We start from the raw sequence: 115343 nt of genomic DNA on the forward strand, positions 1-115343 counted from the left end.
TATTGATAAAATCTGCAGTGGATTTTGCCCTTTGAGAAGCACGATAATTTGCACCAACCGGTCTAGAACATCGAATTAACTGCCTTGCCCAAGCATCATATTCTCGAGATTTAGGAAGCTTGGAGCAAAAATGCCAACAATCAACAGCAAATTTTTGAGTTCTAGATTTTAAATTCTGCATATTTTAAATTTGATATAAGAACATTTTACCTCAAACCTTGTATTTTTAACCTCGTACCTCATTATTCATTTTTAGTATTCAAATCCAGTCCGTCATAAAATCCAAGGTCTTTGTTTCTTAATAATTTCACCCAAAAGGCTATTTGTCCGGTATGATAGGAATAGTGTTCAACGGCATGCATAATAACACCCACGCCCGAAAAAGAAAAACCTTGAACTGAGCGAATCTTTACCAATTGCTCCGACCTTGCATCAAAAATGACTCGTTTTGCCGTATCCACGGTGTCTTTCAATTTTTTAAGCAATTCTAGTTTAGTTAGTCCACCGGATGCCGAAAACTCAGAATCCCGTTGTCTGTCATCTTCATTTTCACCCAATGAGGAGATTATATATTGCGTGATATTACCACAGAGATGGAGTATCAGGTTTCCCATACTGTTAAGTGAATCGTTGGGTTTTTGCCATATTTCTTCCTCAGATATATTGCTTAGGCTTTTATTAATCATCCGAGTACTTTCCTCCATTCTGTACAGGGCGTTTTTGACCAACTCCTCTACTAACTGTGCTTCTTTATCCATGATTTAGTATAAACGCTTCCAATTGTTTTAAACGGATTCTATTTTCGTAAATGGCTTTACCAATAATGGTTCCCTCACATCCCATTTCCGCAAGTTTCGGCAACTCTTCAAAGGTGGAAATACCACCGGAAGCAATTAGTTTCAGGTCTGATGTCCCCTTGAGCGACCTTTGCCCAGCGGAGTCGGGGTAAGTCGAAAGGTCTTCATTAGTTCTCGACTTCGCTCGAACTGACAGGTTATAATTATTTGTGCTTTCCAATATCTTTCTGTATAATTCAAACGAGGGACCCTGCAGCATACCGTCCTTGGAAATATCGGTACAGATAACATAGGTGATACCTTTTTTTTGATAGTTCTGAATAAAGGGTATCAATTCCTCTTTCGATTCTTCCTGCCAACCGGAAACCGCAACTTTTTCGTCCGTGGCATCCGCACCGAGGATAATTTTATCTGCGCCATGTTTTGCAATCCATCCTGTAAATACTTCCCTGTTTTTTACGGCGATACTACCTCCTGTAATTTGACTGGCTCCGCTTTCGAAAGCAATCTTTAAATCATCATCCGTTTTTAAACCACCTCCAAAATCAATCTTCAGATTTGTATTTGAAGCAATTTGCTCTAAAACTTTATGATTTACAATATGCTTGGATTTTGCGCCGTCCAGATCTACCAAATGCAGGTATTGTATTCCGTGGGCTTCAAACTCCTTGGCAACTTCCAAAGGATTTTCATTGTATATTTTCTTGGTATCATAATCTCCCTTGGAGAGCCTTACGCACTTCCCTTCTATGATATCTATAGCTGGAATTATTCTCATTTTCATTAGTAACTTTTACATTTTCAAAAAATTCACTAGGATACGCTCTCCAATATCACTGCTCTTTTCGGGGTGAAACTGAGTTCCATAAAAATTATCATGCATTAAAGCAGCACTATAATCTACGCCATATGAAGATGTGGCAATGGTTTGCTTACAGATGGGTGCATAAAAACTATGGACTAAGTAAATATGGCTTTTCTCATCAACATCATTAAACAAAACCGATTTGAGCTTTGCAATTTGATTCCATCCTATCTGTGGCACCTTTACCTTTTTGGAAAATCGGACAACATCTACATCAAAAATACCTAGCCCTTTCGTATTCCCCTCTTCGGATCCATTGCACATCAACTGCATTCCCAAACAGATTCCCAGTACAGGTTGCGTCAAAGTAGGAATCAATTTATCCAGATGACTTTCCCTCAGTTTTTTCATGGCGCTACTCGCCTCGCCCACTCCGGGGAAAATAACTTTATCGGCGTTTCTTATTTCATTCACATCATGACTTAGAATTGCTTCATATCCCAATCTTTTTATGGCAAATTTGATGCTCTGTATATTTCCCGCACCATAATTAATAATGACAATCTTCATGATAATATTTATTCAGTATTGAGTTTTAAGTGCGACCAAATTTTCAGTGTGTTTAATGGATAGTCCTTTAAAGCATGTATTATTTAAAGAACTCCTTTTGTTGATGGCAGTACCATCTTTTCTACATCGCGTTTTACCGCCATTTTAATGCTCTTGGCAAAGGCCTTAAAAATGGCTTCTATTTTATGGTGTTCATTTGTACCCTCCGCTTTAATATTGAGATTGGCCTTTGCACCGTCCGAAAAAGATTTAAAGAAATGATGGAACATCTCCGTAGGCATATCCCCAATTTTCTCTCTCTTAAATTCGGCATCCCAGACCAACCAATTTCTACCTCCAAAATCGATAGCTACCTGTGCCAAACAATCATCCATGGGCAAGCAGAATCCGTATCGTTCAATTCCTAGCTTGTTTCCCAGAGCAGTATAAAACACTTCTCCCAAAGCAATCCCTGTATCCTCGATAGTATGATGTTCGTCCACTTCTAAATCCCCGTCCACCTTAATTTTGAGGTCCATTTGTCCATGACGCGCCAATTGATCTAGCATATGGTCAAAAAATGCTAGTCCGGTTTTTATATCGCTCTTGCCAGTCCCATCCAAGCTTAATTCAATGGATATATCGGTTTCATTGGTCTTTCGGTGCGTGGCTCCCCTTCTATCCTTAAGTTTTAGAAACTCATAGATTTTCTCCCAGTCGTTATTCTCAAGAGCTATGACGCTATCCAATGCTTCTCTTTTTACGGTGATTTCTCCGGTACCCAGATGGGTCTCATCATTAATATAGATACCTTTTGCCTCCAAATTCTTTGCCAATTCCATATCTGTGAGCCGGTCCCCGATAACATAGGAATTTTGTAAGTCATAATCATCCGAAAAATATTCTGTTAACAAACCAGTACCTGGTTTTCTAGTATTGGCATTTTCATGCGGAAAGGTTCTGTCCAAAAAGACCTTATCAAAAACGACACCTTCGTTCTCAAAAGATTTTAAAATGAAATTATGTACGGGCCAAAAAGTTTCTTCCGGAAAGACCTCTGTACCCAAGCCATCCTGATTGGTTATCATTACCAATTCATAATCCAATTCCTTGGCTATTTTACCTAAAAATGTAAAGGCCTTGGGATAGAAAACCATTTTTTCAAAAGCATCTATTTGCTCGTCAGCCGTTTCTTTTATAATAGTGCCATCGCGGTCTATAAATAAAACTTTTTTTTTGTTTTCCATATTTTAGGATAATGATTTTAAAACGTCTTTCAATTTATTATTTTCATCTTTGGTACCTATGGTAAATCGGAGTGTATTCTCACATAAGGGCTGCGTTGTTCTATTTCGAATTACAATACCCTTTCTAAGAAGTTCATTATATCTTTTATCCGCATCATCAACCTTGACTAAAATAAAATTAGCATCCGTCGGATAAATTTTGGACACAAACGGAATGGATTTCAGGGTTTCATTCAATTTTTGGCGCTCCCCTAAAATGCTGTTGACTTCCTGTTTAACCCTTTCCATATCAGCAAACCGTTCAATGGCCCGTTGCTGTGTAAGTTCGTTTACATTGTAAGGTGGTTTAATTTTATTTAAAATCGATATGATATCCGAGGAAGCAAAACAGATACCCAAACGGATACCCGCCATACCATAGGCTTTAGACAAGGTCTGTGTTATAATGAGGTTAGGATATTCCGATAATTTGGAAATCCAGCTTTCTTCATTTGAAAAATCAATATATGCTTCATCGATGACAACCAATCCCTTGAATTCCTTCAATAATCGAATAATACTATTTTTATTAAAACTATTCCCCGTGGGATTGTTGGGCGAGCATATAAAAATAATCTTGGTGTGATTATCCACATTCGCTAGAATAGTATCTACATCGGGTTGGAAATTATCCAACAATAAAACCTCCCTATTCCCAACAACATTAATATCCGCCAATACTTTATACATGCCATACGTTGGGGGCAAAGTAATGACGTTATCCGCTTTTGGCTCACAGAAAGCTCGAAATAATAAGTCCAATACTTCATCACTTCCATTTCCCAATAAAACATTACGTTCTAAAATACTCTTTTGTTGGGCCAATACGGCCTTTAGACTTCTTTGTTGAGGGTCGGGATATCGGTTGACTCCATTTTGAAAAGGATTTTCATTGGCATCCAAAAAAACCATTTCAGACCCATCAGATACGTATTCATCACGTGCAGAAGAATAGGGTTTTAATCCCTTTACGTTTTCCCTAGTAATTTTATCTAAATTGAAACTCATAGTACTCAAATGAGGTCTCGACTCCGCTCGACCTGACAAGGTTATTGATTCTTTAAACTGTTTAAACGTAAGGTCACCGCATTTTTATGTGCTTCTAAGCCCTCAGCTTCCGCCATTAATTCAATGGCTTCACCAATATTTTGAATTCCCTCTTCAGTTATCTTCTGAAAAGTCATACTCTTCATGAAACTATCCAAATTAACTCCGCTATATTGTTTTGCATACCCATTCGTCGGTAACGTATGGTTGGTTCCAGAAGCGTAATCCCCAGCACTTTCAGGGGTGTAATTACCAATAAATACGGAACCCGCATTAACCGTATTCTCAATGAAGAAATCTTCATTCTCTACGCAAACTATATAATGCTCGGGACCATATTCATTAATTAAATCAATAGCATTCTGGTCATCCTTGATATAAATTAGTTTACTGTTTTTAATGGCCTTTTCGGCAATTTCTCTTCTAGGTAGGACTTTTAACTGATTTTCGACTTCTTTTTCGACTTTACCTAACATGTCCTTTGAAGTGGAAACTAAAATCACCTGACTGTCCACGCCATGTTCAGCCTGACTTAGTAAGTCTGAAGCCACAAATGATGCGTCCGCCGTGTCATCGGCCAAAACTAAAAGTTCACTGGGTCCCGCAGGCATATCTATGGCAACACCATGTTTAGTGGCAATTTGTTTGGCCACGGTCACGTACTGATTCCCTGGGCCAAAAATTTTATATACTTTAGGAATGGATTCCGTTCCAAAGGTCATTCCGGCTATGGCCTGAATTCCACCTACCCTAAAAATTTTTGTAACTCCACATAGCGAAGCAGTATATAAGATTGCCGGATTCACTTTTCCTTCTTTATTGGGAGGAGTGCATAAGACTATTTCACTACAACCTGCCAAATTTGCTGGAATGGCCAACATCAAAATTGTTGAAAATAAGGGTGCTGTGCCTCCCGGAATATAGAGTCCAACTTTTTGAATTGGTCGTTTTTCTTGCCAACAGGAAACTCCTGGAACCGTTTCAACTTCAACACGTCCTGTTTTTTGAGCCTTATGAAAGGTCTCAATATTAGCTTTGGCGAGTTGTATTGCTTTTTTTAAGTCTTCGGAAATCAACTGATTAGAGTCCACAATTTCCTCTTTTGATACTAATAGGGAGTTCAAGGAAACACCATCGAACTTTTCAGTATACCGTTTTAAACTATTGTCTCCACCCAGTTGAACATCTTTAAAAACATCAGTAACTAGGTCTTCAATATCCGAAACTGTTTGTGTAGGGCGTTTAAGTAATTTTGTCCACTCTGTACGATCAGGGTTATAAACTTTGTTCATTAGAGTACCATTTTCTCGATTGGACATACCAAGATACCTTCTGCACCAGCCTTCTTCAATTCGTCGATAACCTCCCAAAAAGTATCTTTATCGATTACCGTATGTACGGAACTCCAGCCTTCTTCCGCCAGAGGAAGTACCGTTGGACTGCGCATACCCGGAAGTAATTTTAATATTTCCTGTAATTTATCGTTAGGCGCATTTAAAAGTACATATTTTGACTTTCGAGCCCTTAAGACTGACTGTATCCTAAACTGTAGTTGTTGTAACAAAACAGTACGTTCATCGGATATTTTGGGTGAAACTGCAAGAACAGCTTCGCTCGTAAGCATCACTTCAACCTCTTTTAAATTGTTTTTGAACAAGGTACTGCCACTGGATACAATATCACAAATAGCATCGGCCAATCCAATGTTGGGTGCTATTTCTACAGAGCCATTAATAATATGTAAATCTGCACTTACGCCTTTTTGTTCCAAATAATTCGTAACCGTATTGGGATATGACGTGGCTATTCTTTTTCCCTCAAAATCCTGTACAGAATTGTATTTTACCGATTTCGGTACCGCCAAGGATACTTTGCATTTAGAAAACCCAAGTTTTTCAGCGATTAAAATATCCTCCCCTTTTTCAATAAGTACATTTTCACCAATAATGGCAATATCCACGACCCCGTCTCTCAAATATTGGGGAATATCCCCATTTCGCAAATAGAACACTTCCATGGGAAAATTTCGGCTTGATGCCTTCAATTGGTCTTTGCCATTGTCTATGGAAATACCACAGTCCTTTAAAATTTTAAGGGAATCCTCATTTAGCCTTCCCGATTTTTGAATAGCAATTCTAATCTTTGTCATTTTCTTTATTTTCAATTTATTTGACCGACTTTAGTCTGAGCCAAAAATAAAACCCGTTTGATTGCTCAAACGGGTTTTAAAATATACTTGTAATACTACAATACATTTTTACCTCGCTTGAGAGCAAGTATAAAAATGATGATGTGTATTGTTTTTTCTCATTACGATGTAAAAGTAAAAGGTATTTTTGATTTTACAAAAGAAAAGTTTGAAATGAAACAAAAAGGTTTACCCTAGGTGAAACATTCCACTCTTAATTATTTCCAAGAATTAAGGGCAATCCAGAATCTCCGCCACCAACAACGATTACCTTAGCATTGGGTGATTCAGAAAGGCGGAGTGTAGCGTCAATACCTTTATCCCTTAAAATCTGATCGTTCAAAGAGGCACTCAATATCCTGTTTGCATCCGCTTTACCCTGAGCTTCGATTCTCACTTTTTCGGCTTCCTTAGAAGCTGTAACCAACCTAAATTCGTACTCCAGGGATTCTTGTTCCTGCCTTAGTTTACGCTCAATGGCTTCTTTAATCGTTGGAGGTAGCGTTACATCACGTACTAGAATTTCATTTAATTGAATGTACTCATCATCCACTATTTTTTTAGTCTCCTCAAAGATTTCCATTTGTATGGCATCCCTTTTACTGGAATACAGTTGCTCCGGAGTATATCTGCCAACTACGGAACGCGCTGCTGAACGTATGGTAGGTAATAAAACTCTTTGGATATAGTCCTCCCCTTTTTCTTGATGTAATTTTCCTAACTCATCATATTTAGGTTGAAACCAAGCCGAAGCATCTAGTTTAATATCCAATCCATTGCTGGAAAGTACATTCATTTTCTCAAAAACTTCTTGTTGTCTCACTTCATAGATAAAAACCTTGTTCCAAGGTGCTACGAGATGAAAACCTTCACCCATAGGAGGCTCATCGGTTACTACCCCGTCTCCAAAAGTTTTGTAGAGCACCCCTGCTTCACCAGACCCTATGGTTACAGCTGATTTTGATATTAAAATTACAAGTACTATAAAAATAAATATTACCGGTAAGGCAATTTTTGGCAATTTGTCCATTATTAATTTGTTTAGATTAAACCATTATATTTTCTGAGGAACCACTCTATGGTAAAGGCTAAAACGATTATAGCCAAGAGCATCCTGTAATCTACCAAAGATACGATATTTTCGATGCTTTTTTGGGTTGGCACAAAGGCATCATTTGAAGACAGTTCATCAATTATTTGATTTACTTGGGAAGGTAAAAAAGAAGTACCCTTGGTATAACTGGAAAGTAAATTCATTTTTTGATAATTGCTGGATACAAATTGTTTTTCCAAATCAAATTCAGAGATTACAAAGTTTCCGCTTTTACTTATATTTCCCCCCGCTACGTTTACCCTGAATTCATAAGATCCAGGAGAAAGGTCACTTAAATCCGCTTCATAGTACCCATTTCTCAGCACCATAGGCCTTGTAGACTCCTTAACATCGGTCCTAATTGTTATATCCAATGTAGCATTAGGTTCAAAAACATAGGCCTCATCAAAATAGGTTGCCGTTACTACTGCGGAATTACTCCCTTCGATTAGTGAATTGTATTCTAAATTTAGCCTCTCCCTTCTTGCATTACTAGTAAGATATCTCACTAATTTACCCATGAAAAGGTCGAAATTGGAAAAGTCTCCTGAATTTCTGTAGGTTTGACCTCTCCATTTCCAGATTCCGGAACCCACCCATAAACCACGCTTCCATGAATTATCCTCAAATACGCTTAATAAAGGAGAGTTAATATTTACTCCCTTTATTTCCGAATCCAATAATATATCGTTAGAAGTATTTAAAAGCAAAGGACCCGCATCACTGGATAATGGGGGGAAATTGCTCATGTCAAAGTCAGTGATGTCATATTTGGAAAATGCTGAATTCAAAGAACCAAAAACCTCCTGTTCAGGATATCCCAATTCAAAAATAAAATTTTCTTGTACCTGATTCAAAAATCCAAAATCGGTATTGACCCCAGTGACCATTAAGTAATTGGATTTTTTGCTCTGGATGTATTCTATAATGGATTTAAAACTTCTATCAGGTTCGTACAAAATAAACAAATCCATATCATCCAAAATTTGCGATGTGGTATTTGATGAAATGAATTGGACTTGACGCTGTTCATTACTTTCAATGGCCTTTTTAAAAGCTCCTAAATCTGGATGTAGTATTTGGGAAACAATAGCAACATTTGTCTTTTCATCAATTACCTCGACCGTAGTTTGCCTTGTGTTATTACTGATATTTCTTTCTGATGCAAGTTTGGTAACACTCACCTTAATGGTTTTATTGCCAACACTATTTGCATCTATCAAGGTGTTAATACTAGCAAGGTTATTGGATTTGGAAAGACTTATTGCTTGGGAAAAAATATTTTTTCCGTCCAATGTTATGTTTACCCTACCCGATACATTGCCATTTCCCTGGTAGGTGACATAGCTTTCAAGAGGAAATTTATTGTTTAAAAAAGCGTACCTATTGGAATTTATGGCACCTATGCTTAAATCTTCGTAAGCAGTTGTATCCCCTATTGTAACGGTATAAATAGGTTTTTTTGTGTCTAGGTTGAAGATGTAATCCTTACCCACAGTTTGATTACCATCTGAAATGAGAAGAATGGTACTTTCCTTTCTTCGATACGCCTCATTGATACTTGATATTGAATTATCGATATTGGTAAGTTCATCTGCAAAAGTTAAACTATCCAATGGTCTCAAAGTTTCACCAAAAACATAATTACTTACGGTAAACCTATCAGTAATCGTTTCGGAATTCTTCAAGGCCGATAAAATGGATTCTATTTCCTCCTTACTTGACGCAGCAGAGGTAGAATTATCCACCAAAACGGCCAATACAGGTTTTTCAATCTTATAGGTCGTTTTTAAAATTTGTGGATTAATTAAAAGCAATAGAATTCCGAATACACCCAAAAACCGAAGAAAGGACAAGGTAACATGAAGTTTGTCCCTTCGCTTATTTCGAAAATAATACTGAAACAGGGACACCAGCAACGCCACAAGCGCAGCTAAAATGATAAGGAGTACAGTTTCAGTTTGCATGAATACAAATAGGGTTTACTCGAAAATCGAGGTTAAAAAGGCCATACGAGTATCATCAACTTTCCACATTGATGATTGAAATCATGGTAGATAATATGTACTAGGTTAACATGCCACCATCTACATTAAGAACCTGACCGGTGACATAAGCAGATAAATCTGAAGCAAAAAATAAGCAGGCATTAGCAATATCCTCGGTCGTACCTCCCCTTTTCAACGGAATTCCATCTCTCCATCCCTGCACCGTTTTATCATCTAATTTTTCTGTCATTTCCGTTTCAATAAAACCAGGAGCTATTGCATTACATCTAATGTTTCTAGAACCCAATTCCAAAGCTACGGATTTGGTAAACCCAATCATACCGGCTTTTGAAGCCGCATAATTGGTCTGGCCAGCATTCCCTTTGACACCTACAACACTACTCATGTTTATGATAGAACCTTTACGCTGTTTTAAAAATGTTCTTTGAGTGGCTTTCGTCATGTTGAAAACGGACTTTAGATTGATATCGATTACCGTATCAAAATCATCTTCGGACATGCGCATTAAAAGATTGTCTTTTGTAATACCCGCATTATTGATCAAAACATCAATTACCCCATCAAAATCCTTTAATACTTCGGCAACCAAATTCTCAGCTTCTTCATAACTAGCGGCATTACTTTTATAGGCTTTAGCTTTTACGCCGAGACTCGTTAGCTCCTTTTGTAATTCTAAAGCCGGTGCTTCACTGGAACTATAGGTAAAAGCTATATTGGCACCATTTTCTGCAAATATTTTAGCGATTCCCTTTCCTATACCACGGCTTGCTCCTGTAATTATAACATTTTTTCCTTCTAACAATTTCATTTGTTTTCTATTTGTAAGGTCTTTTATCAAATATAAGTTTTGTTTGATATATAGGCGAAAAAAAATCCCGTAAGAACGGGATTTAATATAGTTTTTAGAGATTTGCCCTAAGACATAACCTCTTTAACCTTCACTCCTATTTCTGCAGGGGAATCAACAACATGTATACCGTGCTCTCGCATAATTTTCTTTTTGGCCTGTGCCGTATCATCGCTTCCACCAACAATAGCTCCTGCATGTCCCATTGTTCTACCAGCAGGCGCCGTTTCACCGGCTATAAAACCAACGATTGGCTTTTTACTTCCACTCTCCTTGTACCATTTCGCGGCATCAGCCTCTAGCTGACCTCCAATTTCACCAATCATGACAACGCACTCCGTTTCCGGATCATTGATCAAAAGCTCAACTGCTTCCTTGGTCGTAGTTCCAATGATTGGATCTCCACCAATACCTATGGCAGTAGTAATTCCCAAACCTTGCCTTACCACTTGATCCGCAGCTTCATAGGTAAGGGTTCCAGATTTTGAAACAATGCCGATATTTCCTTTTTTGAAAACAAATCCAGGCATAATTCCAACTTTTGCCTCACCAGGTGTAATCACACCCGGGCAATTTGGACCAATAAGCCTACAATCTTTTCCTTTTATATAATCTGAGGCCATAACCATATCGGCAACAGGTATACCCTCCGTAATTGTAATTATAACTTTTATACCAGCATTAGCAGCTTCCATAATGGCATCTGCAGCGAAAGCAGGTGGTACAAATATGATGGTTGTATCCGCTCCTACCTTTTCAACAGCCTCACTTACCGTATTGAAAACAGGTTTTCCCAAATGCTCCTGACCTCCTTTACCAGGAGTAACTCCCCCAACGATATTGGTACCATATTCTATCATTTGTTCGGCATGAAAGGTACCTTCACTTCCCGTAAATCCTTGTACAATTATTTTGGAATCTTTATTTACTAAAACACTCATACTGCTGTTTGGTTTTTATTACTACAAAAATATAGGTTTGTCAATGAATAGTAAAGCATTCTGCTTCTTATTTATTCTCTAGCCTTTTTATTATATCAGGAATTTTCTTGGTATACGCTAGCTGTTTTAATTTCTCTCTAGATTCTTCTACAGGGGTACCAAAATAACTCTTGCCTCCCGGTACGGATTTAGTCACCCCTGTCTGACCCATAATCACCGCTTTTTTTCCTATGGTTATTCCACTATTTGTTCCTACTTGACCCCAAATAGTCACTTCATCCTCTATGATTACACAACCCGCAATTCCCGTCTGAGAAGCAATTAGGCATTTTTTACCAATTACGGTATCATGTCCAACATGCACTTGATTGTCTAATTTAGAGCCTTTCCCAATTGTAGTATCGCCTGTAACACCCCTATCTATGGTACAAAGAGCCCCAAGGTCTACATCATCCTCTAGCACTACCCTTCCGCCTGAGCGTAATTTGTCAAATCCCTCTGGTCTGTTCTTATAATAAAAAGCATCGGCCCCAAGTACTGAACCGGCATGTATGGTAACACCATTGCCTATGACAGAATTATCATAAATACATACATTGGAATGAATAATACAATTATCACCGATCCTTACATTGTTACCAATAAACACATTTGGCTGTATGATGGTGTTTTTACCAATTATGGCAGAATTAGAAATTGCCCTGACTGCAGCAACGAATGGACTAAAATATTGGGTCAATGTATTGAAATCCCTAAACGGGTCATCGGAAATCAATAATGCCTTGCCTTGTGGACAGTCAACTTTTTTATTGATTAATATAACAGTAGCTTTTGAATTTAGTGCCTTGTCATAATATTTAGGATGGTCCACAAACACGATATCCCCATTTTCCACAACATGAATTTCATTCATGCCCAAAATCGGAAACTCAGCATCACCAACGTACTCCGTCTGTATAATTTCAGAAATTTGTTTAAGGGTAAATGTAGTTGGAAATTTCAAAGATTATATTTTACTCAATTGTTAAGATGTATACTTTTCTAAATCCTGTACTGTTTTCAATCTATTCTTTTACACGTTCCATATAAGAAGCACTGGAAGTATCAATTTTAATTTTATCCCCCTCATTTATAAAAAGGGGTACGTTGACCTCTGCGCCAGTTTCTACTTTAGCTGGTTTTGTGGCATTCGTCGCTGTGTTTCCTTTTACACCCGGTTCCGTATAGGTTATTTCTAGTACAACACTTGCAGGCATATCAACGGATAATGGCATACTATCCTCTGTATTGAACATAATCTTTACAATCTCCCCCTCTTTTAGAAGACCGGGAGCATCCAAGGCACTTTCCTGAAGTGTAATTTGATTATAATCATCGGTATTCATAAAATGATACGTTTCCCCTTCAGCATATAAAAACTGGTACGATCTGGTTTCCACACGAACATCCTCTATTTTATGCCCGGCTGAAAATGTGTTGTCCAAAACTTTTCCCGTAGACACACTCTTTAATTTTGTTCGGACAAAGGCTGGTCCTTTTCCCGGTTTTACGTGTAAAAACTCAATAATCTTGTAGATATCGTTGTTATATCTAATGCATAATCCTTTTCTAATATCTGATGTAGATGCCATGCTTTATTACTTAAATGATTTATTAATGCTGCCTTAAATGATGTAGCAGTTTTAAAAATTAATGTTTTAATTATTACTGAAGTAGCCCTTCATAATACCTCTTTGGGAATCCCTAATGAATTGAAGTATTTCATCCCTTTCTGGGGTTGCCTCCATTTCGGCTTCCAAAATTTGGACCGCTTGGGTATTGTTGTAGTTTTTCTGATATAGAATTCTGTAAATATTCTGTATCTCCCTTATTTTATCCGATTGATATCCTCTTCGTCTGAGGCCCACTGAATTTATTCCTACATAGGAAAGGGGCTCGCGAGCCGCCTTTACATAAGGAGGTACATCCTTCCTTACCAGCGATCCTCCTGTAACAAAGGCATGTTGGCCCACAGAGACAAATTGATGTACGGCTACCAATCCGGCCAAAATTACATTGTCACCAATGGTAACATGTCCCGCTAAGGTTGAATTGTTGGAAAAGATGCAGTTGTTCCCAACCAGGCAATCATGGGCTACATGGCAATAAGCCATTATTAAGCAATTTTTTCCTATGACAGTTTTCATCCGGTCTGAAGTACCCTTATGAATGGTTGCGCACTCCCTAATTGTAGTTCCATTGCCAATGACTACAGTTGTTTCCTCTCCTTTGTATTTTAAGTCTTGAGGTGGAGCGGAAATAACGGCACCTGGAAAAATATTACAATTCTTTCCAATTCGGGCACCTTCCATTATCGTAACATTAGAACCAATCCAAGTTCCTTCTCCAATAGTTACATTGTTATGTATCGTGGTGAAAGGTTCGATAACCACATTCTTGGCGATTTTGGCGCCTGGATGAACATAGGCAAGAGGTTGATTCATACTACGTAACTTATTTTGATTTTACTATTTGGGCCATTAGTTCAGCTTCCGAAACCAATTTGTCATTGGCATAGGCATAAGCTTGCATATGACATATACCTCGTCTAATAGGCGAAATAAGATCACATTTGAATATTAAAGTATCACCTGGAAGTACTTGCCTTTTAAATTTCACATTGTCCATTTTCATAAAAAACGTCAAGTAGTTCTCGGGATCGGGTACGGTACTAAGCACCAGTATACCTCCAGTTTGAGCCATAGCCTCAACTTGCAGAACGCCTGGCATTACAGGGGCACCGGGAAAATGACCAACAAAGAACGGTTCGTTCATAGTGACATTTTTTACTCCCACTACATGGGAATCGGACAACTCCAATATTTTATCCACCAAAAGAAAGGGTGGTCGGTGTGGTAACATATTCATAATCTGCGTTACATCCATTAAAGGAGCTTTATGCAGATCATACTTCGGTACATTATTACGTTTCTCAAGCTTTATGATTTTAGAAAGCTTTTTGGCAAACTGCGTATTAACAAAGTGTCCTGGTTTATTTGCGATTACCTTACCTCGAATCCTAGTTCCAGCCAAGGCTAAATCACCGACAATATCCAATAATTTATGTCGGGCAGCCTCATTGGGTTGATGTAAAGTAAGATTGTCCAAAATTCCATTGGGTTTTACGGAAAGCTTCTTTTTATCAAAGGCCTTTTCAAGTTTTTTCATGGTAGCCTCCGAAATTTCCTTGTCCACATATACAATGGCATTATTTAGGTCTCCACCTTTTATGAGCCCGTTTTCCAAAAGCATTTCTAACTCATGTAAAAAACTGAATGTACGTGCTGCTGAAATTTCCTCTTTAAAATCGGATAATCGTTCCAAAGTTGCATTTTGGGTACCAAGAACCTTGGTACCAAAGTCCACCATAGTCGTAATTTGGTATTCATCCGAAGGAATAACGGTAATCTCACTTCCAGTAGCCTCGTCCCTGTAGGAAAGAACCTCAGTGACCACGTACTCTTCGCGCGCTGCGTCTTGTTCAACGATTCCAGCATCCTCTAGGGCTTCAACAAAAAACTTGGAGGACCCGTCCATAATTGGTGGTTCCGGGGAGTCCAACTCAATTAACACGTTGTCAATTTCCAACCCTACAAGCGCGGCCAATACATGTTCTGAAGTTTGAATCTTAACCCCATTTTTCTCAAGGTTGGTACCCCGTTGCGTATTTACTACATAATTTGCATCAGCCTCAATAATAGGTTCCCCTTCTAAATCGACTCGTTTAAATTTATAACCATGATTTTCCGGAGCAGGTAAAAATTTTATGGTTACGTTCTCTCCAGTATGTAAACCCACTCCTTTTAGGGATACATCCTTGGCAATGGTGCGTTGTTTATGTTTTGTATTCATCGTCAATCCTTAATTTCCAAGTTGTCGATTCTGTTTATTATTTTGGGTAAGTTTTTAAAGTGTACGTAGGACTTATTAAAGTCCCCATAATTTAAGGCAGGCGACCCCTGTAATACTTCGTTATCCTTCACGTTTCTACCAATTCCTGATTGTGCCTGAATTCTCACATGGTTCCCAATTACAATATGGCCAACAATTCCCACTTGACCGCCAATCATGCAGTGTTTACCTATTTTTGTAGAACCTGCTATTCCAGTTTGAGCGGCTATTACCGTATGCTCTCCAATTTCTACGTTATGGGCTATTTGAATTTGATTATCCAATTTTACTCCTTTTCTGAGAATGGTAGAACCTAGAGTAGCCCTATCTATAGTTGTTCCTGCGCCAACATCAACATTATCCTCCAATATTACATTACCAATTTGTGGAACCTTAGAAAATTCCCCTTCAGAGTTTGGGGTAAAACCGAAACCATCTGCCCCGATTATAACGCCGCTGTGAACTACACAATTGTTACCAATTATACTTTCCGAATATATCTTAGCGCCTGCGAAAACAACCACATTGTCACCAATTTTGACATTATCCCCTATATAAACGTTAGGATAAATCTTAACGTTATTTCCAATGACAACATCACTCCCTACATAGGAAAAAGCACCAAGATATAAGTCTTCACCAAAAGTCGCGGATTCTGACTTAAAAACAGGTTCTTCAACACCTGTTTTATTATTTTTAACTTGATTATAATATTCTAATAATTTGGAAAAGGATTTGTAGGCATCCTCGACTTTAATCAACGTGGTTTCCAAATCTTGTTCGGGAACAAAATCCCTATTTACAATAGTAATTGAAGCCTTGGTCCTATAAATATGAGAGGTGTATTTTGGGTTTGCCAAGAAAGTTAAAGACCCTATTTCTCCTTCCTCAATTTTAGCAAGTTTATGAACGGCTATCTCTGGATTTCCATGGACTTCACCTTCTAAAATACCCGCAATTTGACCTGCTGTAAACACCATGGGCACAAATGTAAGAAAAATTGTTATACGGCATCTTTAGGGTAACAGATATAATATTTAGTAACCGTATTGGAAAGTGCACTTAGATTTAAATGGTCGGATAGTTTTGCTACATCCACTATCTTTCCATTTTTTCTGAGAATATTAATATTTTGACTGTTTTGATTATAGGCCCTATTTTCAATCTTTCCGGTAAAAATAAAATAGGATATTTCCTCTTCCGAGATTAAACCCAATAGTTGGCCCACTTTTTTTCTTTTTTTGTCTAATTTGTCTTTGCCTATAGGCTCCTTTTTAATCTTTATGTGTAATAATTTCCGATCCAATAGCATTTTACATAGCGTAGCAAGTACTTTATCATCGGCTTCCTGCCAACCTTTTATTGCAGAAAGAATATCCACATCGTCCAATTTGGAAAATTGATGCAGTATTTTAGGGTCAAAACTTGTTTTGTTAATCGTATTCGTAAGAAAAAAAAGAAGTGGATTACTGGCCTTTAAGCTTACCCCTTCATTTAATAGGAAGCGCGCTCTTTTTAAGATACTGATTAAAATTTGCTCTGCAACGACTCCGGTTTTATGGAGATAAACCTGCCAGTACATAAATCTCCGGGCCATTAAAAATTTCTCTACGGAATAAATCCCTTTTTCTTCAACAACCAAATGTCCGTCAACCACATTCAGCATCGTAATTAATCGTTCCGCATTGGTATTACCTTCAGAAACACCCGTATAAAAACTATCCCGTTTTAGATAATCCAAACGGTCCATATCCAACTGACTGGAAACCAATTGATTTAAAAATTTCTTAGGGTGTTTTCCTGTAAAAATGGAAATCGCATCTACCAAATCATTATTAAAAATAGCATTCAATTCCTTCATAAACTGGAGCGAAATATGTTCATGGCTAACCCCGTTGACTATGCTGTGCTCCATAGCATGGGAAAAAGGGCCATGACCAATATCATGCAGAAGAATAGCACATAACAACCCATTTTCTTCCCTTTCGGTTATTTCGACCCCTTTAAATCGAAGTACCTGAATCGACTTTTGCATTAAGTACATACTTCCTAATGCATGATGAAACCGCGTGTGGTGAGCACCGGGATATACAAGATAGGACAATCCCATTTGAGAAATTCGACGTAGTCGTTGAAAGTACGGATGCGCAATCAGGTCAAAAATCAAATCACTTGGGATTCTAATAAATCCGTAAATTGGATCATTAAATATGCTGAGCTTTTTGGGTTTCATTCAATCCGTATAAAAGTAATTGGCAAAGTTAGGCAAATGTTATTATAACCAAGGGGTTGACGCGTGCGATGATTTTAGCCTAACTTCACAAAAGAAAATAAGATACCTTAAGTTATATAGATCTTGAATGAATAAAATAAAAATTCTTTGGGTGGATGATGAAGTGGACCTTTTAAAACCACACATTCTCTTTCTTCAAAATAAAAATTACGAAGTAATTACTTGCCAAAGCGGACAGGAAGCTTTGGAAGAATTGGAAAGAACTAGTGTCGATATCGTTTTCCTGGATGAAAACATGCCTGGCATTTCGGGTTTGGAGACCTTAAGCGAAATTAAAATCATCGACTCTTCTTTGCCCGTAGTTATGATTACCAAAAGTGAGGAGGAGTTTATCATGGAAGAGGCCATTGGCTCTAAGATTGCCGATTACTTAATAAAACCTGTGAATCCCCATCAAATTTTACTTTCACTAAAAAAGAGTCTGGACCATTCAAGATTGGTTTCCGAAAAGACCACCAGTAACTACCAGCAGGAGTTCCGGAAAATAGCGATGGACATGTCCATGGTCAACACCTATGAGGAATGGGTAGAACTATATAAGAAGTTAATATACTGGGAATTACAATTAGAGCAAATTGAGGATAGTGGAATGTTTGAAATTCTAGAATCCCAAAAGGTGGAAGCCAACAATCAGTTCGGGAAATTTATTGACAATAATTATGTGGATTGGTTTTGCGGGTCAGAGGCACCGGTGATGTCCCATACGCTGTTCAAAAATTGGATCGCCCCAGAAATAGTCGATAAAAAAACGTTACTGATAGTCGTTGATAATCTCCGTTTTGATCAGTGGTATTCTTTTGAGGATACAGTAAGCTCCTTTTACAAAAAGACAAAGGAAAAGTCCTACTGTAGCATACTGCCAACAGCAACCCAATATGCGCGTAATGCGATATTTTCCGGATTGACCCCTTTGGATATGGAAAGAAAATATCCAGATTGGTGGAAAAATGATACAGATGACGGGGGTAAAAATCTTTTTGAAGATAAATTTTTAGGGGAGCAACTAAAACGGTTAGGATTAGATTTAAAATGGGAATACCATAAAATAAGTAGCCTAAAACAGGGGAAACATTTATCCCAAAACTTTAAATCGCAAAAAGATAATGATTTAACTGCCATTGTTTACAATTTTGTGGATATGCTTTCCCACTCCAAAACCGAAATGGAGGTTATCAAGGAACTGGCTTCCAATGATAAGGCTTACCGTTCGCTAACCCAAAGCTGGTTTAGAAATTCTCCCTTATTGGAGATTATTCAGCAAGCACAGCAATTGGGCATGAAGTTGATTATTACCACGGATCATGGTACCATCAATGTAAAGTCTCCCTCCAAAGTAATTGGGGACCGCGATACCAGCTTAAATTTGCGCTATAAGACTGGTAGAAGTCTGAGCTATGAAGAAAAAGATGTTTTGGCGGCCAAGGACCCTAGCAAAATTTTTCTTCCTAATATCAATGTAAGTAGCTCCTATATATTTGCCAAGAATGATTTGTTCTTTGCCTATCCTAACAACTACAATCATTATGTAAGTTATTACAGAAATACCTATCAGCATGGGGGAGTTTCTTTGGAGGAAATGATTGTACCTTTTGTAGTTTTGGAGCCAAAATAAAAAAGATGATGGAGTTCGTCTATACTGAAAAGGAAATCCAAACGGTGGCTAAAAAGCTAATTCAAGAATACCCTTCAAAAATCATTGCTTTTTTTGCCCCCATGGGCGCTGGAAAAACAACCCTGATTAAAGCCCTTGTCAAAGAATTGGGCGGAGTAGATGAAGTCAGCAGTCCCACTTTTGGCCTGGTGAACGAATATCACGATAGAGAAGGAATGCCGATCGCCTATCATTTTGACTTTTACCGGTTGAACGACGAAATGGAGGCATTGGATTTTGGTGTTGAGGACTACTTTTCTTCCGATGCTTATATTTTTATGGAATGGCCAGAAAAGATTCCTTCCCTTTTGCCCGATAATTGTATCCATTTAAAAATTGACATTTTAGAGGATACCACCAGAAAAATCACGGAAATTTAAGTTATAACCTACAATTACCTCTAAATCTGTATTAGGATATCATCGTTTTTCATAGGTTTTTATTGCATTTTTTCGATGAAATACAGTCTAATCGATAAAATGTTCATTTTTTACGTTGAAATACACAACTTTAACGTTTAAATACATTTTTTTTGTCCATTATTTCTTACGTTTGTAGTAGAACAAATGGATTACTAACTAAAAACCCCTAGCGAAAATGAAAAACAAAAGAACTTTTTTAGCCACTTTGGCATTAGGTGCTTTCCTTTTAGGAGTTATCTCTCCTGCAGTTTTGGATGACAAACCTAGCGTTGATAAAAGATTGATTACCAAGACAGGAAAAAAGAATAGGTAACATACTTTTTTAAAATTTTATAAATTTAACAAAAGGGCAATCAATAAATTGCCCTTTTTGTCGTTGTATTATACTAGCATGAGTTTTAAGCGAAGAAATATAGACGGCGAAAATGAATAGTTCAGAAAGAAAGCGGGCGAAGAGGAAGTTATTTCTTGATTCCTTAATGGTTTTTTTTATTATAGCTTCTCCATTTATCTTTAAACTACATGAGTACGTATCAACAGAGGAAGGGGCAACCTTTAACTTCTTGGGTATGGAGATTGATGATAATGGATTTGCAAATTTGAGCGTCTATGTATGGTTCATGTTAGGTAAACTTGTGCCTTTATACCTTTTGTTTATTTGGTTTTTTACATGTAAGCATTGGTGGTATCATATTATTTTAATACCAATTACAATGTATGCTTTTCAAATTTTTGAAGAAGTATATTCCGATGACTATTATATAGACACAGAGAATATATTGTGGCTTCTACCAATATGCATGGTAATTATTCCATTTGTTTACTTTATTAGAATAAAGCTCTATGATAAATATGTCCACGGTATTGACTTGGAAGCTATGGAAGCAGAACTTCAGGAGTTAAAGGAAAAGAATGAGGCTCAAGGATTTTCTTCAACTTTATCGCAGGATAAAAACGAAATAGAAGAGGAACTTAAACCAAAGTCCATTTCTGAAGAAATTGATAGAAAACTTTCCACGAACAATCTTGAGCAGGGGCTTAAAATTTTCCAGGATAAGCTTGAGAACTGGTTTCATTTTAAATTTTAAACCACAAGCAATCTCAAATTATACTAAGGGCTTATCGTTTATCTAAAAATTGTACATTTGAGTTAGGACTAAAAAATCATTTTTTAGAAAACCTTTGTATGAACCAACCTAGCTCACCCTTTAGTAAACACCAACTTATACCACAAGAAGAAACCCTCGAAGTTTTAAAACAAAAAGGAGAATTATTCATTGGTATACCTAAGGAAAACCAATATCAGGAAAAGCGGATATGCCTCACTCCAGATGCTGTCAATGCCATTACATCAAACGGACATCGGGTATTGTTAGAATCGGGTGCGGGCGAAGGTGCCAACTTTTCGGATAAGGATTATACAGACGCCGGGGGTGAAATTACTCGGGATACGAAAAAGGTTTTTTCTTGTCCATTGCTATTGAAAGTAGAACCCCCTACCCTTTCGGAAATCGGTCTTATTCATCCGCAGACCACCGTTATTTCAGCCTTACAGATAAAGACACAGGATAAAAGCTATTTCGAGGAATTGGCAAAAAAAAGAATTACCGCCATTGCCTTTGAATATATTCGTGATGAAGATGGAAAATATCCCGCTGTACGATCTTTAAGTGAAATTGCGGGTACTGCATCCGTGTTAATTGCCGCAGAATTAATGGCCGCTACCAATAAGGGTAATGGATTGATGTTCGGCAACATAAGTGGCGTTCCGCCTGCAGAAGTTGTAATTATTGGTGCGGGAACCGTTGGTGAATATGCAGCACGCTCCGCCATTGGGTTAGGTGCCAATGTAAAGATATTTGACAACTCGATCACTAGACTTAGGAACATCCAGACAAATCTTAAGCAAACCGTTTATACGTCCACCATTCAACCGAAAAACCTATTAAAAGCTTTAAAGCGTTGCGATGTGGCCATTGGTGCCACGAGAGGCAAGGGCAGATCCCCAGTTATCGTAAGCAGTACCATGGTAGAGCACATGAAAAAAGGTGCGGTAATTATCGATGTAAGTATTGATACTGGAGGTTGTTTTGAAACAAGTGAAATCACCAATCACAATAAACCCACGATTGAAAAATCGGGGGTTCTCCATTATGGTGTACCCAATATTCCATCGAGATATCCCAAAACAGCTTCTGTTTCCATCAGTAATATTTTTACTCCCTACTTATTGAAAATTGGGGAAGATGGAGGATTGGAAAACTCCCTTCGATTCGATAAAGGCTTACGTAATGGGCTCTATATGTATCATGGTATTCTAACCAATAAAACGGTCGGAGACTGGTTCGACCTACAATATAGCGATATCAACTTTTTGATTTTTTAGAATTGTCCTTCCATACTTTCAACATCCGTTATAATCCCATAATTTTACCTAGAAAATTCGAGAGAAAGAAATGAGCTTTTTTAAACGTTTAGGATTCTATTTAGCGGGACTGTCCATCGGTATTATTTTTTTAGCCCTTTTTTTAAGAAAAAAGTCCGATGAAACAGGCGTATCCTTTTGCTATTTCCCAAATTGCAGGACACTAAAGGACATGAGGTCTAAACCTATGTATTATTCGGATGAAGTTACCCTTCAATTGGAAAATAAACAAATAGATTCCTTGGATATTGCTTTTTTGCTTAACAGCGGCGATGTGGATTTTTCTAAGAGTGAAACGAAGACTAGCCCTTGTAAGTCTTATTTGATAGAGGGTGCTTTTAAGCAACGAAAACTAGAGGCCTGGGTTAAGAATTGTCCGGATAAGATTCAAGTAGAATCCATTAACACTCCATAGTTACATACTTCTTCGCTTTCGCTCCTTTTTTATTAAGGATAATTCCCTACTGGTTTGTCCGGCTACGGAGGTGTTTTCCTCGGCCCTTCGAATTAAATAGGGCATAACATCCCTAACTGGGCCAAAAGGTAAATATTTGGCCACATTGTATCCATTTGCCGCCAAATTGAAGGATATGTGATCGCTCATACCATAAAGTTGCCCAAACCAGACCCCAGCATTGTTTTTTTCTATTCCCTTTTCTTGTATAAGCTCCATCAACTTATAACAACTATTTTCGTTATGAGTTCCGGAAAAAATGGCCATATCTCCCAAATTTTCAATCATGTATGCAATGGTTGCGTCAAAATTTTCATCCGTAGCCGCTTTGGATTCGCAAATAGGGCTGGGATAGCCTTTTTCCCTCGCACGTTCATTCTCTTTTTCCATGTAGGCCCCACGTACTACCTTAATCCCTATTTTAAACCCTTCTTCTTTCGCACGTTCATGCAGGTTTTTTAAGTAGGCTAATCGGTCCCATCGGTACGTTTGTAAAGTGTTGAAAACAATTGCTTTTTTGGTGTTGTATTTGCGCATCATATCCTCAACCAATTGGTCTGCTGCATCTTGCATCCAGCTTTCCTCACCGTCTATCAGCAACGAAACATCAAGGTCATGGGCCTTTTTACAAACTTTTTCAAACCTATTAACGACTCTTTGCCATTCCGCTTCTTCCTTCTCACTTAGCTTTTCGCCTTCACTTATTTTTTGATACAGTGCGAACCTACCAAATCCAGATGGTTTAAAAACCGCAAAAGGAATAGCATCTTTCTCCTTTACGAAGTCCAAAATTTTCAAAATCATTTCGGTGGCAGAGTCCAAAGGGTCTTCTTCGTCTTTACCCTCCACTGAATAGTCCAGAACGGAACATACGCCTTTCTCGAACATTTCATCTACAACTGGGAGACAATCTTCCTCGTTTACACCCCCACAGAAATGGTCAAATACTGTCGCCCTAATCAAACCCTCAACCGGTAAATGTGCTTTGATGGCAAAATTTGTCATGGCCGTACCAATTTTGACCAAAGGCTCATTCGCAATCATCTTAAAAAGAAAGTATGCCCTTTCCAATTCCGAGTCTGACTTTAAAGAGAATGCCGTTGCGGTATTCTCAAAAATATCCTTCATAAGCGCTTTATTCTAAAGGCCTCAAAGATAAACACAGGATTTCTATTCTTTTGATTAAAATAACCTTTATTTTGTGCTCTTAAATTTAATTTTTTAGGTCAAAATATAATTCAATATTCATGCAGTCCATAGTTTCAGATTCTTATGCCGTGCATTTTGATACCATAGCTTTTGAGCAACTCAATTCATGTTTAAAATCCAACAATTACTCGACCATTTTTATTTTGGTCGATGAGAATACGCATGAGTTATGCCTTCCCCGTTTTATGTCGGAAATTAGTGGTGAGTATAATTTTGAGATTGTAGAAATTGAGTCAGGAGAAGTTAACAAAACCATTGATACCTGCGTTGGTGTTTGGGAGGCGCTATCTGAGCTTGGGGCCGACCGAAAAAGTCTATTGATTAATCTTGGAGGAGGCGTATTAACTGATCTTGGGGGGTTTGTGGCCTCTACCTTTAAAAGAGGTATTGATTTTATAAATGTGCCCACTACCCTATTGTCCATGGTTGATGCTTCTGTTGGAGGGAAAACTGGCGTTGATTTGGGTCCATTGAAAAATCAAGTCGGTGTAATTAATCAACCTGTTATGGTTTTAATAGTTTCTGATTTTTTGGAAACTTTGGAAGAAAGGCAAATTGTAAGTGGGTTTGCCGAAATGCTTAAGCATGGACTTATACGAAACGAAGACTACTGGGAGGCCTTAAAAAAGGTGGGTTCCCTTAATGAATTGAAAAATCATATTTTGCCGTCCGTTGAACTAAAGAACAAGATTGTTTTACAGGACCCGACCGAACAAAACATAAGAAAGATACTTAATTACGGACATACGCTGGGACATGCCATTGAATCTTATTTTTTAGAAAACGAAAACAAGGAAACCCTCTTGCATGGAGAGGCCATAGCCATAGGTATGATTACAGAAGGCTATCTATCCCATAAGTTGACGGGTTTGTCAAAAGATCAATTGAAGGATATTAAGGACACCTTTCTTAAATACTATTCAAAGATTACATTTTCGGATAAGGATATTTCGGATATTCTTGAATTATTGAAATACGACAAGAAAAATTCACATGGGAACATCAATTTCGTGTTGTTAAAAAAGATTGGAGAAACCCAAACCGATGTTATAATTTCCCCAGAATTGTTTAAGGAAGCCTTTGCTTACTACATGGAATAAAAAGTTCATATACTAAAACCGCTGTTTCACAACTCTTTACAAAACAGCGACCATTAAATATTTAGTTTAGGTTCAAGGAATAATGAATTTCACAAACTAACCTAAACTATTATGACCAGAAGACTAATCGATTACAAAAAATTAGACCACAGCCTCGCTACCCTATTAATTGAAACTTACCCATATGGGTATGGTGATGAGGACATTATCACCTTTAAAAATATCCATGGTGATATTGTTGAAGCCGTGGAACTAAGAACTGCTGAAACCCTTTATCTTGTAAAAATCAGTAAAAGCCTTTCCAACTTTATTGCAAATTTTGAAGATAACATTGAAAAAGAACTTCAAACCAAAACGCCTGAAGAAGTGATGGAGGAAGGAGAAATAACAACGGAATTTAAAATAAACTTCGAAGCTGAAGATCCTGAATATTCCGACTTAGACTAAACTATAAGTATTTATCCCTTAAAATATTGGCATGGTGCCTTTGATGACCACTTATGGTAAAACCTAAAGTGGCTACACTCCACTGTATTCCACTGGCGGTGCCTATTCTGCACAGCTGGTCATTACCCAAATTCTTGAAAAGTGTTATCGTGGAGTTCCTTACCGCTAAATATTCTTCCAAAATATCCTCTTTCTTCCTGTTCAAACTATTGCTTTCCGTTATATATTGATCTTGGTCAAAACCGGGAAGCTCCATTTTATCATTTCTTGAAAACCTAAATGCCCTATATTGAAAAATACGCTCCGTATCAATTATGTGAATTAAGACTTCGGCAATAGTCCATTTATTTTCGGCATATGCATATCCTAATTTTTCCAAGGGTAGCTCCTTTATAAAGTCCATAAACCATTCTTTTCCCTCATACAATGATTCCATAAGGTTTACGTCCCCTAAAGTATTTAGATAGGTATTGTAGAAATTGCCAACTCCTAAGTCCTGTAGTTCTGATTTTCTCATATTCTGATTGCTAAATTTGATTAGTCAAAAAAGCCCAATCATTTTATGATTGGGCCTTCTAATATCGTAAATAGAATTTTATAATTCGTTAAAAATAGTGTGCATTAGTCTTTTCTTGTCATTAAAGCTTTCCTCCAATGATATCATGGTCTCCGTTCTACTTATGCCATCAATGTCATCTATTTTGAAAATGATGTTTTTTGCATGAGTTGTATCCTTAGCTCTGATTTTACAAAATATGTTGAATTTACCTGTAGTAATATGTGCAATTGTAACGTTTGGTATCTGATTTAAACGCTCCAGTACAAATTTGGTCTGGTGCGTTTTTTCAAGAAAAATACCCACATAAGCAATAAATGCGTATCCAAGCTTTACATAATCCAACGTTAGTGAAGAGCCTTTTATAATACCAGCTTCTTCCATTTTCTTAACCCTCACATGGACTGTTCCTGCGGAAATTAAAAGTTTTTTTGCAATATCTGTAAAAGGTGTTCTGGTGTTATCAATTAACATGTCCAGAATTTGATGGTCAATTTCGTCTAATTTAACTTTTCCCATGTTTGATTAATTTTATGCAAAAATAAAAAATATTAAAAAGAAATATAATAAATATTATGATTTTGTGTGAAAATCGTAATCCTTTAATAATTAAAAGGTCAAGAAAGCTTAATCCATTGATTCCAGAACTCTTTCCCTTCTCAACCAATTTAAATCCTCTTCCTTTAGACAATCTACGATTTTATGCCCAAAAAAACTGTTTGGTTTAAAACCTTTTTCAGCTATTTCAGGAATAAAGACAATTTTATCATGCTGCAAAGTCTCCTTAAATAGTATTCCCAAGCATTCGTTTTCTCCAAGATCACTGTCCAAAATATTTGCGTTTTCGATTATAATGTCGAAAAAAAGTTTTTTGTTTTCAGGAATTTCCAGATACTTGTCGAGTTCGTAATTTTCTGTTTCATCGTTTCCTATAGTATACATAGCTTTATACAGTGCCGTACATATAAATTCCCTTGTTTTTTCCCTTTGATAATCCTCCTGATAATGTCCGGCCTCAAAAAGTATGGTAGGCACTTTTTCCATTTGAAAGGAATCACCTACACAATTGGGATTAAAAGAATCATCGAATCTACCTACTTGTCCGGGAATAATTTTCTGTAGGGCTTGGTTCATGGCCACTATAATCCGCATTGCCTTTTCTCTTGTAGGGGAGGTATTCCGTTCTTCATCGAACGCAGGCGCTAAAAATGATACCGTTGCGGGTTTATTGGAATCCCCAACATTGAAAATGGTTCTTTGATCATGCAAATTAAAGCAAAAATGAGGTCTAAAATCATTGAAAACAGCTCTTAGGAATCTACTCTCTGGCTGCGTAAGATTTAGTGCATCCCTGTTCAAGTCCATGTTATTTGCATTAACCCTGGTATAGGCAATAGCGCCATCTGGATTTAAAATAGGTATAATCTTCAAGGTTACCTTACTTAATAAATCATTTGCCAATGTAGTTCCATTATTTAGAAAATGCAGTAAGTCGATTACCGCTTTGGTTGTGGTAGACTCATTGCCATGCATCTGGGACCACATCAATATTCGGTTTGGTCCTTGGCCAACATTCATTACATAGATTGGGTTTTTATCTACGGACTCACCTAACATTTCTAATCTGCAAGACCCTTTAAGACTATTTATAAAACCGTAAATGTGTGCGTTGTTAATATAGCGCCCACGTATCTTCTCTACTTTTATTTTTGAATAATTATACCCGTCCCCCATACATTTTAATGAATTAAGAGCAAAAATACTATGATTAAAAATTACATTTGTAAACAACATATTTCCTTTACTCAATATATTTTAACACTGTTATTTATTTTTATAAATTAATAGTATAATATATTATATATCAGTTATTTGAATTAGTTTAAATAACACTTAAGTTGAAGTTTTTTTTAATAATTGAATGCATTCCGAATTTAAATAAATTACCTTTTGTTTAATTTTGTATATAGCTATGGAGAAAGAAGGCATTGTAAATAGAATAGAAAAAATCATGGACTACTATGAGTTGTCTGCTGCAGTATTTTCTGATAAAATCGGAGTCCCTAGATCAAGTATCTCACATCTTCTAAAAGGTAGAAATAAACCAAGTCTAGAATTTATCATGAAGGTTGTCGAAACCTATGATGAAGTAAATCTTTACTGGTTACTTTACGGCAAGGGAGAATTCCCTAAAAGGGAGCGCAGTGATTTGAAACCTACAACCACTTCACAAAATATCCTGGAGAACACTGTAAACCCAAAAGAAAGGAAATTAATTGATCGCATCGTTATCTTCTTTAACGACGGCACTTTCCAGGAATACCAAAAGAACTAATCATTTTGAAAACAATTGGATTCAAATATTCCTAGTTCATTGGTAATTTGATTATTTTGCAACTATGCTAAAAAGAATACTTCCAATCGGACTACCCTTATTATTATTTATTTCTTGCTACGCGCCAAATAGGGATTGTGTGAATTTTAAAACTGGTGAATTTATGTTCAATTATAAGGTTGGAGACACTCTTAAAACAGGTCGATTTGTACGTGGTGAAAAATTTAGTATAGATTATTACGATAATGTAATCGACAGTGCTTCAATAAGGTGGATTAATGAATGTGAATTTATACTTCAAGATTTAAAAAGCAAAATGGGCATACACTATAAAATTATAAAGACCACGGATAGTTCGTATACCTTCGAATACAAGAACGCCGTAAAAGACCCAAACAAAAAACTTATCGTAAAAACGGGAACAGCATACAAAACCAATTAGTGATGTTTGAAATATTCACCAGTTCAAGGGCGTGGATAACTTAATTGAAACTTACCATTTAGAAATTGTTTTGGGAATCGATACTATTATTTTTTTCGATTGCAGCAGATAAGCTTGAACCCTTGTAATGGAGGAAAACAACAAATAGAGGTTTGGTCTTGTCCATGATTATGCGCATAGTTCTTTTGGAATTTCACTTTTAACTACATTAAAAAAGTCATTTCTGACTCATGATTCCCATTGGATTACTGGTCTGTACAATCTTTTCCTCATTGAGTTTATGCTTAGCCCACATAAGCCATTTGGTCGTTTTCGACAAAGAAGTCAGGTCTATTCCCAAGGGCTATCGCTACTTTGCCATAGCATTTTCGCCCATGGTAGCATTTTTTGAACTACGTAAGAAAAAAACACGGCAAGCTCTTCAGAGATTTGAAAAACATACGTAACTCGACTATTTCTTGGTTTCAATTGGATAATATATTATTCCAGAATTTGGTCACTGATGCCTGTCTATTTATGAAAATTCGTGAATTTTAATATTTATTGCGATATGTGTATATTTTTGACCGTTTCACAACATAATTAATTAGTACCTTGAGGTATTACTATGATTCTATAAAATTAACTTATTTTAAATAATGAAAAATTCAAACAAAAAGAAACAACCGATTAGCCGTAGGAACTTCGTAAAGAAAAGTGCTTTGGCCTCATCTATTTTTATAGTACCAAGACATGTTATGGGCGGTCCAGGTTTTATTGCTCCCAGTGACCGTTTAAACCTAGCGGCCATTGGTGCGGGAGGTAAAGGTTTTAGCGATATAACCAATGCGTCCGTCAATGGAAGGGAAAAGGTTGTAGCATTATGTGATGTCGATTTTTCAGGTTCTGCATCAAGGGCAGTGGAATCCTTTCCAAAAGCTAAACTCTATGATGATTTTAGAGTTATGCTCGACAAGAAGAAAAATATTGACGCCGTAACAATATCCACCCCAGATCATGTTCATGGGCCTGCCGCAAAATATGCCATGGAAAGAGGCATACACGTTTATGTACAAAAACCCATGACGCATAATATAAAAGAAGCGAGAACGCTTACTCAATTGGCCAGAGACAAGAAAATTGTGAGTCAAATGGGAAACCAAGGTGGATCTAACCCCTTGTTAGGTATGGTTCAAAAATGGATAGATGAAGATAGAATTGGTGCCGTTAGTAAAGTTCAAATTTGGACGAATAGACCGGTGTGGCCACAAGGCATTGAAATGCCAAAGGCAGATGCCAATCTAAAACCAAAAGAGCTCAACTGGGACCTTTGGTTAGGCCCGGCTGAAGATAGACCTTTTGTACCCAATCTTCATCCATTTAACTGGAGAGGTTGGTGGGATTTTGGCACCGGAGCTCTTGGCGATGTTGGTTGCCACTTAGTGGATATACCATTTAGAACTTTAAACCTAAAATATCCAACAGCGGCGGAATGTAGTGTAGGTTCCGTTTACACTCAAATGTGGACACCGGATTATTACCCAGAAGGATGTCCTCCTTCCTCTTATATAACTTTAAATTTTGATGCTACGGAGAAGACCAAATCACCAATAGAAATGACTTGGAGTGACGGTGGTATACGACCTTCGCACCCTGATATTATTCCTGCCAATGATGACATAGGCGGTAAAAATAGTGCAAATGGCGTGCTAATTATTGGTGAGAAAGGCATTATTTCAACAAATATCAATGATAGTTCACCATTAATGCCAAAGCTGTATTTAAATGATGGTATTACCGAATTTGGGCCCGAGGTCGAAGATAACCCAGAACCAGAGTATGGTCACCAGCGCAAATGGGTAGATGCATGTAAGGCAGGATTTGGGAGCGAGGAACATTTAGGGTTAACCTCTTCCTTCGATTATGCCGGACCTATGACAGAAACTGTACTTATGGGTAACTTAGCAATTAGAAGTTATATGTTACGCAAAGAAAACGAACAAGGCCAAATGGATTTCTTTGCTCGTAAAAAACTACTTTGGGACGGTGAAAATATGCGAATAACCAATCTCGAAGAAGCTAACCAATTTGTAGGTAGAACTTACCGGCCAGGTTGGGAAGTTTAATTTTATTTGGTAAAACTAATTAATTAGGTCGACTAAAGACCACTTCCGGGTTGGCGCTTTTATGCTCTTGAAATAGTCGTTGTTGCTGTTTAACCGTTAAAGTACTGCCATCATGGCTCCAACCCGGAGGACCAAAAATATACATCAACTTATGGGAAAGTTTTTTGGACTTCTTTACATCGTTCCAAATATCCTTAAACTCATGGGTTAAAATAACGAGAGGATTGTATGATTCCGGGGCATGTATAACTCCAAATTGTACTTCAACGTCATCGTCCAATTCTTTCCAAGTACCGAATATTTTATCAAAGATATTTAAGAATCCACCGTGATTTTTATCGAGGTATTCCACATTTTGGGAGTGGTGTACCTGATGCATGGTATGTGTATTAAAAATCTTTTCTATCCACCCCATTTTTGGGACATATTTGCTATGTAATTGGAATTGCCAAAAAGATTCGATGGCTAGACAAAAAATTACTACCTCAACGGGGAAACCTATGGCCGGCATCCACATGTAGAAAAAAGGCTTATATAATAAAGTAAACCATCCATTTCTAATGGCGGTACCTAGGTTAAAATGATCGGATGAATGGTGAACAATATGTGCTGCCCACAAAATTCTTATCTCATGGTTTGCCCTATGAAACCAATAGTAGGTGAAATCATCAGCCAATTGACACAACAAAAAAATGTACCATGCATACCCAAAGGACTTATATCCCATTATATTGGTTCTAACCCCATCAACAAGAGGGTTAAATAGTTCATAGGTATAGTTAAAAACTACAATTAAAACGGTGACCTTAATTAGCGGACCAAGAATAGCCGAACCAATTCCCATAGCCCCACTGGCCATTAGGTCTTTCCAAACGTATAAATCCTTATCTCCATGTGTATGGCTATAGGTTAATTCCAATAAAATAAAGGCTATAAAACAGGGTACGCCGTAAATAAGGGGATTTGTAAGGTCCATTTAAAATTGAATTTCGCCAAATATAGTTATAAAACGTTCTTAAGCCGTGGATATAGAATAATTAGTATTTATTGAACTATAAGTCTCATGGAATTATACCTTATTCTGATTTTTAAGAATGGTATTCTGTTCTTTCATTAAGCGTTCCAAATTTGATAAAAGTTCAATATTTTTAGGTGTTTTTACCTCTTGGTTCGTAGGATCTTCCGACTTTTCTTTAAACCTATTAATAAATTTTAGCATAATGAAAATGGTAAAGGCAATGATTCCAAAGTCGATGATAACTTCCAATAACTCACCATAACCAATTGCGACTTCCTCCACATTCACCATGGACTCCCTAAGAATCCACTTTTTATTGGCTAAGTTTACATCATCGGTCATTAAGGATAAGGGAGGCATTATTACCTTTTTTACTAAGGTATTCACCACATTGTTAAATGCAGTCCCAATAATGATTCCGATAGCCATGTCTATCATATTGCCTTTCACGGCAAAATCCTTAAACTCCTTAAATAGACCTTTCATTATTAAAATTGTTTAAAATAAGGTCGTTTGCGATTCATCATCATCTTTGTCTTTAGAATCCTTTTTATTTACTGTTTTAGAACCTTCATCTGTATTATCCCCTGAAGATATATTTTCCTCATCAACGACTTCTATATTTTCCGCGCGCTCCGGTTCATTCTCTTCATAAGGCAGGGAATCCATCAAGTTAATATTTTTTACTTTTTCCGAGGTCAATTGATTTCCCATAGCCTTTATTCCCTTTACCGCTATAAAATCCTCCAATTCAACAATTAAGCTTTCCTTTGGGTCCTTTCCTCTGGGTTTAGGGAACTCGACTTCGACCACTGGCAGCCAATCCGTTGAAACGATTTCTAAATATGATTTTGGGTGTTCGGTAATAAAGTTTTCCTCTTTATTCTCGTTTTCGATTAAAAATCGTTTTACGTAGAAACGCTCTTTCTCGCCCTCCCAGTAGATGGCCGAAATCGGCTTTTCGGGATTATATTTTTCTAAAACAATCATGTTCTCATCGAAATGTGAGGTTAACACAGGCTGGATTGTCTTTGCAATTCCTTTTTGAGTAATTATCAATAACAAATCGTCACCTCTAAATTCACCTATCAGCTCTCCCCTTCCGTCAACATTTAACCTTCGCACAACGTCATCGAACCAGATTTTCCTGGGTTTAAGCGTGGATACCCCTTTCTCTTTTAGCTCTATACGCTTAACTGAATACTTTGTAACAATGTTTCCTTTGGCCCCTCTACCCTTTATAATTACATCCGCAAAATCGATATCCCATTTTAGTTTTTTGATACTACCTGCTTGCCTTAAGTTTACGGTTACGACTTCAGCCTCACCATTTGGGTTTGCGGAAAAATATAATACTTGTGAATTAGGGGTGCCCGCAGTTAAGTCATAGGTCTTATCCCGTGTCATGGAAGTCACATTAAATCGCTTAATGTAGGATGCCCCTCCCTTTCCATCCTTATAAATGAGGTTATAGGTGGTCCTCTTGTCTTTTTTCTTAAAAACCGCTACATGAATAATGTTCTTACCGATAAAAGTTTTGGAATCTACCTTGGTCACCTGCATATTACCATCCTTGGTAAAAACAATGATATCGTCAATATCACTACAATCGGTAACATATTCATCGCGCTTTAGCGAAGTACCTATGAAGCCTTCTTCACGGTTTACATAAAGTTTGGTATTTCTGATGACCACCTTTGTGGCTTCAATATCATCAAAGATGCGTATTTCGGATTTACGATCTTTACCTTTCCCGTAGGTATCCTTTAGATTCTTGAAATAGTCAATGGCAAATTCCACCAAATGTTCCAAATGATGTTTCACTTGAGCTATTTTCTCTTCTAAGGAATCGAGGTTCTGTTGCGCCTTGTCCAAATCGAACTTTGAAATTCTTTTAATGCGAATTTCCGTTAACCGAACAATATCGTCCTCGGTCACTGCTCTTTTTAAATGTTTTGTATAGGGCTTTAACCCCTTATCAATGGCTGCAATGACACCCTCCCAGGTTTCTTCTTCCTCTATATCGCGATAAATCCGATTTTCTATGAATATCCTTTCTAACGATGCAAAATGCCATTGCTCCTCCAATTCCGATAATTGAATTTCCAATTCCTGCTTTAACAACTCTACCGTAGCATCGGTAGAACGTCTTAGCATTTCCGTAACCCCAATAAACAATGGTTTATTATCCTCTATGATACAGGCCAATGGAGATATTGAAGATTCACAAGCCGTAAAAGCATAAAGGGCATCTATGGTTTTATCTGGTGAAATTCCGGAAGGTAAGTGAACCAATATTTCTACGTCCGCGGCTGTATTATCCTCAATTTTTTTGACTTTAATTTTCCCCTTATCGTTAGCTTTAAGAATAGAGTCAATTAAAGAAGAAGTATTGGTGCCGTAGGGTATTTCGTTGATAACCAATGTATTTTTGTCTAATTGAGATATTTTAGCCCTTACCCGAACCTTACCTCCCCTTAGGCCATCGTTATAATTACTAACATCTATTATTCCCGATGTTGGAAAATCGGGGAACAGTTTAAATTTGTGACCTTTTAAATGCTTTATGGAAGCATCTATAAGTTCAATGAAATTATGAGGTAAAATTTTAGTGGAAAGTCCTACTGCAATACCCTCTGCCCCTTGGGCCAATAACAGTGGGAACTTTACCGGTAAATTTACCGGTTCTTTCTTTCGTCCGTCATAACTCAATTGCCATTCGGTTATCTTTGGACTATAAACAACTTCTAGGGCAAATTTTGAAAGCCGAGCTTCAATGTATCTGGAAGCCGCGGCACTATCTCCTGTGAGTATGTTACCCCAGTTCCCTTGGGTGTCAATCAATATATCCTTTTGACCAATTTGGACCATGGCATCAGCAATACTCGCATCTCCATGGGGGTGATATTGCATGGTATGCCCCACCACATTGGCTACCTTATTGTAACGACCGTCATCCAATTCCTTTAAGGAATGCATTATTCTTCGTTGAACAGGCTTAAATCCATCTTCGATAGCTGGAACGGCCCGCTCCAGAATCACATAAGAGGCATAGTCCAGAAACCAATCCTTGTACATTCCCGTAACCTTTGTTAAGGCGTCGGATGTATCGTCGTTGATCGGTTGCTGACCATCTGATAGATTGTCGTTCTGGTCGTCGTTCAATTCTTCATTTTCTTCCATTCAGAAGCAATCGTATTTCTAGTTTATTTTTGATTTTCCTCAACAAGGTCAATCTCTACTTTTAAGTTTTCTATGATAAATTCCTGTCGATCAGGTGTATTTTTACCCATATAAAAGTTCAATAGCTCTTCGATGGACATGGCTTTATCCAACATCACAGGCTCCAATCGTATATCGTCACCAATAAAATGCTGGAATTCGTCAGGAGATATTTCTCCTAATCCCTTAAATCTAGTTATCTCAGGTTTTCCAGAAAGCTTATTTATGGCCGCTCTACGCTCTTCATCACTATAACAGTAAATGGTTTCTTTTTTGTTCCGAACCCTAAATAATGGTGTCTGTAAAATGTATAAGTGATTTTCCTTGATCAATTCAGGAAAAAACTGTAAGAAGAAAGTAATTAACAACAATCTAATATGCATGCCATCTACATCCGCATCCGTAGCAATTACAATATTGTTATATCGCAAATCTTCCATGGACTCTTCAATATTCAAGGCGGCCTGCAAAAGATTAAATTCCTCGTTCTCGTAAACAATCTTTTTGGACATACCATAAGAATTCAATGGTTTACCCCGAAGACTAAAAACCGCTTGCGTATTTACGTCCCGCGATTTGGTTATGGATCCAGAAGCTGAATCACCCTCAGTTATAAAAAGCGTACTGTCCAGACGATTGTCTTTTTTCATATCGCCAAGGTGCACCCTACAATCCCTTAATTTCTTGTTATGAAGACTTGCCTTCTTCGCCCTGTCCCTGGCCAGTTTTCGTATACCGGAAAGTTCTTTTCTTTCCTTTTCTGCCATAATGATCTTTCGCTGGAGCTTATCCGCAACTTCAGGATTCTTATGCAGGTAATTATCCAAATGCTTACCGACAAAATCATTGATATATGTCCTAACTGTTGGGAAATTTCCTCCCATATCCGTTGAACCCAGTTTTGTTTTTGTCTGACTTTCAAAAACGGGCTCCATTACTTTTATGGAAATGGCCGAGATAATGGACTTGCGTATATCGGAAGCATCATAATTTTTTCCATAAAAATCACGAATGGTCTTTACAATTGCTTCTCTAAATGCAGCTTGATGCGTTCCCCCTTGGGTGGTATGTTGTCCGTTGACAAAGGAGTGATATTCTTCACTATACTGCGTCTTACTATGGGTTATGGCCACTTCAATATCATCGCCTTTCAAATGAATCACAGGATACAACATGTCTTCCATGTTATTATTATCCTCTAGTAAATCCTTTAGTCCATTTTCAGAATGAAATTTTTCCCCATTAAAAACTATGGTTAGACCTGGATTTAGGTACACATAGTTTTTGAGCATGCGTTCCACATACTCATTTCTATATTTGAAGTTTTTAAAGATGCTTTCGTCCGGGGTAAAGGTGACCTTTGTTCCCTTTCGTTTTGATGAGTCTTCCGGTCCTTCCTCATTATCAAGATTTCCATAACTAAACTGGGCCGTTTTTACCTGATTATCCCTTGAGGATTGTACTTCGAAAAAACTGGACAGGGCATTCACCGCCTTGGTACCTACACCATTTAGTCCAACAGATTTTTTAAATGCTCGGCTGTCATACTTACCGCCCGTATTCATTTTGGAAACGACATCCACCACTTTCCCTAAAGGTATACCACGCCCGTAGTCCCTTACCTTTACTACTTTGTCCCGGATACTGATATCAATTGTTTTACCCGCACCCATGACAAATTCATCGATACAGTTATCGATTACTTCTTTCAAAAGTATATAGATACCATCGTCAGCAGAAGAACCGTCCCCGAGTTTACCAATATACATACCAGGCCTTAATCGGATATGTTCTTTCCAATCGAGCGAGCGTATATTATCTTCGGTATATTGAGATTCTTGGGACATTTAACTAAAAATTATGAAAGTGTTGCTAAAGATAGTATGACTCTCATTAAGATAAAACCCCTATTCCTTAAAGTAATTAACAATAGAAAGCCTTCTATTGTTGATATATATGTGGCTATACGTTAAATCTGAAATGCATAACATCGCCATCTTTAACAATGTATTCTTTTCCTTCCACCCTCATTTTTCCGGCTTCCTTGACCTTGGCTTCACTTCCATACTTAATATAGTCGTCATAAGCGATAACCTCTGCACGTATAAATCCTTTTTCAAAATCGGTATGTATAACCCCAGCTGCCTGTGGCGCCGTAGCACCTATGGGAATCGTCCATGCCCTGACTTCCTTTTCACCAGCAGTAAAATAGGTTTCCAAATTCAACAATCGATAAGCACCACGTATAAGTTTTGCCGAGCCAGGCTCTTCTAGGCCCAAATCCTCCAAAAACATTTGTCGTTCTTCGTAAGTCTCCAATTCTGTAATATCAGCCTCAGTACCTACGGCAAGAACAATAACTTCAGCGTTTTCATCCGATACTGCAGTACGGACCTTATCTACATAGTCGTTTCCGTTTGTAGCGGATTCCTCATCTACATTACATACATACATCACGGGCTTATCTGTAATAAATTGCAAAGGCTTTACATATTCCGAACGATCGTCCTTTGAGATATCTATTGCCCTGACCGAAATCCCGGATTCCAACCCATTTTTAAGCGCCATGAGTACAGCTTCTTCTTTTTGTGCCTCTTTATTACCTGTTTTTGCAGCCCTTTTAACCTTTTCCAATTTTTTGTCCACCGTTTCCAAGTCCTTTAACTGAAGCTCCATATCTATGGTTTCCTTGTCTCGGATTGGATCTACACTTCCATCCACATGAACAATATTATCGTTGTCAAAACATCTTAACACGTGCAAAATGGCATCAGTCTCTCTAATGTTTCCCAAAAATTGGTTTCCAAGACCTTCCCCCTTACTGGCTCCTTTTACCAATCCGGCAATATCTACAATCTCCACAGTAGCCGGTAAAACCCTTTCCGGATTCACCAATTCTTCCAACTTTTCCAAGCGGCTATCGGGAACGTTAACTACCCCAATATTGGGTTCAATGGTGCAAAAGGGAAAATTTGCACTTTGCGCTTTTGCATTGGACAAACAATTAAAAAGTGTCGATTTCCCAACATTGGGCAATCCTACGATTCCTGCTTTCATCGATAATTTATTTTATAATCAGCCCCTCCTAAGCGGGAAGCTTTTAGATAGTTTAGCTTAAACTCTAGTAATTTGAGCTTATACTTTAATTTTTAAAATTGGCTGCAAAGATAGTTTTTCCTTTATATTTAGAATCCTCTTTTTGTATAATGAATTGGAACAGTATGGGACAAATAATACTTCAGGGAATTTCTTATGACAAAAAATCTTCCTACCTCAGAGGCCCGGCCATGGCCCCTTCATTAATTCGAAGGGCTTATAATAGTGATTCTGCCAATTATTTTTCGGAATCCGGCTTGGAAATCCTACCGGAATTGTTTGACGACAAAGGTGATTTTGAGATAAGTAACTATTTTGATATCGAAAAAATAACTGCTGAGAACCTTAAAAAGAACACTCCCATACTAACAATGGGAGGGGACCACTCCATTACCTTTCCAGTTTTAAAAGCATTGAATGCGGTTTACGGACCGGTAGACATATTACATATCGATGCCCATGCCGATCTTTATGCGGAATTTGAGGGAGACAAATATTCCCATGCCTGTCCTTTTGCACGTATCATGGAAAATAAATTGGCCTCTCGATTGGTGCAAGTGGGGCTAAGAACGCTTTCTGAACACCAAAGAGCACAAGCCCGTACTTATAGTGTGGAAATTATTGAATCCAAAGATTTTCAAATAGACAAAATCCCAAAATTCAAAAACCCAATTTATTTATCCATGGATATAGATGCGCTAGATCCAGCTTTTGCTCCGGGAGTTTCACATCATGAACCTGGTGGACTAAGCACGAGAGAGGTCATCCGTATCATACAAAACATACAGGCGCCTATTTTGGGGGCGGACATTGTAGAATATAACCCTAAGCGAGATATCAATGATATGACCGCCATGGTGTGCGCAAAATTGTTAAGGGAAATCGCTTCGAAAATGCTTCAAATCTAATGCTAGAGCAGAAATTTATCCTATCGATAATTTAGTCTTCCGGATGCATAAAGGCCTGTTTTGCCAATAGCGTTTCTTCGGACTCTTCATGGTCCTCATCGGGAACACAGCAGTCAACGGGACAAACGGCTGCACATTGCGGTTCTTCATGAAATCCCATACATTCCGTACACTTATCGGGTGCTATATAGTAAACTTCATCACTTATAGGTTCTTGAACATCTTCTGCATTTACAGATTTACCGTTAGGCAATACCACATCACCCTTAAGTGAAGTTCCATCCCCATAACGCCATTCATCAGCTCCTTCATAAATTGCAGTATTAGGACATTCCGGTTCACAGGCCCCACAATTTATACATTCATCTGTTATTATAATTGCCATAATCTTAATTTAAAGAATTTTAAGGCTGAAAACCTATATCACGCATAGTTAAGCCAAGTATTCAGCACTGTTATTCACAATAGAATCTTACTTTTGCACAAAAGTAATCCCTAGTAAACTTGTATACAAATATAATGGTACAACAACTTGAAACTATAAAAGCTTTTGTTAAACTCGGAGAATTTCTGGGCAACTATTGTGAATATACCAATGGGAAAACTGTTTTTGATGGTGAGATTGAATCGAAATTTCAAGATTTGGACCAAATTGTGAGCCTTGCAAGAAGTCATAACGGTTGGTTTACCAAGAACAATATTACTTACGCTTTTGAACAATGGTCGAGCCAATTGAATCAAGAAAATTTTGACCAATGGCTATCTGGTTATGAACTGGACAAAAATACCAAGAAAACTGTTGCCATAATTATGGCGGGAAATATACCCATGGTAGGATTTCACGACTTATTGGCCGTTTTGGTGACGGGCAACAAAGCATTGATTAAATTGTCCAGTAACGACAAGTTATTACTGCCCTTCCTTGCAAAATTGTTAATATCCGAAGCACCAAAACTGAAAGATAAACTGATTTTTACCGAAGAAATACTTACAGAATTTGATGCTGTAATTGCAACGGGAAGTAATAATACTGCCCGTTATTTTGAGTATTATTTTGGAAAGAAACCCAACATCATTAGAAAAAATAGAAATTCGGTGGCGGTTCTTCAAGGAAATGAAACAAAAGACCAATTAAGCCTACTCGGCGAAGATATTTTTAGATATTATGGTTTGGGTTGCAGAAGTGTCTCTAAGCTAATGGTACCCCAAGGATATAATTTCGATGATTTCTATACCGCTGTCCATACTTTTAAAGATGTTGTAGATGAAAACAAATATGCTAATAATTATGATTACAACAAGGCCGTTTATTTAATGAGTGAGTTTAAATTTTTGGACAACGGCTTCTTAATCTTAAAAGAAGATGAAGGCTACGGTTCTCCTATAGCCTCCATTTTTTATGAACGTTATGAGTCGGTAACTTCGTTAAATGAAAAATTAAATAAAGATTCGGAAAAAATACAATGTATCGTTGCTTCAGGATTTAGGGATGACGAGATTGCATTTGGTCAATCACAAAAACCGACTTTATGGGACTATGCCGATGGCGTTGACACTGTTGAATTCCTGTTAAAAATATCCTAGAATAAATGTGTGGAGATTATTCTTAATCAATAGAAATTTCTGACCTTTAACCTCTTAATCAATTAAAAAAATGAAGAAACATAATTTTAGTGCAGGTCCCTGTATTCTACCCAAGGAAGTTTTATTGAAGGCTTCAGAAGCGGTTATGGACTTAAACGGATCTGGACTTTCATTAGTAGAGATTTCACATCGAAGCAAAGATTTTGTAGCCATAATGGAGCGTGCCCGTTCCTTGGCCCTGGAATTATTAAATCTGGAAGGTAAAGGTTATCAAGCACTCTTTTTACAAGGTGGCGCCAGTATGGAATTTCTAATGGTTGCCTATAATCTACTGGAAAAGAAGGCAGGATATTTAAATACTGGAACTTGGAGCGATAAGGCAATAAAAGAAGCTAAGCTGTTTGGTGAAGTCGTTGAAGTTGGCTCTTCCAAGGATGAAAACTTCAATTATATCCCAAAAGGATATTCAGTTCCTTCAGGTCTGGATTATTTGCACCTTACCTCTAACAACACCATTTACGGAACTCAGTTTAAAAAATTTCCAACTACAGATGCTCCTTTGGTTTGCGATATGAGTTCTGACATATTCTCTAGGGTTTTGGATTTTTCCAAATTTGATTTGATTTATGCCGGCGCACAAAAAAATATGGGTCCGGCAGGGACTACTTTAGTGGTAGTAAAAGAGGATATTCTTGGAAAGGTTTCAAGAAAAATACCATCGATGCTAGACTACCAAGTACATATTAACAAAGAGAGCATGTTCAACACCCCACCCGTGTTTGCCGTATATACTTCGATGCTAACGTTGGAATGGTTGAAAAACTTAGGAGGTATTGCCGCTATAGAGGAAGAGAATGAGAAAAAGGCACAACTCCTCTATTCAGAGATAGATTTAAACCCAGTTTTTGATGGTTATGCAAACAAAAATGACCGATCAATTATGAATGCCACGTTTAATTTATCCGAGGAGGGCCTTAAGGACACCTTTGATGAAATGTTGAAGGAAGCTGGTATAAATGGATTAAATGGGCATCGTTCAGTAGGGGGATATAGGGCGAGTATGTATAATGCGCTTTCCTTAGAAAGCGTGGGCGTATTGGTCGATATTATGAGTGAAATGGAACGCAAAGCTTAAATTGATGAAAATATTGGCAAATGATGGAATATCCAAAATGGGTATTTCCCTTTTAGAAGAAAATGGGTTTCAAGTATTAACAACAACGGTGGCTCAAGAACAACTAGGTAACTATATTAATCAAAATCAGGTGACCGGTTTATTGGTACGAAGTGCCACCAAAGTCAACAAAAACTTGATTGATGAATGCCCTGGATTAAAACTCATAGGACGCGGTGGAGTTGGTATGGACAATATCGATGTCGACTATGCTAAAAAGAAAGGCATTCATGTAATTAATACGCCTTCTGCATCTTCCCTTTCTGTGGCGGAATTGGTTTTTGCCCATCTATACGGTGGCGTACGTTTTCTATATGATGCCAATAGGAATATGCCGTTAGAGGGCGATAGCAGGTTTAAGCAGTTGAAGAAGTCTTATGGCAAGGGTAAAGAGCTTGCCGGAAAAACTTTGGGCATCATTGGCTTTGGTAGGATTGGTCAGGCAACTGCCAAGTTAGCGCTTGGTGCTGGCATGAAGGTACTATTCTTTGATCCCGTTTTAGATAAGGTATCCTTAACCCTAACATTTTTTGATGGGCAAACCGTTACTTTTCATTTAACAAAGACCGAAAAAGAGGAACTTCTCAAAGAATCGGACTTTATTACCGTTCACGTACCAGCACAAAAAACCTATGTCCTGGGGAAAAAGGAATTTGAACTTATGAAAGACGGTGTCGGTATCATCAATGCGGCACGTGGCGGCGTTATAGACGAGGTTGCTCTAGTAGATGCCCTTGAAAGCGATAAGGTTTCCTTTGCGGGTATGGACGTCTACGAATCCGAGCCCAACCCAGAAATTAGGATATTAATGCATCCCAAGATTTCGTTGACCCCCCATATTGGAGGAGCCACCAATGAAGCCCAGGACAGAATAGGTTTGGAATTGGCCGAACAGATAATTTCATATTTAAAATAGTGCTCTATTGCATAGATTATGAACTCTTTTCGTACATTTCGAGAAGAACATTAAATTAACTATTAAAATGGCAGGATTATTAGATTTATTAAATAGCCCAATAGGGAAACAAGTAATTAGCGGTGTCGCTGGACAAACCAATCAACCTGAAAGCAAAACAGCCGATGTTTTAAGCATGGCCATGCCCTTAATTTTAGGTGCAATGAAGAAAAATGTAAAATCTTCTAACGGTGCAGAAGGTTTAATGAGTGCATTGAACAACAAGCACGATGGTAGTATTTTGGATAATTTGGGTGGATTGTTTCAAGGCGGAGTTGATGATTCCGTAATGAGCGACGGAGCAGGAATCCTTGGTCATGTATTTGGAGGAAAGCAACCTCAAGTCGAGAATGCACTAAGTCAAAAATCCGGATTGGACGCAGGAGCAGTAAGTCAAATTCTCAAAATAGCCGCACCTATTGTTATGGGATATTTAGGAAAAGAGACTGCACAGAACAAAGTAAACGATTCCTCTAGTATGAACGCCTTGTTGGGAAGTATGCTAGGCGGGCAACCACAGCAAAACCAAAGCCTTATCACTACTTTATTGGATGCTGACGGTGATGGCAGCGTTTTGGACGACGTAGCAGGAATGGTTATGGGGAGTAATAAAAAGAAAGGCGGACTAGGAGGACTTTTAGGAGGACTCTTTGGCAAATAGCTATTTTTTAACCTTATTTAACTAAAGCCGTTTGAATTTCCAAACGGCTTTTTTGTATTTTAAGAATATGAAAAAGAAGGTTTTACTTAAAAGAATATTCATGCCCATTGGCATACTCTCCCTCGCCTTGTTATTGGTTTACTGCGGTAGCTCGAAAGAAACCATTTCTATTTCCGATCAAGAGAAAGAACTGTTCAATGAGGAGCAGGGGGATACCATTAAAATTGTAAACGAAGCAACCGAATATGAAATATTGATCATAGAACCCGGATTCAATACTTGGTTAAATTCAATAGCCAGGCCCGAAGGATACTATTCACAGTCCTTTTTGGAAAACAGAAATAGATTAATGGTACTAGAGTGGAATCAACGTGTTATACAACCTGGTCTTTATAACCCTAATCTATATGAACTACAAATCAACTATCAGAGAAATATAGATTATGGTTACGAAGTAAATTATAAGCTTTATAACTACTTCATTTATTTTCAAAGAAAGTACAATCAACGATTAGGTCCTTTTTTACCAAGGATTTAGGTTTTATCTTTGTCCCAGATCATAAGTTGTATGCAAAAATTAAAGGAGCGTTGGGGTATTCAGTCTAATTTTCAGCTAATAATTGTATTTTTTGTATTTGCCATTACTGGTTCTTCTTCGGTCTATGTAGCAAAACCTTTTTTAAAACTGATTGGTCTTCAATTTGAACATTTTCCTGACACTTGGTGGAGTCCTTTAATCTATTGGACGCTGCGTATCTTACTCATTTTTCCCTTTTATCAAATTCTTCTCGTCGCCTACGGTTGGTTGTTCGGACAATTCAAATTCTTTTGGAATTTTGAGAAGAAGATGCTAAAAAGAATGGGTTTGGGGTTTTTGTTTAATTAATTTAATATTTCATTAACAGGTCCTTCCCTGTTTCAATTGTTAGCTTTGTTCTATGTGGTGGAAGAAGAAAATAATTTTCCCTTTTACATCTATAATCCTTATAGCTTGCCTTTTTACACCCTATTTTATAAAAATAGGTCACGGCATATTTGAACATAAGGAATTACGCTGCGTCGATAAAGGTGAACTACATATTCATGAAATTGAATTTGACTGTGACTTTCACAAGTTTCAAATATCTTCATTATTTTATCTAGATTTTGAGCGGCCGGAGCTTTTTCTACCAAATATTCCAAATCAAAAAATCCTTGATCATTATACATTTTTAAGTAAATATCAAAAACTACATTTTGTTCTTAGAGGGCCTCCGGCGGTATAGATTCTAAACGTTTTTATACTTTTTACAAATCTCTATAACAAATAACGAAAATGAGAAATATTTACTGCGTCCTATTTTTGACGCTTTTCTGTAATTTTACTTTTTCCCAAAATACATTAACGGGAACACTCACCAACGATGAAGATGGCGAACCTTTAGAACAAGTCTCTGTTTATTTTCCACAACTTGAAAAAGGAACCATAACCGACGTCAACGGTTATTATGAAATATCTAATTTACCCATGGGTACTTTTAAAATTGTTTTGTCCTATCTTGGATTTAAGACAGTTTCCGAAACCATTGAAATTAATAGTATAAACACTCAATTTTCAAAAACCCTTGTACCAAGTGCTATTGAAATGGAGGAGGTCATAGTTTCCACACCTTTTCACAAACTTCAACGTGAAAATGTGATGAAAGTAGAAAGAACCAGTGTCAAAGAATTAAAGACAACTGGCGCCATTAATTTGTCCGAAGGAATAACAAATATACCTGGTGTGGAAAGTGTTTCCACTGGTGTTGGTATCGGCAAACCTGTAATAAGAGGTCTAAGTTCGAATAGGGTCTTGACCTATACACAAGGCGTACGCTTAGAAAATCAGCAATTTGGTGATGAACACGGCTTGGGTATTAGTGATGCCGGAATTGAAAGTGTAGAAGTAATCAAAGGTCCTGCCTCCCTACTTTATGGTTCGGATGCTTTGGGAGGTGTACTCTATCTTAACCCTGAAAAATTTGCAACTTCAAATAGTACCGAAGGAGATTTAAATCTCAATTATTTTTCGAATACCATTGGTTTTAATGGAAATGCCGGGATTAGAACTTCTTCGGAAAAAGTTAAATTTCTAGCAAGAATGGGTGGTGCCTCCCATGCCGATTATAAAACCGGTGGTGGAGAAAGGGTTACAAATTCACGTTTTAAGGAATATGATCTAAAGACTGGAATTGGATATCAATTGGCCAATTTCAATACGGAACTACGATATAATTATAATAATTCGGTTTTGGGAATTCCTGAGGAAATTGGGATTCAAAATAGGGGAAGAGAGGCTTTGGAACCCTTTCAGGATATTACAACTCATATTATTAGTTCAAAATCCAATATATATTTTAATAATTCCAGTTTACAGGCCATATTTGGTTATACCCAAAATAATAGACAGGAATTCGAAGATCACAATCATGGAGAGGAAGAAGCCGGTACTGAAGAAGAAGAAGAACATGGCGAAGAAGCTGCCCTTGATATGAAACTAAAAACTTTTAGCTATAACATACAATATAACCTTCCAAAATTTGGAACTACTGAAGCCATTGTGGGAATCCAAGGAATGAACCAAACCAATAGTAATTTTGGAGAAGAAATATTAATTCCCGATGCTACGACCAATGACTTTGGCATTTTGGCCACATCCCATACTCACTTTGAGAAAAGTGACTTACAGCTGGGTATTAGATACGATATAAGAGGAATAAATAGCAATGATAATGGTATTGTTGGCGACCCGGATTACATTGCAGCCTTGGACCGCAATTTTAATAGCTTTAATTTGGCTGCAGGATATAAGCTTGATTTCTCCGATCAATTAACGGGACGAGTGAACATAGCTTCAGGGTTTAGAGCCCCTAATTTAGCAGAGCTTACCTCAAACGGTACACATGAAGGGGCCAATAGGTATGAGGTTGGAAATCCAAATTTGGACAATGAACGAAATGTACAAACCGATATCTCCCTAGAGTTTAAGAACGAGCACTTTGAAGTTTATGTGAATGGCTTTTACAATAGCATTTCAGATTATATCTATTTGGAACCTAATGGAGAATTTGTCGAAGAAGACCCTGTTTATCTGTACTTACAACAGAACGCAGTCCTTCATGGAGGCGAAATAGGAATGCACTATCATCCACACCCCTTGGATTGGTTGCATTTAGAAAGTAATTTTTCTTTGGTCCGAGGTGAATTGGACAATAGCAACAACCTACCTTTGATACCGGCAAATAATTGGAACAATACGTTACGATTTGAATTTAATAATTCTGATTCACGTTTTTCCAACAGTTATGGCTTCATCACATTAAGGTCCTTTTTTGAACAGAACAAGGTTAGCACCTTTGAAACTCCAACCGATTCTTATAAACTATTAAATATAGGAATGGGAACCACAGTAAGCTTTAACAACCAAGAAATTGGAATAAAATTAAGTGCAAATAATATATTGGATATGAACTATGTTTCTCATCTGTCTAGGTTAAAAAGTGATGGTATATCCAACATCGGAAGAAATGTCAATATTGGTGTAAGCATTCCCTTATAGGTATTTATTCTGTAAGCGGAGATAGAAAAGTCTTTCCATTAAAATTGGAAAGACTTTTTTCATTATATCCACGTTATAAATCAATTATTCATATTAACCATAAAAACAATGAGACACCTAAAAGTGCCCTTATTCATTATCATAGCTTTTATACTTGGAAACTTGCATTCACAGGAAAATACCTATAATTATTCGGATTTCCGGCCCCATGAATTTATGGAAGGCGGTGTTGCCATGGATTACTCAACTTTGACGGAACATTATTTTGGTTTGGAACAAAATTTCTATGACAGTTACCCTAAAGTTAATAATATGATGTCCGTTAACGATGACTTTCATTTACTCAATGAGCGATTGAACATGGAATATCCATTTAAAAGAAGGAGGCATCCCCTTGAAAAAACAGGTAGAATATTGACGTATATAGGAGTTCCCTTAGCCATCATTGGGGGTATTATGGTCGCTGGTGCAGACGAACTCTATTATGAATGTGTTAATGGCAATTGTTCTGGAGATGCCCGTGGTGGTTTTGGTGTTGTTATGCTGGGCGCAGGAGCCGGCCTTACAGGCACAGGAACAGCTTTATGGATACTAGGAAGTAAAAAATAGCTTAGCTATTTGCCTTCCAAGGTATACCACTCAATATCTCCCAATACGGCTCTTCGACCTTTTTTAAATACAGGGTAATTCGTAGTAAGGTAATCAACTATGATATCTTGGTCTTCCCCTAAGTCCCAAAGACCTTGGGTTTCCTGCATCCATCGAATAGTGGCGTTCCATTGCTCCTTACCCATTCTATTTTGGATGATTAATTTGGAGGAATGACATGTGGTACAATTGGTTACAACCTCTTCCAGACCTTCTCCCTCTACCAATCCTGTGCTAACATGAATTCCGTCAACAATAGGATTTTGATCATCTACACCATTGTCAATTAATTCCATGGTATCATCGGTTTCAACTCCCGAATCCCTTATAATCAAAAAAATCACCCCCAAGGAAATGAGTACTAGTGCAGCAATGGCTAAATAGGTATGTATTGGTTTTCTGATCATAAAATCTCACTAAGGGACTTATACTACTTTGACTGCAATTCTATGACAGGCATTGTTTAGATACCCTTTAGGATTCCAACCAGGTAGTACCATAGGTTGTCTATTACCTTTGCTATCGGTGGCCCTAGCCCAAACCTCATAATATCCTTTTTGGGGAAATATTATAGTCCCATCGAAATGCTGCCAGGCCAATCTATTAACGGGTCGCTGTAAATTACATAGGTTCCAGGTAGACCCAAAATCTATGGAATATTCCATACTCCCGACTTCAAATTCTCCTGCCCATGCATGTCCGTTTATCTTCAAAGGTGTTCCTAAGTCAATCATAGCTCCAGATTTTGGGTACGTAATTAAAGACTTTACGGGCATGGATTCAATGATGCACATATTCTCATCGGCGACTTTTTCTCCAGGAGCTACGGTTTCACAAGGAACCCTATAGGAGCTACCACCCATTTTTTCACCATCGTGTACTTTATTTCTAATACTTATGCCCTTAATCCATTTTCCCGATACCGATGCCGGCCATCCTCCGGCTACCAACCTTAAAGGGAAACCATGGGCTAGAGGAATATCTTCTCCGTTCATGGCAAAAGCCAAGAGGGTCTCATCCTGCAAGGCTTTTGTCATTGGGGCACCTCGAGATATAGATTCCTTATTGGGGTTTCTGCTTAAATGCATATCCGCACCGTGATAGGCTATATAAACCGCATCAGGTTGTATACCTACATCTTCCAAAACATCTCGTAGCCTAACGCCAGTCCATTCCGCACAGGAAACGGCCCCGATAGTCCACTGATTACCCTTTGCCGGCGGATTAAATTCACTCCTGCCATTTCCACCACATTCTAGTGTGAGTTGATAAGTATAATTTTTAAATTTTGATTTTAAATCCTGTAACGTATATGACTTTTCTTGTTCCGCGGATTCACCGTCTATTTTCACAACCCAATTGGAAACATTTATTTCATCTGGAATTAAACCGTTGTTTCGGATGAACATATATTTATTTGGGGTAACCTTATCATTTAAAAGATGTGCTTGTGCCTCCATATTCCATGGCTTGTCGTTCAAAAGAACCATGCCAGGGTCTTTTTGGAACATTTTGAAAGGATCAGGCTCTTGAAAGGCCAAAGGAAGATAATCCTCAGGCATTAAGTTGTTAAAAACAATATCACTGAATAAGATTGTGGATAGCCCCCCTACTCCTGCTTTTTTGACAAAATTTCTTCGCTTCAAGATGTTTGGATTTGTCTTTAAAGTTACATCTTTTAAAAAAATCTAAAAGTAATTATACCTCAATGGTCCTTTGTTTTTTGGAAGATTTAAAAACATAGGTATAAAACCACATAATGGTGAAGGTAGGGATAACGTCCAACCCTGGAATAATTTCCTCAATAAAAGTAACTATACCAGCGGCCTGCCCTATTTTTCCTTTATACATTCTGGTCATGAGCCAACCCGAAAGTGGAGCCCAAATGATATCGGAAAATTCACCTACAAAGGGGATTGCGAAAGACAACATTCCTATTGCATCAAATAGTAATCCTAGGAAGAGTTGCTTATATTTTTTGTCTTTGTTTTTCGACATACCGTAAAATTATAAATCCTACAGAAATGAGCAACAACAATGCCAAAAACCTAGTCAAATAGTATTCGACTAAGATAAATCGGAGCTGATTAACTTTAAGAATTCGTTACGTGTTTCTATTTTTTCGAATTGCCCCCTAAAGCCAGAGGTAGTAGTCACGGAATTCTGCTTTTGAACCCCTCTCATCATCATGCACATATGAGAAGCTTCTATAACAACGGCAACACCTTTTGGTTTCAGTGTATTGTTTATACATTCAAGAATGTCATGTGTTAAACGCTCTTGGACCTGTAATCTTCGGGCAAAAACGTCCACTATTCTGGGAATCTTGCTCAACCCAACAATATGACCATCTGGTATATAGGCTACGTGCGCCTTGCCAAAAAATGGGAGCATATGATGCTCACACAGCGAGTAAAGTTCTATATCCTTAATAATGACCATGTCGTCATAATTCTCTCTAAACATGGCGCCTTGTAATATCTCTTCGGCACTCTGCTTATATCCTTGCGTTAAAAATAACATAGCCTTTGCTGCCCTTTCTGGAGTTTTGAGTAAACCTTCACGATTCTTGTCCTCCCCTATTTCATCAATTACCGAAGAGAATTTTTCCTTGATCTCATCCGTAATTTCCATATTGTATTCTTCTAAATTCCTGTATGGCGACATTTATTGTGTTTAATTAATTAAATAATTACTTGAACAAAAATATTCATTGTTATCGCATTCCTAGCTAATATATCGTTAAATTTATTTTGAAGCACGAAATAAATTTAAACTGACACCCATAAACAAAGGTGGCATATGCCATAGTTCAAAGAATACCTATATTTTTTTATATGATACCCTTTCTTTAAATTCACGGGCTCATTTATCCATGATATGATTAAAGCTAAAAACATCCATAAATATTATGGGACATTAGAAGTTCTAAAGGGTGTGGACCTACACATAAAAAAGGGGGAAATAGTATCCATAGTCGGTGCTTCTGGAGCAGGAAAAACAACACTTTTACAGATATTGGGTACGCTAGATATTCTTACAAACACAAATGAAGGTAACCTTATCGTTAACGGTACGGAAACAACTAAGTTGTCCGGTAAAGAATTGGCAAAATTTAGAAACGAACATATTGGTTTTATTTTTCAATTTCATCAGTTACTCCCTGAGTTTACGGCAATAGAAAATGTGTGTTTGCCGGCTTTTATAAAAAAAACGTCAAAAGAGGCAGCAGAAAAAAGGGCAAAAGAACTATTGGACTTTTTGGGACTCTCACATCGATATCATCACAAGCCGGCCGAACTTTCGGGCGGGGAACAACAAAGAGTAGCTGTTGCTCGGGCCTTGGTAAATAACCCCTCCATTATTTTTGCAGACGAGCCCAGCGGTAATTTGGACTCTGAAAGTGCCGATAACCTGCATAACTTATTTTTTGAACTACGGGAAAAATTTGGGCAAACCTTTGTAATCGTGACCCATAATGAGGACCTGGCTGAAATGGCAGATAGAAAATTGACCATGGTAGATGGGAAAATCGTTGATAAAGAGGTCATACTTTCTTGATATTTTGCCCATGCTAAAAGAGATTATTGAGTTTGCTAAGAATCCCACTTACGAAGAACATGTTCCAATTGGAAATACGGACAAAATAAAATACATTTTAAAATTAGTGGTTCTTGCTTTCTCCCTAAGCATAGTTTTGAGTATAATCATAGCTAGTTTGGAAACAATTTTTGGTTTTGAACTGGGTAAGCATGCCATGGACGTTTTTTTGGATAATTATCCAGTGGTGTACCTATTTCTATTTGCCGTAATCGGCGCACCTTTATTAGAAGAATTGCTTTTTAGAGGACCTATGATATGGTTTAAGGAATCCAAGGTATTTCCGTTTATATTTTATATCCTAACCATTGCATTCGGATTTATGCATATTACAAATTATGAGATGAACACCCAGACTATCTTGTTGTCTCCAATCCTAGTCTCTCCGCAATTATCGGTAGGCCTATTACTCGGTTTTACAAGGATAAAATTTGGACTATTGTACGCTATGGCATTACATGCGATGTATAACTTAGTTTTGACAGGTCCCATCTTTTTGTTCAAACTGTTAGATATTCCAATCGAATGAACAAGAAAGAATTAAAAGAGTTTTTGGATGTAAAGGTTGCAACCTATAACAATCCAAAGTTTTTAGAGGCTGACCCCATTCAAATTCCACACGTATTTACCAGAAAAGAGGATATAGAAATCAGTGCCTTTTTAACGGCAACCATTGCATGGGGAAATAGAAAAAGCATAATTAACAATGCAAAAAGAATGATGGAGTTGATGGGAAATAGTCCCCATGATTTTGTTATAAACCATCAAGAATCCGATTTAGAAACATTAGCACCCTTTGTGCATAGAACTTTTAACGGTAACGATTTTTCATATTTTATAAAAAGTTTAAAGAATATATATCGAAAACATGAAGGCTTGGAAGGTATATTTACAAAGAATCAGGCAAAGAGCTCATTACAACCCACAATCTCGAAATTCAAAAAAATATTCTTTGAGCTTCCTTTTGAACAAAGAACAACGAAACATGTTTCCGACCCACTAAAAGGTTCTGCAGCCAAACGAATCAATATGTTTTTGCGATGGATGGTCAGGGATGCCAATAATCAAGTTGATTTTGGGTTATGGCCAGGTATTTCACCTTCAAAACTATCCTGTCCCCTGGATGTACATTCAGGAAATGTCGCTAGAAAACTAAAATTATTAAAGCGCAAACAAAACGATGCCAAAGCCTTGGCCGAGCTGGATAATAGCTTAAGAAAACTGGACCCTATGGATCCAGTTAAGTATGATTTTGCACTATTTGGACTGGGGGTTTTTGAAAAGTTTTAGAGGGCCTTCACCTCAGCATCCGTTAGTGTCTTAACAAATGCCACCAAGGCCTTTTGCTCGCTGTCAGAAAGATTCAGTGCATCAAAAGGCAGGGTTTGTCGTTCCAAAACAAAACCCATTCCTGCCCCCCCACCTTGGTTATAAAAATCCATAACCTCTTCTAAAGTGGCATACACCCCATTGTGCATATATGGGGCTGTAAGTTCCGCATTTCTCACACTTGGGGTCTTGAACATACCCCTATGTAATTCTTCGCCATACATCCAATAAAAGCCAAGATCTCCATCCAATTTTTTGTTTTGTTTTGTTTCGGGAACACCTATCACCTCTTTTTCCGTTTCTGTGTAAAATGGAGGAACTGTACCATTAGTGAGGGGCATAAAATGACAAGTAGCACATAGCGCCTTGCCCATAAAAAGGTTCATACCCAGCTGCTCCTCCTTTGTAAATGTACTTTCCTCTCCCCTCATATTCTTATCAAACTTACTATTGAAGGTGTTCAACGTACCAACATAGGCCGAGATGGCTTTGACTATATGTATGTTCTTTAAAGCAGTGTTAGGATAGACTTTTCTGAGAAGTGTGGTATATAGGCTATCCTGCAATATATCATCTGAAAACTGGTGCACCGCCGTATTAAATTCACGGTCATTGGTAAAAACATTACTAATTTGATCAGCAAGCGTTGGGGACCTACCATCCCAGAAAAAATTTTGCTGGTAAATAGTATTAAGCAACGTAGGCGTATTGCGATCTAAGGATTTTCCAGCATTGTCCGTATTGAACACCAAACCATCGGCATATGCTTTTTCTGGATTGTGACAGCTTACACAGGCCATGTTTCGAGATTGGGATAATCTTGGCTCAAAGAACAACTTCTCTCCTAAAGCTATCTTGGCATCGGTAATAGGACGATCAACCGGTGGAGTAAAAAAGAGGGTATTAAAAGAGGCATCCTCAAAAAAAGTAGATGCATCAAAATTAAAGGGTTTGTTATCCACATTCGTCCATAAACCACTTTGGTCCCTTATATTTTTCCAACTTCTGGTTATGGGATTGAAATAATCTCGAATAAAGGAATAACGGTCAAAAGACTCAAAATCTGTATTAGTATTCAAATAGACCACAGCCCTATCAATAAGCTCCAAAAAAGTTGAATGCAACGTGCTGTTTTTTCTTTTTATTGCATCAGCCAAAGTAAACCCATACAACTCTTTAAGATGATTCAGGGAAATAGCACTCTCTGAAATACCTAAATGACTTACAGGGGTATCAAACCCTGAAATACTATGGCTAATGATGCGTAGCAATTGCTGTTGTACGGCAATAAAAAACCTTTGTGGATTAAGGGGTTTGTCCGCAATATTGTGCTCCAAATTCCCCAACAGGCCCTTTGTGAGTTTAAGCTCTACCTGAAATTGTTCCTTTGAGGTATTCCCATCATATATACTTTCTTCAATTTTTTGTAACCCAAAAGGTCGCATGATTTTACCTGTATCTTCCTTGTATAATGGTAGCGCCGGACCGTTCGCTCGGTGGCCCACCTCCGGATTAAGGTAGGATGCATAAGGCTCTGCCTTTTTGAACTGTCTTCTTAATTGGATAAAAAGGAGTTTTGCCTTCGGGTCATTTGGCTCCACGATTAAAAGGCTATCTATATATTGGTTAGCATTTTGAATAGACCTAAGGTAAGAGGCACGGGCCAAATCCCATGATACAGCCTTAGTAACTTTGGTCTCAGGGGCACAGGATATAAGTAATACACTACTATAAAAAAGAATGAATTTATTCTTCATTGCTGTTACGTATTTAATAACGAGTCTCCACTTGAAATAAATGGAGACTCGTTCTGAATTATAAAAAGGATTTATCTGGGCAGTCCCTGCAAAATGACAATCTGTCCACCTTGATCATCTTCACGGGCACCGGCAGCAATAGCAGCTGCATTTGTTTCCATATCATGCCCGTCCAAACCTTTGAAATCATCACTCTCCCAGTAGTGGGGCTGCAGGTTTAACAAAAATGTTCCAGGTACGCCGACCTTATCGGAAATATCCTCCAATGCACCGAACTCCCCACTAAAACCTGTACTTCCAGAAGGATCTAAATCTTGGCGCACGATTAACTCCAAAACTACCCTTGAATTATTTCCATTAAGGTCAGATTGGTAGATGTAGGCTGCATGACCTCTATCAAATGAGTTGGGGTCTTCCTGATAATAAACAAAGTTTTCGGTAACTGTAATGTTGTCCGGGCTTTGTAATAATGGATTATTGCCATCTGCATTATTCGAATCCGTATTTCCACTTACAATTTGGGTCAATTTTCCTGTCAAAGGAGATGCTTCATCCAATTCCAATTTATAAACGGTTCCCCAATCGTTGTAAGTTCCAGCTCCAGGACCTCTACCGGTTACTGCAAAAAATACGTTTCGTCCATTGGAATCTGAGCCCTTTTGGTAGTCCACATCCTCAACACGCATAAAGGCAGAAGCTTCTACTGCCACACAAGCGTCTTCCATTTCGTTTTTGGTCATTGCTGCTCCATCGACAATCTCTACAAATTCAACGTCATACGTTTGCTGAAAATCTAGGTTGGATTCATTGTATATGGTACCTGGTAAAACGTCCATGGCGCCCCCAGCACCATCTGAAATTTGTTTAAACCTTAAAACATAAATTTTACCTCCGGTAAGATCGGCATCACCTGCTTCAGAATAATACAAGGTAACTTGCCCTTCCGAACCACTAGAATCGTCATCCCCACCTATAATCACGGTTTTACCGGTATAGGCATCTTTAGGCAAGGGAACAGCATTTTCCCATGAAAATTCACCCAAAGCATCCAGTCCAAAATCGGCTGTTGGCGTTGGTACGGCTATATAGGGGTCAATTCCCTTAACATCGTAATGAAAGCTTTCCGAAGCGGAAAGAAAAAGGTCTGAAGACCCTCCGTGAATGGCGGCTTCCCACATGGTCCCGGAACATTGCCTTGCAAAATCTGCAACTCCCGAGTTTAATAGCCAGTCACCCTCAATAGGGTTCATATTGGCGTCAAATTTAATCCTAGCCACACCGTAATCATCTTCGGCATTGCTCAAATAAATATAGCCATCACTATTTGGGTCATTTAGAAAACCAGCGCCATCTTGAGCCCCTACCAATTGAAATCCATTCGATAGGGTGTCCCTTGTACTGATTAAAGAGTAGGCCTTTACAAAGTTGAACTGTGGCTGCATCGCCACTAAGGGATCTAATTTTGATTTATTCTCGAAAATGGTGCTCTCTGACATAAAATCCTCTCCGTCCCTACCATCGGCGCCATCTTGACCGTCTACACCATCAATTCCATCTCTACCGTCTAAACCGTCCATGCCATCTTCAGGATCACAGCCCATAATTGCTAATCCCATTAAGGAAAGAAAGAAGGTTTTAATTAATACATTTTTTGATTTTTTCATTTTCATTCTAGTTTTAGGTTACATAATGCCCAAAACTAAAACTCGAACCTTTTAATAAGGTTCATAGAAAATTAGTAATCGATTAACTAAACTTTACTAAACTGTTACAGTGTAAATTTATAATGAATTTGAAGTGAGTAAATCTTCAACTTTAGGTTAACTACTATTTAAAAAACTTAATATCAAATGATTACGCTACAATTCCCATAGTACCCAAATCCAATTCCTGTTTTTTGCCACCTTCGGCTATGGATTTATATATTGCTTCTACGATAATCATATCCCGTTTACCCATTTCGCCAGGAGCTACATTGGTAGTGCCCATGAGTATATGCTTGGCAAAATCGTCCATTTGAAGGGCTTGTTGCCTTTTATGGGGAAAACTTATCACATTTCCGTTGGACGTTTTTCCGCTTATGGGTCCATAACTATGGGCAGGGTCCAATTCGAACCAACCCTTGCTACAATGGGATTTTAATCTATTTCCATTCGCATTGTGTGAGGTCATCATATGTGCCACCGCTCCAGTTGGAAATTCGAACTGGGCAGTTATAGTTTCATCCGTTTCTTTAAAATATTCAGGTCTAGTACTAAATTCTTGGGCAGAAACCGAAGATGGGTTAGATCCACAACCATATATACTCGTTTGTATGGAGTATACGCCCATATTCATTAAAGCACCTCCTCCAGATAATTTTTTGTTCAAACGCCACTGGTCTGGATTACCTTGTGAAATATACCCCGCATCAGAGGAAACGAACTTTACATCTCCAAATGTCTTTTCTGCCACGTATTTTTTCACTTCTTTGGTGTAAGGGTCCGATTGCATTCTGTATCCTACTGATAATTTAACCCCGGCTTTTTTACATGCCTCTATTATGGCGTCACACTCTTCTACACTTATGGCCATTGGTTTTTCACAAATCACATGTTTTCCTGCCCGGGCCGCCCTAATACTAAAATCGGCATGCATGCTATTGGGTAATACCACATATACAATATCAATGGCATCATTTTTGGCTATGGTATCAAAATTTTCATAATTGTAAATATTCTTTGAGGATATATCGTATTTCTCCTGCCAAACTTTTTCTTTTTCTGGGGTTCCTGTTACAACACCGGCCAGATAACAGTGTTCGGTATCCTGTAAAGACGGGGCCAATTGATAAGTACTATAACTACCTAATCCAACAAGTGCAATTCCCAGTTTCTTTTTATCCTGATTGGTACTATTTGCACAGGCCAGACTCGTCCCTCCCAATAAAGCAGTGGCAGTGATTCCTTTCCCCATAGTCAAACTGAAATCCCTTCTAGAAAATATTTTCATTTTTAATTAATATTTTATGAATTATTCATTTTGATACTCCATTAAATATAACAAGAATAAAATTGAATAAAATCCATAGCTGCATAAAATGGTATTTCTCAATAAATGGTTATTTTTAAACGACTAATTCAAACAACATATGAAAAACTATTTATTATTAACTACGCTATTATTATCCCTTCATTTTCAGATTTATTCCCAAAACAGAAAACTACCGGTCGATACCGTTATTACTACGCAACACAACGTTACCATCAATGGGAACTCCATAGACTATACGGCAAAAACGGGAACCCAGCCTGTTTGGGATGAACACGGTGAACCCATAGCCTCTCTACATTATACCTATTATACGCGGAATAATGTGAAGGACAGGGCTTCCAGACCCTTATTGATATCCTTTAATGGAGGTCCTGGGTCAGGTTCAGTTTGGATGCATTTAGCCTATACAGGCCCACGAATCCTAAAAATTGACGACGAAGGTTATCCGGTTCAACCTTACGGGGTCAGTGAAAACCCATATTCCGTTTTAGACGTTACCGATGTGGTGTATGTAAATCCTGCGAATACAGGCTATTCCAGAACAATTCCTGAATCCGGTGAAAAAGTGGACCGTAAAAAATTCTTTGGCATCAATGCCGATATTGAATACTTGGCGGAATGGTTAAATACGTTTGTCACAAGAAACAATAGATGGCGTTCACCAAAATATCTTATTGGGGAAAGTTACGGTGGACCAAGGGTAATGGGCCTTTCTTTGGAACTACAGAACCAACAATGGATGTATTTAAATGGTGTGATTTTGGTATCGCCCGCAGATTACAAAATCATTCGTAACGAGGGCCCTGTGGCAGAAGCCATCAACCTACCCTACTATACGGCAGCAGCTTGGCATCACAAGGCCTTACCTTCCCAATTACAGAGCAAAGATCTTTTGGATATTTTGCCCGAATCCGAGGCATATACCATAAACACATTAATTCCTGCCTTGGCAAAAGGAGGATTTATTCCGGATAACGAAAAAACGGCGGTGGCGGAAAAAATGGCCTATTATTCCGGCTTGAACACCAAGGACATCATGGACCAAAACCTATCGGTTCCTACATCGTTCTTTTGGAAGCATCTTTTGAAGGAAAAAGGAGGCTATACCGTTGGACGGTTGGATTCCCGTTATATGGGACTGGATAAACAACTTATGGGTATGCGTCCAGACTATAATTCCGAACTTACTTCGTGGTTGCATAGCTTTACGCCTGCCATAAATTACTATCTACAGGAAGAGTTAAAATTTAAGACCGATATAAAATATAATATGTTCGGCCCGGTACACCCATGGGACAACTCCGATGAGAATACACGAGAAAACCTAAGACAGGCCATGGCACAAAATCCATATTTGAACGTTATGGTACAATCAGGTTATTACGATGGTGCAACTACTTATTTCAATGCAAAGTATTTAATGTGGCAAGTGGACCCAAGTGGCAGAATGAAAGACCGTTTTAGTTTTAAAGGATATCGTTCCGGTCACATGATGTATTTGAGAAAAGAAGACTTACAAAAGGCCAATAATGATATAAGAGACTTCATCAACAATACCTTGACCAACGGCAAAAGTGCCAAATATTAGCGATTTCTATTAAGAACATTGGGCGAAATAGCCAAAATGGAAAGCGAGGTATCTGCAGAAATGGTATCAGTTGGATGTGTATAACCGTCTATTTTAAAACCGATAGCATCTCTAAAAAGCTGCTCTCGCTTTCTTTTTTTCTTTTGCTTGAAAATATCAATGGTAACCCCAACAGTTACACCCCCAAGAACGGTTGCTAACAAGTCCTCATTATCCCAACCCCCATACTGGTTTTGATCAATACCTTCCTTGGCCAAACCTATGAGCAGACTACCCCCCACAGATCCTGCAAAGGTCCATGCGCGGTTACCATCGGAAATTTGATTCGCCAGGCCCGCTCCTACCATACCAAATAGGTTTCCACCGACAAAGTGCAATACTTTGTCTTCGCTTACCTGGGATTGACCCTTCAAAGCAAGAAAAATCAGTAATGATAATAATAGAAGTGTTCTCATACCCCACAAATATATCGAAAGCTTTTTCAGGCTTCGTGTTTTTTCACAAAATAACTAAGCTTTAAATAGTATATTAGGGCTTTATTACCACTTTGGATATTAAAACTTTTTTAAAAACGATATCATTAATTCATCTAGCCTTGGTAGCAGGTGTGTCCATTTTTCTAGTTGTTTCCTATTGGCAAACAATGGAATTTAATGCTGAAATGGACAATCAAAATCTCTTCTTGTACATAGTTCCGGTTTTTGCTTTACTAGGTTATTTCGGAAGTCAGTTTGTTTTTAAAAATATACTATCAAAGATTCGGAAGGATGCGAAGCTGGATGAAAAATTAAATACCTACCAAACCGCGTCTATCATAAAGTATGCATTAATAGAAGGACCCGCTTTTTTGGCAATTGTTGCCTATAATAGCAGTGGTAATGCCTTGCCTTTGGTTATTGGCATATGTTTAATACTGTATCTGGCCGTACAGAGACCGAACCGTGAAAAAATTATTGAAAGCCTTCCATTAACACTGGAAGAGAAAAGAAAACTTGAACATCATTAATGAATAAAAAATGAAAAATTTCAGATTATTACTTATGGGAATTCTTGCCACATTCTTAACCAACAATACTATGGTAGCTCAAGACTGGGCCAATTTGAAAATGTTCCAAGAAGCGAATGAGCAAATCGAAACACCTGCACCGGATGAAAATAGAGTTGTCTTTATGGGGAATTCCATAACTATTGGATGGTTGAATTCAAGACCAGAGTTTTTTGAAGGGAAACCTTATATTAACAGAGGTATCAGCGGGCAGACGACTCCACAAATGTTAATTCGCTTTAGACAAGATGTAATCGATTTAAACCCAAAAGCTGTCGTAATTTTGGCGGGTACAAATGATATTGCCGGAAATACTGGGCCTTCAAGCTTAGAAATGATAATGGACAATATAAAGGGAATGGCCGAAATGGCACATGCCAACGGAATTAAAGTCATTTTATCATCAACATTACCGGCCTACGATTACCCTTGGAAACCAGGCATGGAACCCGCAGGTAAAATTATAGCTTTGAACAAAATGATACGGGAATATGCTCAAGACAACAACCATATCTACCTAGACTATTTTTCAGAAATGGTGGATGAACGTAATGGTCTTCCCAAAAAATACGCTGAGGATGAAGTACACCCAACGGTTGAAGGTTATAAGGTTATGGAGCCCTTAGTGGAAAAAGCAATACAAAAAGCCTTGAAAAAGTAACCATTGGTCCAAAACAAAAATTTTAAAGATATTTCAAACCAATCATGGGACTCTATAATCATCGGGTCTGGTGCTGGAGGTTTATCCGCTGCCATTTGTTTATCCAGGGCAGGCCATAAAGTGCTGCTTTTGGAACAGCATGATGTTCCCGGAGGATGGTGCCATAGTTTTTATTTAAACGGCCACAGGTTTACTCCCGGTGTTCATTATATAGGTCTTTTGGGAGAAGGGGAAGCTACCAGTAATCTCTACAAAGGGTTGGGAATAGCAAACGATTTAGCGTTTTTTAGAATGAATCCCGACGCTTATGAACATGTCCATATTGGAAATCATCGGTTTGACTATCCAGATAATCCGGCAGAACTGGAAGCGCGACTTATTTCAAAATTCCCTGAGGAAGAAAAGGGTATAAAGAAATACTTAAAGCTAATACAGCTTGCTAGCGAAGAGCTATATTCCCTACCCTACATTAAAGGTTTTTGGAAAAAGTTGTCCCTACCCTACAGAACCAGGCATTTTGGAAGGTATGGTCTTTTTAGTTTAAAAAGAGTCATCAATTGGCATATCAAGGACCCACTTTTAAAGAATATTTTGAATATTCAATGTGGTGATCATGGGGTACAACCCCGTAAAGCGGCCTTCATTCTCCATGCAGCTTTAATGTTCCATTATTTCAAAGGGGGGTATTATCCTATGGGTGGCGGAGGTGCCATGGTAAAAGCTATGACCAACCGTTTTAAAGAACACGGCGGGGTGCTGAAAACATCCACTTCGGTAAAAAAAATATTGATTGAAGGTGATACATCAAAAAAGGCAGTAGGCGTGGAACTGGAAGATGGAAGCCGGATTTTTGCAAAGCACCTTATTTCCAATGCAGATGTTGGGATTACCTATAATCAATTGGTTGGAAGGGAACACTTAAGCCCTAAACTTAAGAAGAAACTGGATAAAACTATTTATTCCTGCACTTCTTTGATGCTTTTTCTCACTGTAGACATGGATGTGAAAGCAGCTGGTTTGGATTCTGGCAATATTTGGGTGATGCCAGATAAGGATGCCGATACATATTATGATGAAATAATGCAAAAAGACCTCAATACTATCGAAGCTTTTGAAGGTATGTTCGTCAGTTGCACCACACTAAAAGACCCTACAAGCTTTGATGGAAAGCACCACTGTTTGGAAGTAATTACGTTCATTGATTATGAACCATTTGAATCTTTTAAAAATGAAGCCAATGAGCGCTCTGAGTCCTACTTGCGTTTTAAAGAAGCCTTGATAGACAAAATGATTCGAGGATTGGAAAAGGTAATACCTAAGGTGAGTGAACATATCATACACAAAGAGCTAGGTACCCCGATTACCAATGAATATTATATAAACACAACAAAGGGTAATGTATATGGAACCGAGAAAAGTTTAAAACATATTGGTCCTTTTGCCTATAAGTCTAAAAGTGAGATTGAAAACCTTTACTTGTGTGGTGCCAGTATTTTATCCCACGGGGTTGCAGGAGCAGGTCATTCCGGTGTAAACACGGCTGCCGTAATTTTAGGATGTTCCCCAGATGAGCTCAAAGAACCCGAACCTGATCAAGAATTAATGATTTTAGAGGCTGAGGGTGACCCAAAAGACTACCCGGAATCTATTCTAAATAAAATGAATATTCGGCAGAAGAAAATGTCGGATAAAGAAAAGACACACGCTTAAGGATAAAGGAGCGGGAAAAACTTACCTTCCATTTTTTGGCCTTTTGAAATTGGCGGCACACCTTTTAAAAGTTCCTCATTGGTATTGCTCACGGTTCCATCGGCGAAAACATTGAGAACGAAAGCCCTCCTTGGCCTTTTTGATTTATTTTCATACGAACCATGCACCATTAAGGGATGATGAAATGTAGCATATCCCTTTTTTAAGGGTATAGGAACTGGGTTGAATTCTTTTTTCTGTTCTTCCGAAAGATAATCCAGAAGCCCGTTCATATCACCGGCTAGTTCCGGAGCATCCAACAATCCCCACTTATGGCTCTTTGGTACATAATACAAGCAGCCATTTTCGGTAGTAGCATCGTCCAGACCCGTCCAACAAGTAAGGTGCTGCATTGCAACCGTACGGGTCCAGTAGGAATAATCTTGATGCCAAGCCACTACCCCACCGTGTTCCGCCGGTTTATAAAATAATTGGTCATGCCAAAAACGAACGGACTTGTTCCCAAGTAATTGATGAGCGGCCATGATGAAAGCAGGGTTCCAAAGAACATCATGAAATCCTACTGTTATTCTCCAATGCCCTAGCGAATGAAAAAGTAGTGAATTTTCGTCCTTGGACTCATTACTATGAAATTCGTAAAATAAAGGATGAGCTGGGTGCAAAGGGTCCATTATTTCATCCAATTCCTTTTGAAGTTGCTGGATCTGTTTATCATCCAACAATTTAATATCTGATAAAAAACCGTATTCGTTAAAATGAGAAACTTGGTCTTTATTCAATTTATAGGGTTCCCATTCTTCTTGGGTGCTCGGTAAATCAAAAAGGTTTGAAATTAACGAATGACGTTCTGCTAAATCTCTAATAGTCATAATTCACTAATTAAATGGCTCTGTAATTAAAGATACTGAATTCTATTCTCTAAATTAAGCACCAAATTATAGACCATGAAATACATCTTACTAATTTTTTATGCTGTACACTAATTACCTGTAGTCAAAAGGAAGATGATTCTAAGGATATAGACAAGATTCGAAACATTTTACATAACCAGCAAAATAGTTGGTCGAATGGTAATATTAAAGGTTTCATGTCCGGTTATTGGAAAAATGATTCGCTAAAATTCTCTAGTGGGTCCAAGCTTTCCAAGGGCTGGTAGACTAAACTTGAATATTACACCTCAGGTATCCAACTCAAGCGCACACCGGCAAATTAAACTTTAAAATCGCCGATAATACGAAAATCAGTAGCGATGCCTATTGGGTCATGGGTGAATATCACTTAAAACGTGAGGTTGGCGATGCCTATGGTACCTTTCTAATTATCTTTAAAAGAATCGACGGTAAATGGAAAATTGTAGCCGATTCATCCTGTTGATAAAGGAGTATCGATTTCTTTTGATTATTTTTGAAAAATTTCACGCTCAATTATGAAAAAGTCACTTTGGTTATTGGCTGGCCTTTTGGTCGCCTGTAATTCTTCACAAAAAACGGTCAGCAAGGATGTAGTTTCCAAAGCGCCGGTCGATCCAAAAGCTTACGCGGAAACGATTACGGAATCCGAATTAAAGGAACATCTTTATACCTATGCCTCAGATGAGTTCGAGGGCAGGGAAACAGGACAACCAGGTCAGAAGAAGGCCATTGCCTATATAAAGACCGAATATGAAGCGTTGGGGATACCACCTGCGCAATCCAACGGTGATTATTTTCAAAAAGTACCGATTGAAATAAGTAATCTCCCCATTGGAAAGTTAAGAATCGACAACAAAGATTTTCTGTTAGGCAATCATGTTTTGACCTTTTCCTCCTCACAATCTGATTATAATGAAATTGTTTACGTGGGATATGGAATTGAAGAAGATCAATATTCCGATTATACAGGGTTAAACGTAGCAGGAAAGATTCTTTTAGTGAAATCTGGAGAACCGGTGAATAATGATGGTACTTACGTGGTATCCGGTACTTCAGAGAAGTCTGTCTGGAGCAACATGTCTGAATCCCTAGGCAAGAGACTACAACTCGCCCAAGAAAAAGGAGCTTCGGGTGTACTATACTATGATTCTGAAAATTTCGCTAGATTCAAGAGGAGGTTTGATTATATGAAAAGTAATAGCAGTGGTAGAATGAGTTTAAAAGACTTGGGCACGGAAAACTTTTCCAGTCTCTTTATAGATCAAACTTTGGCCAAAACGATTATGCCTACCATTGAAAAGGATAGCTCCCCAAAAATTTTAGACACAAAATTGAGCCTTGACTTTGAAAGCTCAAACGATGCAGTTGATTCTGAAAATGTAGTTGCGTTTATCGAGGGAACCGAGAAACCGGATGAATATGTAGTGATATCATCACATTTGGACCATATTGGAATCTCATCTGAAGGGGAGATTAACAATGGTGCCGATGATGATGGTTCTGGAACGGTAGCCTTATTGGAAATTGCCGAGGCCTTCGAAAAAGCCAAAGAAGCTGGAAATGGACCAAAACGATCGCTTGTTTTCCTGCATGTCACCGGAGAGGAAAAAGGCCTTTTAGGGTCTCAATATTATACGGATATCGAACCTACTTTCCCTTTGGATCAGACTGTTGCCAACCTAAATATAGACATGATTGGCAGAATAGACCCAAAGCGAGAAGGTGATAGAAATTATATTTATTTAATCGGGTCCGATAAATTAAGCACAGAGCTTCATGAACTTTCTGAAGAAATCAATGCAAAATACACCAATCTAGAACTCGATTATACCTATAACGATGAGAACGATCCCAATCGCTTTTATTATCGTAGTGATCATTACAATTTTGCCAAAAATAATATCCCTATCATATTTTATTTCAATGGAACCCACGATGATTATCATCGTCCAAGTGATACACCGGATAAAATCAATTATGACCTATTGGAAAATAGAACCAGACTTATTTTCTACACCGCCTGGGAACTGGCAAATAGAAATAACCCTGTGATTGTTGACAAAGCGACCGATTAAATAAAATGAACTTATAAAAAGGCCAACTTTAAAAAGTTGGCCTTTTTTGTTTCAATCCATCAGAAAAAAAAAGTCCCAAACAAATTGTTCGGGACTTAAAAGACTTAATTGGGGTGGAAGACCGGGTTCGAACCGGCGACCTCTGGAACCACAATCCAGCGCTCTAACCAGCTGAGCTACAACCACCATTTATAAGCGGTGGCAAAGGTAATTTTTTTACTATTCTAATCAAAAGAAAACCTGCATAAATAAAAATAAGTTCTACTTGAATTGTTTATTTTTCACTTTTAAAAAAAGCTCATCTATCCATAAAATATAAAATTATAATTTTGAAATATCTTTCTTTTAAAGTCTCAAATATATGTTCTAGAAAGATATATATGATTACGTTTTTTAATTATAATATTTCCAATTTTAGGATATATGAAACTGATTAATTTTCTTATTTTACAAAAATAGTATATATCCATTATCCAATACTGAATGAACCTTATTTCACTTTTAGGCACTCTTATTTATTTACCCTTACTCCTCACTTGGTCTTCCCCAGGGATACTAAAAATCAGTCCTAAAATTCAAAAACAAGAAGTTATAAAGGACACCAGTCTTATTTTAGAATTAAATAGAAAAGCTGAAGGACTTAGGTATAAAAAATCTGATTCTATTGGTATTTTGGCAAAGGAAGCCTTGGCGCTAAGTGAGAAAATTGAGTATGAAAAAGGAATTATATACTCCTACTATAATTTGGCCTTACATGAATTATATCAAGGAAACACCAGCAGGTCACTCGAATTTTATACTAAAAATACCGATAATCCGAATTTAAATAAATATCCCTCTTTAGCTATTAAATTATATAACGATATAGCTCAGGCCTATTTTATTAGAGCAGAGCATCCGAAGGCCTTCGAGGCCTTTATTAAGGCCAAAAATATTGCGGAAACTACAAATAACAGTTATGAACTAATTCGGTTAAATAGCAATTTGGGAACTTTATTTTCGCTTTTGGAAGACTATGAAGAAGCCATCAAATATTACAACGAGGCATTCAGCAAAATAGATGGTAATACTCCGGACTATATGCGAAGTTTAATTTTTGCAAATCTTGGATACCTAAATTTAAAACAGAATAAGTTAGACAGCGCCCTAGAATATCTGGAGAAAGGAATTAAATATGCCGGCAATACGGACTATTCAACTATTATAGCCTTTAACTATATTTCTCTTGGTGATTTATATAATTTGAAAAAGGAATATGCTAAAGGATTAGAATACTATGAAAAAGCGCAAACAGAATATCTTAAGAATGGTGACAAAAAAGGAACTGCAGATCTATATTATGGAATAGCAGAGTCTTACAAAGGACTTAAGGAGTATACCATATCCAAAAAATATGCTGTGAAAAGCCTTGATCTATATAAATCTTTTAGCTTAAAATCTGGATTGGAAAAGTGTTATAGACTGTTATATGAGTTGAGTAAAATCAAAAATGATTTAAGTTCTTCATTATTTAACCTGGAGCGTGCAGAAGTATATTCGGACTCTATTTCAAAAGAACAGAATAAGACCAATATATCAATGCTTCAGGCAAAATTGGCCTACGCGAAAGAAAAAAAGGAGTTACAACAAATAAGCACTTCTACTATATCCAAACAAAGAAGCTATATTATTGGCTCTTCAACTTTTCTCATACTTGCCATCATAATAATTTTGGTCATTTATCAATCCAACAAAAAAAGAAAACAACTCATTGCTGTTTTAGCGGAAAAGACTAAAGTACTTTCTGAAAATGAGCAAATGCTAAATGAAACTAATAAAACAAAAGACAAGTTATTCTCTATAGTAGGTCATGATTTAAGAGGGCCTATTGTTTCTTTAAGAGGTTTACTTAAACTTTCATTGGAAGTTAAAAATGGTGAAAGTCAATTTAAACGATTTGGACCAAAACTATTACAGGATTTGGACCATATTCAGTTTACTTTAGATAATCTATTGAATTGGGGACAAACCCAAATGCAGGGAGCAAACATCAAGCCGATTAGAATTATTGTAAAGAATGAAATCGAGGATATAAATAAATTATTCAATGAAAGTTTAGCTAAAAAGAAAATATCCATTATCAATGATATAGAAGAAGAAATGTGTGCATATGCCGATTTAAACCATTTTAGAATAATTTTTAGAAATTTAATCAGTAATGCAGTAAAGTTTACCGAAACTTCTGGAACCATAAAAATTGATGGGAAGGAAGAGGAAAATATGCTAACAATATCAGTAATAGATAACGGCATTGGAATCATGGAAACCGATATTGATAAAATCTGGAAGAATAAAGAACATTTTTCCAAATTTGGTACACATATGGAAAAAGGAACCGGCCTAGGTTTGTCACTTTGTAAGGAAATGGTAGAAAAAAATAAGGGTACAATAGGGCTAAAGAGTATAATAGATGAAGGAACTACCTTTTACGTTTGTTTACCCGTTTGCGATTCCTAATATTATTGGATATTCAACTTTAATCATAGAGATTAAAATTCATGTATAATACCCAAAATAATTATTGTTTATTTTGCTAATATAGTACATTTACAGTCTTCATTTAATCGATAAAATACCTATTTTTCAAGACCAAACACACAAAAATTGATATTTCACAACATAAATTTAAGTTTAAGTGTATTCTTATATTAAATTCATCCTTTCAATGAAATACATCTTTTGCTTAGTAAAGGTTTAAATAGAAAAGGTTTTTTAAGATTTCAATTGCGTTTTGCTCTTGTACTATGCTTCTGTTTTTTGGTAGATGACCTTTCTGCTCAACTTTCCTTTAGAGATTCTCTACAAAAAGAAATTTCCGATTATAATAACCTCAATAAGTCGAAAGAAAACACGGACTACATTGATTTATTACTCGATTTAGGGTTAGAACAACGCTTTTATCGATTAGACAGCCTTAAAGTATTGGCAAATGATGCACTAGTTTTAAGCAAGAAAATCAATTATAGTGAAGGCATAGCATTAGCATATTCGGAATTAGGTACATTTTATTCGGACAAAGGAAAATATGATGAGTCTCTTGAGAATTTAAAGAAAGCCCTGGAAATTAGCATTGAAAATAAGAACGACCAACTTAGGCTTTCCATACTTAATGAAATTGGCGGCCAATATGACTACAAAGGAAATTATGACCTTGCACTTAAGGAATATCTCAATTGTATTGAATTAGCCAAAAAATTAGAGGATAAAGACATGTTGTCCATTGTCAATGAAAACATTGCTAATTTATATATATCCCAGAAGGATTTTGAGCATGGTATGTTTTATTATGAAAGGGTAAAAAAGATAAATGAGGAAATTGGAGATCCTCTGTTTATTGCAGAAACTATGAGCAACATGGCATCTGCTTATACAGACATGGGGAAGCTGGAACACGCCATTTTCAATGCCAATAGTGCTATTAAAATTTTTGAGAAAAACAAAATATTGGATTGGTTGGCATACGCCTATCAAGTAAAAGGTAAAATTTACCTAAAACAAAACAAAAACAAATGGGCGTTATATTGGTTTAGACAAGCTGAACTGCTACATGAAAATTTGGAGGACCAAAGGGAGGAAATCTCACTATTAACTGGTATTGCAGAGGCCAATCTTAATATGGGAAATGATAGTGTTGCCAATTTTTATGCACAAAAGGCTTTCAAACTATCCGAAAAAATAGATGTTATAACAGGCTTAAAAGATGCATCAAAAATACTTTATACCGTCAATAAGAATAAAGGAGAATTTGAAATAGCACTAAAGTACCATGAGGTATTTAAAGAGGTATCTAGTAAAATTATTAAAAAAGAGGGTCAAAAAGGGCTAACAATGCTCAAAACCAAGATAGAATATGAGCAGCAAAAACTAGAATTGATACAGGAAAATGAAAAAGCATTGGCCAAGCAAAAAAATTATGTATATGCCATTCTCTTCATTCTTTTCATTTTTTTGATAATCACATTACTCATAAAGAAAAATGCCAGGATTCAAAAAACATTAAACAAAGAATTAATTTCCAAACAACAGGATTTAGAACGAAAAGAAAAGTATTTAAACGAAGCTAACCATACTAAGAATAAACTTTTTTCAATAATTGGGCATGACTTAAGAGGGCCAATTGGCGCCTTCCAAGGGTTAATAAAACTCTTTAAAGAGGGCGAAATGTCAAAAGAAGAATTTATTGGTTTTGTACCCAAGTTGAAGTCAGATATTGACCATATTGCATTTACTTTGAATAACCTACTTTCTTGGGGTCAAACACAGATGAACGGTTCTGTGACGAAACCAGGAATCACTTCTATTGAAGGTATTGTAAACGAAAATATCGCCTTGCTTTCAGAAGTTGCGAGTAATAAATCCATTAAATTGATCAATAGAATTGAGCCCAATACGATTACTTGGTGCGATAGTGACCAAATAGATATTGTCATTAGAAATTTAGTTAGCAATGCCCTTAAATTTACCCCTGAGAACGGTATGGTCACCATTGGGGCAGTTGAGAAAACAAAACAATGGGAAATATATGTACGTGACAATGGTGTGGGTATGAACGAAGAGACCTTAGGTAAAATATTCGATCAATCAGGAACACATAGCACCTATGGAACAAATGATGAAAAAGGAACTGGGTTAGGTTTAGCACTTTGTAAGGAAATGGTAGAGAAAAACCATGGAATTATTTGGGTAGACAGTTCTATAAATAAAGGCTCAAGCTTTTATTTTACTATTCCAAAAGCACAAAAAGAATATAAGAAAACCGCTTAGATTAAGGAATCGAGCGAATCAATTGCCATCATTCGCTCCACCGTAAACCCTTCGGCATAGTCCACACCTACAAGCCTTCCTAAATCTTGAGCCCTATAACGGACACTTTCAATAAAAGTTTTGCTACTTATTGGAGTTTCCGGTTCCTCACTATTAGGGTCATGAAATTGAGAGGAGTATGCCAATATCGCATCTGTCTTTTTGTTTATAAATTTACTGATATCTACTGCAAAATCAGGTTTTAGGTTCTTCCACTGAATGTAATGATAAACGAGTTTCGGTCTCCATTTATCCTGTGTATTCCCATTAAGGGTAGTCTCTATTTTTATAAGTCCGCTTAAAAAACACGCATGACTAACCAATTCACTTCCCTTGGCATGATCAATATGTCTGTCATTAACAGCGTTACACAAAACGATATCAGGTTTGTACTTTCTTATCATTTTTATGACTTCTAACTGATGTCTTTCATCATTAATAAAAAACCCATCTCTAAAGCCAAGGTTTTCTCTAATTTGAAGTCCTAATATCTTTTTGGAATTTTTAGCCTCCACGTCACGAATTTCCGCCGAGCCCCGGGTTCCCAATTCACCACGTGTCAAATCTATGATACCTACCTTCTTACCATTGGCAACCTCTTTGGCTATTGTGCCTCCCGCTCCCAATTCCGCATCATCCGGATGGGCACCAAATACCAATATATCTAGTTTCATTTATTGCTTTTTTGAATTTATAACAGTGAGAGTTCGGATTATTTAGACCGTTGATTTTAATTTTTTCTTTACGAGTGAAAGGGCATTTTCAATATCCAAAATTAAATCGTCAGGTTCTTCAATTCCGACCGAAAAACGAATAAGTCCATCTTTTATGCCTTGCGCTGCCCTTACCTCTGGACTCATTAGTGCATGTGATGTTTGTGAAGGTGATAATACCGTACTTTCCACGCCGGCCAAACTCATAGAGGATTTTATTAATCGCAGTGATTTTTGAAAATTGGAGGTGTCTAGATAGGGCTTTAATTCAAAAGACAACATGCCTCCAAAGCCATTCATTTGTTTTTTTGCAAGTTCATGGTCTTTGTGAGTTTCAAGACCAGGGTAGTAAACCGCATCGATGTCATTGTGCTTTTCTAGAAACTTTGCCATTTCCAAAGCATTTTCATTTTGCGCCTTAACGCGAAGTCCCATGGTTTTAATGCTTCTTTCCAAGAGCCAAACCGTATAGTCACTTAAGCTACCCCCAAAATTTTTTGCTAAATGAAAAATCCTATTCATATTATCCTTAGAAGAGGCGACTGCACCCGCACATATATCAGAATGGCCGCCCATATATTTGGTAGCACTGTGTATGACTACATCTATTCCAAAATCAATAGGGTTTTGATTTACGGGACTTGAAAAAGTATTATCTATCATGGAAATAATATTATGCCTCTTGGCAATATTGGCCACACCTTCAATATCCGTAATGGTCAACAAAGGATTTGACGGAGTTTCGATATAGATGACTTTCGTATTTTCCTGAATTTTATCTTCGAAATCCATGGGTTCCCAGCCTTCTGTAAAGGAGTATGCTATTCCATATTTTTCAAATTCCTCGGTAACGAGATTATAGGTGCCACCATATAGTGTTTGCTGTAAAACAACATGGTCACCTACTTTAAGAAATGCCAACAATGCCGTACTTACTGCTGCCATTCCACTACCAAAAATCAATGCAGACTCTGCATGCTCCAGAGCTGCGATTTTTTTGCATAACCCCTCTTGATTGGGTGTATTGAAGTATCTGGGATATCGTTTAACATCCACATCATCAAAAGCATAGGACGTACTCATATACAATGGGGAAACAGCCCCTTTGTAAACAGAGTCTTCCAACTCTCCCACATGAGTACAAACTGTATTTAAACCCTTTCGTTTATCATTCATGATTATCAATAATTTTATAGGTTTAAAGGTACGAAAATGCCTAAACTTCTACCTGCTTCCAATTCCCCTTTCTAAACAACATAATTGATATTATAGCCAACAATACTTCTGCTAATGTAATCGCCAGGAAAACCCCTATGGCACCCAAATTGAAATAAAATGCTGCAACGTAAGCAAAAGGTAATTGGAATGCCCAGAAAGCCAAAAGGTTTATCTTTGTAGGAGTACCCGTATCGCCCGCTCCATTGAAAGCTTGTGTAACGACCATCCCGTAGGCGTAGAAAATATACCCTGCTGCAATAACTTTTAGGCATAGTGCCCCATTATAAACTACTGCTGGGGTCTCACTGAACCATCCCACAATTTCAGTTGAGAAAAATAAATATATCAAGGAGACCAAAGCCATAAAATAAACGTTGTACTTACCTGTTTTCCAAACAGATTCTTCCGCTCGCTCTGGCTGTTTCGCTCCCAAATTCTGACCTACGAGCGTTGCCGCGGCATTACTCATTCCCCAAGAAGGCATTAAGGTAAAAAGCATTACCCTGATAGCAATAGTATACCCGGCCAAAACTTCACTCCCAAATTCAGACATCATCCGCATTAAGAAAACCCAACTGGAAGTACCTATGAGAAACTGAGCTATACCACCAAGGGAAACCTTGACCATATTAGCCATAACCTTGAAATTAAACACAAGGTCTTTTAATGCAAGTTTTATTTTGCCCCATCCAAAGAACAAGATGCCCAATTGAAAAATTACAGCCGTTCCCCGACCAATATTTGTGGCAATAGCTGCCCCCGTGACACCAAATTCAGGAATAGGACCCCAACCAAAAATAAATAAGGGGTCTAAAATTATGTTTAGTCCATTGGAAAGGACCAGTGTCCACATGGCAATGGAGGCATCACCTGCACCTCTGAAAATAGCATTGATCAAAAAAAGTAGCATAATCACCACGTTACCCCCAAGTAACCATTGTGTGTATCCATAACCTTCGGCTATCAAATCGGGTTCTGCACCCATTAACATCAAAATATCCTTGGCATAAATAAATCCAAAGACTCCCAAAGTAATCGATATTAAGATTCCTAGTCCAATAGCCTGTACTGCTGCTTCCTTAGCTCCTGCTAAATTCTTGGCTCCCACTCTACGGGCAACAATGGCAGTAGCTGCCATACTTAAACCTATAGCTAAAGCATAAATTAGGGTAACAACCGACTCGGTTAAACCTATTGTTGCCACGGCATTTACACTAACCTTAGAGACATAGGCAATGTCTACTAAAGCAAAAATAGACTCCATTAACATTTCCAAAATCATGGGTATGGAAAGCATGAAAATGGCCTTGCTTATACTACCTGTAGTAAATTCAGATTCTTTACCAGTTACCGCTATCCAGAAATAGGAAGCTATTTTTTTAATTGATTGTATATACGAACTCATTAGTATAGAAATTTATTTTGAAGAAAAACGATAATATCAACCATTCAATAATTAAGAGTTTAACTATTGTGTGTGGTTTTAATATGCGATGAATAAATTTCTAGAGCTTCATGATTTTACAAATATGCAAAAAAAATATTCAGAGATACTTTTCTTTACCAAAGAAAAATCTTCTATTTTTCCATTCATAAGACCGGTTCATCTAAAGAAACCTATGAAATATACCCTTATATATGCTCTTCTGATTGGAACAATACTCCTTTCATGCAAAAACTCGGCAACCCTTATTCCCGAAAAAAAGGAAGCTGGATATCAAGGTCAAGGAGCTAGTCCAGTAGTGCCCACAGTTAACCGACCTGTACAAAAGCAATGGAAGGGAATTTGGACCATGGACAGCCAAACCTATTTCTCCAATGATTTCGATGGTGCCCGTTTAAATGGTGTAGCGGAAGATGGTAATGACCATTACACCTTATGGATTACGGCTGAAAATACCCCAATAAATGTGAGTCCTTGGTATTCCTTTAAAGTATGGACAGAGCAACCAAGAGAAATTACGATTAAGCTATCCTATCAGGATTCTCGAAGTAGGTATTATCCTAAAATTAGTGAAGATGGTATTAATTTTAAACCGTTGGACAGTACTGCTTTTAACGTCATCAACCCAGGGGAAGGTGATTTTGGAATTAAGGCCGCTCCTGAATTCGCCGAAATAACAATAGAAATTGGAGAGGAACCTAAATGGATATCCGCTCAAGAACTATATACATCTACAAGCGTACAATCTTGGGTAGACTCACTATCGTTAAAACCTTTTATAAGCAATTATGAAATTGGAAGAACGCATGAGAATAGACCCATGCAACTCATGGAAATCAAAGAAAATCCAAATAATAAAAAGGCAGTGATGATAATATCAAGGCAACACCCACCTGAAGTTACTGGCTTTTTGGTTATGAAATCCTTTATTGAAACAATATCCAGTGAAAGCCAACAAGCCAAAGAATTCCGAACTAATTTTGATGTTTTTGTGGTGCCACTTATGAATCCAGATGGTGTTGACAATGGCCATTGGAGACATAATATGGGAGGAATTGACTTGAATAGGGATTGGGAAAACTTTAACCAACCCGAAACGAAAAGCGTGAGGAACTTTTTAAATAAAAAAAGTAATGAGGGCTACGAATTTGTGTTTGGTGCTGATTTTCATTCTACATGGGACGATATTTATTACCCAATAGATAGCACAGTCATTGGTAAAAAAGGAAAAATTGTATACGATTGGATTGAAAATATTTCTGAAAGGCTACCTCAAAAACGAACCAATGTAAAACCCTCTAAAAATACCAAACCCACTATGGTATCGAGGAATTACTTTTATGTAAACCATGGAATGCCAGCTATCGTATTTGAGTTGGGGGATAATACCCCTAGGGCATTTTTAAAAGAAAAAGGAAAAGTAGCTGCCGAAGAATTAATGCGATTGTTAATGGAGGAATAAATCTATTTTGAATAATTTACCTTGTACCTCCAATAACTTAAACCTCCCAAAGCAAGTACTCCAGCCACGGTATACCAAATAAACATAGGGGTTATTACCTGTGCACCACTGGCATAACTATGTAGACCTACCAAATAAAAATTAACACCAAAATAGGTCATCATTATACTCCCAAACGCAACCACACTTAGAAAGTTGAAGGTCCATTTTCCCCGTAATCCTGGAACCAATCGCGTATGGATTACAAAGGCATAGACCATAATGGATATTAATGCCCAGGTCTCTTTGGGGTCCCATCCCCAATAACGGCCCCAACTTTCATTCGCCCATTGTCCACCAAGAAAATTGCCAATCGTTAGCATAATTAAACCTACTGTTAATGAAAGTTCATTAATTACCGTTAACTCTTTTAGGTTTAAATCCATGCGTTGCTTGTTCTTTTTATTGGTCAATAGAATCAACACTAAAGATACCACGCCGAGTATCATTCCAATAGTGAGAGGTCCATAACTACCAACGATTACAGCAACATGAATCATTAACCAATAACTATCCAAAACGGGAACTAGATTACCTACTGCTGGATCAACCCAACTTTGGTGCGCAATCCATAATAACATCGCGGTTACAAAGGACGCAGCCGCCAAGGTCATTGTATTTTTTCTTATAAAGAGCATTCCCATTCCCATAGTGGCCCAAGCTACATATAAAATACTTTCATATGCATTACTCCATGGGGCATGACCAGAAATATACCATCGTAGAATGAGTCCAGCGGTATGCCATAAAAATAGTATTACAATAGTTCCCTTTAACAGATATACCAAGGCCTTCCATATCTCTCGTTCCTTAAAGATTTGAAATACCAGAATAAAAAATAATAGTATTCCGACTAGAGCATAATATTGATAAAGTCTATTGAAAATATTGAGTTTATTATAAATTACCTCAGTATTTATTTTTTTGTCCGAAGGTAGAACTTCACTACCGTTGTTGACCTGATTTTGTTTGAATGCCGCCAAAAGTCGGTCTGCTTCAGAATAGTCCCCACTTTGTTGGGCCTTATTTAGCGTCATTAAATAATAAGGCATAGCGTTCTTCACAAAATTAGCGTATAAGGAATCCTGAATCTGAATTTGTCCTCCCCGGTATTCTACTGCAGATATCCATTTGTTATTTTCGTCATTGAGCAACGGGAATATTTTTACGATATCTTGCCCCAAGGCCTGGTTCAACAGACTTAAACGAATATTGGCATCCTTAAAATCCTGTTCAAATTTATTTGGGTTATTTGTAGCCGTAGCCTCTCTAAGGAAGGGTTCCAGTTTATAATTGCCCTCCTTATTAAAAAAGTCCGTTGCCTTAACGTATTCCTGTCCAGAAGGCACCCCGATTATTTTACGTATACTATCATTTTGGGCTTTTTTGTCCAAAGCAATAAATTCCGCATTATACCAAACAGCAGGATTCATAATCATAGATAAAAATATCTGATCTGAACTAAACCCTAAATAGGTATCCTTTAAGCTTAGTTTGCGCAAAAGTTCCGAGGAAAAGGTATTGATAGGTTTCATTCTCCCCCCTTCATCCTGTATCACCAATTTTCCAAATTTATCCGCATGCTCCTTGGCTATTATGGATGTTGTAATAAGGGAGTCAATCTGATGCTGTTTTGGAGCTTCACTATGGTCATGACCATCATCTACACTATGTTCTTGACCATTTATTTGCGTCGTTAGCCCTATTAAGAGAACTAGGGTCGTAAGAACTTTTTTCTTTTTATCCTTAAGTTTATCCAGAGATTCAGCCAAATCCTTGAACCTCGTTTTCCCAAAAAACATAATACCCATGAGTCCAATGTAGAGCAAGAAATAACCGATGTACGTTATCCAAGTGCCCCAAAAATCATGATTTACCGAAAGTTTGGTTCCCTTCTCGTCTTGATCAAAACCAGATTGGAAAAAACGATACCCTTCATGGTCTAAAATATGATTCATATAAATATCATAATCAAAGGGCCGTTCATCTTTTACAGTAACCTTACTCATGAAGGAAGCATAGGCATTATCGGTACCCGGATATTTTTCAGCAATAAAATCATTTAGTTGTACAGCAAAAGGTAGCTCATATACTTTGGAGCCATATCGTAAAGCAAAATTCAACCCGCCTACTGACACTTTATCACTGAACTGGGTTTCCCCTTTTCCACCCAATACCTTTATTTCCTGAGTTTCTCCATTGCTTGACACCGAAAGTACAAGGGCATCGGAATCAAATTCCATTTTTTCGGATTCTGGGATTTCAACAATGCCATAACTACCCTGCACCAATGAATCGGGTATAACGAACTGCATGTTCGCCGTATTATAAAGGGATCGCAACTGTAGTGGTTGTAAACTATCCTTGGCCAAGGAACCTTGATACTGGTCTGCCATTCTCATAAAACTACCATCGAAGGCAGATTCAATTTGATACTTGCCACCATTTGTGAAAATATTAATTGCACCCTCCGTCTCATTATTCAAGGAAAAGAGAACTCCATGGATACTTACCACTTTCCCATTTTCCAGAAAGTGTTCATGTCGTTGGCCATCACCAGCCTCCACAATTTTGAGATACGTATTGCCGGTCGTACCAGGAACAAGTCCTTTCTTGGCGCCATCTATAAAATCGACATAGGAAATGGTGAATTCTTGGCCATTAAAGTCGCCATGCCATGGCAAGTTGGATTTAATCGCTTCAGGTGTCACTATTAAATCATCCTCAAGTGTTTTTCTTCTAGGTTCACCATTAATATCACCTTCTACAAATGCAGTCAAATAGGTTTTGTCCGAGTAAAACACGTTCTCCGTTTCACCTTCCCTAATGGGCATCATACCTTCAAAACTTATATATCTCGTGACAAAAGCACCCACAATAATTAGTATCCAAGAAAGATGCAAGATCAAGACTGGCCATTTTTCCTTTCTAAGCAATCTATATCGAGAAATATTTCCGATAAAATTTATGACAAAGAACACCATAATTACCTCGAACCAAGTGGCATTGTATATCCATATTCGAGCTGTTTCCGTACTGTACCAACTTTCAATGAAAGTACCAAAGGCCATGGCTACTGCAAACACAATAAATAGAACGGACATTAAACGGGTAGAAAAGAATATTTTCTTTAACAGATCTGTCATTTAAAAAGACAATGGTTTTCAGCATGCAAAAATACGTCCTTTTACACTTTCTAAGAAGTATAAATTTTCTTAATGCGTAAACTTAAATGTTAATTTTAATATTATAGGGCTCCAATCAATTCTTTGTATTTTCGCAAAATGATATCCGTAGTCATTTTAGGGACAGGCAATGTAGCCCAAAATCTTTTTGAAGCCCTAATTGGTACCAATGACATCAATATCATAGAAGTAGTGGGCAGAAGCGATGACTCATTGTCTTACTTTCAGAGAAAATCTAAGGTTTCAACGGATTGGGACAACCCTCCAAAGGCCGATATCTATATCATTGCCGTTACGGATGACGCCATAAAGGAGGTCTCAGATAAAATTAATGTATCCGGTTTAGTTGTCCATACTTCGGGAAGTGTATCTTTAAGTACATTATCAAAGCATAAAAAAAGAGGAGTTTTTTATCCTTTACAGACCTTTACTTCAGGTAAATTAATCGATTTTAACGAGGTTCCCTTATGTTTGGAAACCCATAGGAAAAAAGATTTCAAAATCCTAAATACCTTGGGGGGAAAGATTAGTTCAAACGTGCAAGTCATTGATTCGGAAAAAAGAAGGGTTTTGCACGTAGCTGCCGTATTCGTAAATAACTTCACGAACTATATGTACAGTATTGGTAACGATATCTGTTCGGCAAGTGATCTGGATTTTTCAATATTGTATCCCTTAATTAGGGAAACAGCTAATAAAATTGAATATCTTTCTCCTTATAGTGCTCAAACCGGGCCCGCAAAACGAAATGATTTGGATACCTTACATAAGCATTTGAATTTTTTAAAAGATAAAAAGCAAAGAGCCATTTATAAATTATTAAGCAATGCCATAAAAGCATCCAATGAAAAAGAGTTATAAGGAATATTTAAAGAATATCACCACATTTATTTTTGATGTGGATGGCGTTCTAACCGATGCAACCGTGCTAGTAACCACAGAAGGTGAAATGTTGAGAAAAATGAGTATCAAGGATGGTTATGCCCTAAAAGTGGCAATTAGAAAAGGATATAATATCTGTATTATTACTGGAGGTACTAATGAGGGCGTAAAGAAACGATTGCAAGGGTTGGGAATCACAGATTTTTATATGGGCTCCCACCATAAAATTGATGCTTTGGAGGAGTATTTGGACCTCTACAATATTGAGAGCAAAAACGTGCTGTATATGGGCGATGATATTCCCGATATACCGGCTATGAAAGAAGTGGGCGTAGCATCTTGTCCACAGAACGCTGTCCCAGAAGTTAGGGCAATTTGTGATTATATCTCTCATATCGATGGTGGCTCTGGATGTGCTAGGGACGTTATAGAGCAGGTATTAAAAGTACGCGGGGATTGGATGGATAATTTTAGTGCAGCCAACGATTAATGATGTTAAAAGAGCTACTTAAGGATTACACGTTAATTTTAGCCTCCGGCTCACCTCGAAGAAAACAATTTTTTGAGGAAATGGATCTCGATTTTGAAATTCGGTTAAAACCGATTGATGAAAAATATCCACTAAATCTAAAAGGTGCTGAAATATCTGATTATTTGTGCAGACTTAAAGCATCTACTTTTGAAGGAACACTCAAAACCCAGGAAATCCTGATAACATCGGATACCGTTGTATGGCATAACCAAACCTCACTGGCGAAGGCCTCCAATGCCAGTGATGCCTTTAAAATGATATCGCAACTTTCAGGTGATTGGCATGAGGTAATAACATCGGTCTGTTTTACTACCACTAAAAAACAAATCGTAAAAAACAATAGTACGGAGGTTAAATTCAAAAATCTAACACCCGAAGAAATACAGTACTACATAGATAATTTTTCTCCTTTCGATAAAGCCGGTGCCTATGGAATCCAAGAATGGCTAGGACTTATTGGAATAGAGGAAATAAGAGGTTCCTATACCAATGTTGTTGGACTTCCTACAAAACTGGTTTACGATATGCTCCAAAATATGGTGGTCAACTAGTTTTTATTTAACTTTAATATAAAAGTATGAATATGTTTAGAAAATGGTTGACATTAGAAGTTTCCGTAGTTTTTTTAGCGATAGTTTTTTCAGGGCTTGAATCCTGTAAACGGGAGGCGGACACAACTAAAAAGCAGGATTCATCACCCAAGAATGCGAATAGCGAATCTCCCCGAAAAACTTTATCTCAAGAATTTAAGGATTACTGGTATGCCGGTACGGCAGAAATTACCTCTTACGAGCTAGAACAGGCAAGATATGGTGAACTAAGAAAAGGGAAGGCGGTACTCATTTATGTTACTGAGCCTTTTGTGGAAGACAAGCAAGTAAAGGCGGACAATAGTAGCCCGGATAATATTCCGGTTTTAAAACTAAATGCCACCAAGAAATACTTGACCGGTATATACCCCTACTCTATTATGACCAGTAGTTTTTATCCGGTTTACGATAACCAACATGCCATAAAGGTTTCCTTTTCCGCCCAGGAATGGTGCGGCCACGTTTACGCACAAATAAACAACAGGGATAACTTTGAAGTGCAGTCCCATTCCTATTTCGAATCTGAAGCCGATCAAGAATTTAATTTAGAAAAGTCCATTCTGGAAGATGAATTATGGAATAAGCTTAGGATAAGTCCGGAGGACCTACCCCAAGGTTCTTTGGAGCTAATACCATCCTTGGAATATCTAAGGTTAAGCCATAAAGAACTAATGGCTTATGAGGCAAATGCCTCTTTAACCAATAAAAATGGAAATTATAGCTATGAAATTGATTACCCGGAGCTAGAAAGAACACTGACCATAACTATAAGTACAACGCTACCCTATAAAATTGAAAGTTGGACTGAAACAATCAAAAGTGGATTTGGACCGGATGCAGAATTACTAACCTCTAAGGCTACTAAAATTAAATCTATTAACACCCCTTATTGGCAACAAAATGGTAATAAGGATTTATATTTGCGGGACAGTTTAGGTCTTTAATTTATGGAAGAATTTATCGCTGATCACAAGAACAGTCTCCTGTTCAGTCTCATACTTTTTATTTTAATAATCACACTAAAAATTGTCTTTACATCCGTAGTAAGGAAGGTTGGTAAATTAGGTGAGTTCAATCCGGTAAGGACTAACTTAATTATTAAGTATATAAATATCGTTCTAACGATTATATCCATCATAACACTTACCTTTATCTGGGGTGTTAATTATAGGGATTTAGGAGTTTTGTTGTCGTCCGTTTTTGCAGTAATAGGTGTGGCATTATTTGCCCAATGGTCCATATTGAGCAATATAACCGCCGGAGTAATCATATTCTTTTCTTTTCCATTTAAAATAGGAAACACTATTCGCATAATGGATAAAGAAATTCTGAATTCCGACGATCCGGAAAGAGAAGTTTTTGTGATTGAGGATATTCGAGCTTTTCATCTGCACTTAAGAAGCGCAAATGGGGAGATTATTACCTACCCAAACAACTTGGTACTTCAAAAAGGAGTCGTGCTAATTTCCACCTATAAAGATGAAGAAATTATTGAGGGTTCAGAAAAGGCTTAGTCTGTTAAAGAAGTCGTAAAGTACAGGCTTGCGGACTCAATCTTATTATCTTTGGGTTTAGACCAAAAACCAATCTCATGTGCCGTTTTGCCATATTTTTCTTTTTGTGCGTTCTAATTCCTATTAATCAATACGCGCAAACTCCTAAGAATCACACACCATCCGATATATATCACGAAATTCAGAAATTGAATTTTTTAGGAACTGCGCTCTATATAGCCGCGCATCCAGATGATGAAAATACCCGCTTAATTTCCTATTTGTCCAATCATGTTCATGCACGCACGGGGTACCTTTCTATGACGCGAGGCGATGGTGGACAAAATTTAATTGGACCGGAATTAAGGGAATTACTCGGTGTTTTACGAACCCAAGAGTTATTGGCGGCCAGGCGAGTTGATGGTGGTGAGCAAATGTTTACCCGAGCAGTAGATTTTGGATATTCTAAGAACCCCAAAGAAACGTTGGAAATATGGGACAAAGATTTGGTATTGGGCGATGTAGTTACCGCTATAAGAAAGTTTAAACCTGATGTAATAGTTAATCGTTTCGACCACAGAAGTCCAGGTACCACGCATGGTCATCATACATCATCGGCTATGTTAAGTATGGAGGCCTTTGATTTGGCCGATGACCCTACCGCTTTTCCCGACCGTCTCGAGAATACCGAAATATGGCAACCAAAACGTTTGTTTTTTAACACCTCGTGGTGGTTCTATGGTAGTCAAGAAAAGTTTGAAAAAGCCGACAAAACCAAATTGTTAAATGTAGACATAGGCACATATTATCCCATGTTGGGAATGTCCAATAATGAAATTGCCTCTTTGGCAAGTAGTCAACATCTTTGTCAGGGTTTCGGAAGGTTGAGCACACGGGGTTCCGAACAAGAATATTTGGAATTGCTTAAGGGAGATTTACCACAGAACAAAGAAAATCTGTTCGAAGGAATAAATACCACTTGGACCCGTGTTGAAGGAGGTAAAGCAATTGGAGATATTTTAAATAAAGTGGAAAAGGAATTTAATTTTAAAGATCCCTCAGCACATTTAAATGACTTGGTTCAAGCCTATCGATTATTACAAGAAATTAAAGATGAACACTGGAAGAAAATTAAGTCCGAAACTTTAAAATCAATCATAGTAGAGGTTGCCGGACTCCACATGGAAGCTTTCACTACTGTGGCCTATTCCAATCCAGGAGAAACAATCGATCTAAATATAGAGGCCGTCAATAGAAGCGATAAAAAAATAGCCTTGGAATCGGTGATGATAAACGATGAAATCAAATTTACCGAAGCTAATAGACTACATGATAATGAATTATTGAAAAAAGAAATAAGTATAAAAATACCAACTACAACACCATATACCAGTCCCTATTGGTTGATGAAAAAGGGTAGCCTTGGCACCTATAAAGTGACCGATAAAAAGTTTATTGGCAAACCAGAGACACCAAGAGCCTTTAGAGCCACGTTCAATGTAGGTATTGATGGTTTTACCATTCCAATCACAAAGGACATTACTTATAAATACGGTAGGCCGGACAAAGGAGAAATTTATCAACCCTTTGAAATAATTCCAAAGGCGACTTCGAGTTTAAGGGATAAGGTTATTATTTTTTCAGACGGTACCCCCAAACAAATTCCCGTTACTGTGAAGGCAAATAAAGACAACGTTTCGGGAAAGGTATCACTTAAAATTGGTAAGGATTGGATAATTGATGCATCCTCACAATCTTTTAAAATCGAAAAAAAGGGAGATGAACAAACAGTTGTTTTTACACTGACTCCACCAGAATCGGAAAATGAAAGTTCAATTACTTCCATTGTAGAAATCGATGGTAAGGAAATTTCAAAAGAAATGATTACCATAGCTTATGACCATATTCCTACCCAAACCGTACTTATGCCTGCGGAAGCAAAGGTCGTACGATTAAATATAAATAAGGCCGGACAAAATATTGGATATATAATGGGTGCAGGAGATGATGTCCCCACTAGCCTAGAACAAATTGGGTATACGGTTCATACCATAAATCCTGCAGACATTACCGAAAACTCACTTCAAAAATATGATGCCGTGGTGCTGGGAATTCGTGCATACAATGTAGTTAACGAATTAAGTTTTAAGCAAAAATTTATTTTGGACTATGCTAAGCAAGGCGGTACAGTTGTTGTGCAGTACAATACGGCTAGCAGATGGGCCGATCAGTTTGAAAACATCGCACCGTATGAGCTGGAAATTTCACGGGACCGTGTAACCGATGAAAATTCCGATGTTAAAATTATTGCAGCAGATAATGATTTAGTAAATTTTCCGAATAAAATTACAAATGATGATTTTAAAGGCTGGGTTCAGGAGAGAGGATTGTATTTTCCGGATAAATGGGACAAAGAATTCACTCCTATTCTTGAAATGAAGGACGAAGGTGAAAACCCAACAAAGGGAAGTTTACTTGTAGCTCCTTACGGCGAAGGTTACTATATTTACACAGGGCTAAGTTTTTTTAGGGAATTACCTGCTGGGGTGCCCGGAGCCTATAAACTTTTCTCCAATATGCTTTCTACAGGAAAGGATAATTTGACAAAAAAAGAACAAATAAAAGGATGATGAGCCAAGAAAAGGACGAACATAAAAGCTGGAAAAGGGAATACTCTTTAGTTCTTATTCTTAATCTAATCTATATTATCGTTTTTTACTTGATCATGATATCATTCACGTAACATGGGAGCACTAGACTGGACAATTCTTTGTGGAACCCTATTATTTATTGTTTCCTATGGTGTATGGAAGACCAAGGGAAGTACCAATGTTGACGATTACGTTAAAGGAGGTAGCGAAGCTCAATGGTGGACCATAGGGCTTTCAGTAATGGCCACTCAAGCAAGTGCTATTACCTTTTTATCAACACCAGGTCAGGCTTTCCATGATGGAATGGGTTTTGTGCAATTTTATTTTGGCCTTCCTTTAGCCATGATCATCATTTGCTTGGTTTTTGTTCCCATATATCACCGAATGAAGGTATACACGGCATACGAATTCCTTGAGGGTAGATTTGACCTTAAGACCCGTTCGCTTGCAGCTATTTTATTCTTAATACAAAGAGGCCTTGCCGCAGGAATAACCATTTTTGCACCTTCAATTATTCTATCGGCTGTTTTAGGTTGGGATTTAGGCACCCTAAATATCATAATAGGAACCTTGGTCATTATCTATACGGTTTCGGGTGGTACAAAGGCAGTTAGTGTTACACAGAAACAACAAATGTTCATTATAATGACAGGAATGTTCATTGCCTTCTTTTTCATTATGGGCTTTCTTCCTTCAGATATGACATTTTCGAAAGCACTTAAGGTTGCTGGTGCGAGCAATAAATTAAATATTCTTGATTTTAGTATGAACACAAAAAGTAGATATACTTTTTGGAGTGGTATTACGGGTGGTTTGTTTTTGGCACTCGCCTATTTCGGTACCGATCAAAGTCAAGTACAACGCTATTTATCTGGTAAATCGATAAGGGAAAGTCAATTAGGTTTGGTCTTTAATGCAATTTTTAAGATTCCCATGCAGTTTTTCATTCTTCTAGTGGGAGTTATGGTTTTTGTATTTTATCAATACAATCCTTCACCCCTAAACTTTAACCCAGCAGCTACAACCGCCGTGATGGAATCTGAATATGCTGAAGACTATAAAATATTGCAGGAGGGACAAGTAGCTTTGGAAGCTGAAAAAAGAATTGCACAAAACCAATTTTCAACCGCACTTGATATTAAGGAGTACGATGCCGTTCAAGAAGCAAAACAGCATATAATTACAATTAATCAAAAAGATAGCACAAATAGGATTGCCGCAAAATCCTTGATTTCGCAAGCTGATGATTCCATAGAAACAAATGATAAGGACTATGTCTTTATTCATTTCATCTTGAACAATTTGCCCAAAGGCCTTGTTGGACTTTTATTGGCGGTAATTCTGTCCGCAGCTATGTCCTCAACAGCTTCAGAACTAAATGCTTTGGGCACAATTACCGCTTTGGACTTGTATAAAAGAAATAAAAAAGGGGTGTTTACAGAAAAACATTACGTATGGGCATCAAAGGCGTTCACGTTAGCCTGGGGTGTCATTGCAATTTTAATCGCTTGTATCGCTAATCTTTTTGATAATCTTATTCAGTTGGTAAATATTATTGGAAGCATCTTTTACGGGAATGTACTCGGTATTTTCCTTCTGGCCTTTTTCTTTAAGTTTGTCAAAGGAAATGCAGTATTTTTTGCAGCAATCATTACGCAAATTATTGTTTGTATCATTTATTATAATCTAATACATATTTATCCTGCTGGAGAGGAAAAGCTGGGATACCTTTGGTTGAATTTCATAGGCGCTGCCTTGGTAATTGTAATGGCTATTATTTTTGAAGCCTTCGATAGAATGCTAAATCGCCCGCTCTCCCCTAGCCAAAATTAAATAGTAAATTCTTTAATTAAATATGGTTTTAGATAGTATTAAAGCCTCGTTCATATCGCACTATAATGATTCACCATTATTGGTAAAGGCGCCGGGAAGAGTAAATCTCATCGGTGAACATACCGATTATAATATGGGGTTTGTACTACCTGCATCTATCGAAAAAGCCATTTATTTCGCAATTCAGAAAAATGAAAGTAGCGATATACACATTGAAACTTTTTTAACTGCACCTGAAAAAATAAAGTTCGATATTAATGGAAACCATAAATCGTTTGAAGCCTTTTGGGGTAACTATTTTAAGGCAATTATTAAAATCCTGATTGAAAGAGGCCATAGATTAGAGGGATTCGACTGTGTTTTTGGTGGTGATATTCCAATTGGTTCCGGGCTTTCTTCTTCGGCAGCATTATGTTGTGGATTTATTTTCAGTGTTTCCAATATTTTGAACCTATCCATTTCTAGAGAAGAAAATGCTTTGATTGCCCAAGAAGCCGAACATCGAATTGGCTTAAATTGTGGACTCATGGACCAATTCGCTGTCTTATTTGGAAAAAAAAATAACGCACTTTTTCTAGATTGTCGGGATTTGACCCACAAATATGTTCCCATAAATTTGAAAGGATATAGTTGGATATTGATAGACTCCAAAATACAACACAATCTTGCCGTAGATTCGGAATATAATAAGCGTAGAAGTTCTTGCGAACTAGTTGTTTCTAAAATAAAAATTAATAAGGAGATTGTCTCCTCTTTAAGGGATGTTAGCTTTGACGATTTAGAAAGAATTGAACTTGAAATCGAAAAAGTCGACTACATTAGGGCAAAGTATGTTTTGGAGGAAAACGAAAGGGTACTTAGAATGATGGAGGTCTTAAAATCCGGTAGGGCGGTCTCTGTAGGTGAAATTTTATTGGAGGGACATTGGGCGATGTCCAAGGACTATGAAATTACAACCCCAGAACTCGATTACTTAGTCAAAACAGGTGAACAACTTGAAGATGTCAAAGGGTCAAGGATGATGGGTGGTGGATTTGGAGGCTGCACCATCAATTTGATTAAAACGGATAATTTGGAAAGTTGTTTAGATACAATAAAAAACAAGTACAAGGAAGAAACCACTATAGAATGTGAAATCTACCAGCTTGAAATTGGTGACGGTGTTCAAGTCTTAAAAAATTAAAAAAAAACCACAAACCTAATTATTTGGTTTGTGGTGTATTCTTTAAATACTCAAATACGCTTATTATTTAGCCCCCCACTCTTTTAAGGAATCCTTGTTCAACTTAACATAATCTTCATTACCTGCTTCTGTAGCCTTTGCGAGTGATTTTTTGGCCACTTCTATAGCCCCCTTCTTATCTCCGGATTTTGCCAAGATTAAAGACTGTTGCCTTAACTGCCAATAGGCTGGATCTTCAGTCATAGACATAGCTTTGTCCATCCAATCCTTGGCCTTTTGAATATCCTTTCCTTCACTGGAATAATAAACGGCTGCTGCATAATAATCTCCAGCACCGGGGCCAGAAAGTACTTTATCGATACTGCTCATTACAGCTTCGTCTGTAGGAACCTCAAAAGGAACACCTACATATACTTGTTCCCACATAATTCCCAAATTTGCGCCACTAGAGGTAATATCGTCAATCGTGATTGTAAAAGTCTCAATGGGCATTTCAATAGGATAAACAGGCACATTAGCAGTTGCCACTATCTTACTTTGATCCCATTCAGATGGAGTACCACCTCCAAGGATATCAGTATAGAAAAACACTTCCCATTCCTTTTCACCTGGTTTTGTAAATATAGAATAAGTACCTGCTTCAACATTATTCCCAGCTATGGTAACATCCGTATCAAAAGTTATTTTAGTATAAGCATTGGCACCCGTACGCCACAATTTTCCGTAAGGGACCAAATCACCGAATACAGTTCTTCCTCGCATGGAAGGTCTGGAATAATCTACAATAACTTCTGTTAATCCTACCATTTGCATTAATTTGGAGGCCGGACTCGGTGCGGGTGTATTTATTTGTGCCTCAAGTGATAAAGAAGCCACAATGGCTAAAAGGAAAAGTACTACTTTGTTCATAGTTAATTGATTTAATTAGTTTTAACAAAACTAGTTATAAACCAAAACCACATTTGTTAACAAAGTCTTAAATAAGAGAAATATAATAAACTAATAAAGTGCAAAAGGAACGGATAATATTCCCGTATTCAAATAGGCGGCAAAGTAAAATATTCCTGGTCTCCCAAGGCTTCTTGAAATATAACCGGTTGTAGCGATGTTTTCTTCAGATGTCCAAACCATTCTCCCAGATGAATCAAATATGGAACCACCAAAAACAGTATTGGTTGTATTAATAGTATATAAAAATTCTCCCAAGCTAGCATCCCTGTAAATGATTATAGCCTCTTCGGTCTCATTTTCAGGTGTTTCATCGGGTACTTCCGGTTCATTGGGCCCATCTCCAGAATTGTTTTCCGCAACAAATTCTAAATTGAATATTCTAGCTTCACTGGTAATTGCGGGAGTTTGTCTAGAAAAAAATTCAGAGGTAAAATAAAGCTGATTTTCACTTGTTCGCGTAATCCCCTCGGTTTGTACAAAGGATAACCCCAATTCATATTCTTGGTAGTCCGGATTAAAAATACTGCTAGGGGCAGCGTTTTCAAACTTAAGTAAGAAGGGGGTCAATATGGAGGAATAACCTAGAACGAATAGCTCATTGGAAACATTGTCGAAAGTAGCATCTGTAACCAGACCTATATCACTTATTTCCCCAATTCGCGTGGCCAAATGATTACCGGCAATTTTTGGAATGGAATAGGCCACAGAGCCCAAGCTTTGCCATTGCTTGGTTAACACAACCAATTGGTTGTCCATTGCAATAAAAGCTTCTGCATCCCAATCGGAATTGCCGTCATTATCAAATTCCGTTTGATCCTCATAACGAAATTCGATTATTTCTGCAACGACCTGATCTTGTTCCAAATATTGGTTTTTATCTATTTTATATATGGATAAATCCGTCCTAGTACCCACATTATTTCCAAAATCACCAATATAAATATGGGTTTCGTCCTGAGTTAGGGCTTCCCAATCCTTGTTCTCTACATTGATCACAGTTACCTGTCTTACTATGGTCAAAGACGTGGTATCGATTTCATATAGTATGGCCTCGTTACCCGAATCATTATGCGTGATTAAACGGTCGTTAAAAAACAATAACCCAGAAGATTCGCTTATGGTCACATCTAACATACCCAATTCCGTAACCGTGTGCTGGGCTGTAAGCATTGTAACTGAAAATAGAATTAAACCGGTTAAATATCTCATCTATACATTCACCTTGGAGTGAAATTTACAAAAACCTTTATTCAGAAAAGAATTTAGAAATAATTACCCTATAAGTAACCTACTTTCGTCGATTAAATAAAGAATAAATGGACTTCAGAGGGTCAAAATTTTATACATTGTTTAACCTTAATATATTTTTGTTAAACATAATTGAACTTATATTTGATTAAAAGATGAAATGCAACTCTATCAATTAAGGTCAAAGCAATACTTGCCAATTAGTAAGTCAGAGGCTTGGAATTTTTTATCTGATCCGGCAAACCTTCAAGTTATAACGCCCGATCATATGGGTTTTGATATACTTTCCGGTGCAGACAAAAAGATGTTTCCTGGTCAAATTATCCAATACAGAGTAAAGCCATTTCCTGGCTATACTACTAAATGGGTGACTGAAATTACCCATGTAAAAGAAGGGAGCTATTTTGTAGACGAGCAACGTTTTGGACCTTACACTTTGTGGCACCATAAACATTTTATCAAAGAGGTCAAGGAAGGAATAGAAATGGAAGATATCATCGACTATAAGCTTCCTTTTGGATTCTTGGGTCAATTGGTGCATCCATTTTTGGTTAAAAAGCAATTACAGCAAATTTTTAATTATCGAGAGCAAAAATTGAATTCGCTATTTGGTACTATAGAGGGCATGGATAATACGATTGAATTTAAAACGATATAAATGAAAACTATTTTACTTATTGGAGGTACTCATGGTATTGGGTCCAATGTGGTTGAACAATTAAAGGAATCACACAAATTGATTATTGCAACCCGTTCCGAGCCATCTGAGTCACATCAAAATATTGAACATATAAAATTTGATGCTACAAAAGATTCCTTAAACATGGATGACCTACCCGAACTGGATGGATTTGTATATTGTCCAGGCACCATCAACCTGAAACCATTTAAAATGATGAGTTTGGATACCTTTGAGGAGGATATGGAAATCAATTTTTTTAGTTTAATTCGTGTGGTCAAGGATATAATGCCTAAAATGACCGAATCATCCAGTTTGATATTCTTTAGTACGGTAGCCGTTAGTAACGGAATGCCCTTTCACACGAGTGTTGCAGCGGCAAAAGGAGCAATTGAAGGCTTCGCAAAATCCTTGGCTGCGGAGTATGCCCCAAAATTGAGAGTGAATGTAATTGCACCATCCTTAATAGATACTCCATTGGCTAGCAGACTTTTAAACAATGATAAGAAAAGGGAGTCCATGAGTGAAAGGCATCCCTTGAAAAGAGTGGGAAAAACGGAAGATATTGGAAATATAGTTTCTTTCCTATTAAGTGAAAAAAGTTCTTGGATGACAGGACAGGTTATTGGCGTAGATGGTGGCATTTCAACTTTAAATTTGAATTAAATGCCTTCAGACAAGTATAACGTTTTTTGGTTTCGGAGGGATTTAAGATTGGATGATAACGTTGGTTTTCTTGCAGCACTTAAAAGTAACAACAATGTTCTTCCCTTTTTTATTTTCGATTCGCAAATACTTTCAAATTTATCAAAGGATGATGCCCGAGTAACCTTTATCCATAATACTATACAAAAAATGCGAAAGGAGTTGCAGGAAGAATGGAACAGTTCCTTGGCAATCTATTATGGAAAACCAACTGAAGTTTTTAAAGAATTATTGGAAAAACATACTATTGAAGCTGTTTTTACAAACAGGGATTACGAACCATACGCAAAAGAGAGGGACGAACAAATAAGGATTCTCTTAGAGAAAGAAAATATAGCTTTTGAAACATTTAAGGATCAGGTCATTTTTGAAAAATCGGAAGTGGTAAAAAGTGATGGAGACCCTTATGTAGTCTATACTCCATATAAAAACAAATGGAAAGAAGCATTCGACAGTGAAGAACATCTAGAAATACATTACACAAATTCATATTTAAACAATCTCATTGAAAATACGAGACTTCCCAATTTAAGTTTAAGCGATATTGGTTTTGAAAAGTCTAAAATCTCCGTACCTGATTATACGGTGACGCCTACCCTAATTAATAATTACGAAGACACCAGAAATTTTCCTGCAATAGAAAATGGAACTTCAAGATTAGGTCCACATTTACGTTTTGGAACCGTATCGGTTAGGAAAATGATGAAGAAGGCCATTAATGAAGAAAATGAAGTTTTTTGGAGCGAGTTGATTTGGCGCGAATTTTTTATGCAAATTCTCTGGCATTTCCCCCATACCAAGAACAAAGCGTTCAAACCTAAATACGACCGAATAGAATGGCGAAACAATGAAGATGAATTCGAAAAATGGAAAAATGGTAAAACAGGTTATGCCTTGGTGGATGCCGGAATGCGGGAGCTAAATGCTACCGGTTATATGCACAATAGGGTTAGGATGTTGACCGCCAGTTTTCTTTGCAAACATCTATTAATCGATTGGCGGTGGGGAGAAGCTTACTTTGCCGAAAAATTGCTGGATTATGAAATGAGCTCAAACATAGGCAATTGGCAATGGGCTGCTGGCAGTGGGGTTGATGCAGCTCCTTATTTTAGAATATTCAATCCAATGACCCAAGTAGATAAGTTCGATAAACAAAAAGAATATATAAACCAATGGGTACCCGAACTTCAAGAGTTGAACTATCCGGATAAAATGGTAGATCATAAAAAAGCTAGGGAACGTTGTCTAGATACGTATAAAGAGGCCCTAAACAATTAATGGATTATCTGGAAAGCTGGTCAAAAGTGGTTTCCAATTGCCGTTGTTGGGCAATTCTGCGCTTTAAAATATTTACGTAGGTCAAAGCCAATCTTGTTTCATAATCGGAATAAGAAGCTGAAGCAAACTCCAGTGCTTTTTCTAAATCACCGTTTATCTCATTGATAATGGCCATATTGTAATGCGCCCTTCCCGCTACTTTCATTTTTTGGTTGTCAAGTTCTGCAGCCCAAAGATCTGCAGCTCCGTCCCAATTTCCCGTTCTAGCTCTTCTCATGGCAATCTTAAAGTTGTTGGTACCACGTACAAAATAATCCCTGGCTACCCTAATATTTACAGGTCTGGTCAAAAGTCCATAATCGACACCAATGTTACTACTTATTTGCATGACTCCTTCTTTTCTTCCGGCAATGGCCTCAAATGCCTTAACAGGATTTATTCCTTCTCCAACAGAAGTTAGATAATCATTATAAATATATTCATCCAACAAACTTTTGGTTACAGGGTCATAAACTCTCCAACCATTTTTTACGACAGTATTCAATGTCAGCTTATGTCCGGGAATTCCAATGTTAATTCCAATATTGTTAGGAACGTTCACTGTTCCCAATTCGTAATCCACAGCTGTATCGGTATCATAAAATTCAAGTGAAAATAGTATGTCAACGTCATTGTCTTTGCAAATTTCCTCAACCAATTCAGAAGGTAAAGCTGCCGGGAATACCCCCAAGCCTTTTCTTTGCGCCTCAACATCATCAATTATTTTTACAATTTCAAATCTATCGTCCCTGCTTAATTCATCCAAAAGCCCATTTAAGGCAAATTCTGCGCCTTCCTTATCCAAATTCAAACCTTCAAGCGAAAGTATCTTATCCAACTTATCCAATTTGTTATTTTCTTCGGATGGAATACTGCGATTAATGATACCTATTTTTGTGACATTTGCCGTTATGGCAATTCTAGGAGGGGTAGTGACCCCCATGGTCAATCTATTTGTAGAGCTACAGGAAAGATTAAATAAAATAATAGTTGATAGCAAGAATAAAAGGCTAGACTTTCTCATAATTTTAAGTTTGGGACCTAATGGACTGATATATAACGAAAAACCATGCCATTAATTATATTTTTCAGCAGGGAAGTAAGAAATACATTTCCTTTTCTACTTAAAAATTCGCTGAAATCACCTTCCATTTAACTTTAATAAAAATGTATAAAAGCCTATATTTACTGAACGTGGGTAAGTACCACGCCTTCATGTATTTTAAACGAATGATATACCTAACCGAATAATCCAATTAAAATGAAAAAACTTCTATTTCTGGCCTTAAGTTTTTGTTTTGCGGTCAACCTTCACGGTCAAAAAATGAACAAAAACAAAAAGTCTGTCATTGCTTCTGTTGAAAACCATAAAGAACAACTCATAAAAATAAGTGACTCCATATGGGCACTGGCGGAAACTGCTTTTGATGAAACGGAATCTTCCAGAATTTTGGCAGACTATGCCGAAAAAAATGGCTTAAACGTGACAAGGGGTGTGGCGAATATTCCCACAGCATTCACAGCAACCTATGGTTCAGGAAAACCAGTTATTAGTATATTAGGAGAGTTTGATGCTCTTCCGGGGATTTCACAAAAAGCATCTCCTGAAAAATCACCCTTAAAAGAAGGCGCTGCCGGTCATGGTTGTGGTCATAATATGTTTGGTACGGCTAGCCTCGGTGCCGCAATTGCCATTAAAGAATTAATGGATGCCGGTAAAATTAAGGGAACTGTAAAGTTTTTGGGTACACCGGCCGAAGAAAAATACTTTGCAAAAGTTTGGATGGTAGAAGCCGGACTATGGGATGATGTAGACGTGAATGTAAGTTGGCATCCTTCTGCTGGTATTGAAGCAGATGTGCAAAGTGGACTTTCCCTAATTGACTTCATTGTGGAGTTCTACGGTCAGGCAGCTCACGCCTCTGCAGATCCTTGGAACGGCAGAAGTGCCTCAGATGCCTTGGAATTATATACTACGGGAATCAACTACTATAGGGAACATATTCTTCCAACTTCAAGAATACATTATCATATACAAGATGGTGGCCAAGTTGTAAATGTTGTTCCGGATTATGCCAAACTTTGGGTAAGGGTTCGTGACCCAAAAAGGTCGAAAATGCTACCGACCTATGAACGCGTTAAGGCTATGGCAGAAGGTGCAGCAATTATGGCCAATGTAGATTACAAAATATCCTTAGTATCTGGTATTTACGAAACCTTGGTGAATAGAACTGGAGGCGAAATTATGCAGTCCAACCTTGAACTTTTAGGTCCCATAACTTATACGGAAGAAGAACAAGCTTTTGGAAAGGCTATACAAAAAGCTACAGGAAAACCTGAAGTAGGCATGGACAGTAAAATATATCCATTAAAGGAAACGGAAGAAAGTCCTGGTGGAGGATCTACCGATGTTGGCGATGTAAGCTGGAACGTTCCCAATATAAATTTGGGCGTTACAGTTGCTCCTAAAGATACACCATGGCACTCTTGGGCAGTAGTTGCCTGCGGTGGAATGTCCATAGGACACAAAGGTATGGTCTATGCCGCTAAAGCTATGGGAATGACGATGCTTGACCTTTTTGAAAATCCTAAAATGGTCGAAGAAGTGAAAGAGGAATTTAAAACAAGAAAAGGAGATGAAGTATATGAGCCCATGATTGATGGGCCACCACCAATAGGTGATAAATAATAAGAAGCTATGTTTGGATTATTTAAGAAAAAAACAGAATTAGAGAAATTAGAGGAAAAGAATCGAAAATTGCTAAAAGAAGCGTTTAATTTATCAAAAACGGATAGAAAAGCCAGCGATAATAAATATGCCGAAGCAGATATTATCCAGAAAAAAATAGAGGAACTTTCAAAGAACTAATTTTGCTATTCTACATAGAATACAAAAAATCTCAATTTATCCTAATAATGAAGAAGTTATTTTTTACCCTTTTTATGTTTTCGTGTCTAATAGGCGCTGCGCAGTCATTCGACTTCAAATACGACCACTATTCCGTAATTGTTAAAGATTTGGAAAAAACAGGTGATTTTTATAGGGATATTTTAAGGCTAAAAGAAATACCACATCCATCCGCTACCAGTGGATTTAGATGGTTTGTAATCCATGGTAATTCTCAATTACATTTAATAGGAAAAGACAGTGTTGCCATGAAGCATAGCAAGAGTGTGCACCTGTGCCTTGCCACCCAAAAATTAGATGATTTTATAGCCTATTTAGAAGATAAGCATATCCCTTATTCAGATTGGCCCGGAAAACCAAATGCAGTTACTTTAAGAGCGGATGGGGTACGACAAATCTATGTGCAAGACCCTGAAAATAACTGGGTGGAAATAAATACCGCAGAACATTAAATTTATAAAGCATTAGTAATTCATGAGCACTTCTATTCTCAAAATATTTAAATTGGGCTTTCCGTGGCAAACGAAGGACCCCTTTCTTTTCTGTGTCTATCATTTGGATTTCTTTCCCAAGGGTAATAGTGAACTTGGTCCTAATGCCTCTCTTGAAGGCAGAAACTTAGGCAACGATTTTACAATAAAAGATGGATGGCGCATGTACCATGGTCAAACCATTCCTGGCTTTCCAGTTCATCCACACTGTGGTTTTGAAACTGTAACCATGGTCAACAAAGGGTTTTGTGATCATTCCGATTCCCTAGGTGCCGCTGGTAGGTTTGGGGAAGGTGATGTACAATGGATGACCGCAGGTAGCGGTGTACAACATTCCGAAATGTTTCCCCTTTTAAATACCGATAAAGAAAACACCATGGAATTGTTTCAGATTTGGTTAAACCTTCCAAAAACTGGAAAATTTGCGGATCCTCATTTTAAAATGATTTGGCATGAAGACATTCCAATCATTGAAAAGGAAGATGCGGCGATTAAAATAGTCACAGGTGATTTTGAAAATGAAAAGGGTCCCGACCCTGCCCCCGATTCTTGGGCCTTTGATAAAACGAATGAGGTGGCCATATGGAATATCAAAATTACATCAAATGGTACTTTAACCTTACCTAAAGCATCTCAACCGCTAAATAGAACACTTTATTTTTACGAAGGAGATTCTGCTTTAATAGATAATCAAGAGGTTTTTCCCGACCATGGCATTGAGTTGAATTCCGAAAGTGAAGTTTCTATACATGTAAAAGGAAAATCCGCCAAATTCCTACTTCTGCAGGGCAGACCCATTGACGAACCAGTTGCTAAGTATGGTCCTTTTGTTATGAATACGGATGACGAAATCCAAAAGGTTATGCAAACTTATAGGCTAACACAATTTGGAGGTTGGCCATGGCCTTATCCGGATAATGTTCATCCTTCAGAAAAAGGTCGATTTGCAAAATACCCAGATGGTACGGTTGTGGAAAAATAAAGGTTGTTAGACCCTATCAATTTTTGCTCCTATTGCCCTTAACCTAACATCGATATCCTCATAACCTCGATCAATTTGCTCAATATTGTGAATAGTAGAAGTTCCCTTGGCAGAAAGTGCCGCAATCAAAAGAGAAACTCCTGCCCTAATATCCGGAGAGGTCATTGTTGTGGCTTTTAGGGTAGATTTAAAATTGTGCCCGATAATCGCTGCCCTATGTGGGTCACAAAGAATAATTTTTGCTCCCATATCCAATAACTTGTCCACAAAAAACAAACGACTTTCAAACATTTTTTGATGAATGATCAACTCGCCTTTGGCCTGTGTTGCCACAACAAGAATAATACTCAATAGATCGGGTGTTAATCCCGGCCATGGAGCATCTGCAATGGTTAAAATAGAACCATCGATATAATTTTGAATCTCATATCCATTTTTATGCTCAGGTATATATATATCATCTCCCTTGCGCTCTAATTGAATACCTAATTTTTTGAATGTTGTTGGAATCTGACCTAGGTCGTCCCAGCTTACATTTTTAATGGTCAGTTCACTTTTCGTCATGGCGGCAAGTCCAATCCAACTCCCAATTTCAATCATATCGGGTAACATGGTATGTTCTGTACCACCAAGAGCATCTACACCTTCAATTTCCAACAAATTGGAACCTACACCGGAAATCTTGGCTCCCATTCTATTAAGCATTTTGCATAATTGCTGTAAATAGGGCTCGCAGGCGGCATTGTAAATTGTTGTTTGACCTTTTGCCAATACGGCAGCCATAAGAATGTTTGCAGTTCCAGTAACCGAAGCTTCATCGAGCAACATGTATGTTCCTTTAAGCTCTTTAGCTTCTACCCCGTAGAAATATTCCTCCCTGTTATATCTAAATTTGGCTCCCAACTTAATGAATCCCTCGAAATGAGTGTCCAAACGTCTTCTTCCAATTTTATCACCTCCGGGCTTAGGAATATAGCCCTTGCCAAAACGAGCCAATAGCGGACCTACCAACATAATAGATCCTCTAAGACCTCTACCGTCCTGTTTAAATTGGTCGGATTGAAGATAATCCAAATTTATATCGTCGGACTTAAAAGTATAGGAACCTTTCCCTTTCTTTTGGATTTTTACACCTAGATCTTCCAAAAGGGATATTAACTTGTTTACATCAACAATATCCGGAATATTATGTATGGTTACTTTTTCTGATGTAAGAAGCACCGCACATAAAATTTGCAAAGCTTCATTTTTAGCACCTTGTGGGGTTATTTCACCAGATAGTGAATGACCACCTTCTATCTTAAATGTTCCCATTTAGGAAAAGAAAATTTAGTAGCGTTTTTTACCGCGATTATTATTTCGATTCTTTTTGCCGGAATTGGACCTTGTGGATTTCGATACTCTGTTTTTTAGGAATTGCCCACTATCCGTAAGACTTTCGCCTTTGGCGGCCAAATCTATCTCACCATTACTAAGTTCAAAAAGGTGACTAAAAATGGTCTTGTCGTCCACTACATCCTTATTCCAATTGAGATAACATTTTTTCATGTGGTTGGCTATAGCATATTCCAAACCGGAACGCTTATCTCCTTTTTCCCATTTTACGGCAACATCTATCATGCGCTTGATGTTATTACCATAAAAACGATATTTAGGATAATTTTGAGGATACTCCAAAGGTTCTGGTCTTTTTTGCAACATCTCCTTGGAGGTAATCGGAAAAGGTGACTCAACATCCAATTTAAAGTCGGACATTATGAACAATTGATCCCAAAGCTTATGCTGAAAATCAGGAACATCACGTAAATGTGGCTGTAGGTTCCCCATTACGCTGATAATTGAATTGGCGACCCTGTTTCGTTCTGCAGTGTCTTCTATGGTTAATGCATAGTCCACCATCTTTTGAAAATGTCTACCATATTCCGGTATAATTAAATGTGGACGCTCTGTGTTGTACTCGAGGTTGTTTACTAAATCCAAATTGGAAAATTTATCTTAAAAATGTTTGAAGAAGTATTCTTTTAACGCTTGCAAATTAATAAAATTATAGGTGAAATACTATTTTACAAAGAGATTACACCTTCTATGGCCCCTACTTCTTTATATTTTTCAATTACTTGGTCGGGGTTTTTTAAATTTACAGTGATTGAAACGCTTGTATACTTTCCATTTTTGGATTTTTTGGATACAATTACCGCACCCATATTATCAAAAATTTTATGTATACTTTTTACTTTATTGGCATCGGACAACACTATAAACTTATATAGATAATTAGACGGCCATTTGCTTGTGGCCAATAATTGTTCTTTTAACTTGCCATAAAACTCATCCGAATTTTTATCCGCCATCATCTTTTTTTACAAAGATAAGGGGAATTAGCCAGTTTTTTAATACTGTTCGTTTCCGTATTTTTGTATGCTAATCTTACGAGTCTTGATCAATAAAAGAATTGTTATCACGGGAGCTCCAGGTACCGGAAAAACCTCTGTCATAAAATCATTGGAGAATTCAGGATACTATTGTTTCCATGAAATTATCCGAACCATGACACTGGAGGCCAAAAAGGACCAACAACCTGATGCAGTGTTAAGTAACCCTATAGATTTTGTTGGGGACTCCATGGCTTTTAATATCGATTTACTCCATGGAAGATTAGCGCAATTTAACAAAGCTCCTCAGATTGATGCCCGTATAGCTTTTTATGATCGCGGTTTACCGGATGTTTTAGCCTACATGGAATATTTTGGTCAATCCTATAAAAAAGAATTCAAGGAAATCTGCAGAAAAAATATTTATGACCAGGTTTTTATATTACCACCTTGGGAAGAAATCTACGTACAGGATAATGAAAGGTTAGAGAGTTATTCACAGGCAGTTGATTTGCACATTCATTTAGAAAACGCATATAGTAGACTAGGATATGAAATAATTCCTGTTCCTTTTGGCACAGTTGCCGAAAGGGTAACTTTTATTTTAAACAAAACGAAGTTCAGTTGATTGCGGACCCTCATAAAACTCTCAAGCAATATTGGGGATACTCCCAATTCAAGGGTTCGCAAGAAGTTATAATTAATAAGGTACTTGACGGACAAGACGTTTTGGCCTTGTTGCCCACAGGGGGAGGAAAATCCATTTGCTTTCAAGTTCCTGCCATGATACAAGAGGGAATTTGTATCGTGGTATCTCCATTAATTTCCTTGATACAGAATCAGGTTTCCCAAATGAAGAGTTTAGGCATAAAAGCAATCGGTATGACGGGAGGCTTAAGTTTTGAGGATATAAACGACTTACTTGATAATTGCGTCTTTGGTGATTACAAATTTCTTTATTTGTCTCCCGAGCGTTTGGAACAAGAAATTATCCAAGATAGAATTCGTCAGATGAACGTAAATTATTTGGTTATCGACGAGGCACATTGTATCTCTCAATGGGGTCATGATTTTAGGCCAGCATACCTCAAATGCCAAATTTTACGAGAGCTTCAACCTGAAGCTCCTATGATTGCGTTAACGGCAACCGCAACACAAAAAGTAACGGAAGATATTATAGCAAGTCTGCAATTATTGAGACCATTCATAAAAAAGGATTCATTTTCAAGAGATAATATTGCATTCAAGGTCGATTTTAACGAGGACAAGCGATTTCAATTGTTACATTATTGTAGTCAATTAAAAAGTAGTGGTATCGTATACACTAGATCTCGAAAAATAACGGAAAATATTAGTCAATATCTTACCAAAAATGGTATTTCCGCTACTTTTTATCATGGGGGAATACCCGAAAAGCATAAAAAAGATAAATTGGAGAAATGGCTTAGCAACGAATTTAAGGTCATGGTCGCCACGAATGCCTTTGGAATGGGAATAGATAAAGCTGATGTGTCGCTTGTGGTACACTATCAAATCCCTGATTGTATAGAAAATTATTTTCAGGAAGCCGGGAGGGCGGGAAGAAATGGCGAAAGTGCACAGGCGATTTTGCTCACCAATAGGGCAGACCAGGAACAAGTAAAAAAACAATTTCTAAGTGTATTGCCAGATGTGTCCCTCGTCAAATTCATTTATAATAAATTGAACAATTATTTTCAAATAGCCTATGGTGAAGGAAGTAATGAGCGGTATCGGTTGAATTTCAACGAATTCTGTTCGGTTTACCGATTAAACACTATGCTAGCTTATAATGTTCTTAAATTACTGGATAGAAATTCGGTAATTGCTTTATCAGAGGCGTTTCACCGCAAATCTAGTATACAGTTTATTGCCAGTAAAGAAAATCTTATGGCGTATTTGGACCGAAATAAAGCCTTGGACGACTTTATCAAATTAATATTGAGAACCTATGGGGGAATTTTTGAAAATGAGACCAAAATCAATACCTATTCCCTTGCTAAGAAGTTGAATTACTCCGAAAAAAAGGTTTTTGAAAACCTCGAAGTTCTAGCTTCGGACGAAATTATAGCCTATAATGCATCGCACAGTGATTTAGAATTAACTTTTTTGGTCCCTAGAGAAGATGAACATACTATAAACAAGTTTGCCAAAAATGTAAAAGAGCAAAACCTTTTAAAAGAATACCAAGTCGAGGCAATACTTTCTTACATCAATAATAATGCTATTTGCAGAAGCAAACAGTTATTAAGTTATTTTGATGAAAAAGACACAAAACCCTGTGGAATTTGTGATGTTTGCAGAGATGTTGTCGTTTATGACAATAATCTAGAGGCGCTAAAGAAAGATATCCTCGGTTTATTGAAAATGAAAAATGTTTCATCACGGGAATTACAAAAACAATTGGGTTGTGCATCGGACGCTTTAATTCATATTTTGAAAGAATTACTAGAAGAAGATATGATACGGCTTAATACCAAAAATGAATATGAAATAATAGAATGAAAGAGTTAAGAATAGTATTCATGGGAACCCCAGATTTTGCAGTGGGTATTCTCGATGCCATTTTAAAAAAAGATTACAATGTTGTCGGGGTAGTCACGGCACCGGACCGTCCTGCTGGCAGAGGCAGAAAACTTAATCAGTCTGCCGTAAAAAAATATGTCGAAAATGAAGGTTTGCCCATTTTACAACCAACAAACCTTAAAAGTGAGGAGTTTCTTAAGGATTTAAAGGGTCTACATGCAAACCTTCAGATTGTCGTAGCCTTTAGAATGTTGCCAAAAGTAGTTTGGCAAATGCCGGATTACGGCACATTTAACCTACATGCCTCTCTCCTACCCGAATATCGAGGAGCTGCGCCTATAAATTGGGCCATTATTAATGGTGAAAGCAAAACTGGAGTTACTACATTTTTCATTGATGAAAAAATTGATACAGGCGCCATAATACTTCAAAAGGAAATAAATATTCTTCCGGATGAGGATGCTGGGTCCTTACACGACAAACTGATGGTCTTAGGGTCGGAGACAGTTTTAAACACTATAGGTCGAATTGCAGCAGGTAATTTCCAAACCGTCCAACAGAAAAACTCAAAAGAATTAAAGCTGGCTCATAAAATTCAAAGAGATACTTGTAGGATTGATTGGAATCAATCCATCGATGACATATACAATTTAATAAGAGGATTAAGCCCCTACCCCGCTGCTTGGACAGTTCTTTATAATGAAGAAGATGAAATCATCACAAAAATATACAGGGTATCAAAAGAAATCGCTGTGCATCAATTAAAGAACGGTTCACTTATTTCCAATAAAAAGGAATTAAAAGTGGCAGTGGACGGAGGCTACATAAAATTGAAGGAAATACAACTTCAAGGGAAAAGAAAAATGGCCATTATTGACGTGTTAAACGGACTAAAATTATCCAAAAGTGCCCATCTTAGCTAAAGCCCCGTGTATATTGGGCTAGCTAAGAACGTAAAAAAAGCCCTACTTTATCAACAAACCTCCCGAGTTATCAACAAAATAAGGGATTTAGCGCCGTTTTACTTGCGTTGGTCGTAAATCCATATAAATTTGTTACAGGTTTAAAATTATTTAACAACAATTAATTTAATCACATTATGAACAAAACAGAATTGATCGATGCAATGGCAGCAGACGCAGGCATCACTAAAGCAGCGGCTAAAAAGTCATTGGAATCTTTCTTAGGAAATGTTGAAGGTGCTCTTAAAAAGGGTAATAGAGTTTCTCTAGTTGGTTTCGGATCTTGGTCCGTATCCAGAAGAAATGCAAGAGAAGGTAGAAATCCATCTACAGGAAAAACTATCCAAATTGCAGCAAAGAATGTTGTTAAGTTTAAAGCAGGTGCTGATTTAAGCAGTGCAGTAAACTAAATTATAATTATATTTAGAAGATTAAGGCGCTTTTTAAGCGCCTTTTTTATTGCCCATTTGGATAATTAGTGGGAATTGTCTTATTTTAGATACATACAGACATGTGATAATGGTGGATTTGAAACCAAATAAGGGAAAGTTATTAATTGCAGAGCCATCTTTAACTGGCGATGTATCTTTTAACCGGTCTGTGGTACTACTAGCCGAGCATAATGACGAAGGTTCTGTTGGGTTCATTCTCAATAAACCCTTAGAATATCAAATAAGCGATCTAGTTACTGAAATATCCAAGCCTTTTCAGGTATATAATGGAGGACCAGTAGAACAAGACAATCTTTATTTTATACATAAGGTTCCCCATTTAATTGACAATAGTGTAGAAATCTCTGATGGAATCTATTGGGGAGGCGATTTCGACAAAACCGTGGACCTCATAAACAATCACATTATCTCAGAGGATGACATCCGTTTTTTTCTTGGATATTCCGGTTGGTCCTCTTTGCAACTTGATCAAGAGCTTTTATCCAAGTCTTGGATAGTGGCAAAAAATGAATACCAAAGCCAGATTATAAAAAAATCATCCGGAGCCTTTTGGAAAGAAAAAATGCTCGAATTAGGTGGGGATTATTTACTTTGGTCCAATGCCCCGGAAAATCCCAGTCTAAATTAAACGACCAGACGGGCTACTGCATTTAATCTACCAATCAATTTTTTACTTATAGTATTGGTAAAATCCTTTTTTCGGTATTTGGTCACCGGTATAATTCCATGAATTGTATTTGTAATAAAGATTTCATCCACCTTTTGAAGCTCAAAAGGCGAAATACTATTTTCCTCAAGACTAAAGCTGTCGTCCTCCTTAAGAATATCGATAAGCTTTTTTCTAATGATACCGTTCAAACAACCATCAGCTAAAGGTGGCGTTTTAACCATTTTCCCAGAAACGACAAACACATTTCCATTTATGGCCTCAACTACTTGTTTTTGTCGGTTTAACAACAAGCAATTCTGGTAATCGTTCTCCTCGGCGTAGACACCGGCAACAACATTAATAATTCTGTTATTGGTCTTTAGGTTAGAAAGCATATCGCTATTGAGATAAAAATCTTTAAATAGTTCAATTTCATAGGGTACTTCTTTAAGAACATAAAATGGGTCGTCTAAAATATTTACCTCAATAATATAGGATATATCATTGTTAACGGGAGTATATAACCCTCCGTCATTTCTAAAAACTGTTAGGCGCACCCTATGGGCCGGTGTTCCAGGGTTTTCAGCGATGGTCTTTTTAATTTCATCTTCAAGGAATTCCATGGTAAATGACATTGGAATCTCCATCCTTAAAATACGCATGGAAGACATCAACCTTAGATAATGATCTTCCAAAAAATAAATATGTTCTTTTACAACCCTAATAGTTTCAAAAAGGGAATCTCCATAGCGGAGCCCCCGATTGTTTTGATTGAAAAATTTTTGGTCATCCTCGTAAAGCTGTCCATTAAAATTTACCATAAAAAAAGGCCTTAAAATTTAAGGCCCAAAGATACGGTTTAATAGGTGGTTTTTATTTTGAACCTAGTACTTGTTTTAAGTCGGACACTTGATTTTCCCATAACATTTTGGCTTCGTCCACTTCATCTTCCTCTGCAAAATCGGTAATGAAAAGAGAAACGTCCTTGGTAATTTCGTCAACGATTATTTTCAATTCAAAATAACTATCATCATCACTTTCTTCCCAAGCAAATCGAACAAATTCGTCGGATTTTCTTTTGAGTAATTTAGCCTCCTCCTCTGAACCGTCCCAAATAAATATATATTTTTCCCCTCTAGAGTTAACATTATCTGCGAACCATTCCGATAAACCGGAAGGTGTTACTAAATATTGATACAATAACTGTGGGGAAGATTGTATAACGTATTCTATTTCAAATTTTATTTTATCATTCATTAGGTCTTCTTTATTTGTCCAATATATATATTTCTCAATGATTAAAAAATAAAAGGAGCTTAATATTTTTTAGACATGTATTGTTGATGGAGAAAAAATTAAACTCTATATTTGCAGCCGCAAAAATTACCACGGCGAGGTAGCTCAGCTGGTTAGAGCGTCGGATTCATAACCCGGGGACAAAATTGAAATATTGTAGTAAATGGCGAGGTAGCTCAGGTGGTTAGAGCGTTGGATTCATAACCCAGAGGTCGGGGGTTCAAGTCCCCCTCTCGCTACTTTTTGATGATAAAAAACCCAAGATGAAAATCTTGGGTTTTTTTGTTAGGTAAAACATAGGTAAAACATTTTGATATTTTACTTATCTGCTACTAACATGTCAATTCGATACACAATTATTGATATTGTTTATGTAAATAACGATAAGTGGCAACTTTACTCTTAATAAAAGGTACAATTTGGAAAGAGTTTAGATATTAGTCTCATGAAATCTGACTCAATTAATCTGATGTTTTAGAATAAACTCGATTACTAGTCTAGTCATCATAAAATGGATTCTATGGCTATTCGCTTTTGTATCGATCTGCCTATCAGTTTTCAATATCTAAATTCAATTGGTAAGCTGCCGATCGTCCTTAACTTTGCCAAAACTTTCCAGCTCCATAAACTTTGATTTAAAAATCCTAGACGGTATTTTCTTTTTAAGAAGGTTGTGAAAATTTTGATCGTGAGTGGAAAGTATTATTTGTTTCTCTTGGTTAATCACTATACTTCTCAATAAATCAATGGTAGAAAGAACATTGATACTGTCCATTGATTGAATAGGGTCATCTATAAAAATGCAATCGTATTCATGAGAATTTAAGGCAGAGGCCAAGAAAATACTTAAACTTAAAATATTTATTTGGGCCGTACTAAAATATAAGTTTGGTATTAATGTACTTTGATTGTTGTTATCTTTCACAAAAACATCCAAGCTAGGAGTACCTAAGTCAAAATTAGCCTTGAATTCGACAGATTTGAATTCAGGGTGCGGATCAATTTTTTCATAAATCTCATTGATTAATTCCACATAAAAGAACTCCTTAATTTTATTTTCAAGGAACTCTTTAGTTTTTTTAACCTCGGCATTTATAATAGGTGTGACCGATTTTTTCACTAGAGCCAGTTCACCTTCTTCTTTCTCCAATTCAATCTTGGCATTCTTGCGCTCTAAAAACGGAACTATATTTTGGCTGTATTTGTCCAGCTTTCTGTAATCTTCAAGTTTTTTCTTGGTTTTTTTCAGTTGTGCTTTAGTCTCATTTTCTTTTTGTGACAACAACCGCGTAAGCGCTTCATCGCTTAACTCGGGGCCTTCAATGGATAGGCTTTCTTGAAGGAATCTTTCATAAGCTGCAATTTTCTTTTCTAAATCTTTTTTTTGGTCTTCGGCACCGCTTAGTTTGCTTTGCTGGTTATTTTGGCTAAGGGATTTTAGATTTTCTTCCAGGTTTTGGATTTCCTTCCGTAGCTCTGCCAGCAATTCCTGAACCTTGTCTAATGCCGATTGATTTTTTTTAGTTTGCTTTTCAAGAAACCCCTTATTGATTTTTTGACCCGGATTGTTGTCTTCAAACCAATTCTCTATTTCGATAAAGCTTTTCCCAGATTTTAAATTTTCAATTTCCGTGGCAATCAATTCAATTCTACCAATAATTTCTTTTTCATTTGTTTCTAGGTTTGTCAATTCTTGATCGGTCTTGGCTAATTTGGTTCTTGTATCCTCCAAATTTTTCAAAATGCCTTTTAGCGATTCTTTTAAAGCACTTGTATGGTTCTCAAATGACTTGCCATTGGTTTTGTTTATCAGCCCGGCTTGGTTCTCTTTAAGCTTGGCCAAATCACTCTCTTGGGCCTTTAATAATTTTTGGTCCTCAGTTCTACTGTTATCAATTTGGATCCTTCTTTCTTTAAGGTTCTTGAGTCCATTGTCATAAAATAACATCAAATCATTTAGCAACTTTTCCAGTTCGGTGTCGATTTTTGCCATTTCATCGAGCGACCTATTTTTTTGTTCGAGAAGAATTTTTAAGGATTCGGACAAAGCTCGATTGTTGGATATTTTATCTGCCAATGTTTTATACGAATCATATTGGTGTTCGCACAGTGGGCAAGAATCCGTTTCATTGCGATTCACAATATCCAAACCTGATGCTATAAAACCTTGGATAGTAGTATTAAGCTCTTCTTGTTGCGTTATAGTTTCCGCTAGCTGTTTTAGCTCGTTTTTAATGGTGAATTTTTGTTGTGATTTTGCCAGTAAATCTTCTACCACTTTATTCAAACGCGGACTTTCCGAAACGGATGTAAGTGCATATTGCCCTTCTTTAGCTTCCCTTTTCACCAGCTCAAGTTCAGAAATTTGCTCGTCAATTTTTTCTAAATCAGCCCTGTGCTTATCCATTATATCTTCAAGGTCCAATATTCTTTTTTCTCCCTGGTCAATAGCGGTAGCTGTTTTTTCGAGGTTCTCTTTTAACTTGGGTAAGGACTCCTGTTCTTTTTCTAGACCAACTTTATTTTTGGCCAAACTGTCCAAAGTTGCCTTTTCATCAATCTGCTTTCTCCGAACTTGCTCGATTTCTTTATCTAGCTTTGATTTTTGTTTTCTTAAATCTTTCTGTTCTTCATGTTTATCATCTATTTCTTTCTGGGTTTCAAGATAGTTGTCAAACTGGGTTATTAACCTTTCCAAGATCTTGGCCTTTCCTTGTAAAGCCTCTCTTTCCGAATTTCCACTTTCAAGTTCATTCTGAGCAGCTTCAAGCCTCTCGAACTGTTTTAGGTTTTCTTCTATGGCTTTGATTTCAGCAATTAATTTCCTTAGGTTATCTCTAGCCTCAAAATATTGTTTTTTAGAAAACAAACCTTCTTTACCAACAATCGCATTCTCAATTGCCATTAACAGTAACGCCAAATCTGTTGAGTTGTCTTCTTCTATCAATGCTTTGGCCAAAACATCTTGTAAATCCTTAATTTCCTTCTTTGATGCAGATAGCGTTATCAAATCGGAAATGGGCTTTTGATAATCGGTATTTATCTTCTGTATAAGGTTATTAACTGTTTCCAAAATATCCTCTTCGTCCTCTTCCGAGATTTTTGATTTTAAGACCTTGATATTTTCCCTTAGTTCAGCTAAATGTTTTTTATTGGTTTCTTGTAATACTTTTATTTTTTGATAATAAACATCGGTTTCTTGAAGTTCATGATTCTTCATAAACTTGCTGTATCGTATTTCGCCGTCATCCTCTTTTAAGAAGGCGGAAATCCATTCTTGTGACAAAATCACATCTCGAAATGCCAGTTGTTCACCAACATCCTTTTTTGTGTCTGCTTTGTTTGAACCGTGCACCTTTAAAAGCCGTTCAACCGGTTTCTCGTCACGATCGGTGAAGTATCGTACGAAAGTTGGACCAGAAGTATTTGTATTCCTTAATAGATTTACCTGCTTTTTATCCGTGTCCAATTCACGAAGGGTGTTTATTGATTTTTCGGTATCCTTGCCCCTGCGCCAAAGCCTACTTACATTGTTGGTTATGCCCCATTCGACCGCGTCATAAAAAGAAGTCTTTCCAAAACCGTTTGGGGCATATAGGGATATAAAATTCAATACCTCACCTTCTGGCGTTGTAAATTTGAACGTGGCATCTTCTGACTTGTCATAGGCCCTGAAACCGGATATTTCTACGGATTTAAACTTCATTTCTTGTTTATGATTTTTTCGACCAATAGGTCATATGCTTTGCGGGCATCAGGCGTTGTGTTAATTTTTTTTAATGTCTTACCCTTTAGAACTTCTTGTATTATTTTGTTTGGTTCAAAGACATTTTGTGTACTCTGTGTGGAAACACCAATATTGACAAGCTTATTCAATATGTGGTCCTCTACCGCGGATTTGTGACTTTCACTCTTATCAATGATTATCTTTCTACAGGAAAATGTGTCGTTCTCAATCTTGTATTTTAGACCCTTGTCCACCGCTTCAGAAAGCCTGAAAAACAAATAGATATTCCAACGTTCAAATTCCTTCTCCAATTTATTTTGGAAATTAATCGCAATAAGGTTCACTATTTGTTGCCAGCTTTCTTCCAAGACCTCGTACCCTTCAATATCAACAAAAAAAGCGTGCGCCTTACCGTTTCCCAAATCTATCTCCTCGTATAATAGTGATAAATCCAAGAATTGTTCTTGAAAAGCTTCCTTTACGTTACCACTCGGGGATGAATCTTTCATATAATCGTTTTAATGTGGCCAAGGATTCGTTTGGCAGACTGTTATCAAAATCTTCATCCAACTCTGTAACAACCCTTTCTTTAAAGGCCGAGATATTTATAAACTTATATTTTTCAAGAGGAAATTCTGATGCTACGTCAATATCATGGCCAAAATGGGTTTGTGCATATTGCTTTCTCGCTTCCGCGATATTTGATGTTATCTTGCTTAAATCAAGTATTTCCATTTCCCTATCTACGGAAGGGATGTTAGAAGCAACGACAACTATACCATCTGGTCCTAAACCCGAGTAATCCAACTTGGGCAAATCCATCAGGTGTGCCGTCCAAAAATCCTGATTGATGTCCGAAAAAAACATTCTGACTTTCTCAAAAACCACTGGCATGTCAGCTAAACTATGGGCCTTGTTTTTGGCTATATTCAATATCGTGAGAAACTCTAACCACATTCGCCATATGCCCCTTTTCTGCAATTCAAAATTAGTTTGCTCCAACAGCAAAAGTCTATTGCTCAAATGCTCTTTAATATAGTTCGGGGTAATATCACTATCCCTTATCTCGCTTGCCTTTACCTTTAACAACTCCGTGAGCTTATCCCTTCTGGAAACTATTACCTCTTGTGGCCCGGTTATAATAGAAAAGATTTCATCCTCAAAAAAGGAAAACGATTTTAAATATGCCGGCAATAATTTCTCCAGCGCTCCCGCGTTTTCGTTTGCATCAATAATTTGATTATAGTATTTTATGGGAATAAAACCAATTTGTCCCAATGCCTGTACGGCGTTGGTTGCCATTCTACTTTGAATCCCGAGAATGGATAAATGATCTGTCTCTATTTTCAAGAACCCGCCTCCGGACATTCCCGCAACGTTATCATAGTTGACCGTACCGAACAATTGTGCCATATGGCAATAATTTCCAGAGGCAAGTATCCTTTCTACCCTATAAGGAGAATACCGCTCCCCCTCGGCACTATCTCTATTCTGAGAAGGAAATCCACAAAGTTGATACCCAACATTTTCGTTGATTTCATTTTTCACAAAAAGTTCTTTGAAACCATCTAAATAATCAATTTTCAGTATCGCGGCGTCTGCCTGGGAGTGCGGAAAATAATTAACACCCAATTCCAGAGTAAACGGTATCAATTCCTCCGACCAGCCGTCTTCGTTTTTCAGATGTCTGAAAATATCAATTTCGGCTCCATTTTGTAAAGCACTGAACAAATGCTTCGCTGTTAAAATATAGGTGTATTCATTCGTCATAGGCTGAAAGAAACATCCACTGCCTTCCCCTACTCTAACACTATATCTCTTTAAGTCTTCTGCGGTCATTTTGAAACGGGGTATTCTGAAATCAACTTCGTTTCAAAATTGGGAAAATCATTTAAATCCTGTTCGGTAAAAATACTCTTCTTTACGTTCTCATAATTGAAATAAATGACTGCTTGGGGATTGACGCTAATTATTCTGGCCAATGTTGCCTTGTGAGGATGACCATGTGAAGAACTATCCGTACTTATTACGTACTTATTCGTTTTTACAACTTCCAAAAGTTCTTTATGCATATTACTTTTACTGCCATGGTGGGATATCTGAAATAGTTCGACCGGGATAGGTTTTTCCTTGGAATATCCCAATTCCTGTAAAGACTTTAATACCCGATCAGGATGGGAATCGGCCAGAAATAAAAAATTCTTTTCGGCATAGGTTAGAAGCACTGTAATGGAACTTCCGTTCTTCACACTTGTATCTTGTTTAAAACGAAAGCTGTCCAGTGTTTCTTTTTGGATGATATCTTTCAGATTTTTTGCCCAGTCCTCTTTCTTTCCGCTTGTATAAACAGGATCTCCCGTTTTCTTATTATACTCACCGACCAATTTTTTCAATTGTGAATTATCGGGAGACAGTATTTTTAATTGGACTCCAAAGAGGGCAAATTCATCACCTTGTCTTATAATTTTTTTGTCCCAAATCTTATGTTTTAGCAAATAGTCTTCAAATTCAATAGCCTCCGCCACCCCAGTGTACGTCGTATTAGGTACTTTGAGATTTAGCCGTAAATCATTATTCTCTTCTTTTTTGAAAAACTGGGCAATAGATTTGCCCGAATTAAACCAGACCTGGCCCACAAGGTTGTAGGCCTTCGCATCCGTTGAGAACCATTTTAACAAGCCTTCGATATGGTCATTATCAATATGGGATAAAATTAGTAGGTCGATTTTTTCCTTTCGCTTTTTAATTTTTTCAATTTCTAGGTGCAACTGCCCATATTGGTTATAACTTGAGTTAAAATACGTTGATGACATTCCCCCATCAATCAGTATATTTCGTGAAGTACCTTCATCATCTTGGTGGGAAATGAGGATGCTATCTCCCTTATGTGCCTCTAAAAATTTAATTATCATGGACTAAAGCTGCTACTTGAATATATTTTAAAAAACATTTTTAAAAGGCAAACGAATTTTAGCTCAAAAAGAGGCCTGTTTACCAATCGACAAGAAAGGGGGTGATGTCAGTAAAAACTGACGCTAAAAATACTAAAATTAATAATACATACGGAAGACCGATCTTTTATAATTAGATTTTCATATTTATCCAATCAGCCATTGCTTCTTTAAAATATTTGTGTCCAAGATCGTGCAACACGTCTCCCTTGGTGTCCAAATTGGTTCTAATCGGTTGGTTATAAATTTCACCTATTTTCCATTTTTCGAAACATTGGTTCAAAAGTTCAATGTCGTCGTCATTGGTTAGATCCATATCTAGATCATAAAGCTCGTTAATCAAGTGATCTAGTTCATTGGCATTATCGTCTTGGGAATGCCTATGCAATAATGGGGACAAGCGAATAAACCGTTTCTTATTCTCTAAAGCCTGCCCCAGATTATTATCGAACCTCCATATATAAGTCATGTAATTTGCCCAGTCCGGAGGCTCATATAAAATGGTCTTAGCTTGATTTATAACGGTTTTCCCAAAAAACTTAAGGCCTAGACCCGGTTTTGTCTTTCGGTATTTTATAACATTGATATATAAAAGGTAAAAATATTTTCGCTCGCGTTGAGATGTGATCTTATTTGAGGTACCTAGTGAGATGATGTTAATCTCCTCTTTACTTACGCCAAGTTTAATGGCTTCCGTGAGACCGGCAGCCACTGGGTTGTTGAACCCTCCTAGAGCACCATCCCACAGATAAAAATTTCGCTCAGATCTTTGGGCCTTTATTCTAGCGGGAAAATCAAAATAGCCAATTGGTGCGTTTGTAGAACCACTAATGGCCTGGATGAGGTTAACAGAATCGAATGGCTTCCCTTCTTTCCCATAAGACTTGAAAAACTTCGCCTTATTATGGAGTGCGTCAAATGTGGTAACTACTAATTTAAGACTGGGCTTACCGATAAAATCAGGAAGGTCTTCCATTGGTATTGCTTCAATCTCACTGAACAAGCTTTTGAGTCCTGCATACTTCTTTTTGACCGAATACTTTGGGCCTGCTCCAAAAAGACCTACAAAATCGGCCGGAAAGTACTTTTCCCAAAAAGAGTTTTTGCTGAAAACCAAGGTTCTATTTTGCTTTTCATAGAAGAGGGACAAACACTTATCAATATCCCAATTACAGCAGAGGGCGGCCAGCACGAGACTTCCACCTGATGTTGCAATGACCAAATCATATTTTCCTAGTATTTCGTGACCCTTGCTATTTCCGTAACGTTCCCTTAAGGTGAGAAATTGGAGTAAAGACCAGCTACCGCCACCATCAAGAGAGAGAATATTGTACATATCATTATTGTTTATAAGTAATTTGTAAGATAAGTATTTCAACAATTATCAAAAAAAGCGGTCTACGTCTTACAATTAAACAGTGGCCAGTGAAACTACTTGATTTTAACTACATCCAGTAGAAATAAGATTTTTCCTATCTTAAAAGCAATATCGAACATTTTGAAAAACAAAAAGCAACTCTTTATCGATTTTGACAACCCTTCCTACACTTGGCCATCACAAGAAGATTTCCCCATAAATGAAGACGGGCGAAAAATTAAAGATATTATTCTTGAAGACCTGAAGGCCTCTAAAGAATATCTCATCATCACAGGTTTCACCTCACTAGCAAATATCGTAGAAGTATTTGGCAGTGAGCCTCTTGACATTACCAGAAAAACAAGGATTCTTTTAGGATTTGAACCCGAAGTGCGTAAAAGAAAGTCTTGGTCTAAGACCCCACTCTCAGAAGAAATCAAGGAATATTGGATCGATAGGGGTATTGATGTCCTGAAAGGGGGCAAAGTTATCCAGACCATTGAACATATCAATAATGGAACTATCGAATTTAGGATAAAGGAACGACAACACTCCAAACTGTATGTAGGAGACCGCCATGCCGTTTTGGGATCGGCCAATTTCTCCATACAGGGTATTACCACCCAAAAAGAGGCATCCATTAGAGTAGGATCACAGCCTTACCAAGATGTAGGTGTTTCTGATTTCAATAAAGATTTGAATCAATATCAGTATGACAATATTCGAAAAAAGGCATTGAATTTCTGGGACCAAGGACAGACTTATGATATGAAGTCATTATTGGAAGGTTTATTACAAAAAGTCCCTTGGGATCAGGCGCTGGCACGTGCCTTGGCCGAGATTCTTGAAGGTAACTGGATTTCAAATTATCCAGAATTCAAAAATAAGATTGATAACGCAAAGCTTTGGCCCTTTCAAATTAGTGGTCTTGCCAAATCCATGATATTACTGGACCATCAGGGTAGTGTTCTTATCGCCGACCCTACTGGTTCGGGGAAAACCAGAATGGTCACCATATGCATGCTTTCCCTTATCCACAAATTATGGGAAAGTGGTCGGCGTGACCAATGTAATAGTTTGGTCTTATGTCCAAAAAATATCGTTGAAAACTGGGAAAAAGAAAGTCTTAATCTAAGTTTCCTGAACACGCCGCCGATTTCCATGGGAATTTTACAACGAGAGGGACGCAATAGAAACAAGACCATTAAAGCCCTCCAACTGACCAACATACTGGTTTTGGACGAAGCCCACAACTTTCTCTCAAGAAAGTCCAATAGAAGCAATGCATTCAAGGAACATAATGCAAGCTACGTCATTCTTTCAACCGCAACGCCAATAAATAAGAAAGCGGATGATCTTCTTCGCATCATAGAGCTTTTAGGTCCGGATAATTTACAGGATGAGGAACTTTTAAAACTGAAAGAATTATATAAAACTCCCATTCGCGAAAAGAAGGCCGAAGATCTCAAAAGATTGAATCGATTCATCCAAAAGTTCATTTTGAGACGAACAAAAAAGAGACTTAACCAACTCATTGACAAAGAACCGGAGGCTTATGTGAATAAATTCGGTAACAGGGCTAAATTTCCCAAAGTCAATAATAGAACCTACAAGACGGCAGAGACGAAACAGGATATTGAAATTGCGCAACAGATCGGGGTCAAAGCAAAACAACTTCGAGGACTGATCTATTTGAGAAAATTTAGGATACCGGTATACATAGAAAAAGAAGATACCGAGAGGATCATGGTCTACTACAAACAACGCATCAAAACGGCCACGGCGTTTACCGGTTACCATATTCAGAATTCACTGCGCTCTTCCACTGCGGCATTAATGGAACATGTAGTTGGTACGCAAACAACAAAAAAATTTTATGACCTTAAAGGGCATAAGTCGGATACGGGCAACATCATTTCAAAATTGGAATCTTTTCGTGAAAAACCACTCCCCAGAAGTGATTATCCCCAATTACTCCCAGATTGGCTCACAGATTCAATAGAATATGAAAAAGTAATAAACCATGAAATAAAGACCTATAAAGAAATTCTAGAGTTATTAAAGTCAATGTCAGATAGTCGTGAACGAGGAAAAGCGAAGCAGTTAATGCTATTGGTAGATAAACATGGGCTGGTCTTGGGTTTTGATAGTACGGTGCTCACATTGTTCTATCTTAGAAAATTACTTAGGGAATTTGGGTAC

General features: G+C 37.4%; 106 protein-coding genes and 2 tRNA genes (2 of these 108 only partly in view). 53 read left to right on the top strand and 55 right to left on the bottom strand.

What is annotated here, in order from left to right; translation table 11 throughout:
• The 18 genes from PP182_RS07750 to PP182_RS07835 form a co-directional block, all read right to left on the bottom strand.
• On the bottom strand, nt 1-181 hold the 5' end (the start) of the coding sequence (locus PP182_RS07750; RefSeq protein WP_272650781.1) for a four helix bundle protein. It extends 233 nt beyond the left edge of the window; only the first 181 of its 414 coding nucleotides appear in the window; its start codon is at nt 179-181; the stop codon falls past the left edge of the window.
• A 61-nt stretch (nt 182-242) separates the two neighbouring features.
• Nucleotides 243-758 carry a DinB family protein gene (locus PP182_RS07755; RefSeq protein WP_272650782.1) on the bottom strand — a complete coding sequence of 172 codons (516 nt, stop codon included), beginning with the start codon at nt 756-758 and terminating at the stop codon, nt 243-245.
• Entirely contained in the window at nt 751-1575 is an 825-nt protein-coding gene (locus PP182_RS07760; RefSeq protein WP_272650895.1) for a 1-(5-phosphoribosyl)-5-[(5-phosphoribosylamino)methylideneamino]imidazole-4-carboxamide isomerase, read from the bottom strand. Before PP182_RS07760 ends, PP182_RS07755 begins: the two co-directional genes overlap by 8 nt.
• A 15-nt stretch (nt 1576-1590) precedes the next feature.
• Nucleotides 1591-2172, bottom strand: a complete 582-nt coding sequence (gene hisH, locus PP182_RS07765; protein WP_272650783.1) for an imidazole glycerol phosphate synthase subunit HisH — start codon at nt 2170-2172, stop codon at nt 1591-1593.
• An 83-nt stretch (nt 2173-2255) separates the two neighbouring features.
• Nucleotides 2256-3398 (bottom strand): bifunctional histidinol-phosphatase/imidazoleglycerol-phosphate dehydratase HisB, encoded by a 1143-nt coding sequence (hisB, locus tag PP182_RS07770; RefSeq protein ID WP_272650784.1) that lies wholly within the window; start codon nt 3396-3398, stop codon nt 2256-2258.
• Between the two features lie 3 nt (nt 3399-3401).
• On the bottom strand, nt 3402-4445 hold the full coding sequence (gene hisC / locus PP182_RS07775) for a histidinol-phosphate transaminase (protein ID WP_272650785.1): 1044 nt from the start codon (nt 4443-4445) through the stop codon (nt 3402-3404).
• A gap of 41 nt (nt 4446-4486) precedes the next feature.
• The gene (hisD, locus tag PP182_RS07780) at nt 4487-5776 is read right to left on the bottom strand and encodes a histidinol dehydrogenase (protein WP_272650786.1); all 1290 of its coding nucleotides are present in this window, start codon (nt 5774-5776) and stop codon (nt 4487-4489) included.
• Nucleotides 5776-6633 carry an ATP phosphoribosyltransferase gene (hisG, locus tag PP182_RS07785; RefSeq protein WP_272650787.1) on the bottom strand — a complete coding sequence of 286 codons (858 nt, stop codon included), beginning with the start codon at nt 6631-6633 and terminating at the stop codon, nt 5776-5778. Before hisG ends, hisD begins: the two co-directional genes overlap by 1 nt.
• Before the next feature lie 253 nt (nt 6634-6886).
• Nucleotides 6887-7702: a prohibitin family protein gene (locus PP182_RS07790; RefSeq protein WP_272650788.1), complete on the bottom strand. Its 816-nt coding sequence runs from the start codon at nt 7700-7702 to the stop codon at nt 6887-6889.
• Nucleotides 7703-7713: 11 nt separating this feature from the next.
• Complete coding sequence (locus tag PP182_RS07795; protein ID WP_272650789.1) at nt 7714-9732, bottom strand: VWA domain-containing protein; 2019 nt, start codon at nt 9730-9732, stop codon at nt 7714-7716.
• A 100-nt stretch (nt 9733-9832) separates the two neighbouring features.
• Nucleotides 9833-10582: a 3-oxoacyl-[acyl-carrier-protein] reductase gene (fabG, locus tag PP182_RS07800; protein ID WP_272650790.1), complete on the bottom strand. Its 750-nt coding sequence runs from the start codon at nt 10580-10582 to the stop codon at nt 9833-9835.
• A 107-nt stretch (nt 10583-10689) separates the two neighbouring features.
• A complete protein-coding gene (gene sucD, locus PP182_RS07805) occupies nt 10690-11562 on the bottom strand; it encodes a succinate--CoA ligase subunit alpha (protein ID WP_272650791.1) in 873 nt (290 codons plus the stop codon).
• Nucleotides 11563-11629: 67 nt separating this feature from the next.
• The gene (locus tag PP182_RS07810) at nt 11630-12565 is read right to left on the bottom strand and encodes a UDP-3-O-(3-hydroxymyristoyl)glucosamine N-acyltransferase (RefSeq protein WP_272650792.1); all 936 of its coding nucleotides are present in this window, start codon (nt 12563-12565) and stop codon (nt 11630-11632) included.
• 61 nt (nt 12566-12626) lie between these two features.
• Nucleotides 12627-13193, bottom strand: a complete 567-nt coding sequence (gene efp, locus PP182_RS07815; RefSeq protein ID WP_272650793.1) for an elongation factor P — start codon at nt 13191-13193, stop codon at nt 12627-12629.
• A 66-nt stretch (nt 13194-13259) separates the two neighbouring features.
• On the bottom strand, nt 13260-14045 hold the full coding sequence (lpxA, locus tag PP182_RS07820; RefSeq protein ID WP_272650794.1) for an acyl-ACP--UDP-N-acetylglucosamine O-acyltransferase: 786 nt from the start codon (nt 14043-14045) through the stop codon (nt 13260-13262).
• A 10-nt stretch (nt 14046-14055) separates the two neighbouring features.
• Nucleotides 14056-15453, bottom strand: coding sequence for a bifunctional UDP-3-O-[3-hydroxymyristoyl] N-acetylglucosamine deacetylase/3-hydroxyacyl-ACP dehydratase (locus PP182_RS07825; RefSeq protein ID WP_272650795.1), 1398 nt, complete (start codon nt 15451-15453; stop codon nt 14056-14058).
• A gap of 2 nt (nt 15454-15455) precedes the next feature.
• Complete coding sequence (gene lpxD / locus PP182_RS07830) at nt 15456-16472, bottom strand: UDP-3-O-(3-hydroxymyristoyl)glucosamine N-acyltransferase (protein WP_272650796.1); 1017 nt, start codon at nt 16470-16472, stop codon at nt 15456-15458.
• A gap of 23 nt (nt 16473-16495) precedes the next feature.
• On the bottom strand, nt 16496-17725 hold the full coding sequence (locus PP182_RS07835; RefSeq protein WP_272650797.1) for an HD domain-containing protein: 1230 nt from the start codon (nt 17723-17725) through the stop codon (nt 16496-16498).
• Nucleotides 17726-17852: 127 nt separating this feature from the next.
• Between PP182_RS07835 and porX the strand changes: the two genes are divergently transcribed.
• From porX to PP182_RS07865, 6 genes are all read left to right on the top strand, one after another.
• Complete coding sequence (gene porX / locus PP182_RS07840) at nt 17853-19397, top strand: T9SS response regulator signal transducer PorX (RefSeq protein WP_272650798.1); 1545 nt, start codon at nt 17853-17855, stop codon at nt 19395-19397.
• Nucleotides 19398-19402: 5 nt separating this feature from the next.
• Entirely contained in the window at nt 19403-19816 is a 414-nt protein-coding gene (gene tsaE, locus PP182_RS07845; protein ID WP_330097982.1) for a tRNA (adenosine(37)-N6)-threonylcarbamoyltransferase complex ATPase subunit type 1 TsaE, read from the top strand.
• Between the two features lie 217 nt (nt 19817-20033).
• Nucleotides 20034-20171 (top strand): hypothetical protein, encoded by a 138-nt coding sequence (locus PP182_RS07850; protein ID WP_272650799.1) that lies wholly within the window; start codon nt 20034-20036, stop codon nt 20169-20171.
• Between the two features lie 112 nt (nt 20172-20283).
• The gene (locus PP182_RS07855) at nt 20284-20946 is read left to right on the top strand and encodes a hypothetical protein (RefSeq protein ID WP_272650800.1); all 663 of its coding nucleotides are present in this window, start codon (nt 20284-20286) and stop codon (nt 20944-20946) included.
• Between the two features lie 98 nt (nt 20947-21044).
• Nucleotides 21045-22244, top strand: coding sequence for an alanine dehydrogenase (locus tag PP182_RS07860; RefSeq protein ID WP_272650801.1), 1200 nt, complete (start codon nt 21045-21047; stop codon nt 22242-22244).
• Nucleotides 22245-22314: 70 nt separating this feature from the next.
• On the top strand, nt 22315-22698 hold the full coding sequence (locus tag PP182_RS07865; protein WP_272650802.1) for a DUF4258 domain-containing protein: 384 nt from the start codon (nt 22315-22317) through the stop codon (nt 22696-22698).
• Here the strand turns inward: PP182_RS07865 and PP182_RS07870 are convergent, their stop codons facing one another.
• Nucleotides 22699-23865 carry a proline dehydrogenase family protein gene (locus PP182_RS07870; protein WP_272650803.1) on the bottom strand — a complete coding sequence of 389 codons (1167 nt, stop codon included), beginning with the start codon at nt 23863-23865 and terminating at the stop codon, nt 22699-22701.
• 119 nt (nt 23866-23984) lie between these two features.
• On the opposite strand from PP182_RS07870, the gene aroB reads away from it, so the two are divergent.
• The gene (gene aroB, locus PP182_RS07875) at nt 23985-25046 is read left to right on the top strand and encodes a 3-dehydroquinate synthase (protein WP_272650804.1); all 1062 of its coding nucleotides are present in this window, start codon (nt 23985-23987) and stop codon (nt 25044-25046) included.
• A gap of 111 nt (nt 25047-25157) precedes the next feature.
• Nucleotides 25158-25493 (top strand): hypothetical protein, encoded by a 336-nt coding sequence (locus PP182_RS07880; protein ID WP_272650805.1) that lies wholly within the window; start codon nt 25158-25160, stop codon nt 25491-25493.
• Nucleotide 25494: 1 nt separating this feature from the next.
• Here the strand turns inward: PP182_RS07880 and PP182_RS07885 are convergent, their stop codons facing one another.
• The 3 genes from PP182_RS07885 to PP182_RS07895 all read right to left on the bottom strand — a co-directional run bounded on the left by PP182_RS07885 (nt 25495) and on the right by PP182_RS07895 (nt 27783).
• Nucleotides 25495-26010 carry a DinB family protein gene (locus PP182_RS07885; protein WP_272650806.1) on the bottom strand — a complete coding sequence of 172 codons (516 nt, stop codon included), beginning with the start codon at nt 26008-26010 and terminating at the stop codon, nt 25495-25497.
• 78 nt (nt 26011-26088) lie between these two features.
• Nucleotides 26089-26568 carry an Lrp/AsnC family transcriptional regulator gene (locus PP182_RS07890; RefSeq protein WP_027066901.1) on the bottom strand — a complete coding sequence of 160 codons (480 nt, stop codon included), beginning with the start codon at nt 26566-26568 and terminating at the stop codon, nt 26089-26091.
• A gap of 108 nt (nt 26569-26676) precedes the next feature.
• Nucleotides 26677-27783 (bottom strand): M14 family metallopeptidase, encoded by a 1107-nt coding sequence (locus tag PP182_RS07895; RefSeq protein ID WP_272650807.1) that lies wholly within the window; start codon nt 27781-27783, stop codon nt 26677-26679.
• A 238-nt stretch (nt 27784-28021) separates the two neighbouring features.
• Between PP182_RS07895 and PP182_RS07900 the strand changes: the two genes are divergently transcribed.
• The 3 genes from PP182_RS07900 to PP182_RS07910 all read left to right on the top strand — a co-directional run bounded on the left by PP182_RS07900 (nt 28022) and on the right by PP182_RS07910 (nt 30931).
• A complete protein-coding gene (locus PP182_RS07900; RefSeq protein ID WP_272650808.1) occupies nt 28022-28384 on the top strand; it encodes a helix-turn-helix domain-containing protein in 363 nt (120 codons plus the stop codon).
• Between the two features lie 163 nt (nt 28385-28547).
• Nucleotides 28548-28826, top strand: a complete 279-nt coding sequence (locus tag PP182_RS07905; RefSeq protein WP_272650809.1) for a hypothetical protein — start codon at nt 28548-28550, stop codon at nt 28824-28826.
• A 638-nt stretch (nt 28827-29464) separates the two neighbouring features.
• On the top strand, nt 29465-30931 hold the full coding sequence (locus PP182_RS07910; RefSeq protein ID WP_272650810.1) for a Gfo/Idh/MocA family protein: 1467 nt from the start codon (nt 29465-29467) through the stop codon (nt 30929-30931).
• A gap of 19 nt (nt 30932-30950) precedes the next feature.
• On the opposite strand, the gene PP182_RS07915 is transcribed toward PP182_RS07910, so the two are convergent.
• From PP182_RS07915 to ychF, 5 genes are all read right to left on the bottom strand, one after another.
• The gene (locus tag PP182_RS07915; protein ID WP_272650811.1) at nt 30951-31907 is read right to left on the bottom strand and encodes a sterol desaturase family protein; all 957 of its coding nucleotides are present in this window, start codon (nt 31905-31907) and stop codon (nt 30951-30953) included.
• A gap of 93 nt (nt 31908-32000) precedes the next feature.
• On the bottom strand, nt 32001-32435 hold the full coding sequence (mscL, locus tag PP182_RS07920) for a large conductance mechanosensitive channel protein MscL (protein WP_272650812.1): 435 nt from the start codon (nt 32433-32435) through the stop codon (nt 32001-32003).
• Nucleotides 32436-32447: 12 nt separating this feature from the next.
• A complete protein-coding gene (locus PP182_RS07925) occupies nt 32448-35132 on the bottom strand; it encodes a DNA gyrase/topoisomerase IV subunit A (protein WP_272650813.1) in 2685 nt (894 codons plus the stop codon).
• Between the two features lie 23 nt (nt 35133-35155).
• Nucleotides 35156-37018 carry a DNA topoisomerase IV subunit B gene (locus tag PP182_RS07930; RefSeq protein WP_272650814.1) on the bottom strand — a complete coding sequence of 621 codons (1863 nt, stop codon included), beginning with the start codon at nt 37016-37018 and terminating at the stop codon, nt 35156-35158.
• Between the two features lie 115 nt (nt 37019-37133).
• The gene (gene ychF / locus PP182_RS07935) at nt 37134-38228 is read right to left on the bottom strand and encodes a redox-regulated ATPase YchF (RefSeq protein ID WP_272650815.1); all 1095 of its coding nucleotides are present in this window, start codon (nt 38226-38228) and stop codon (nt 37134-37136) included.
• 164 nt (nt 38229-38392) lie between these two features.
• Between ychF and speB the strand changes: the two genes are divergently transcribed.
• On the top strand, nt 38393-39175 hold the full coding sequence (gene speB / locus PP182_RS07940) for an agmatinase (RefSeq protein ID WP_272650816.1): 783 nt from the start codon (nt 38393-38395) through the stop codon (nt 39173-39175).
• Between the two features lie 31 nt (nt 39176-39206).
• On the opposite strand, the gene PP182_RS07945 is transcribed toward speB, so the two are convergent.
• A complete protein-coding gene (locus PP182_RS07945; protein WP_272650817.1) occupies nt 39207-39560 on the bottom strand; it encodes a 4Fe-4S dicluster domain-containing protein in 354 nt (117 codons plus the stop codon).
• Nucleotides 39561-39694: 134 nt separating this feature from the next.
• On the opposite strand from PP182_RS07945, the gene PP182_RS07950 reads away from it, so the two are divergent.
• The 8 genes from PP182_RS07950 to PP182_RS07985 all read left to right on the top strand — a co-directional run bounded on the left by PP182_RS07950 (nt 39695) and on the right by PP182_RS07985 (nt 47735).
• Nucleotides 39695-40759, top strand: coding sequence for an acyl-CoA reductase (locus tag PP182_RS07950; protein ID WP_272650818.1), 1065 nt, complete (start codon nt 39695-39697; stop codon nt 40757-40759).
• Between the two features lie 70 nt (nt 40760-40829).
• On the top strand, nt 40830-41894 hold the full coding sequence (gene serC, locus PP182_RS07955; protein WP_272650819.1) for a 3-phosphoserine/phosphohydroxythreonine transaminase: 1065 nt from the start codon (nt 40830-40832) through the stop codon (nt 41892-41894).
• Nucleotides 41895-41898: 4 nt separating this feature from the next.
• A complete protein-coding gene (locus PP182_RS07960) occupies nt 41899-42849 on the top strand; it encodes a D-2-hydroxyacid dehydrogenase (RefSeq protein WP_272650820.1) in 951 nt (316 codons plus the stop codon).
• Between the two features lie 67 nt (nt 42850-42916).
• A complete protein-coding gene (locus PP182_RS07965; RefSeq protein ID WP_272650821.1) occupies nt 42917-43549 on the top strand; it encodes a DUF937 domain-containing protein in 633 nt (210 codons plus the stop codon).
• Nucleotides 43550-43616: 67 nt separating this feature from the next.
• Nucleotides 43617-44087 carry a DUF6146 family protein gene (locus PP182_RS07970; protein ID WP_272650822.1) on the top strand — a complete coding sequence of 157 codons (471 nt, stop codon included), beginning with the start codon at nt 43617-43619 and terminating at the stop codon, nt 44085-44087.
• A gap of 30 nt (nt 44088-44117) precedes the next feature.
• Nucleotides 44118-44435, top strand: coding sequence for a DUF6787 family protein (locus PP182_RS07975; RefSeq protein WP_272650823.1), 318 nt, complete (start codon nt 44118-44120; stop codon nt 44433-44435).
• A 429-nt stretch (nt 44436-44864) separates the two neighbouring features.
• Nucleotides 44865-47126 carry a TonB-dependent receptor gene (locus tag PP182_RS07980; protein WP_272650824.1) on the top strand — a complete coding sequence of 754 codons (2262 nt, stop codon included), beginning with the start codon at nt 44865-44867 and terminating at the stop codon, nt 47124-47126.
• 108 nt (nt 47127-47234) lie between these two features.
• Nucleotides 47235-47735 (top strand): hypothetical protein, encoded by a 501-nt coding sequence (locus PP182_RS07985; RefSeq protein ID WP_272650825.1) that lies wholly within the window; start codon nt 47235-47237, stop codon nt 47733-47735.
• Between the two features lie 5 nt (nt 47736-47740).
• Here the strand turns inward: PP182_RS07985 and PP182_RS07990 are convergent, their stop codons facing one another.
• The 4 genes from PP182_RS07990 to folE form a co-directional block, all read right to left on the bottom strand.
• Nucleotides 47741-48181, bottom strand: a complete 441-nt coding sequence (locus PP182_RS07990; protein ID WP_272650826.1) for a monoheme cytochrome C — start codon at nt 48179-48181, stop codon at nt 47741-47743.
• 18 nt (nt 48182-48199) lie between these two features.
• A complete protein-coding gene (locus PP182_RS07995) occupies nt 48200-49420 on the bottom strand; it encodes a sulfite oxidase (protein WP_272650827.1) in 1221 nt (406 codons plus the stop codon).
• 52 nt (nt 49421-49472) lie between these two features.
• On the bottom strand, nt 49473-49772 hold the full coding sequence (locus tag PP182_RS08000; protein ID WP_272650828.1) for a hypothetical protein: 300 nt from the start codon (nt 49770-49772) through the stop codon (nt 49473-49475).
• Between the two features lie 69 nt (nt 49773-49841).
• On the bottom strand, nt 49842-50441 hold the full coding sequence (gene folE, locus PP182_RS08005; protein WP_272650829.1) for a GTP cyclohydrolase I FolE: 600 nt from the start codon (nt 50439-50441) through the stop codon (nt 49842-49844).
• Nucleotides 50442-50654: 213 nt separating this feature from the next.
• Here folE and PP182_RS08010 point away from each other — a divergent pair, with 213 nt between their 5' ends.
• The 3 genes from PP182_RS08010 to PP182_RS08020 are packed head-to-tail and all read left to right on the top strand — an operon-like array spanning nt 50655 to nt 52664.
• Complete coding sequence (locus tag PP182_RS08010) at nt 50655-51335, top strand: ABC transporter ATP-binding protein (RefSeq protein ID WP_272650830.1); 681 nt, start codon at nt 50655-50657, stop codon at nt 51333-51335.
• A 10-nt stretch (nt 51336-51345) separates the two neighbouring features.
• On the top strand, nt 51346-51903 hold the full coding sequence (locus PP182_RS08015) for a CPBP family intramembrane glutamic endopeptidase (RefSeq protein ID WP_272650831.1): 558 nt from the start codon (nt 51346-51348) through the stop codon (nt 51901-51903).
• Entirely contained in the window at nt 51900-52664 is a 765-nt protein-coding gene (locus tag PP182_RS08020) for a TIGR02757 family protein (protein WP_272650832.1), read from the top strand. The genes PP182_RS08015 and PP182_RS08020 overlap by 4 nt, the downstream gene beginning before the upstream one ends.
• Here PP182_RS08020 and PP182_RS08025 read toward each other — a convergent pair.
• The 3 genes from PP182_RS08025 to PP182_RS08035 all read right to left on the bottom strand — a co-directional run bounded on the left by PP182_RS08025 (nt 52661) and on the right by PP182_RS08035 (nt 57451).
• Nucleotides 52661-54460 (bottom strand): cytochrome-c peroxidase, encoded by a 1800-nt coding sequence (locus tag PP182_RS08025; RefSeq protein ID WP_272650833.1) that lies wholly within the window; start codon nt 54458-54460, stop codon nt 52661-52663. The two genes, PP182_RS08020 and PP182_RS08025, sit on opposite strands and share 4 nt — an antisense overlap.
• Before the next feature lie 71 nt (nt 54461-54531).
• Entirely contained in the window at nt 54532-56124 is a 1593-nt protein-coding gene (locus PP182_RS08030; RefSeq protein ID WP_272650834.1) for a hypothetical protein, read from the bottom strand.
• Nucleotides 56125-56314: 190 nt separating this feature from the next.
• Nucleotides 56315-57451, bottom strand: a complete 1137-nt coding sequence (locus PP182_RS08035) for a Gfo/Idh/MocA family protein (RefSeq protein WP_272650835.1) — start codon at nt 57449-57451, stop codon at nt 56315-56317.
• Between the two features lie 139 nt (nt 57452-57590).
• On the opposite strand from PP182_RS08035, the gene PP182_RS08040 reads away from it, so the two are divergent.
• Nucleotides 57591-59081, top strand: a complete 1491-nt coding sequence (locus PP182_RS08040) for a S10 family peptidase (protein WP_272650836.1) — start codon at nt 57591-57593, stop codon at nt 59079-59081.
• On the opposite strand, the gene PP182_RS08045 is transcribed toward PP182_RS08040, so the two are convergent.
• Nucleotides 59078-59536: a hypothetical protein gene (locus PP182_RS08045; protein WP_272650837.1), complete on the bottom strand. Its 459-nt coding sequence runs from the start codon at nt 59534-59536 to the stop codon at nt 59078-59080. The genes PP182_RS08040 and PP182_RS08045 overlap by 4 nt on opposite strands.
• A 188-nt stretch (nt 59537-59724) precedes the next feature.
• Here PP182_RS08045 and PP182_RS08050 point away from each other — a divergent pair, with 188 nt between their 5' ends.
• Genes PP182_RS08050 through PP182_RS08060 form a run of 3 tightly spaced genes read left to right on the top strand, consistent with a single transcriptional unit; the run spans nt 59725 to nt 62497 of the window.
• Entirely contained in the window at nt 59725-60087 is a 363-nt protein-coding gene (locus tag PP182_RS08050) for a hypothetical protein (protein ID WP_272650838.1), read from the top strand.
• A gap of 10 nt (nt 60088-60097) precedes the next feature.
• Entirely contained in the window at nt 60098-60787 is a 690-nt protein-coding gene (locus PP182_RS08055) for an SGNH/GDSL hydrolase family protein (protein ID WP_272650839.1), read from the top strand.
• Nucleotides 60788-60790: 3 nt separating this feature from the next.
• On the top strand, nt 60791-62497 hold the full coding sequence (locus PP182_RS08060; protein ID WP_272650840.1) for a phytoene desaturase family protein: 1707 nt from the start codon (nt 60791-60793) through the stop codon (nt 62495-62497).
• Here PP182_RS08060 and PP182_RS08065 read toward each other — a convergent pair.
• Entirely contained in the window at nt 62494-63366 is an 873-nt protein-coding gene (locus PP182_RS08065; protein ID WP_272650841.1) for a phytanoyl-CoA dioxygenase family protein, read from the bottom strand. The two genes, PP182_RS08060 and PP182_RS08065, sit on opposite strands and share 4 nt — an antisense overlap.
• Nucleotides 63367-63923: 557 nt before the next feature.
• Between PP182_RS08065 and PP182_RS08070 the strand changes: the two genes are divergently transcribed.
• On the top strand, nt 63924-65483 hold the full coding sequence (locus PP182_RS08070; RefSeq protein ID WP_272650842.1) for a M28 family peptidase: 1560 nt from the start codon (nt 63924-63926) through the stop codon (nt 65481-65483).
• A gap of 109 nt (nt 65484-65592) precedes the next feature.
• On the opposite strand, the gene PP182_RS08075 is transcribed toward PP182_RS08070, so the two are convergent.
• Nucleotides 65593-65669: transfer RNA gene (locus tag PP182_RS08075), tRNA-His, on the bottom strand.
• Between the two features lie 297 nt (nt 65670-65966).
• Between PP182_RS08075 and PP182_RS08080 the strand changes: the two genes are divergently transcribed.
• Nucleotides 65967-67979 (top strand): tetratricopeptide repeat-containing sensor histidine kinase, encoded by a 2013-nt coding sequence (locus tag PP182_RS08080; RefSeq protein ID WP_272650843.1) that lies wholly within the window; start codon nt 65967-65969, stop codon nt 67977-67979.
• A gap of 222 nt (nt 67980-68201) precedes the next feature.
• Nucleotides 68202-70286, top strand: a complete 2085-nt coding sequence (locus PP182_RS08085) for a tetratricopeptide repeat-containing sensor histidine kinase (protein ID WP_272650844.1) — start codon at nt 68202-68204, stop codon at nt 70284-70286.
• Here PP182_RS08085 and bshB1 read toward each other — a convergent pair.
• The 3 genes from bshB1 to PP182_RS08100 are packed head-to-tail and all read right to left on the bottom strand — an operon-like array spanning nt 70283 to nt 73661.
• Nucleotides 70283-70999, bottom strand: a complete 717-nt coding sequence (gene bshB1 / locus PP182_RS08090; RefSeq protein WP_272650845.1) for a bacillithiol biosynthesis deacetylase BshB1 — start codon at nt 70997-70999, stop codon at nt 70283-70285. The two genes, PP182_RS08085 and bshB1, sit on opposite strands and share 4 nt — an antisense overlap.
• Before the next feature lie 42 nt (nt 71000-71041).
• A complete protein-coding gene (locus tag PP182_RS08095) occupies nt 71042-72214 on the bottom strand; it encodes a trans-sulfuration enzyme family protein (RefSeq protein WP_272650846.1) in 1173 nt (390 codons plus the stop codon).
• 40 nt (nt 72215-72254) lie between these two features.
• The gene (locus tag PP182_RS08100) at nt 72255-73661 is read right to left on the bottom strand and encodes an MATE family efflux transporter (protein WP_272650847.1); all 1407 of its coding nucleotides are present in this window, start codon (nt 73659-73661) and stop codon (nt 72255-72257) included.
• Nucleotides 73662-73749: 88 nt separating this feature from the next.
• On the opposite strand from PP182_RS08100, the gene PP182_RS08105 reads away from it, so the two are divergent.
• A complete protein-coding gene (locus PP182_RS08105) occupies nt 73750-75162 on the top strand; it encodes a M14 family metallopeptidase (RefSeq protein ID WP_272650848.1) in 1413 nt (470 codons plus the stop codon).
• Nucleotides 75163-75164: 2 nt separating this feature from the next.
• Here the strand turns inward: PP182_RS08105 and ccsA are convergent, their stop codons facing one another.
• A complete protein-coding gene (ccsA, locus tag PP182_RS08110; RefSeq protein WP_272650849.1) occupies nt 75165-78347 on the bottom strand; it encodes a cytochrome c biogenesis protein CcsA in 3183 nt (1060 codons plus the stop codon).
• Nucleotides 78348-78485: 138 nt separating this feature from the next.
• On the opposite strand from ccsA, the gene PP182_RS08115 reads away from it, so the two are divergent.
• The 8 genes from PP182_RS08115 to galK all read left to right on the top strand — a co-directional run bounded on the left by PP182_RS08115 (nt 78486) and on the right by galK (nt 87550).
• Nucleotides 78486-79247 carry a Rossmann-like and DUF2520 domain-containing protein gene (locus PP182_RS08115; RefSeq protein ID WP_272650850.1) on the top strand — a complete coding sequence of 254 codons (762 nt, stop codon included), beginning with the start codon at nt 78486-78488 and terminating at the stop codon, nt 79245-79247.
• Nucleotides 79231-79758, top strand: coding sequence for a KdsC family phosphatase (locus PP182_RS08120; protein WP_272650851.1), 528 nt, complete (start codon nt 79231-79233; stop codon nt 79756-79758). Before PP182_RS08115 ends, PP182_RS08120 begins: the two co-directional genes overlap by 17 nt.
• A 2-nt stretch (nt 79759-79760) precedes the next feature.
• Nucleotides 79761-80351 carry a Maf family nucleotide pyrophosphatase gene (locus PP182_RS08125; protein WP_272650897.1) on the top strand — a complete coding sequence of 197 codons (591 nt, stop codon included), beginning with the start codon at nt 79761-79763 and terminating at the stop codon, nt 80349-80351.
• Between the two features lie 26 nt (nt 80352-80377).
• Nucleotides 80378-81334 (top strand): septum formation inhibitor Maf, encoded by a 957-nt coding sequence (locus PP182_RS08130; RefSeq protein ID WP_272650852.1) that lies wholly within the window; start codon nt 80378-80380, stop codon nt 81332-81334.
• A 3-nt stretch (nt 81335-81337) separates the two neighbouring features.
• Nucleotides 81338-81904, top strand: coding sequence for a mechanosensitive ion channel domain-containing protein (locus PP182_RS08135; protein WP_272650853.1), 567 nt, complete (start codon nt 81338-81340; stop codon nt 81902-81904).
• Between the two features lie 77 nt (nt 81905-81981).
• Nucleotides 81982-84513 (top strand): PIG-L family deacetylase, encoded by a 2532-nt coding sequence (locus PP182_RS08140; RefSeq protein WP_272650854.1) that lies wholly within the window; start codon nt 81982-81984, stop codon nt 84511-84513.
• A gap of 114 nt (nt 84514-84627) precedes the next feature.
• Nucleotides 84628-86367 carry a sodium:solute symporter gene (locus PP182_RS08145; protein ID WP_272650855.1) on the top strand — a complete coding sequence of 580 codons (1740 nt, stop codon included), beginning with the start codon at nt 84628-84630 and terminating at the stop codon, nt 86365-86367.
• 22 nt (nt 86368-86389) lie between these two features.
• A complete protein-coding gene (gene galK, locus PP182_RS08150; protein ID WP_272650856.1) occupies nt 86390-87550 on the top strand; it encodes a galactokinase in 1161 nt (386 codons plus the stop codon).
• A gap of 63 nt (nt 87551-87613) precedes the next feature.
• Here the strand turns inward: galK and PP182_RS08155 are convergent, their stop codons facing one another.
• Together PP182_RS08155 and PP182_RS08160 are read right to left on the bottom strand one after the other, a co-directional pair.
• Nucleotides 87614-88459 (bottom strand): DUF2911 domain-containing protein, encoded by an 846-nt coding sequence (locus PP182_RS08155; RefSeq protein ID WP_272650857.1) that lies wholly within the window; start codon nt 88457-88459, stop codon nt 87614-87616.
• 90 nt (nt 88460-88549) lie between these two features.
• A complete protein-coding gene (locus PP182_RS08160; RefSeq protein ID WP_272650858.1) occupies nt 88550-89710 on the bottom strand; it encodes a hypothetical protein in 1161 nt (386 codons plus the stop codon).
• Between the two features lie 199 nt (nt 89711-89909).
• On the opposite strand from PP182_RS08160, the gene PP182_RS08165 reads away from it, so the two are divergent.
• The 3 genes from PP182_RS08165 to PP182_RS08175 are packed head-to-tail and all read left to right on the top strand — an operon-like array spanning nt 89910 to nt 92411.
• Complete coding sequence (locus tag PP182_RS08165) at nt 89910-90407, top strand: SRPBCC family protein (protein ID WP_272650859.1); 498 nt, start codon at nt 89910-89912, stop codon at nt 90405-90407.
• The gene (locus PP182_RS08170) at nt 90408-91094 is read left to right on the top strand and encodes an SDR family NAD(P)-dependent oxidoreductase (protein WP_272650860.1); all 687 of its coding nucleotides are present in this window, start codon (nt 90408-90410) and stop codon (nt 91092-91094) included.
• The gene (locus tag PP182_RS08175; protein ID WP_272650861.1) at nt 91095-92411 is read left to right on the top strand and encodes a cryptochrome/photolyase family protein; all 1317 of its coding nucleotides are present in this window, start codon (nt 91095-91097) and stop codon (nt 92409-92411) included. It abuts the gene before it with no gap.
• Nucleotides 92412-92415: 4 nt separating this feature from the next.
• On the opposite strand, the gene PP182_RS08180 is transcribed toward PP182_RS08175, so the two are convergent.
• Nucleotides 92416-93474, bottom strand: a complete 1059-nt coding sequence (locus PP182_RS08180; RefSeq protein WP_272650862.1) for a DUF6340 family protein — start codon at nt 93472-93474, stop codon at nt 92416-92418.
• Between the two features lie 237 nt (nt 93475-93711).
• Here PP182_RS08180 and PP182_RS08185 point away from each other — a divergent pair, with 237 nt between their 5' ends.
• From PP182_RS08185 to PP182_RS08200, 4 genes are read left to right on the top strand one after another with little or no spacing between them, the layout of a single operon-like run.
• On the top strand, nt 93712-95139 hold the full coding sequence (locus PP182_RS08185) for an amidohydrolase (RefSeq protein WP_272650863.1): 1428 nt from the start codon (nt 93712-93714) through the stop codon (nt 95137-95139).
• A 9-nt stretch (nt 95140-95148) separates the two neighbouring features.
• On the top strand, nt 95149-95319 hold the full coding sequence (locus PP182_RS08190) for a Lacal_2735 family protein (RefSeq protein WP_272650864.1): 171 nt from the start codon (nt 95149-95151) through the stop codon (nt 95317-95319).
• Between the two features lie 47 nt (nt 95320-95366).
• A complete protein-coding gene (locus tag PP182_RS08195; RefSeq protein WP_272650865.1) occupies nt 95367-95810 on the top strand; it encodes a VOC family protein in 444 nt (147 codons plus the stop codon).
• A 22-nt stretch (nt 95811-95832) separates the two neighbouring features.
• Nucleotides 95833-96831, top strand: coding sequence for a pirin family protein (locus PP182_RS08200; protein ID WP_272650866.1), 999 nt, complete (start codon nt 95833-95835; stop codon nt 96829-96831).
• 6 nt (nt 96832-96837) lie between these two features.
• Here the strand turns inward: PP182_RS08200 and murA are convergent, their stop codons facing one another.
• The 3 genes from murA to PP182_RS08215 all read right to left on the bottom strand — a co-directional run bounded on the left by murA (nt 96838) and on the right by PP182_RS08215 (nt 99182).
• Nucleotides 96838-98145: a UDP-N-acetylglucosamine 1-carboxyvinyltransferase gene (murA, locus tag PP182_RS08205; protein WP_272650867.1), complete on the bottom strand. Its 1308-nt coding sequence runs from the start codon at nt 98143-98145 to the stop codon at nt 96838-96840.
• Between the two features lie 15 nt (nt 98146-98160).
• Nucleotides 98161-98811: a DUF4290 domain-containing protein gene (locus PP182_RS08210; protein WP_272650868.1), complete on the bottom strand. Its 651-nt coding sequence runs from the start codon at nt 98809-98811 to the stop codon at nt 98161-98163.
• 83 nt (nt 98812-98894) lie between these two features.
• Nucleotides 98895-99182 (bottom strand): DUF493 family protein, encoded by a 288-nt coding sequence (locus PP182_RS08215; RefSeq protein ID WP_272650898.1) that lies wholly within the window; start codon nt 99180-99182, stop codon nt 98895-98897.
• 85 nt (nt 99183-99267) lie between these two features.
• Here PP182_RS08215 and PP182_RS08220 point away from each other — a divergent pair, with 85 nt between their 5' ends.
• From PP182_RS08220 to PP182_RS08240, 5 genes are all read left to right on the top strand, one after another.
• The gene (locus tag PP182_RS08220; protein ID WP_272650869.1) at nt 99268-99831 is read left to right on the top strand and encodes an ATP-binding protein; all 564 of its coding nucleotides are present in this window, start codon (nt 99268-99270) and stop codon (nt 99829-99831) included.
• Nucleotides 99828-101726: a RecQ family ATP-dependent DNA helicase gene (locus PP182_RS08225; protein WP_330097983.1), complete on the top strand. Its 1899-nt coding sequence runs from the start codon at nt 99828-99830 to the stop codon at nt 101724-101726. The genes PP182_RS08220 and PP182_RS08225 overlap by 4 nt, the downstream gene beginning before the upstream one ends.
• Complete coding sequence (gene fmt / locus PP182_RS08230) at nt 101723-102670, top strand: methionyl-tRNA formyltransferase (protein ID WP_272650870.1); 948 nt, start codon at nt 101723-101725, stop codon at nt 102668-102670. The genes PP182_RS08225 and fmt overlap by 4 nt, the downstream gene beginning before the upstream one ends.
• 176 nt (nt 102671-102846) lie before the next feature.
• Nucleotides 102847-103119, top strand: a complete 273-nt coding sequence (locus PP182_RS08235; protein ID WP_272650871.1) for an HU family DNA-binding protein — start codon at nt 102847-102849, stop codon at nt 103117-103119.
• A 109-nt stretch (nt 103120-103228) separates the two neighbouring features.
• Nucleotides 103229-103789: a YqgE/AlgH family protein gene (locus PP182_RS08240; protein WP_272650872.1), complete on the top strand. Its 561-nt coding sequence runs from the start codon at nt 103229-103231 to the stop codon at nt 103787-103789.
• On the opposite strand, the gene PP182_RS08245 is transcribed toward PP182_RS08240, so the two are convergent.
• Together PP182_RS08245 and PP182_RS08250 are read right to left on the bottom strand one after the other, a co-directional pair.
• The gene (locus tag PP182_RS08245) at nt 103786-104631 is read right to left on the bottom strand and encodes an aminotransferase class IV (protein WP_272650873.1); all 846 of its coding nucleotides are present in this window, start codon (nt 104629-104631) and stop codon (nt 103786-103788) included. The genes PP182_RS08240 and PP182_RS08245 overlap by 4 nt on opposite strands.
• A gap of 52 nt (nt 104632-104683) precedes the next feature.
• Nucleotides 104684-105067: an START-like domain-containing protein gene (locus PP182_RS08250; protein ID WP_272650874.1), complete on the bottom strand. Its 384-nt coding sequence runs from the start codon at nt 105065-105067 to the stop codon at nt 104684-104686.
• A gap of 204 nt (nt 105068-105271) precedes the next feature.
• Here PP182_RS08250 and PP182_RS08255 point away from each other — a divergent pair.
• A tRNA-Met gene (locus tag PP182_RS08255) sits at nt 105272-105345 on the top strand.
• A gap of 332 nt (nt 105346-105677) precedes the next feature.
• Here the strand turns inward: PP182_RS08255 and PP182_RS08260 are convergent.
• The 5 genes from PP182_RS08260 to PP182_RS08280 form a co-directional block, all read right to left on the bottom strand.
• Nucleotides 105678-108812, bottom strand: coding sequence for an AAA family ATPase (locus PP182_RS08260; RefSeq protein ID WP_094998884.1), 3135 nt, complete (start codon nt 108810-108812; stop codon nt 105678-105680).
• A complete protein-coding gene (locus tag PP182_RS08265) occupies nt 108809-109342 on the bottom strand; it encodes an ABC-three component system middle component 1 (RefSeq protein ID WP_094998885.1) in 534 nt (177 codons plus the stop codon). Before PP182_RS08265 ends, PP182_RS08260 begins: the two co-directional genes overlap by 4 nt.
• On the bottom strand, nt 109317-110672 hold the full coding sequence (locus PP182_RS08270; RefSeq protein ID WP_094998886.1) for an ABC-three component system protein: 1356 nt from the start codon (nt 110670-110672) through the stop codon (nt 109317-109319). Before PP182_RS08270 ends, PP182_RS08265 begins: the two co-directional genes overlap by 26 nt.
• Complete coding sequence (locus PP182_RS08275) at nt 110669-111745, bottom strand: ComEC/Rec2 family competence protein (RefSeq protein WP_094998887.1); 1077 nt, start codon at nt 111743-111745, stop codon at nt 110669-110671. The genes PP182_RS08270 and PP182_RS08275 overlap by 4 nt, the downstream gene beginning before the upstream one ends.
• Nucleotides 111746-111917: 172 nt before the next feature.
• Nucleotides 111918-113120, bottom strand: a complete 1203-nt coding sequence (locus tag PP182_RS08280) for a patatin-like phospholipase family protein (RefSeq protein WP_158657210.1) — start codon at nt 113118-113120, stop codon at nt 111918-111920.
• A gap of 162 nt (nt 113121-113282) precedes the next feature.
• On the opposite strand from PP182_RS08280, the gene PP182_RS08285 reads away from it, so the two are divergent.
• Nucleotides 113283-115343: the 5' portion of an SNF2-related protein gene (locus PP182_RS08285; protein WP_094998889.1), read on the top strand. 1167 nt of this gene lie beyond the right edge of the window; only the first 2061 of its 3228 coding nucleotides appear in the window; the start codon lies at nt 113283-113285; its stop codon lies beyond the right edge, outside the window.

The organism is Maribacter sp. PR1 (assembly GCF_028464145.1).
Lineage (GTDB): Bacteria > Bacteroidota > Bacteroidia > Flavobacteriales > Flavobacteriaceae > Maribacter.

Bases quoted from the DNA above. Each gene is read 5' to 3' on its own strand.
- PP182_RS08030 (WP_272650834.1), bottom strand. From the start codon at position 56,124: ATGAAAAAATCAAAAAATGTATTAATTAAAACCTTCTTTCTTTCCTTA.
- efp (WP_272650793.1), bottom strand. From the start codon at position 13,193: ATGGCATCTACATCAGATATTAGAAAAGGATTATGCATTAGATATAAC.
- PP182_RS08235 (WP_272650871.1), top strand. From the start codon at position 102,847: ATGAACAAAACAGAATTGATCGATGCAATGGCAGCAGACGCAGGCATC.
- PP182_RS08170 (WP_272650860.1), top strand. From the start codon at position 90,408: ATGAAAACTATTTTACTTATTGGAGGTACTCATGGTATTGGGTCCAAT.
- PP182_RS08130 (WP_272650852.1), top strand. From the start codon at position 80,378: ATGAATATGTTTAGAAAATGGTTGACATTAGAAGTTTCCGTAGTTTTT.
- ccsA (WP_272650849.1), bottom strand. From the start codon at position 78,347: ATGACAGATCTGTTAAAGAAAATATTCTTTTCTACCCGTTTAATGTCC.
- PP182_RS07980 (WP_272650824.1), top strand. From the start codon at position 44,865: ATGAGAAATATTTACTGCGTCCTATTTTTGACGCTTTTCTGTAATTTT.
- fmt (WP_272650870.1), top strand. From the start codon at position 101,723: ATGAAAGAGTTAAGAATAGTATTCATGGGAACCCCAGATTTTGCAGTG.
- PP182_RS08065 (WP_272650841.1), bottom strand. From the start codon at position 63,366: ATGACTATTAGAGATTTAGCAGAACGTCATTCGTTAATTTCAAACCTT.
- PP182_RS08080 (WP_272650843.1), top strand. From the start codon at position 65,967: ATGAACCTTATTTCACTTTTAGGCACTCTTATTTATTTACCCTTACTC.
- serC (WP_272650819.1), top strand. From the start codon at position 40,830: ATGAAGAAACATAATTTTAGTGCAGGTCCCTGTATTCTACCCAAGGAA.
- PP182_RS07895 (WP_272650807.1), bottom strand. From the start codon at position 27,783: ATGGGGGACGGGTATAATTATTCAAAAATAAAAGTAGAGAAGATACGT.
- PP182_RS07905 (WP_272650809.1), top strand. From the start codon at position 28,548: ATGTTCAATTATAAGGTTGGAGACACTCTTAAAACAGGTCGATTTGTA.
- fabG (WP_272650790.1), bottom strand. From the start codon at position 10,582: ATGAAATTGTTAGAAGGAAAAAATGTTATAATTACAGGAGCAAGCCGT.
- PP182_RS07825 (WP_272650795.1), bottom strand. From the start codon at position 15,453: ATGAATACAAAACATAAACAACGCACCATTGCCAAGGATGTATCCCTA.
- bshB1 (WP_272650845.1), bottom strand. From the start codon at position 70,999: ATGAAACTAGATATATTGGTATTTGGTGCCCATCCGGATGATGCGGAA.
- PP182_RS07915 (WP_272650811.1), bottom strand. From the start codon at position 31,907: ATGGACCTTACAAATCCCCTTATTTACGGCGTACCCTGTTTTATAGCC.
- PP182_RS07910 (WP_272650810.1), top strand. From the start codon at position 29,465: ATGAAAAATTCAAACAAAAAGAAACAACCGATTAGCCGTAGGAACTTC.
- PP182_RS07755 (WP_272650782.1), bottom strand. From the start codon at position 758: ATGGATAAAGAAGCACAGTTAGTAGAGGAGTTGGTCAAAAACGCCCTG.
- hisC (WP_272650785.1), bottom strand. From the start codon at position 4,445: ATGAGTTTCAATTTAGATAAAATTACTAGGGAAAACGTAAAGGGATTA.
- porX (WP_272650798.1), top strand. From the start codon at position 17,853: ATGAATAAAATAAAAATTCTTTGGGTGGATGATGAAGTGGACCTTTTA.
- PP182_RS07870 (WP_272650803.1), bottom strand. From the start codon at position 23,865: ATGAAGGATATTTTTGAGAATACCGCAACGGCATTCTCTTTAAAGTCA.
- mscL (WP_272650812.1), bottom strand. From the start codon at position 32,435: ATGAAAGGTCTATTTAAGGAGTTTAAGGATTTTGCCGTGAAAGGCAAT.
- PP182_RS08215 (WP_272650898.1), bottom strand. From the start codon at position 99,182: ATGGCGGATAAAAATTCGGATGAGTTTTATGGCAAGTTAAAAGAACAA.
- PP182_RS08145 (WP_272650855.1), top strand. From the start codon at position 84,628: ATGGGAGCACTAGACTGGACAATTCTTTGTGGAACCCTATTATTTATT.
- PP182_RS08275 (WP_094998887.1), bottom strand. From the start codon at position 111,745: ATGATAATTAAATTTTTAGAGGCACATAAGGGAGATAGCATCCTCATT.
- PP182_RS08185 (WP_272650863.1), top strand. From the start codon at position 93,712: ATGAAAAAACTTCTATTTCTGGCCTTAAGTTTTTGTTTTGCGGTCAAC.
- hisH (WP_272650783.1), bottom strand. From the start codon at position 2,172: ATGAAGATTGTCATTATTAATTATGGTGCGGGAAATATACAGAGCATC.
- PP182_RS07890 (WP_027066901.1), bottom strand. From the start codon at position 26,568: ATGGGAAAAGTTAAATTAGACGAAATTGACCATCAAATTCTGGACATG.
- PP182_RS07985 (WP_272650825.1), top strand. From the start codon at position 47,235: ATGAGACACCTAAAAGTGCCCTTATTCATTATCATAGCTTTTATACTT.
- PP182_RS08200 (WP_272650866.1), top strand. From the start codon at position 95,833: ATGAGCACTTCTATTCTCAAAATATTTAAATTGGGCTTTCCGTGGCAA.
- PP182_RS07970 (WP_272650822.1), top strand. From the start codon at position 43,617: ATGAAAAAGAAGGTTTTACTTAAAAGAATATTCATGCCCATTGGCATA.
- PP182_RS08100 (WP_272650847.1), bottom strand. From the start codon at position 73,661: ATGAGTTCGTATATACAATCAATTAAAAAAATAGCTTCCTATTTCTGG.
- hisB (WP_272650784.1), bottom strand. From the start codon at position 3,398: ATGGAAAACAAAAAAAAAGTTTTATTTATAGACCGCGATGGCACTATT.
- tsaE (WP_330097982.1), top strand. From the start codon at position 19,403: ATGATGGAGTTCGTCTATACTGAAAAGGAAATCCAAACGGTGGCTAAA.
- PP182_RS07835 (WP_272650797.1), bottom strand. From the start codon at position 17,725: ATGAAACCCAAAAAGCTCAGCATATTTAATGATCCAATTTACGGATTT.
- PP182_RS08035 (WP_272650835.1), bottom strand. From the start codon at position 57,451: ATGAAAATATTTTCTAGAAGGGATTTCAGTTTGACTATGGGGAAAGGA.
- PP182_RS08160 (WP_272650858.1), bottom strand. From the start codon at position 89,710: ATGAGATATTTAACCGGTTTAATTCTATTTTCAGTTACAATGCTTACA.
- hisD (WP_272650786.1), bottom strand. From the start codon at position 5,776: ATGAACAAAGTTTATAACCCTGATCGTACAGAGTGGACAAAATTACTT.
- PP182_RS08165 (WP_272650859.1), top strand. From the start codon at position 89,910: ATGCAACTCTATCAATTAAGGTCAAAGCAATACTTGCCAATTAGTAAG.
- PP182_RS08260 (WP_094998884.1), bottom strand. From the start codon at position 108,812: ATGAAGTTTAAATCCGTAGAAATATCCGGTTTCAGGGCCTATGACAAG.
- PP182_RS08040 (WP_272650836.1), top strand. From the start codon at position 57,591: ATGAAAAACTATTTATTATTAACTACGCTATTATTATCCCTTCATTTT.
- PP182_RS08270 (WP_094998886.1), bottom strand. From the start codon at position 110,672: ATGACCGCAGAAGACTTAAAGAGATATAGTGTTAGAGTAGGGGAAGGC.
- PP182_RS08070 (WP_272650842.1), top strand. From the start codon at position 63,924: ATGAAAAAGTCACTTTGGTTATTGGCTGGCCTTTTGGTCGCCTGTAAT.
- PP182_RS07795 (WP_272650789.1), bottom strand. From the start codon at position 9,732: ATGCAAACTGAAACTGTACTCCTTATCATTTTAGCTGCGCTTGTGGCG.
- galK (WP_272650856.1), top strand. From the start codon at position 86,390: ATGGTTTTAGATAGTATTAAAGCCTCGTTCATATCGCACTATAATGAT.
- PP182_RS08135 (WP_272650853.1), top strand. From the start codon at position 81,338: ATGGAAGAATTTATCGCTGATCACAAGAACAGTCTCCTGTTCAGTCTC.
- lpxA (WP_272650794.1), bottom strand. From the start codon at position 14,045: ATGAATCAACCTCTTGCCTATGTTCATCCAGGCGCCAAAATCGCCAAG.
- PP182_RS07885 (WP_272650806.1), bottom strand. From the start codon at position 26,010: ATGAGAAAATCAGAACTACAGGACTTAGGAGTTGGCAATTTCTACAAT.
- PP182_RS08045 (WP_272650837.1), bottom strand. From the start codon at position 59,536: ATGAGAACACTTCTATTATTATCATTACTGATTTTTCTTGCTTTGAAG.
- PP182_RS08280 (WP_158657210.1), bottom strand. From the start codon at position 113,120: ATGTACAATATTCTCTCTCTTGATGGTGGCGGTAGCTGGTCTTTACTC.
- speB (WP_272650816.1), top strand. From the start codon at position 38,393: ATGGGACAAATAATACTTCAGGGAATTTCTTATGACAAAAAATCTTCC.
- PP182_RS07865 (WP_272650802.1), top strand. From the start codon at position 22,315: ATGAGCTTTTTTAAACGTTTAGGATTCTATTTAGCGGGACTGTCCATC.
- PP182_RS08125 (WP_272650897.1), top strand. From the start codon at position 79,761: ATGTTAAAAGAGCTACTTAAGGATTACACGTTAATTTTAGCCTCCGGC.
- PP182_RS07850 (WP_272650799.1), top strand. From the start codon at position 20,034: ATGAAAAACAAAAGAACTTTTTTAGCCACTTTGGCATTAGGTGCTTTC.
- PP182_RS08025 (WP_272650833.1), bottom strand. From the start codon at position 54,460: ATGAAGAATAAATTCATTCTTTTTTATAGTAGTGTATTACTTATATCC.
- PP182_RS07960 (WP_272650820.1), top strand. From the start codon at position 41,899: ATGAAAATATTGGCAAATGATGGAATATCCAAAATGGGTATTTCCCTT.
- PP182_RS08010 (WP_272650830.1), top strand. From the start codon at position 50,655: ATGATTAAAGCTAAAAACATCCATAAATATTATGGGACATTAGAAGTT.
- PP182_RS08265 (WP_094998885.1), bottom strand. From the start codon at position 109,342: ATGAAAGATTCATCCCCGAGTGGTAACGTAAAGGAAGCTTTTCAAGAA.
- folE (WP_272650829.1), bottom strand. From the start codon at position 50,441: ATGTCGCCATACAGGAATTTAGAAGAATACAATATGGAAATTACGGAT.
- PP182_RS08095 (WP_272650846.1), bottom strand. From the start codon at position 72,214: ATGAATGATAAACGAAAGGGTTTAAATACAGTTTGTACTCATGTGGGA.
- PP182_RS08245 (WP_272650873.1), bottom strand. From the start codon at position 104,631: ATGGTAAATTTTAATGGACAGCTTTACGAGGATGACCAAAAATTTTTC.
- aroB (WP_272650804.1), top strand. From the start codon at position 23,985: ATGCAGTCCATAGTTTCAGATTCTTATGCCGTGCATTTTGATACCATA.
- PP182_RS08115 (WP_272650850.1), top strand. From the start codon at position 78,486: ATGATATCCGTAGTCATTTTAGGGACAGGCAATGTAGCCCAAAATCTT.
- PP182_RS08250 (WP_272650874.1), bottom strand. From the start codon at position 105,067: ATGAATGATAAAATAAAATTTGAAATAGAATACGTTATACAATCTTCC.
- PP182_RS08140 (WP_272650854.1), top strand. From the start codon at position 81,982: ATGTGCCGTTTTGCCATATTTTTCTTTTTGTGCGTTCTAATTCCTATT.
- PP182_RS08000 (WP_272650828.1), bottom strand. From the start codon at position 49,772: ATGTCGAAAAACAAAGACAAAAAATATAAGCAACTCTTCCTAGGATTA.
- PP182_RS08105 (WP_272650848.1), top strand. From the start codon at position 73,750: ATGAATAAATTTCTAGAGCTTCATGATTTTACAAATATGCAAAAAAAA.
- murA (WP_272650867.1), bottom strand. From the start codon at position 98,145: ATGGGAACATTTAAGATAGAAGGTGGTCATTCACTATCTGGTGAAATA.
- PP182_RS07760 (WP_272650895.1), bottom strand. From the start codon at position 1,575: ATGAGAATAATTCCAGCTATAGATATCATAGAAGGGAAGTGCGTAAGG.
- PP182_RS08120 (WP_272650851.1), top strand. From the start codon at position 79,231: ATGAAAAAGAGTTATAAGGAATATTTAAAGAATATCACCACATTTATT.
- PP182_RS07860 (WP_272650801.1), top strand. From the start codon at position 21,045: ATGAACCAACCTAGCTCACCCTTTAGTAAACACCAACTTATACCACAA.
- PP182_RS07930 (WP_272650814.1), bottom strand. From the start codon at position 37,018: ATGTCCCAAGAATCTCAATATACCGAAGATAATATACGCTCGCTCGAT.
- ychF (WP_272650815.1), bottom strand. From the start codon at position 38,228: ATGAAAGCAGGAATCGTAGGATTGCCCAATGTTGGGAAATCGACACTT.
- PP182_RS07990 (WP_272650826.1), bottom strand. From the start codon at position 48,181: ATGATCAGAAAACCAATACATACCTATTTAGCCATTGCTGCACTAGTA.
- PP182_RS08180 (WP_272650862.1), bottom strand. From the start codon at position 93,474: ATGAGAAAGTCTAGCCTTTTATTCTTGCTATCAACTATTATTTTATTT.
- PP182_RS08240 (WP_272650872.1), top strand. From the start codon at position 103,229: ATGGTGGATTTGAAACCAAATAAGGGAAAGTTATTAATTGCAGAGCCA.
- PP182_RS07790 (WP_272650788.1), bottom strand. From the start codon at position 7,702: ATGGACAAATTGCCAAAAATTGCCTTACCGGTAATATTTATTTTTATA.
- PP182_RS08155 (WP_272650857.1), bottom strand. From the start codon at position 88,459: ATGAACAAAGTAGTACTTTTCCTTTTAGCCATTGTGGCTTCTTTATCA.
- PP182_RS08190 (WP_272650864.1), top strand. From the start codon at position 95,149: ATGTTTGGATTATTTAAGAAAAAAACAGAATTAGAGAAATTAGAGGAA.
- PP182_RS07950 (WP_272650818.1), top strand. From the start codon at position 39,695: ATGGTACAACAACTTGAAACTATAAAAGCTTTTGTTAAACTCGGAGAA.
- PP182_RS08195 (WP_272650865.1), top strand. From the start codon at position 95,367: ATGAAGAAGTTATTTTTTACCCTTTTTATGTTTTCGTGTCTAATAGGC.
- PP182_RS07945 (WP_272650817.1), bottom strand. From the start codon at position 39,560: ATGGCAATTATAATAACAGATGAATGTATAAATTGTGGGGCCTGTGAA.
- PP182_RS08175 (WP_272650861.1), top strand. From the start codon at position 91,095: ATGCCTTCAGACAAGTATAACGTTTTTTGGTTTCGGAGGGATTTAAGA.
- PP182_RS07855 (WP_272650800.1), top strand. From the start codon at position 20,284: ATGAATAGTTCAGAAAGAAAGCGGGCGAAGAGGAAGTTATTTCTTGAT.
- PP182_RS07965 (WP_272650821.1), top strand. From the start codon at position 42,917: ATGGCAGGATTATTAGATTTATTAAATAGCCCAATAGGGAAACAAGTA.
- sucD (WP_272650791.1), bottom strand. From the start codon at position 11,562: ATGAGTGTTTTAGTAAATAAAGATTCCAAAATAATTGTACAAGGATTT.
- PP182_RS08055 (WP_272650839.1), top strand. From the start codon at position 60,098: ATGAAAAATTTCAGATTATTACTTATGGGAATTCTTGCCACATTCTTA.
- lpxD (WP_272650796.1), bottom strand. From the start codon at position 16,472: ATGGTGTTTACAGCAGGTCAAATTGCGGGTATTTTAGAAGGTGAAGTC.
- PP182_RS07925 (WP_272650813.1), bottom strand. From the start codon at position 35,132: ATGGAAGAAAATGAAGAATTGAACGACGACCAGAACGACAATCTATCA.
- PP182_RS08020 (WP_272650832.1), top strand. From the start codon at position 51,900: ATGAACAAGAAAGAATTAAAAGAGTTTTTGGATGTAAAGGTTGCAACC.
- PP182_RS08050 (WP_272650838.1), top strand. From the start codon at position 59,725: ATGGAATTTAATGCTGAAATGGACAATCAAAATCTCTTCTTGTACATA.
- PP182_RS08015 (WP_272650831.1), top strand. From the start codon at position 51,346: ATGCTAAAAGAGATTATTGAGTTTGCTAAGAATCCCACTTACGAAGAA.
- PP182_RS07975 (WP_272650823.1), top strand. From the start codon at position 44,118: ATGCAAAAATTAAAGGAGCGTTGGGGTATTCAGTCTAATTTTCAGCTA.
- PP182_RS07900 (WP_272650808.1), top strand. From the start codon at position 28,022: ATGGAGAAAGAAGGCATTGTAAATAGAATAGAAAAAATCATGGACTAC.
- hisG (WP_272650787.1), bottom strand. From the start codon at position 6,633: ATGACAAAGATTAGAATTGCTATTCAAAAATCGGGAAGGCTAAATGAG.
- PP182_RS07880 (WP_272650805.1), top strand. From the start codon at position 25,158: ATGACCAGAAGACTAATCGATTACAAAAAATTAGACCACAGCCTCGCT.